Origin of the sequence: Aeromonas oralensis (genome assembly GCF_049665575.1) — a bacterium.
Classification (GTDB): domain Bacteria; phylum Pseudomonadota; class Gammaproteobacteria; order Enterobacterales; family Aeromonadaceae; genus Aeromonas; species Aeromonas hydrophila.
In genome coordinates, this window is record NZ_CP187186.1 from 2,234,516 (window position 1) to 2,349,858 (window position 115,343).

The 115,343-nt window shown below is 59.8% G+C and carries 88 protein-coding genes and 16 pseudogenes (2 of these 104 running past the window's edge); 56 read left to right on the top strand and 48 right to left on the bottom strand.

Going from position 1 to position 115,343, the window contains the following annotated elements:
- Positions 1-1,017, bottom strand: partial view of a methyl-accepting chemotaxis protein gene (locus ACPDZI_RS10495; protein WP_438834491.1) — the 5' portion only. It extends 414 nt beyond the left edge of the window; only the first 1,017 of its 1,431 coding nucleotides appear in the window; its start codon is at positions 1,015-1,017; the stop codon falls past the left edge of the window.
- Positions 1,018-1,102: 85 nt separating this feature from the next.
- Between ACPDZI_RS10495 and ACPDZI_RS10500 the strand changes: the two genes are divergently transcribed.
- The gene (locus ACPDZI_RS10500) at positions 1,103-1,375 is read left to right on the top strand and encodes an acylphosphatase (protein ID WP_438834492.1); all 273 of its coding nucleotides are present in this window, start codon (positions 1,103-1,105) and stop codon (positions 1,373-1,375) included.
- Positions 1,376-1,458: 83 nt separating this feature from the next.
- On the opposite strand, the gene ACPDZI_RS10505 is transcribed toward ACPDZI_RS10500, so the two are convergent.
- Together ACPDZI_RS10505 and metG are read right to left on the bottom strand one after the other, a co-directional pair.
- Positions 1,459-2,094 carry a glutathione S-transferase family protein gene (locus ACPDZI_RS10505; RefSeq protein ID WP_029303002.1) on the bottom strand — a complete coding sequence of 212 codons (636 nt, stop codon included), beginning with the start codon at positions 2,092-2,094 and terminating at the stop codon, positions 1,459-1,461.
- Positions 2,095-2,300: 206 nt separating this feature from the next.
- Positions 2,301-4,334 (bottom strand): methionine--tRNA ligase, encoded by a 2,034-nt coding sequence (metG, locus tag ACPDZI_RS10510; RefSeq protein ID WP_438834493.1) that lies wholly within the window; start codon positions 4,332-4,334, stop codon positions 2,301-2,303.
- A gap of 186 nt (positions 4,335-4,520) precedes the next feature.
- On the opposite strand from metG, the gene apbC reads away from it, so the two are divergent.
- From apbC to ACPDZI_RS10530, 4 genes are all read left to right on the top strand, one after another.
- Positions 4,521-5,603, top strand: coding sequence for an iron-sulfur cluster carrier protein ApbC (gene apbC, locus ACPDZI_RS10515; protein ID WP_029303004.1), 1,083 nt, complete (start codon positions 4,521-4,523; stop codon positions 5,601-5,603).
- Positions 5,604-5,712: 109 nt separating this feature from the next.
- Entirely contained in the window at positions 5,713-6,357 is a 645-nt protein-coding gene (udk, locus tag ACPDZI_RS10520; RefSeq protein WP_011706091.1) for a uridine kinase, read from the top strand.
- Between the two features lie 63 nt (positions 6,358-6,420).
- Positions 6,421-7,002: a dCTP deaminase gene (gene dcd, locus ACPDZI_RS10525; protein ID WP_011706092.1), complete on the top strand. Its 582-nt coding sequence runs from the start codon at positions 6,421-6,423 to the stop codon at positions 7,000-7,002.
- 352 nt (positions 7,003-7,354) lie between these two features.
- The gene (locus ACPDZI_RS10530) at positions 7,355-8,824 is read left to right on the top strand and encodes an inorganic phosphate transporter (protein ID WP_438834494.1); all 1,470 of its coding nucleotides are present in this window, start codon (positions 7,355-7,357) and stop codon (positions 8,822-8,824) included.
- 227 nt (positions 8,825-9,051) lie between these two features.
- Here ACPDZI_RS10530 and ACPDZI_RS10535 read toward each other — a convergent pair.
- Together ACPDZI_RS10535 and rne are read right to left on the bottom strand one after the other, a co-directional pair.
- Positions 9,052-10,214, bottom strand: a pseudogene (locus ACPDZI_RS10535) (IS3 family transposase).
- A 221-nt stretch (positions 10,215-10,435) separates the two neighbouring features.
- A complete protein-coding gene (gene rne, locus ACPDZI_RS10540; protein ID WP_438834495.1) occupies positions 10,436-13,477 on the bottom strand; it encodes a ribonuclease E in 3,042 nt (1,013 codons plus the stop codon).
- 411 nt (positions 13,478-13,888) lie between these two features.
- Between rne and rluC the strand changes: the two are divergent.
- Positions 13,889-14,832: pseudogene (rluC, locus tag ACPDZI_RS10545) on the top strand (23S rRNA pseudouridine(955/2504/2580) synthase RluC).
- Positions 14,832-15,479: an HAD family hydrolase gene (locus ACPDZI_RS10550; protein WP_438834496.1), complete on the top strand. Its 648-nt coding sequence runs from the start codon at positions 14,832-14,834 to the stop codon at positions 15,477-15,479. Before rluC ends, ACPDZI_RS10550 begins: the two are co-directional and overlap by 1 nt.
- 77 nt (positions 15,480-15,556) lie before the next feature.
- Here the strand turns inward: ACPDZI_RS10550 and ACPDZI_RS10555 are convergent, their stop codons facing one another.
- The gene (locus ACPDZI_RS10555) at positions 15,557-16,138 is read right to left on the bottom strand and encodes a Maf family protein (RefSeq protein WP_438834497.1); all 582 of its coding nucleotides are present in this window, start codon (positions 16,136-16,138) and stop codon (positions 15,557-15,559) included.
- A 216-nt stretch (positions 16,139-16,354) separates the two neighbouring features.
- Between ACPDZI_RS10555 and ACPDZI_RS10560 the strand changes: the two are divergent.
- From ACPDZI_RS10560 to ACPDZI_RS10645, 18 genes and pseudogenes are all read left to right on the top strand, one after another.
- Positions 16,355-17,410 (top strand): annotated as a pseudogene (locus ACPDZI_RS10560) (MdtL family multidrug efflux MFS transporter); the annotation flags it as partial.
- 111 nt (positions 17,411-17,521) lie between these two features.
- Positions 17,522-18,496: an HTH-type transcriptional regulator YidZ gene (yidZ, locus tag ACPDZI_RS10565; RefSeq protein ID WP_017764484.1), complete on the top strand. Its 975-nt coding sequence runs from the start codon at positions 17,522-17,524 to the stop codon at positions 18,494-18,496.
- A 69-nt stretch (positions 18,497-18,565) separates the two neighbouring features.
- Positions 18,566-19,231 (top strand): START domain-containing protein, encoded by a 666-nt coding sequence (locus tag ACPDZI_RS10570; RefSeq protein ID WP_438834498.1) that lies wholly within the window; start codon positions 18,566-18,568, stop codon positions 19,229-19,231.
- 253 nt (positions 19,232-19,484) lie between these two features.
- Positions 19,485-20,006, top strand: a complete 522-nt coding sequence (gene yceD, locus ACPDZI_RS10575; RefSeq protein WP_011706102.1) for a 23S rRNA accumulation protein YceD — start codon at positions 19,485-19,487, stop codon at positions 20,004-20,006.
- Positions 20,007-20,025: 19 nt separating this feature from the next.
- Positions 20,026-20,181 (top strand): annotated as a pseudogene (rpmF, locus tag ACPDZI_RS10580) (50S ribosomal protein L32); the annotation flags it as partial.
- A gap of 22 nt (positions 20,182-20,203) precedes the next feature.
- Positions 20,204-21,223, top strand: a complete 1,020-nt coding sequence (gene plsX / locus ACPDZI_RS10585; protein WP_438834499.1) for a phosphate acyltransferase PlsX — start codon at positions 20,204-20,206, stop codon at positions 21,221-21,223.
- A 7-nt stretch (positions 21,224-21,230) separates the two neighbouring features.
- Entirely contained in the window at positions 21,231-22,190 is a 960-nt protein-coding gene (locus tag ACPDZI_RS10590) for a beta-ketoacyl-ACP synthase III (RefSeq protein ID WP_438834500.1), read from the top strand.
- Positions 22,191-22,259: 69 nt separating this feature from the next.
- Complete coding sequence (gene fabD / locus ACPDZI_RS10595; protein ID WP_438834566.1) at positions 22,260-23,195, top strand: ACP S-malonyltransferase; 936 nt, start codon at positions 22,260-22,262, stop codon at positions 23,193-23,195.
- A 13-nt stretch (positions 23,196-23,208) separates the two neighbouring features.
- The gene (gene fabG, locus ACPDZI_RS10600) at positions 23,209-23,943 is read left to right on the top strand and encodes a 3-oxoacyl-ACP reductase FabG (protein ID WP_268030700.1); all 735 of its coding nucleotides are present in this window, start codon (positions 23,209-23,211) and stop codon (positions 23,941-23,943) included.
- Between the two features lie 157 nt (positions 23,944-24,100).
- Complete coding sequence (gene acpP / locus ACPDZI_RS10605; protein ID WP_005300909.1) at positions 24,101-24,337, top strand: acyl carrier protein; 237 nt, start codon at positions 24,101-24,103, stop codon at positions 24,335-24,337.
- Positions 24,338-24,419: 82 nt separating this feature from the next.
- Positions 24,420-25,660: pseudogene (fabF, locus tag ACPDZI_RS10610) on the top strand (beta-ketoacyl-ACP synthase II).
- Positions 25,661-25,679: 19 nt separating this feature from the next.
- Positions 25,680-26,534: an aminodeoxychorismate lyase gene (gene pabC, locus ACPDZI_RS10615; RefSeq protein ID WP_438834501.1), complete on the top strand. Its 855-nt coding sequence runs from the start codon at positions 25,680-25,682 to the stop codon at positions 26,532-26,534.
- Positions 26,524-27,525, top strand: coding sequence for an endolytic transglycosylase MltG (gene mltG / locus ACPDZI_RS10620; RefSeq protein ID WP_168967483.1), 1,002 nt, complete (start codon positions 26,524-26,526; stop codon positions 27,523-27,525). The genes pabC and mltG overlap by 11 nt, the downstream gene beginning before the upstream one ends.
- Complete coding sequence (gene tmk / locus ACPDZI_RS10625) at positions 27,525-28,166, top strand: dTMP kinase (RefSeq protein WP_438834502.1); 642 nt, start codon at positions 27,525-27,527, stop codon at positions 28,164-28,166. Before mltG ends, tmk begins: the two co-directional genes overlap by 1 nt.
- Entirely contained in the window at positions 28,151-29,098 is a 948-nt protein-coding gene (gene holB, locus ACPDZI_RS10630; protein ID WP_219314209.1) for a DNA polymerase III subunit delta', read from the top strand. The genes tmk and holB overlap by 16 nt, the downstream gene beginning before the upstream one ends.
- 21 nt (positions 29,099-29,119) lie before the next feature.
- A complete protein-coding gene (locus tag ACPDZI_RS10635) occupies positions 29,120-29,899 on the top strand; it encodes a TatD family hydrolase (protein ID WP_438834503.1) in 780 nt (259 codons plus the stop codon).
- 388 nt (positions 29,900-30,287) lie between these two features.
- Complete coding sequence (locus ACPDZI_RS10640; RefSeq protein ID WP_236662901.1) at positions 30,288-31,229, top strand: site-specific integrase; 942 nt, start codon at positions 30,288-30,290, stop codon at positions 31,227-31,229.
- Positions 31,230-31,408: 179 nt separating this feature from the next.
- Positions 31,409-31,678, top strand: coding sequence for a RepB family protein (locus ACPDZI_RS10645; RefSeq protein WP_202010168.1), 270 nt, complete (start codon positions 31,409-31,411; stop codon positions 31,676-31,678).
- Positions 31,679-31,898: 220 nt separating this feature from the next.
- On the opposite strand, the gene rsmF is transcribed toward ACPDZI_RS10645, so the two are convergent.
- The 4 genes from rsmF to ACPDZI_RS10665 all read right to left on the bottom strand — a co-directional run bounded on the left by rsmF (position 31,899) and on the right by ACPDZI_RS10665 (position 37,289).
- Positions 31,899-33,326, bottom strand: a complete 1,428-nt coding sequence (gene rsmF / locus ACPDZI_RS10650; RefSeq protein WP_438834567.1) for a 16S rRNA (cytosine(1407)-C(5))-methyltransferase RsmF — start codon at positions 33,324-33,326, stop codon at positions 31,899-31,901.
- A gap of 130 nt (positions 33,327-33,456) precedes the next feature.
- The gene (locus tag ACPDZI_RS10655) at positions 33,457-36,009 is read right to left on the bottom strand and encodes an MlaD family protein (RefSeq protein WP_438834504.1); all 2,553 of its coding nucleotides are present in this window, start codon (positions 36,007-36,009) and stop codon (positions 33,457-33,459) included.
- A 61-nt stretch (positions 36,010-36,070) separates the two neighbouring features.
- On the bottom strand, positions 36,071-36,679 hold the full coding sequence (locus tag ACPDZI_RS10660; RefSeq protein ID WP_438834505.1) for a paraquat-inducible protein A: 609 nt from the start codon (positions 36,677-36,679) through the stop codon (positions 36,071-36,073).
- Entirely contained in the window at positions 36,657-37,289 is a 633-nt protein-coding gene (locus ACPDZI_RS10665; RefSeq protein WP_168967491.1) for a paraquat-inducible protein A, read from the bottom strand. The genes ACPDZI_RS10660 and ACPDZI_RS10665 overlap by 23 nt, the downstream gene beginning before the upstream one ends.
- Before the next feature lie 148 nt (positions 37,290-37,437).
- On the opposite strand from ACPDZI_RS10665, the gene prpB reads away from it, so the two are divergent.
- From prpB to ACPDZI_RS10680, 3 genes are all read left to right on the top strand, one after another.
- On the top strand, positions 37,438-38,325 hold the full coding sequence (prpB, locus tag ACPDZI_RS10670) for a methylisocitrate lyase (RefSeq protein ID WP_202010171.1): 888 nt from the start codon (positions 37,438-37,440) through the stop codon (positions 38,323-38,325).
- 11 nt (positions 38,326-38,336) lie between these two features.
- The gene (prpC, locus tag ACPDZI_RS10675) at positions 38,337-39,464 is read left to right on the top strand and encodes a bifunctional 2-methylcitrate synthase/citrate synthase (RefSeq protein ID WP_438834506.1); all 1,128 of its coding nucleotides are present in this window, start codon (positions 38,337-38,339) and stop codon (positions 39,462-39,464) included.
- A gap of 129 nt (positions 39,465-39,593) precedes the next feature.
- Complete coding sequence (locus ACPDZI_RS10680) at positions 39,594-41,039, top strand: bifunctional 2-methylcitrate dehydratase/aconitate hydratase (RefSeq protein ID WP_438834507.1); 1,446 nt, start codon at positions 39,594-39,596, stop codon at positions 41,037-41,039.
- A gap of 96 nt (positions 41,040-41,135) precedes the next feature.
- Here the strand turns inward: ACPDZI_RS10680 and ACPDZI_RS10685 are convergent, their stop codons facing one another.
- On the bottom strand, positions 41,136-41,879 hold the full coding sequence (locus ACPDZI_RS10685; protein WP_438834508.1) for an FFLEELY motif protein: 744 nt from the start codon (positions 41,877-41,879) through the stop codon (positions 41,136-41,138).
- A 199-nt stretch (positions 41,880-42,078) separates the two neighbouring features.
- Between ACPDZI_RS10685 and ACPDZI_RS10690 the strand changes: the two genes are divergently transcribed.
- On the top strand, positions 42,079-42,456 hold the full coding sequence (locus ACPDZI_RS10690) for a polyhydroxyalkanoic acid system family protein (protein ID WP_011706122.1): 378 nt from the start codon (positions 42,079-42,081) through the stop codon (positions 42,454-42,456).
- 281 nt (positions 42,457-42,737) lie between these two features.
- Positions 42,738-44,161, top strand: a pseudogene (locus ACPDZI_RS10695) (wax ester/triacylglycerol synthase family O-acyltransferase).
- 116 nt (positions 44,162-44,277) lie between these two features.
- Here the strand turns inward: ACPDZI_RS10695 and ACPDZI_RS10700 are convergent.
- From ACPDZI_RS10700 to ACPDZI_RS10715, 4 genes and pseudogenes are all read right to left on the bottom strand, one after another.
- Entirely contained in the window at positions 44,278-45,078 is an 801-nt protein-coding gene (locus tag ACPDZI_RS10700; protein ID WP_438834509.1) for a hypothetical protein, read from the bottom strand.
- Between the two features lie 42 nt (positions 45,079-45,120).
- A complete protein-coding gene (locus ACPDZI_RS10705; RefSeq protein WP_011706125.1) occupies positions 45,121-45,771 on the bottom strand; it encodes a TetR/AcrR family transcriptional regulator in 651 nt (216 codons plus the stop codon).
- A gap of 1 nt (position 45,772) precedes the next feature.
- Positions 45,773-46,956: pseudogene (locus ACPDZI_RS10710) on the bottom strand (patatin-like phospholipase family protein).
- Between the two features lie 88 nt (positions 46,957-47,044).
- On the bottom strand, positions 47,045-47,626 hold the full coding sequence (locus ACPDZI_RS10715) for a phasin family protein (RefSeq protein ID WP_024945221.1): 582 nt from the start codon (positions 47,624-47,626) through the stop codon (positions 47,045-47,047).
- A gap of 248 nt (positions 47,627-47,874) precedes the next feature.
- Here ACPDZI_RS10715 and ACPDZI_RS10720 point away from each other — a divergent pair, with 248 nt between their 5' ends.
- Positions 47,875-49,845 (top strand): SDR family oxidoreductase, encoded by a 1,971-nt coding sequence (locus ACPDZI_RS10720; protein WP_438834510.1) that lies wholly within the window; start codon positions 47,875-47,877, stop codon positions 49,843-49,845.
- A gap of 49 nt (positions 49,846-49,894) precedes the next feature.
- Here ACPDZI_RS10720 and ACPDZI_RS10725 read toward each other — a convergent pair.
- Positions 49,895-50,790, bottom strand: a pseudogene (locus ACPDZI_RS10725) (esterase/lipase family protein).
- A 173-nt stretch (positions 50,791-50,963) separates the two neighbouring features.
- On the opposite strand from ACPDZI_RS10725, the gene ACPDZI_RS10730 reads away from it, so the two are divergent.
- From ACPDZI_RS10730 to ACPDZI_RS10745, 4 genes are all read left to right on the top strand, one after another.
- The gene (locus ACPDZI_RS10730) at positions 50,964-51,278 is read left to right on the top strand and encodes a YebG family protein (protein ID WP_270801023.1); all 315 of its coding nucleotides are present in this window, start codon (positions 50,964-50,966) and stop codon (positions 51,276-51,278) included.
- 277 nt (positions 51,279-51,555) lie between these two features.
- Positions 51,556-52,854, top strand: a complete 1,299-nt coding sequence (locus ACPDZI_RS10735) for a tyrosine-type recombinase/integrase (RefSeq protein ID WP_323933021.1) — start codon at positions 51,556-51,558, stop codon at positions 52,852-52,854.
- A gap of 338 nt (positions 52,855-53,192) precedes the next feature.
- On the top strand, positions 53,193-53,387 hold the full coding sequence (locus ACPDZI_RS10740; RefSeq protein ID WP_265342902.1) for a phage protein: 195 nt from the start codon (positions 53,193-53,195) through the stop codon (positions 53,385-53,387).
- Between the two features lie 212 nt (positions 53,388-53,599).
- Positions 53,600-53,899, top strand: coding sequence for a hypothetical protein (locus tag ACPDZI_RS10745; protein WP_373881959.1), 300 nt, complete (start codon positions 53,600-53,602; stop codon positions 53,897-53,899).
- A gap of 130 nt (positions 53,900-54,029) precedes the next feature.
- Here ACPDZI_RS10745 and ACPDZI_RS10750 read toward each other — a convergent pair whose 3' ends face one another.
- From ACPDZI_RS10750 to ACPDZI_RS10785, 8 genes are all read right to left on the bottom strand, one after another.
- Positions 54,030-54,872, bottom strand: coding sequence for a DUF2971 domain-containing protein (locus ACPDZI_RS10750; RefSeq protein ID WP_373881960.1), 843 nt, complete (start codon positions 54,870-54,872; stop codon positions 54,030-54,032).
- Positions 54,873-55,160: 288 nt separating this feature from the next.
- Positions 55,161-56,363, bottom strand: a complete 1,203-nt coding sequence (locus ACPDZI_RS10755) for a zonular occludens toxin family protein (protein ID WP_373881961.1) — start codon at positions 56,361-56,363, stop codon at positions 55,161-55,163.
- A 3-nt stretch (positions 56,364-56,366) separates the two neighbouring features.
- Positions 56,367-56,681 (bottom strand): DUF2523 family protein, encoded by a 315-nt coding sequence (locus ACPDZI_RS10760; protein WP_010634000.1) that lies wholly within the window; start codon positions 56,679-56,681, stop codon positions 56,367-56,369.
- Between the two features lie 3 nt (positions 56,682-56,684).
- Positions 56,685-57,779, bottom strand: coding sequence for a hypothetical protein (locus ACPDZI_RS10765; RefSeq protein ID WP_438834511.1), 1,095 nt, complete (start codon positions 57,777-57,779; stop codon positions 56,685-56,687).
- A gap of 339 nt (positions 57,780-58,118) precedes the next feature.
- Positions 58,119-58,334 carry a hypothetical protein gene (locus ACPDZI_RS10770; protein WP_017408442.1) on the bottom strand — a complete coding sequence of 72 codons (216 nt, stop codon included), beginning with the start codon at positions 58,332-58,334 and terminating at the stop codon, positions 58,119-58,121.
- A 300-nt stretch (positions 58,335-58,634) separates the two neighbouring features.
- Positions 58,635-58,958 (bottom strand): hypothetical protein, encoded by a 324-nt coding sequence (locus tag ACPDZI_RS10775; RefSeq protein WP_017408443.1) that lies wholly within the window; start codon positions 58,956-58,958, stop codon positions 58,635-58,637.
- 26 nt (positions 58,959-58,984) lie between these two features.
- The gene (locus ACPDZI_RS10780; protein ID WP_194759835.1) at positions 58,985-60,475 is read right to left on the bottom strand and encodes a replication initiation factor domain-containing protein; all 1,491 of its coding nucleotides are present in this window, start codon (positions 60,473-60,475) and stop codon (positions 58,985-58,987) included.
- 144 nt (positions 60,476-60,619) lie between these two features.
- Positions 60,620-60,871, bottom strand: coding sequence for a hypothetical protein (locus tag ACPDZI_RS10785; RefSeq protein ID WP_029300906.1), 252 nt, complete (start codon positions 60,869-60,871; stop codon positions 60,620-60,622).
- Between the two features lie 124 nt (positions 60,872-60,995).
- Here ACPDZI_RS10785 and ACPDZI_RS10790 point away from each other — a divergent pair, with 124 nt between their 5' ends.
- From ACPDZI_RS10790 to fabA, 3 genes are all read left to right on the top strand, one after another.
- Positions 60,996-61,388 (top strand): helix-turn-helix domain-containing protein, encoded by a 393-nt coding sequence (locus ACPDZI_RS10790; RefSeq protein ID WP_065477513.1) that lies wholly within the window; start codon positions 60,996-60,998, stop codon positions 61,386-61,388.
- A gap of 49 nt (positions 61,389-61,437) precedes the next feature.
- A complete protein-coding gene (locus ACPDZI_RS10795) occupies positions 61,438-63,417 on the top strand; it encodes a Lon protease family protein (protein WP_043122920.1) in 1,980 nt (659 codons plus the stop codon).
- Positions 63,418-63,498: 81 nt separating this feature from the next.
- Positions 63,499-64,059, top strand: a complete 561-nt coding sequence (fabA, locus tag ACPDZI_RS10800; RefSeq protein ID WP_016350690.1) for a 3-hydroxyacyl-[acyl-carrier-protein] dehydratase FabA — start codon at positions 63,499-63,501, stop codon at positions 64,057-64,059.
- Positions 64,060-64,141: 82 nt separating this feature from the next.
- Here fabA and rmf read toward each other — a convergent pair whose 3' ends face one another.
- From rmf to ACPDZI_RS10870, 14 genes and pseudogenes are all read right to left on the bottom strand, one after another.
- Positions 64,142-64,321 (bottom strand): ribosome modulation factor, encoded by a 180-nt coding sequence (rmf, locus tag ACPDZI_RS10805; RefSeq protein WP_438834512.1) that lies wholly within the window; start codon positions 64,319-64,321, stop codon positions 64,142-64,144.
- 160 nt (positions 64,322-64,481) lie between these two features.
- Positions 64,482-66,118, bottom strand: a pseudogene (locus tag ACPDZI_RS10810) (DUF3466 family protein).
- A gap of 8 nt (positions 66,119-66,126) precedes the next feature.
- Complete coding sequence (gene uup, locus ACPDZI_RS10815) at positions 66,127-68,049, bottom strand: ATP-binding cassette ATPase Uup (RefSeq protein ID WP_207136319.1); 1,923 nt, start codon at positions 68,047-68,049, stop codon at positions 66,127-66,129.
- Positions 68,050-68,123: 74 nt separating this feature from the next.
- Positions 68,124-68,354: a glutaredoxin family protein gene (locus tag ACPDZI_RS10820; protein ID WP_438834513.1), complete on the bottom strand. Its 231-nt coding sequence runs from the start codon at positions 68,352-68,354 to the stop codon at positions 68,124-68,126.
- Positions 68,354-70,530: pseudogene (gene rlmKL, locus ACPDZI_RS10825) on the bottom strand (bifunctional 23S rRNA (guanine(2069)-N(7))-methyltransferase RlmK/23S rRNA (guanine(2445)-N(2))-methyltransferase RlmL). The gene ACPDZI_RS10820 and the pseudogene rlmKL overlap by 1 nt, the downstream one beginning before the upstream one ends.
- A gap of 684 nt (positions 70,531-71,214) precedes the next feature.
- On the bottom strand, positions 71,215-71,751 hold the full coding sequence (locus tag ACPDZI_RS10830; protein ID WP_438834514.1) for a cell division protein ZapC: 537 nt from the start codon (positions 71,749-71,751) through the stop codon (positions 71,215-71,217).
- Between the two features lie 87 nt (positions 71,752-71,838).
- Positions 71,839-72,849, bottom strand: a complete 1,011-nt coding sequence (pyrD, locus tag ACPDZI_RS10835; RefSeq protein ID WP_282466102.1) for a quinone-dependent dihydroorotate dehydrogenase — start codon at positions 72,847-72,849, stop codon at positions 71,839-71,841.
- Between the two features lie 76 nt (positions 72,850-72,925).
- Positions 72,926-77,784, bottom strand: a pseudogene (locus ACPDZI_RS10840) (NAD-glutamate dehydrogenase).
- Between the two features lie 278 nt (positions 77,785-78,062).
- Positions 78,063-78,284 carry a DUF2835 domain-containing protein gene (locus ACPDZI_RS10845; protein WP_005300804.1) on the bottom strand — a complete coding sequence of 74 codons (222 nt, stop codon included), beginning with the start codon at positions 78,282-78,284 and terminating at the stop codon, positions 78,063-78,065.
- Positions 78,285-78,356: 72 nt separating this feature from the next.
- Positions 78,357-80,982, bottom strand: a pseudogene (gene pepN, locus ACPDZI_RS10850) (aminopeptidase N).
- Positions 80,983-81,116: 134 nt separating this feature from the next.
- Positions 81,117-83,132 (bottom strand): carboxy terminal-processing peptidase, encoded by a 2,016-nt coding sequence (gene prc / locus ACPDZI_RS10855; RefSeq protein WP_043122896.1) that lies wholly within the window; start codon positions 83,130-83,132, stop codon positions 81,117-81,119.
- An 8-nt stretch (positions 83,133-83,140) separates the two neighbouring features.
- Positions 83,141-83,779: an RNA chaperone ProQ gene (proQ, locus tag ACPDZI_RS10860; protein ID WP_011706143.1), complete on the bottom strand. Its 639-nt coding sequence runs from the start codon at positions 83,777-83,779 to the stop codon at positions 83,141-83,143.
- A gap of 101 nt (positions 83,780-83,880) precedes the next feature.
- Entirely contained in the window at positions 83,881-84,339 is a 459-nt protein-coding gene (locus tag ACPDZI_RS10865; protein WP_438834515.1) for a GAF domain-containing protein, read from the bottom strand.
- Between the two features lie 109 nt (positions 84,340-84,448).
- Positions 84,449-84,907: a hypothetical protein gene (locus tag ACPDZI_RS10870; RefSeq protein ID WP_438834516.1), complete on the bottom strand. Its 459-nt coding sequence runs from the start codon at positions 84,905-84,907 to the stop codon at positions 84,449-84,451.
- A 283-nt stretch (positions 84,908-85,190) separates the two neighbouring features.
- Between ACPDZI_RS10870 and ccoN the strand changes: the two genes are divergently transcribed.
- From ccoN to ttcA, 11 genes are all read left to right on the top strand, one after another.
- The gene (gene ccoN / locus ACPDZI_RS10875; RefSeq protein ID WP_016350679.1) at positions 85,191-86,615 is read left to right on the top strand and encodes a cytochrome-c oxidase, cbb3-type subunit I; all 1,425 of its coding nucleotides are present in this window, start codon (positions 85,191-85,193) and stop codon (positions 86,613-86,615) included.
- A 16-nt stretch (positions 86,616-86,631) separates the two neighbouring features.
- Positions 86,632-87,246 carry a cytochrome-c oxidase, cbb3-type subunit II gene (gene ccoO / locus ACPDZI_RS10880; protein WP_005300783.1) on the top strand — a complete coding sequence of 205 codons (615 nt, stop codon included), beginning with the start codon at positions 86,632-86,634 and terminating at the stop codon, positions 87,244-87,246.
- Positions 87,247-87,258: 12 nt separating this feature from the next.
- Positions 87,259-87,438, top strand: a complete 180-nt coding sequence (locus ACPDZI_RS10885; protein ID WP_005300779.1) for a CcoQ/FixQ family Cbb3-type cytochrome c oxidase assembly chaperone — start codon at positions 87,259-87,261, stop codon at positions 87,436-87,438.
- A complete protein-coding gene (gene ccoP, locus ACPDZI_RS10890) occupies positions 87,438-88,427 on the top strand; it encodes a cytochrome-c oxidase, cbb3-type subunit III (RefSeq protein WP_024945236.1) in 990 nt (329 codons plus the stop codon). Before ACPDZI_RS10885 ends, ccoP begins: the two co-directional genes overlap by 1 nt.
- Before the next feature lie 118 nt (positions 88,428-88,545).
- Positions 88,546-89,034 (top strand): FixH family protein, encoded by a 489-nt coding sequence (locus ACPDZI_RS10895; RefSeq protein ID WP_113995033.1) that lies wholly within the window; start codon positions 88,546-88,548, stop codon positions 89,032-89,034.
- 92 nt (positions 89,035-89,126) lie between these two features.
- On the top strand, positions 89,127-91,526 hold the full coding sequence (locus tag ACPDZI_RS10900; protein WP_438834517.1) for a heavy metal translocating P-type ATPase: 2,400 nt from the start codon (positions 89,127-89,129) through the stop codon (positions 91,524-91,526).
- Positions 91,527-91,653: 127 nt separating this feature from the next.
- Positions 91,654-91,845 carry a cbb3-type cytochrome oxidase assembly protein CcoS gene (gene ccoS / locus ACPDZI_RS10905; RefSeq protein WP_005300771.1) on the top strand — a complete coding sequence of 64 codons (192 nt, stop codon included), beginning with the start codon at positions 91,654-91,656 and terminating at the stop codon, positions 91,843-91,845.
- A complete protein-coding gene (locus ACPDZI_RS10910; RefSeq protein ID WP_024945239.1) occupies positions 91,829-92,515 on the top strand; it encodes a sulfite exporter TauE/SafE family protein in 687 nt (228 codons plus the stop codon). Before ccoS ends, ACPDZI_RS10910 begins: the two co-directional genes overlap by 17 nt.
- Positions 92,516-92,583: 68 nt before the next feature.
- Complete coding sequence (locus ACPDZI_RS10915; protein ID WP_151298266.1) at positions 92,584-93,381, top strand: FNR family transcription factor; 798 nt, start codon at positions 92,584-92,586, stop codon at positions 93,379-93,381.
- 90 nt (positions 93,382-93,471) lie between these two features.
- A complete protein-coding gene (gene uspE, locus ACPDZI_RS10920; protein WP_194759849.1) occupies positions 93,472-94,416 on the top strand; it encodes a universal stress protein UspE in 945 nt (314 codons plus the stop codon).
- A 67-nt stretch (positions 94,417-94,483) separates the two neighbouring features.
- A complete protein-coding gene (gene ttcA / locus ACPDZI_RS10925) occupies positions 94,484-95,392 on the top strand; it encodes a tRNA 2-thiocytidine(32) synthetase TtcA (protein ID WP_438834518.1) in 909 nt (302 codons plus the stop codon).
- 84 nt (positions 95,393-95,476) lie between these two features.
- Here ttcA and ACPDZI_RS10930 read toward each other — a convergent pair whose 3' ends face one another.
- Positions 95,477-96,154, bottom strand: coding sequence for a DUF2987 domain-containing protein (locus ACPDZI_RS10930; RefSeq protein WP_438834519.1), 678 nt, complete (start codon positions 96,152-96,154; stop codon positions 95,477-95,479).
- 71 nt (positions 96,155-96,225) lie between these two features.
- Positions 96,226-96,962, bottom strand: a pseudogene (locus ACPDZI_RS10935) (hypothetical protein).
- Positions 96,963-97,262: 300 nt separating this feature from the next.
- Between ACPDZI_RS10935 and ACPDZI_RS10940 the strand changes: the two are divergent.
- The 7 genes and pseudogenes from ACPDZI_RS10940 (at position 97,263) to ACPDZI_RS10970 (ending at position 103,985) form a co-directional block, all read left to right on the top strand.
- Positions 97,263-97,880 (top strand): glutathione S-transferase family protein, encoded by a 618-nt coding sequence (locus ACPDZI_RS10940; RefSeq protein ID WP_438834520.1) that lies wholly within the window; start codon positions 97,263-97,265, stop codon positions 97,878-97,880.
- Positions 97,881-98,078: 198 nt separating this feature from the next.
- Positions 98,079-98,498 (top strand): D-ribose pyranase, encoded by a 420-nt coding sequence (gene rbsD / locus ACPDZI_RS10945; RefSeq protein ID WP_438834521.1) that lies wholly within the window; start codon positions 98,079-98,081, stop codon positions 98,496-98,498.
- A gap of 61 nt (positions 98,499-98,559) precedes the next feature.
- A pseudogene (gene rbsA, locus ACPDZI_RS10950) lies at positions 98,560-100,063 on the top strand (ribose ABC transporter ATP-binding protein RbsA).
- Positions 100,060-101,028 carry a ribose ABC transporter permease gene (gene rbsC / locus ACPDZI_RS10955; RefSeq protein WP_041207818.1) on the top strand — a complete coding sequence of 323 codons (969 nt, stop codon included), beginning with the start codon at positions 100,060-100,062 and terminating at the stop codon, positions 101,026-101,028. Before rbsA ends, rbsC begins: the two are co-directional and overlap by 4 nt.
- A 35-nt stretch (positions 101,029-101,063) precedes the next feature.
- Positions 101,064-101,939, top strand: coding sequence for a ribose ABC transporter substrate-binding protein RbsB (rbsB, locus tag ACPDZI_RS10960; RefSeq protein WP_041207819.1), 876 nt, complete (start codon positions 101,064-101,066; stop codon positions 101,937-101,939).
- A gap of 109 nt (positions 101,940-102,048) precedes the next feature.
- Positions 102,049-102,981 carry a ribokinase gene (rbsK, locus tag ACPDZI_RS10965; protein WP_438834522.1) on the top strand — a complete coding sequence of 311 codons (933 nt, stop codon included), beginning with the start codon at positions 102,049-102,051 and terminating at the stop codon, positions 102,979-102,981.
- Complete coding sequence (locus ACPDZI_RS10970) at positions 102,981-103,985, top strand: substrate-binding domain-containing protein (protein WP_438834523.1); 1,005 nt, start codon at positions 102,981-102,983, stop codon at positions 103,983-103,985. Before rbsK ends, ACPDZI_RS10970 begins: the two co-directional genes overlap by 1 nt.
- 87 nt (positions 103,986-104,072) lie before the next feature.
- On the opposite strand, the gene ACPDZI_RS10975 is transcribed toward ACPDZI_RS10970, so the two are convergent.
- The 8 genes and pseudogenes from ACPDZI_RS10975 to pheT all read right to left on the bottom strand — a co-directional run.
- On the bottom strand, positions 104,073-105,722 hold the full coding sequence (locus ACPDZI_RS10975) for a diguanylate cyclase domain-containing protein (RefSeq protein ID WP_438834524.1): 1,650 nt from the start codon (positions 105,720-105,722) through the stop codon (positions 104,073-104,075).
- Positions 105,722-106,198: a hypothetical protein gene (locus ACPDZI_RS10980; protein ID WP_276844777.1), complete on the bottom strand. Its 477-nt coding sequence runs from the start codon at positions 106,196-106,198 to the stop codon at positions 105,722-105,724. Before ACPDZI_RS10980 ends, ACPDZI_RS10975 begins: the two co-directional genes overlap by 1 nt.
- 89 nt (positions 106,199-106,287) lie before the next feature.
- Positions 106,288-107,073: pseudogene (gene cobB / locus ACPDZI_RS10985) on the bottom strand (Sir2 family NAD+-dependent deacetylase); the annotation flags it as partial.
- Between the two features lie 72 nt (positions 107,074-107,145).
- Positions 107,146-107,745, bottom strand: coding sequence for a GNAT family N-acetyltransferase (locus ACPDZI_RS10990; protein ID WP_044799961.1), 600 nt, complete (start codon positions 107,743-107,745; stop codon positions 107,146-107,148).
- Between the two features lie 3 nt (positions 107,746-107,748).
- Positions 107,749-108,996, bottom strand: coding sequence for a response regulator (locus ACPDZI_RS10995; RefSeq protein WP_438834525.1), 1,248 nt, complete (start codon positions 108,994-108,996; stop codon positions 107,749-107,751).
- A 1-nt stretch (position 108,997) separates the two neighbouring features.
- Positions 108,998-112,958, bottom strand: a pseudogene (locus tag ACPDZI_RS11000) (ATP-binding protein).
- A gap of 54 nt (positions 112,959-113,012) precedes the next feature.
- The gene (gene ihfA, locus ACPDZI_RS11005; RefSeq protein WP_005300715.1) at positions 113,013-113,309 is read right to left on the bottom strand and encodes an integration host factor subunit alpha; all 297 of its coding nucleotides are present in this window, start codon (positions 113,307-113,309) and stop codon (positions 113,013-113,015) included.
- 3 nt (positions 113,310-113,312) lie between these two features.
- A protein-coding gene (gene pheT / locus ACPDZI_RS11010; RefSeq protein WP_438834526.1) for a phenylalanine--tRNA ligase subunit beta crosses the window boundary here: on the bottom strand, positions 113,313-115,343 show its 3' portion. Its footprint extends 357 nt past the window's final position; the window shows 2,031 of its 2,388 coding nt (coding positions 358-2,388); its start codon lies beyond the right edge, outside the window — the gene reads right to left on this strand; its stop codon occupies positions 113,313-113,315.

The following is a 115,343-nucleotide window of genomic DNA, read 5'->3' on the forward strand; positions in this document are numbered from 1 at the left end:
GCGGCCCTGCTCGCCGGCGCGGGCCGCCTCGATGGCAGCATTGAGGGCCAGCAGATTGGTCTGCTGGGAGATGGCATTGATGACGTTGACCACTTCGTTGATGCGATTGGCATTGTGGGTCAACCGTTCCACCGCGCCGGAGGCGTTGCCGATCTCGTCGGCTAGGGTGCGGATGGCGGCGATGGTGTGAGATACCCGGGCGGCGCCGTTGGCCGCCTCTTCGCTCGACTGACGGGTCTGCTGCAGAGTGTCGTTGGCGTTGCGGGCCACTTCGCGGATGGCGGCGGACATCTGCTCCATGGCGGCTGCCAGGGAGTCCATGTGCTGGCGCTGGGAGCGGGCCATGGTTTCACCCTCGCTGGCATGATCGCGAAACTCGTCGGCGGCCAGGGTGAGCGCCTCGGCGGACTCTTCCACCAGTTGCACTATCTTGTGCTGGCGGTCGGTAAACCTGTCGATGCTGCCCGCCAGAATGGAGAACTCATCGCGCACCGGGAAGAAGTTGAGGCGGAAGGTGAGATCGCCATCCGCCACGGTCTGCAGCGCCTTGTTGGTGGAGTAGAGCGCACCGGAGACAAAGGTCATCAGGTAGTGGGTGACCAGGGCCAGCAGGGCAGCCAGCACGGCGATGATGGTGAGCGTGATGCCCTGACCATCCCACATGGAGTAGCGGGAGGCATCCAGAGTGCCGGTGACGACCCCGGCCTGACCGGCGCTGACGCTGTATCGATAGATGTCGCCCTGCTGGGTTAACCCTGTATTGCCGGTCGGGCTCAGGGTGAGCTCGGCTGGCAGGGTGAGACCGGCGTGCTGGCTCGATAGCTGGGCGCTCAGTTCGACCCGCTGCTTGAGCTGATCCAGGCGCAGCTGCATCTGTTGCTGATGGCCGTCGGCCAGCAGATACCAGCTGAGAAAGGCGATGAACAGCAGTGGGCACCAGAAGGTGATGAGAAATTTTTCGCTGATCGTGAGGTGAATGAGATAACGGTCAACCCACCGAAACTTTACTTCTTTCATAATGGTATTGCGTCCTGCAAGGGGATGAGAGTGTCGCGCTCATTATCGCCTTGGGGGGAAATTTCTTAAGGGGAAGGTGTGAGAAATGGGAGAGCAATCGTTTGTCGTGCGAGTGTGGGGCCTGGTTCAGGGGGTGGGGTTTCGTTACTTCACCCGGGAGCGGGCGCTGCAACTGGGGCTGCGGGGCCACGCCTACAACCTGGAAGATGGCTCGGTGGAGCTCCTCATCTGCGGGCCGGAGCAGAGCGTGCAAATGATGCTGGGCTGGCTGGAGCGCGGGCCGCGTACCGCCGAGGTGACCCGGATGGAGTATGAAGCGGCGCCACCACCCAAGGGAAGCGGCTTTCATACCAATTGAGTGCTTGCCACACCAATGACGCCGAACAGCCATGAAAAACGGGAACCACACAGGCTCCCGTTTGCATCGATGGCACTCTTGAGTCAGCCGGCCTGGGCGGCATCGGCGATGGCCTGGGTCTTGGCCAGCACCGCCTGCAGGGCGGGGCGTTTGGCCAGACGATCCCGATAGGCCGCCAGCTTGGGGGGAATGGTCTGCTCGAAGCGGGTGGCCCACATCAGGGTATGGGCCAGCAGCAGATCGGCGATGGTGATCTGCTCCCCCAGCAGGTAACCCTGCTCGGGTACCCAGGATTCGGCGATGGCCGCCGCCTTGTCGAACTCCCACTTGGCGGTGGGGAAGATGGCCGGCAGACGCTGGGCCTCTGGCAGGGCGAAGCGGTGCTTGCCGATGGTCCACAGCGGCTGCTCCAGCTCGCAGGTGATGAAACTGACCCACTGGGCGTGCAGCGCCGAGGCCTGGGTTCCTCTGGCTGGCAGCCAGTTTGGGCCATACACCTCGGCCAGGTACTGCATGATGGCGGCAGATTCGGTCAGCACGAATTCCCCGTCCTTGAGCACCGGCATTTTGCCGCTCGGGTTGAGGGTCAAAAACCAGTCGCTGCGGTTCTCGCCCTTGGCGAAGTCGAGAAACTGGAACTGCCACGCCACGTCCAGCTCTTCCAGTAACCAGGATACGCGCAGGGCCCGGCTGACGGGGGTGCCATATAAGGTGATCATGCTTGCTCCTTGCCTGATGAAGGGGGCCATGGGCCCGAAGTGAATCGCCAGTCTAGGCAAATTACCCGGGTGCAACAAGCACCGAAGGGGTGAAGCGCGCAACACCCAGGGCGTTCAGTGGAGAGAGGAAAGAGGGAAGGGGGGCGAAGAGGGCAAATAAAAGGGAGGCCGCAGGCCTCCCTCGTTGCTTGATGACCGGGCTGCGCTTACTTGACGCGCATGCCGGGCTGGGCGCCTTCTTGCGGCTCCAGGATCCAGAGATCCTTGCCGCCCGGGCCTGCCGCCAGCACCATGCCTTCGGACATGCCAAAACGCATCTTGCGCGGCGCCAGGTTTGCCACCATTACGGTCAGTTTGCCTTCCAGATCCTCCGGGTTGTAGGCGGACTTGATGCCGGCAAACACCTGACGGGTCTCGCCGCCGATATCCAGTTGCAGCTTGAGCAGCTTCTCGGCTTCCGGTACCGCTTCGGCCTTCTTGATCAGCGCCACCCGCAGGTCAATCTTGGCGAAGTCGTCATAGGTGATGGTTTCGCTGATGGGATCATCAGCCAGCGGGCCGCTCACTTTCGGTGCCTGCTCTTTGGCCAGATCTTCCTTGGATGCCTCGATCATGGCTTCAATCTTGGCCGGCTCGATGCGGGAGAAGAGGGCCTTGAACGGTGCAACGGTGTGATCGACCAGCGGCATTTCGACACCATCCCAGCTGAGGGTTTCGGCCAGGAAGGCTTCGGCACGCTCGGCCAGCAGTGGCATGACGGGCTTCAAGTAGGCCATCAGCACGCGGAACAGGTTGATGCCGACGGAGCAGACCGCCTGCAGCTCGGCGTCAGCCCCTTCCTGTTTGGCGATAACCCAGGGCGCCTTGTCGTCCACGTAGCGGTTGGCCTTGTCGGCCAGCGCCATGATTTCGCGGATGGCACGGCTGAACTCACGGCTCTCATAAGCCTCGGCGATGGCGGTACGGGCATTGGCGAATTCGGCATAGAGTTCGGGCTCGGCGCAGGTTGCCGCCAGCTTGCCGCCAAAACGCTTGGCAATAAAGCCGGCGTTGCGGGAGGCGAGGTTGACCAGCTTGTTGACCACGTCGGCGTTGACACGGGCGACGAAGTCATCGAGGTTCAAGTCCAGATCGTCGATGCGGCTGTTGAGCTTGGCGGCGTAGTAGTAACGCAGGCACTCCGGATCCAGGTGGTTGAGATAGGTGGAAGCCTTGATAAAGGTGCCTTTGGACTTGGACATCTTGGCACCGTTGACGGTCACGTAGCCGTGCACGTTGACCTTGGTCGGCTTGCGGAAACCGGCGCCTTCCAGCATGGACGGCCAGAACAGGCAGTGGAAGTAGGCGATATCCTTGCCGATGAAGTGATAGAGCTCGGCCTCGGAGTCCGCCTTCCAGTAGCTGTCGAAATCGATGTCGCCGCGCTTGTTGCACAGGTTCTTGAACGACGCCATGTAACCGATGGGGGCGTCCAGCCAGACGTAGAAGTACTTGCCCGGTGCGCCGGGAATTTCGAACCCGAAGTAGGGGGCATCACGGGTGATGTCCCACTGCTGCAGGCCGCTTTCGAACCACTCCTGCATCTTGTTGGCCATCTCTTCCTGGATGGCGCCGGAGCCGCGCACCCACTCTGCCAGCCATTTTTCAAACTGCGGCAGATCGAAGAAGAAGTGTTCGGAGTCCTTCATCACCGGGGTGGCGCCGGAGACGGCGGATTTCGGATCGATCAGCTCAGTCGGGCTGTAGGTCGCGCCGCAGCTGTCACAGTTGTCGCCATACTGTTCCGGGGACTTGCACTTGGGGCAAGTGCCCTTGACGAAACGATCCGGCAGGAACATGGACTTTTCCGGATCGAACAACTGGGAGATGGTGCGGCTCTTGATCTTGCCGCCGGCCTGCAGACGACCGTAGATAAGCTCCGCCAGCTTGCGGTTCTCGTCGCTGTGGGTGGAGTGATAGTTGTCAAAACTGATGTTGAACCCGGCGAAGTCGGCCTGGTGCTCCTTGGAGACGGCCGCGATCATCTCTTCCGGGGTGATCCCCAGCTGCTGGGCCTTGAGCATGATCGGGGTGCCGTGGGCATCGTCGGCACAGACAAAGTGCACCTGGTGACCGCGCATTCGCTGATAACGAACCCAGATATCGGCCTGGATGTGTTCCAGCATGTGGCCAAGATGGATGGAGCCATTGGCATAGGGAAGGGCGCAGGTTACCAGCATTGTACGAGGATCAGTTGCCATATAGTCGTTCTTGATGTGCTTGTTGGGATGATAGAGTGCCGTGCATGTTACCCGAATTGGGGGTAGCCTGCCTAGGGTTGTGGCTCGTCCGCCCTGCCGGCGCACGCTGGTCGACCAGCAGGCAAGCCACTGATTTGTGTGCGGTAACCGTTCACCTCAAGATAAAGACAAGATAATGAGGAGTTAATGGTGATTGATTCAGTAAAACAGATCCTCGCCGAATTTAAGCCAACTGGCTGGGGCAAGGATCTGGTGGCTGCCGGCTTCGTGCGCAGCATCGACAAACAGGGCTCGACGCTGACCATCAAGCTGGTGCTGCCCTTTGCAGGCCACTCCCTGTTTGAGCAGATCAAGCAGGAGTTCGATGCCCGCCTGCGCAGCGCCACCGGTGCCACCCGTATCGACTGGGTGGGCGAAATCGAGGTCGCCAGCCTGCCGCGAGCGCAAGGACTGGCGGCGGTACAGGGCATTCGCAACATCATCGTGGTCGCCTCTGGCAAGGGCGGGGTAGGCAAATCCACCACTGCGGTCAATCTGGCGCTGGCGCTGCAAAAAGAGGGGGCGCGGGTCGCTATTCTGGATGCGGACATCTATGGCCCTTCCATTCCGACCATGACCGGGACTTTGAAGGAGCGCCCCGTCAGTCATGACGGCAAGCTGATGGAGCCGGTGATGGCTTGCGGCCTCAAGAGCAACAGCATCGGCTATCTGGTGGCCGAGCAGGATGCCACCATCTGGCGTGGACCCATGGCGAGCAAGGCGCTGGCCCAGATCCTCCACGAGACCCGCTGGGGTGAAGTGGACTATCTGGTGGTGGACATGCCGCCGGGTACCGGCGACATCCAGCTGACCCTGGCCCAGCAGGTGCCGACCACGGCGGCGGTGATCGTCACCACGCCGCAGGACGTGGCGCTGGCGGATGCCCGCAAGGGACTGGCCATGTTCAACAAGGTCAGCGTGCCGGTGCTCGGCATCATCGAAAACATGAGTTACCACGTCTGCAGCGCCTGTGGTCATCATGAGCCGCTGTTCGGTACCGGCGGTGGCCAGAAGATGGCGGAACAGTACCAGGTGGCACTGCTTGGCCAGCTGCCGCTGCACATCGACATCCGCCAGCACATGGACGATGGCTGTCCGACCGTGTTCGGCGCCCCGACCGGGGAGCTGGCAGAGGCCTATCTGAAACTGGCTCGTCGGGTGGGGGCTGAGCTCTATTTCAGCGGTAAACCGATTGCGACCCCTCTCTATGCCATGGCGCTGGATGAATAATCGGCGGTCGACCGCCTGGGGTGGATTTGAGGGTGGGCATGGCTCACCCTTTTTTATATAATGGATCGGTTTAAACCATCCCCACTGCTCTTCTCTTTAGGTATTTTCAATGTCTGATACTCAACATTCGTGTGTGATCATCGGTATTGCTGGTGCATCCGCTTCCGGCAAGAGTCTTATAGCCCAAACCATCTATGAAGAGCTGGTGGCCGAGCTGGGAGCCGGTCAGATTGGCGTGATCACCGAAGATTGCTACTACCGCGATCAGACCCACCTGACCATGGAAGAGCGGGTCAAAACCAACTATGACCACCCCAACGCGCTGGATCACGATCTGCTGGTCCAGCATCTGAGCCAGCTGGTGCAAGGTGATGCGGTCAATATTCCTCAATACTCCTATACCGAACATACCCGCATGAGCGAAGTGACCCCGTTCGCACCGCGCCGGGTGATCATTCTGGAAGGGATCCTGCTGCTGACCGACAGCCGCTTGCGGGATCTGATGGATGCCTCCATCTTCATGGACACGCCGCTCGACATCTGCCTGCTGCGCCGTCTGGTGCGTGACGTGCAGGAGCGTGGCCGGACCATGGACTCGGTGCTCAAGCAGTACCAGAAGACGGTACGCCCCATGTTCCTGCAGTTTATCGAGCCTTCCAAGCAGTACGCGGATGTGATCGTCCCCCGTGGCGGCAAGAACCGCATCGCCATTGACATGCTCAAGGCGCGTATTCGCCACATGTTGATTGGTTGAGAGATATCAAGCCGGGTGATGCCCGGCTTTTTTAAATGAACAATTTGTCAGGAGAGTCGCCCAATGCGTCTTTGTGATACCGATATCGAACGTCATCTGGATGAAGGCAAGATCGTCATTGAGCCCAGACCCGGTATTGAACGGATCAGCGGCGTCAGCGTCGACGTGCTGCTGGGCAACGAGTTTCGGGTGTTTCGCGATCATACCGCCCCCTATATCGATCTGAGCGGCCCCAGCAGCGAAATGGCCGACGCCATCGATCGGGTGATGAGCGATGAGATCCATGTGCCGGATGGCGAAGCCTTCTATCTGCACCCGGGTCAGCTGGCCCTGGCGGTCACCTATGAATCGGTCACCCTGCCTGCCGACATCGTGGGCTGGCTGGATGGCCGCTCTTCCCTGGCCCGCCTCGGGCTGATGGTGCACGTGACCGCGCACCGTATCGATCCGGGCTGGTCCGGCCGCATCGTGCTGGAGTTCTACAACGGCGGCAAGCTGCCGCTGGCGCTGCGCCCCAAGATGAAGATCGGTGCGCTGAACTTCGAGATGCTCTCCGGTGTGGCGGCGCGTCCCTACAACAAACGGGAAAACGCCAAGTACAAGAGCCAGCAGGGTGCGGTTGCCAGCCGTATCAATCAGGACTGAGAGCGGGTCGACAGTCGAGCCGTTGGCAATATGTTAAAAGAGGGCAGGGCGAGGGAGTGTTCTTGCCTGCCATTTGTACAAGTACGGCGATACGGTCGGTCGAAAATTGACGGAGCCGAGGTCGGTGAGAGTGGCTTTTGCGGCATGCTGATGATGAATTGTCCCCATTTGGGAACTGTTTTTGTCAGGCAAGGTCTGTTTAATTAATCAAGGACAAGCCGCATGGTGACTGGCTCTAAGCTATTTGCAGGCGGAATGCTCTTTTTTTTCTTACTGAAATATTTCAACAACGGGTATGGCGTTACCAGCCTTCTGGCATAATCCGCCGCAACTCATAAACAGGTTCGTTTTTATGTTTGAAATGTTTAGTGGTTTGGGTTTGTGGTGGTCAATCGGTTTGGTATTGGCCGTTTTTTTTGTGTTGGCCTATGAATTCATCAACGGCTTTCACGATACCGCCAACGCGGTAGCAACGGTTATCTATACCAAGGCGATGCCGGCACACATGGCAGTAGTAGCCTCCGGTCTGTTCAACTTTGCCGGGGTAATGATGGGTGGTCTGGGGGTGGCTTATGCCATTGTCCACCTGCTGCCCATCGATCTGCTGCTGGGGATGGACTCCACTCAGGGTCTGATCATGGTGTTCTCCCTGCTGTTTTCCGCCATCGTGTGGAATCTGGGTACCTGGTTCTTCGGGATCCCTGCATCCAGCTCACACACGCTGATCGGTTCCATTCTGGGGGTAGGCGGCGCCTATGCCTGGATCAGCCATCAACCGCTGCAGGAAGGCATCAACGTCGCTAAAGCCATCGACATCATGCTTTCCCTCATCATCTCTCCTACCGTCGGTTTCATCATCGCCGCGCTGCTGTTGTTCGCCATGAAACGCGTCTGGCAGGGCAGCAAGATCCACAAGACCCCGGAAGAGCGTCTGCTGGTGGATGGCAAGAAGCATCCGCCGTTCTGGGCGCGTCTCACTCTGGTGGCATCTGCCATGGGCGTGAGCTTTGTGCACGGTTCCAATGATGGCCAGAAGGGTATTGGTCTGGTGATGCTGGTGCTGATCTGCATGGCTCCTGCCTATTTCGCACTGGACATGAACAGCCGCTCTTATGACCTGGATCGCACCCAGGATGCCAATCAGCGCATCATGGAGATCTATCAGCGCAACCATGAGCAGGTTTCCAAGGTCGTGGACTTCAGTGTGCCTGCCCAGGCCCAGGAAGAGTTGATGACCCACTGTTCTGCCGATGGTGCCCTGCAGGCTATGGCCACGCTGGACAATCGTCTTGCCCAGGTGCGGACCTATGAAGAGATGGACCTGACCGACCGCCGTGAAGTGCGTCGCCTGCTGCTGTGCATCGATGATACCGCTCGCAAGGTATCCAAGCTGCCGCTGCCGGCCAAAGAGCTGACTGACCTTGCCAAATGGCGTAAGGATCTGACGGCCACTGCCGAATATGCACCGACCTGGGTCATTGTCTCCATCGCGCTGGCGCTGGGCTGTGGCACCATGGTGGGCTGGCGTCGTATCGTCTACACCGTCGGCGAAAAGATTGGCTCCTCCGGCATGACCTATAGCCAGGGGATCGCCGCCCAGATCACCGCTGCCGCCTCCATCGGCGTGGCCAGTTTGACCGGGATGCCGGTATCGACCACCCATATCCTCTCCTCTGCGGTAGCGGGGACCATGGTGGCCAACAAGTCAGGCCTGCAGAGCCAGACCATCAAGACCATCCTGATGGCCTGGGTGCTGACCCTGCCGCTGACCATGCTGCTCTCTGGTGGCCTGTTCCTGATCAGCCATCATCTGTTCAGCTGATAGCAGATACCAAAGCATGTTGAGAAAGGGCCCTTGCGGCCCTTTTTTCATGACCTCAAAAACACATGTGTGATGCCAGGCTCCTGCCAGCCGGGTTTCCAATTTGACCATCCTTAATATGCCATCAAACTAATTCTTTCATCCAACCAATTACTTCTCTCACCCACTAACCTCATCCCCACCCATAAACAGGCATTCAAGATAGGAGGGTTGGCAGAGTGTAGTGGTCAACTAAATCCGGACACACAGTTAAGCCGATTTTCGGCCTCTGCTGGCGGTATCCCATCATTGTGTTGATGCGGGCGCCGCCAGTTGTAGTAATCCATCAGGTAATAGCTGATATCCTGCTTGGCTTCCCGCAGGCTCATGTACCCCGTGGTCGGAAGCCATTCCGTCTTGAGGCTCCTGAACAGCCGCTCCATCGGCGCGTTATCCCAGCAGTTGCCACGCCGACTCATGCTCTGGGTCATGCGATAGCGCCACAGCCGTTGCCGAAATACCCGGCTGCCGTATTGGCTGCCCTGGTCGGAGTGAAACAGCACGCCAGACGGGCAGCCCCGTTGCTGATACGCCATGTCGAGCGCTTTCACGGCCAAGTCAGCATCAGGCCTGCCGGACATCGCCCAGCCCACGACCCGTCGGGTGTGGAGGTCGAGCACCGCCGCCAGGTAATGCCAGCGGCCACCTGCCCATACGTAAGTGATGTCGCCGCACCACACCTAATTGGGTTGCGGGGCAGCAAATTCACGCGCCAGATGATTGGGAATATCCGGTCGTTCAGACCGCGCGACCTGATAACGATGAGCTCCCGGTTGTTTAGAGACCAGCCCGGCCTCCTTCATCAGACGACGCACCTTGAACCGGCCAATCTGATGCCCCAGTGCCCGCATCATTGACATCAAGGCCCGGCTGCCAGCTGAGCCTCTGCTCTCTTTGAACAGACACAGTAACTCACTTCTCTGCTGCACCCGTTCACGGTTAATTGTGCGCCTGCGAGCCAGATAGTCGTAAAAACAGGCGGTTGATATACCGAAAGCGCAACAGACCAGGGTGGTGGGGGCTTGCTCCCTTAATCGGTCTATCAGCGCGTACGTTCGAGTTCGTCCGCCATCAAGAGAGCAGTAGCCTTTTTTAGAATGGCCTTTTCGCGTTCAAACCGGTTGATGCGGGCTTCCAACTCCTGAATTTTCTGCTGCTCAGGGGTCAGCGCCCGGTTAGCAGGTGTAGCGCCACTTCGTTCTGATTGAAGTTGCTGAACCCATCGACGCAGCACGGTTTCGCCGACATCCAGTGAACGGCTGGCTTCGGGGACTGAATAGCCTTGGTCGAGCACCAGGGATGCGGCTTCCAGTTTGAACTCGGCAGTGAATGAGCGGCGTAATCTTGTCATTGAACACTTCTGGTAATGGTGGTGACTGTACCACCTAAAACGGTGTCCGGGATGATTAGACCACTACAGTCCGGATTTAGTTGACCACTACAACCACTACATAGGTAGGTAGGTCTTGGCGCAGTAAAGGGACGGGTAATCGAGACGAGCTGATGGTGCCATGCCGCATCTAAAAAAAGAGCCACACAATGTGTGGCTCTTTTTGTCAGACTAGCGAGTCATCAAGGACGACCGGCCGGGCTGGTTGCAACGTTGACGGCAGCGGTACTGCCGCCATGGCGACCTGAGCTTGCCACTTCACTGCGCACCAGCGGCGCATGGGCAACCGGCTCACGTACCGGCAGAGCAGGGGCCGCAGCCGGAGTTGCCATTGGCGCAGAGGCCTTGCGGGCACCGGCCAGCAGGCCACCACCACGCTTGACTTGCTTGGCCACAGGGGCTGCTACGGCAGCGGCTACCGGAGCCTCGTCAGCAATGACAGGTTCAGCTTCAGCGACCGGAGCTGGCTGTTCAACCACCAGAGGGGCAACCTCGGCTACAACCACTGCCGGAGCAGCAGCTGCAGCTTCAACCACGGCAGTCTCGACGGCCGGTGCCTCGACAGCAACGACTTCCGCTGCGACCGGGGCCGCAACTTCTGCAACCACTGGCTCGTTGACAACCGCTACCTGGGCTTCTTCAGCAGCTACCGCTTCGGTTACCACTTGCTCTGCAGCCACGACCTCAGCCTGCTCGTGAGCTTCGGCCACAACGGCTTCTGGCACGACATGCTCGGTCAGCGCAGCAGAGGCCTGCAGGGCGGCGGCAACAGCTTCAGCACTGGGAATGGTGATGACAGGGACTGCCGGTTCTTCCACTTTCACCTGGGCTGCATCTGCCTGGGCAGCTGCTGTCAGGGTAGGGGCAGCGCCTTCGGCAGACTGCTCTTCATCTTCACGCTGGCTGCGGGCATCTTCATTGATGCGCTTGCGACGTTGGCCTTCAATACGCTGATTGCGCGGCGTACGACGGGAACGACGCTGGCCTTCGGCCTGCTCATCGTGCTGCTCTACTGCGTCGGAGGCCTCTTCGGCAACAACCGGAGCATCGGCGGGCAGGGCGGCAACGTCGCTGGCCGGGGCATCGACCCGGATCTGCTTGCGCAGTTGGCGGCGTTCGCGGCGCTCAGCCACTTTCTGCTCTTTTTCCAGACGCGGCTCGTTGTTGACCATGGTGGTATCGACGGTTTCTGCCGCGTCAACGACCACTTCGGCGCGAGGTTCACGCGGAGCACGGGGTTCACGAGCCGGGCGCGGAGCGCGGGGTTCGCGTTCCTGACGCGGCTCACGCTCTTTGCGGGGACGACGGTTGCGGCTTTCGCCACCTTCACGATTGGCACCCGCTTCCCGCTTCTCTGCGGCATCGGCAGGGCTGCGATTACCACGGTTGTCATCACGACGACCACGCTGACCACGGCTGCGGGTTTCATCGCGTTGATGACGATGACCCTCGTCCTTGCGTGCTTCGCGCTGGGCTGCCGGTTTGTCGGCAGGAGCCTTCACGTCGGCAGGGGCGGTGTCGGCACCGAACAAGCCGGAGATGGCCTTGAACAGTTTGCCAAACAGACCGGCTTCGGGCGCAGTCGGTGCAGCGGGAGCCACGACCGGGGCTGGCGCGGCGGGGGCCGGCTGGGGCGCCTGGACAAAACCTTGCAGCAGCGGTTGTTCGCGCTCGATCACCTGAGCCTGCTTCGGCTGGTAGACCGGCTTGGCAATCTCGGTTTTCAGCTCGTAGCTGGCCGCTTCCGGGATCTCGTTCTGACGGATGCGGGTTACTTCGTAGTGCGGGGTTTCCAGATGCTGGTTCGGAATGATGTAGACACGCACATCATTACGCTGTTCCAGGCTGGCGATGGAGGCACGCTTCTCGTTGAGCAGATAGGCGGCAACATCGACCGGCACCTGACCGTGAACCTGCTCGGTGTTGTCCTTCATGGCCTCTTCTTCGATGAGACGCAGGATGGACAGCGCCAGTGATTCGTTGTCACGGATCACACCCTGCCCCTGGCAACGAGGGCAGATATGGCTGCTGGACTCGTTGAGGGAGGGACGCAGACGCTGGCGAGACATCTCCAGCAGACCGAAACGGGAGATACGGCCCAGTTGGATGCGGGCACGGTCCTGATGCACCGCTTCACGCAGACGGTTTTCCACTTCGCGCTGATGACGAACCGGAGTCATGTCGATAAAGTCGATGACGATCAGGCCACCCAGGTCGCGCAGACGCAATTGACGGGCAATTTCGTCGGCCGCTTCCAGGTTGGTTTGCAGCGCAGTCTCTTCGATATCGCCGCCCTTGGTGGCGCGGGAGGAGTTGATATCGATGGAGGTCAACGCTTCGGTCGGATCGATGACGATGCTGCCGCCAGAGGGCAGACGCACTTCACGCTGGAAGGCCGACTCGATCTGGCTCTCGATCTGGAAGTGGTTGAACAGGGCAACTTCACCCTTGTACAGCTTCACGCGATTGAGGAAATCGGGACGAACCAGCTCGATATGCGCCTTGGCACGCTCGAAGATGACCGGGTTGTCGATCAGGATCTCGCCGACATCGCGCCGCAGGTAGTCACGGATGGCACGCACGATGACGTTGCTTTCCTGATGGATAAGCACCGGCGCGGAGCGGCTCTGTGACGCCTTGTGGATGGAATCCCAGTGGTTGAGCAGAACGTTCAGATCCCATTCCAGCTCTTCCGGGGATTTGCCCACACCAGCGGTACGCACGATGAGGCCCATGCCGTCCGGCACGGTCAGGCCGCTCAGGGCTTCTTTCAGTTCAGTCCGTTCATCACCTTCAATACGGCGGGAGATACCACCGGCGCGAGGATTGTTCGGCATCAGTACCAGGTAGCTGCCGGCCAGACTGATAAAGGTGGTGAGGGCTGCACCCTTGGTGCCACGCTCTTCCTTGTCGATCTGGACGATCACTTCCTGGCCTTCGCGGACCACTTCTTTGATGTTGGGACGACCCTGATAGGAGTAACCGGAGGGGAAGTAATTGCGGGCGATTTCCTTTAACGGCAGGAAACCGTGGCGCTCGGCGCCATAGTCGACAAAAGCAGCTTCAAGACTGGGTTCTACGCGGGTGATTTTGCCCTTGTAAATGTTCGCTTTTTTCTGCTCGTGTCCCGGACTTTCAATATCCAGATCGTAGAGCTGTTGTCCGTCAACCAGCGCTACGCGCAACTCTTCTTCCTGAGTCGCGTTGATTAGCATTCTTTTCATTGAGTTCTCGTTATTTTGTCATTTTGATTTCCTCCACAGGATCCTGCCGGCGCCGGCCTCGGGTCTTCAGCATACTGGGGCAACCTCCCGGTTGGGGTATGCATGAGGCGCAAACTAAGGGCACTCTGGTCCAGCCTTCTCGAGAAGGCATGAAAAGGATACCGGTGTGGAGACAAATTAGCGGTTCTGTTTGCGTTCTCCATGCGCTGTACCTCGCACCCGGGAACCGTCATGTTCTTGTATACACGGTGTTTCGGGATTGGGTGGCATAAATTTTGGCCACTTAGTACAAGGCTTGAACACAATGACAAAACCTTGTTTATTATCCCATTTAAACCACTTTTATAGCAAGGCGCCATTTTTCAACAAAGCATGCAGCCAAGGGCCGCCGGCAGTGTTAAAATCCGCGCCATGACACAGATACATCAACAAGTGCAGCTGCTCACCATCGAAGCTGAGCATGAAGGGCAGCGCATCGACAATTTTCTCAAGACTCAGCTAAAGGGCGTCCCCAAGAGCCTGATCTATCGCATCCTTCGCAAAGGGGAAGTGCGCGTCAACAAAAAGCGCATCAAACCGGAATACAAACTCTGCACTGGCGACGAGGTACGGGTCCCCCCGTGCGGGTTGCCGAAAAGAACGAACTGCCCTCGGCCAATCTTGGCAGCATCCAGCGTCTGGAGAGCCAGATCCTGTTTGAAGATGACGCCATGATCGTACTGAACAAACCGTCCGGCATGGCGGTGCACGGTGGCAGCGGCCTGAGCTTTGGCGTGATTGAAGGGCTGCGTGCCCTGCGTCCGGAAGCCCGTTTCCTCGAACTGGTGCATCGGCTCGATCGCGACACCTCCGGTGTACTGCTGGTCGCCAAGAAGCGCAGCGCCCTGCGCAGTCTGCATGAGCAGCTGCGGGTCAAGACCATGCGCAAGCAGTACCTGGCGCTGGTGCGTGGCCAGTGGCAGCCTCACGTCAAGGTGGTCAATGCGCCGCTGCGCAAAAATGACCTGCAATCCGGCGAGCGGGTCGTGCGGGTCAGCAGCGATGGCAAGCCCTCCGAAACGCGTTTTCGGATTGCCCGTCAGTTTGCCGAGGCCACCCTGGTGGAGTGCAGCCCGATCACCGGTCGTACCCACCAGATCCGGGTGCATACCCAGCATGCGGGTCACCCCATCGCCTGTGATGACAAGTATGGAGAAGCCGTATTTGACGATAAAATGCGCAGTCAGGGGCTAAAACGACTGTTTTTGCATGCCTGGAAGCTGAGCTTTATCCATCCGGCCGATGGTCGCGAGATGCAGGTGGAAGCACCGCTGGCCCCCGAACTCGACGACTTCCTGAACAAGTTGGCCCGCTGATGCAGACCATCCGGCTCGCCATCTTCGACTGGGACGGTACCCTGATGGACTCGGTGGGCCGGATTGTTGCCTGTGTTGCGCATGCGGCTCGCGACTGTGGTGAGCCCGTGCCCAGCGCCGTCGAGACGCACCAGATCATCGGTCTCAGTCTGGAGGTCGGTATCCCCCGGCTGTTTTCCCTGGAGCAGGGGAGTGAACGAGCCAACGCCCTGATCGCCCGTTATCGCCACCATTACGTCCATGACAGCACACCCAGCCCATTGTTCGCCGGGGCGAGGGAACTGCTGCTGCATTGGCATGCACAAGGGGTGGCCCTGGCGGTCGCCACCGGCAAGTCACGGCGTGGATTGGACAGGGTACTGGATGAAACCGGGTTGCGGCCGCTCTTTGCCGCCACGCGCGGGGCGGACGAGGCCAACTCCAAGCCCGATCCCCTGATGCTGACGCAAATTCTGGATGAGCTGGGCATTGCCCCGCATCAGGCGGTGATGATCGGCGATTCCATCCACGACATGGCGATGGCCGAAGCGCTGGCCATGCCGCGGATCGGGGTTAGTTGGGGCGTGCACGACCGTGCACGCTTGCTGGCCCACCATCCGCTGGCGGTGGTCGACACCATGGCGGAGCTCCAGCGGTTGTTGGATTAGCCTTGCGATATGACCGATGAATAAACGAAAAACGGGAGCCTTGGCTCCCGTTTTTCGTGGCTGGTGTACCGCTCCCATCAGGGCAGGGCGATACCGTGGCGGGCCAGCAGCTCGATCAGGCCGATCAGCGGCAGGCCGATCAGCGCATTGGGATCGCGCCCTTCCAAGGCCTTGAACAGCACGATCCCCATGCCTTCACACTTGAAACTGCCGGCACAGTCGAGGGGCTGTTCAGCTTCTACATAGCGGCGGATGGCCGCCTCATCCAGCTGGCGAAAGTGAACGGTGAAGGGTTCTATCAACTGCTCGGCGCGGCCAGACGTGGCGTCCAGCACGCACAGGCCGGTATAAAAGGTGACGCTGCGCCCCTGGGCCGCCATCAGCTGGGCCACCGCTCGCTCGACCGTTCCCGGCTTGCCCAGGATCCGGCCATCGCAGACGCACACCTGATCCGAGCCGATGATCAGCCCCTGATCATGCTGGTCGGCGATGGCACGGGCCTTGGCATGGGCCAGCCGTGCCACCAGCGTCTGTGCATCCTCACCAGGCTGCACGGATTCATCAACATTTGGCGCGGCGTACTCAAAGGGGAGGCCCAGCTTTTCCAGCAGGGCTTTGCGATAACGGGAGGTGGAAGCGAGGATCAGGGGACGCGACATGGCAATCAGGTATCCAGGTTCAGAAACGGGCAGGCGTGGATGGTATCGCCACCGTGCGGCGAGGGCAAATGTCGCCGCCATTCTCTTTTCCAGCATGTCGAGATTGGAAAACACCGCTATCGGCTTATTCATCCGGCCTGACGTTATAGTGCCCCGTCGATGCTACCCATTCGCTGAGGAGTCACCATGGGCCGTTACATGCTCTGCTGTTTTTTGATGATCACACTCTACCCGGTAGGGATCGATCTCTATCTGGTGGCGTTGCCCAACATCGGCGCCAGCCTTCAGGCCAGCGAGGCTCAGCTGCACACCGCGTTTTCCCTCTATCTGCTCGGCATGGCCGCGACCGTCCCGATGGCCGGCCTGCTGGCAGATCGCCACGGCCGCAAGCCGGTGATCCTGAGCGGGGCCGGCTTGTTTATGCTGGCGTCGCTGCTGGCCGGCAGCGCCGCCGACACTGCGCAGTTTCTGCTGGCGCGGGTGGGGCAGGGGGCAGGGGCCGGCGCCCTCTACATCATGACCTTTACCGTGCTGCGAGACGTGTTGCCACCGGCACGGCTGGCGGCCGTGCTGTCGGCCATCAATGGGGTCATCTGCGTGATCCCCGTGCTGGCGCCGCTGCTGGGCTATCTCATCCTGACCGGCTTCCCATGGCCTGCCATCTTTCAGGCCATGGCGCTGCTCGGCGGCGTGGTGCTGCTGATCAACCTGCTGGGGCTGAAAGAGAGCCTGCCGCTGCACTCTGAGCCATCCTCACGTGCGTCAGCAGCCCGCTTTGCCTTCTTGCGAGCGCCGCAGTTCCTCTGGATGTGCGCGTTGAGCAGTGCCGGCATGACCTGCATTCTGACCTACGTCAGCACTTCACCCATGATCCTGATGACCCAGAGGGGGCTGGCAAGCGCAGAGTATGCCCGCATCATGATGATCATGGCGATGATCAGCATGATCACCTCCTTCTTTGCCCCCTGGTTGCTGCGTCGGCTCCACAAGCACAGCCTGCTCGCGCTGACCCACGGTGGGTTGGGGCTGGCACTGCTGCTGATCCTGGCCTCTCATCTTGAGAGCTCCTGGGGCCTATGGCTGCTGCTGGCGGGCTTTGCCTTCACCTGCATCGGTTTTTCCGCGAGCTTCGGCATCGCCATGGGCGAGGCGCTGGCCAGTTGCCGTCATCAGATAGCGCTCGCCAGCGCCACCCTCTGTCTTGCCCAGATAACCGTGAGCGCCGGCTATATCTGGCTGATGGGGTGGCTTGGCTTTGCATCCAGCACGCTGCTTGCCTGTGCCCTGCTCGGCGCCGTGTTACTCTATCTGCTCTTTCGCGCCCTGGGACCGGCCTTCGACAGCCCCCGCCCATGGTGTCCCGGTCATGGAGAATCCCTGAGCATGCGTCCCTTGATTGACCTCGATCTCAATTTGTTGGTGGTATTTCGGCTGTTGCTGCAAGAGCGCAGTGTCACCAAGGCTGCCAAGAAACTAAATGTCACGGCACCCACCGTCAGCAAGGCGCTGGCGCGGCTGCGCGACTGGTTCGACGACCCGCTGTTCCTTCGCACTCAGCGGGGGCTGGAGCCCACCAATCTGTCGCTCACCCTGGAGGAAGAGCTCAAGGAGTGGTTCCAGCTATCGGGCAACATCGCCTCCCTCTGCGGCAATGCCATTCCGGCGGGGGCCGCCTTCAGGCTGGTGCTGGAGTCGCCCTTTTACATCAGCTTTCTCAATGATCTGCCCATGGTGATTTATGAAACCTATCGCAAATCGACCATCCGGATCATGAACTGGGACCATCACTCCCTCAACGACATCATCAATGGCGATGCCGATCTCGGCTTCTGTGCGAGGGAAACTCACCCCAGCTCGCTGGCCAGGGTCAACCGGCTTCCCTATTACATCGATCACGAGGTGTTGTTCGAAGACAGGCCCATGGTGTTTTTGCGCAAGGATCACCCGCTGCTGGCCCGCACCTGGAACCTCGACAACTTTCTCGCCTATCCCCATGTCAGCGTGGTGTGGGAGGCGAGCGATGCCTGGGCGCTTGACAGCCTGCTGGATGATGAGGGGCTCAGCCGGCAGGTGCCGATCCGGGTCTCCAGCTTCGAGCAGGCGCTGCATATCGCAGCCCAGTCAGATCACGAACTGATCGCGGTGGTGCCCTCCTATTGCGCCAGCTATGCCCGCCAGCACCACGACAATTTGATCTCCTTGCCGCTGCCGCTGGATGAAGCCCTTTATCGGCAACTCGACATCGCCTTCATCCTGCTCTGGCACAAGCGCAACAACCACAACACCAAGGTGCTGTGGCTGCGCGACGAGATCAAACGGCTCTACCACCAGCATATCGGGGCAACCGGCGCAGGTTAACCCTGGCCTCTACCTCGCAGGGTCATAAAAACGGCTATAAGCATAGGAATGGGCAAGGCGGGGTCATGGATGATGAGAGTCGGGATATGGCTGTTATGGTTGCTCTGCGTGCCGGCCTGGGCACAGGGCTGGCACCTGCAGGCGGGGGAGGCGGGCATACTGCTGTGGAGCCGGGCTCATCCCCCTGGCGCCTTTCTGGCTTTGCGCCTGGAGATGAACGTGGCCGCACCGCCGTCGGCGCTGCTGGCCGTACTGCGTGATACCGCTCGCCATCAGGAGTGGCTGCCCCAGAGCCTGGAGGTAAGGGTACTGGCCAAGCCGGCACCCGATGAAGATCTGGTCTATACCCGGCTCTCTGCGCCCTGGCCGGTACAGGAGCGGGAGCTTATCACCCACTCCCGCCTGCAACGCCTGCCAAATTGCGCTCTGGTGCTGACGGTATGGGCCGCCCCTGATGCTCTGCCACCTTACCCCGGTCGGGTGCGGATCCGGGCCAGTGAAGGACGCTGGGAGGCGGTGCCGCAACTCAACGGCACCACCCTGATACGCCTCGAAACCTATACCAACCCGGGTGACAACCTGCCTGGCTGGCTCATCAACCCCATCGCAGCCCAGGCCGCGCTGGACAGTTTTCGGGCCATCCGCCGTCTGATGGAGGCCATCCCGCCCGAGCCTTGCCCTTGCGCCCATATGCGGCAGGGGCGTCAAGTCGGGCTGTGCGGCAGCCATCCATGAACCCCGTGGGGGTTGGGGAGTGGAGTGGTTGAGTCACCTGCGCCGTGAAATTCTGCTGTCAAGGAGTGAGCCGGATCCCCAGCGTCAGCGCAAATGCGGCCAGGATCCGGTGTCGGATCCGTTGGTTTATGGCATAATCAGCCACCGGTGAGCGCAAGTTCCGCCATGTGCGGGGGTTGTGAGGTTAAAATCATCGGCGGTAAGGACTTTTTCCTTTGACTATCAGTTGTTGGACCTATAATATTCGCGCCCTATGCAAAAGGTGAAGTTGCCCGTAAAGGTTGATCCAGTCCGTAGTGCCTCGAAGCTGCTCGATTATGTCGGGATAGTGGAAAAGTCGCAGATGCCCAGGCTGGAGGAATCAACCGCAGGCTTGCAGAGTGATATCGATGTATCGCTGCACTTTGGCAAAGATGTCCAGAAGTTGACCGTTATGAAAGGCACTGCCCATGCCAAGGTTGACCTGGTTTGCCAGCGTTGTGGAGAAACATTCGAGCATCTCTGTGAAGCTGAATTTATCTACACTCCGCTGTTCGAAAGAACAAACGAGGAAGAACTGCCGGAAGCTTATGAGCCCATTGAGTTGGACGAAAACGGCGAGATGGATCTTCATCAAATCCTGGAGGATGAACTCATCCTCTCGTTGCCGCAGGTGGCCATGCATCCCATGGATGCTTGCCCGCGCGGTAACATGGAGATGACCTGGGGTGAGATCGAACCTGCTGATGAGCGGCCGAATCCCTTTGCAGTTCTTGAAGAGCTTAAACGTAAGTGAATTTAGGAGTTAGCCTACAATGGCCGTACAACAGAACCGTAAAACCCGTGCCAAGCGTGGCATGCGTCGTTCCCACGATGCGCTGACCACCGCTGCCCTGACAGTTGATCAGACCAGTGGCGAAATCCATCGTCGTCACCACGTGACTGCCGATGGTTTCTACCGCGGTAAAAAAGGTAATCGCTTAAGGATTGCCTTTGTCTACGCAAACTGTCGCGCTAGACATCATGGGGGGAGATATTGGCCCCTCGGAAACAGTGCCTGCCGCCGTGCAGGCACTGTCTCTTTTACCCCAGTTAAAACTGATCCTGGTCGGTGACCAACACCAGACCACCCCTCTTTTGCAGCAACATGGCTTGCTGAATCATCCCCGCGTTCGTTTCGTGCATGCATCCCAGGTGGTTGGCATGGGCGACAAACCGATCGTGGCGCTGCGCACCCTGAAAGACTCCTCCATGCGGGTCGTCCTCAATCTGGTGAAGGCCGGTGAGGCCGATGCCTGCGTCAGCGCCGGCAATACCGGTGCGCTGATGGCCATAGCCAAGTGCGTGCTCAAATCCCTGCCCGGGGTCGACCGACCCGCTCTCATCAAAGCGTTGCCCACCCTTTCCGGCAAACGGACCGTGATGCTGGATCTTGGCGCCAACGTCAGTTGTGATGCCGACACCCTGCTGCAATTTGCGGTGATGGGCGCCGTGGTGGCTGAAAAAGTTGAGGGCATTGCCACTCCCAGGGTGGCCCTGCTCAACGTGGGGGAGGAGGAGATCAAGGGCAACGATCTGGTACGCCACAGTGCCGAGTTGCTGCGCCAGTGCCAGGCGCTCAACTTCGTCGGTTTTGTCGAAGGGGACCGGATCTTCAGCGGCGAGTGCGACGTGATCGTCTGCGACGGTTTTGTCGGCAACGTGGCCCTCAAGACGGCGGAAGGGGTCGTGCGGATGATGGCCCAACTGGCCGGATATCCCCGCAAAAAACGCAGTTTTCTTGGCCGTATCGCCGGATTTATGTTCAAACGGCGTTTTTCTTACCTGAACCCCGACCAGTATAACGGTGCAAGTCTGTTAGGATTGCGCGGCATTGTGGTAAAAAGCCACGGGCGGGCCGAACGGCGTGCCCTGTGTAACGCGATCCTGCTGGCCGCGCAAGAGGCCAAGCATCAACTTCCATTGCAAATAGCAGATCGCCTTGAATCTGTCTTTTCCGACAGGGATCTATAAGAACTCTATGCATAGCAAAATTTTGGGTACTGGCAGTTATCTGCCGAACTCGGTACGTACCAATGCCGATCTCGAACAGATGGTGGAAACCAGCGACGAGTGGATTGTGGAGCGTACCGGGATCCGTGAACGTCGCATTGCCGGTGCCGATGAAACCGTCGCCACCCTGTCTCACCAGGCCGCTCTGCGCGCCCTGGACGCAGCGGGCCTGACCGCAGCCGATCTCGATATGATAGTGCTGGCCACCACCAGTGCCGAGAACGCCTTCCCGGCCGCCGCCTGTGAATTGCAGGGCCTGCTCGGGGTGCAAGGGATCCCGGCCTTTGACGTGGCCGCCGCCTGCGCTGGCTTTACCTACGCGCTCTCCATCGCCGATCAGTTCGTCAAATCCGGTGCCGCCCGTCACGTACTGGTGGTCGGGGCCGATGTGCTGTCGCGCATGTGCGATCCACAAGATCGCAGCACCATCATCCTCTTTGGTGACGGGGCAGGGGCCGTGGTGATCGGTGCCAGCGAAACGCCGGGCATTCTCTCCACCCATCTGCATGCCGATGGCCGTTACGGCGATCTGCTCAAGCTGCCGCAGCCGCGTCGCGGTATGCCGGGGGCCGAGCTTGAAGCCTACATGTACATGAAGGGCAACGATGTGTTCAAGGTGGCGGTCACCCGTTTGAGCGAGATCGTCACCGAAACCCTGGCTGCCGCCGGCATCGCGCCGAGCGAGCTGGACTGGCTGGTGCCTCATCAGGCCAACTTCCGCATCATCAGCGCCACCGCCAAGAAGCTTGGCATGGGGCTGGACAAGGTAGTGCTGACCCTCGACAAGCACGGCAATACTTCTGCCGCCTCCGTGCCCATCGCCTTCGATGAAGGGGTGCGTGACGGCCGGATCAAACCGGGCCAGCTGGTATTGCTGGAAGCCTTCGGCGGTGGTTTTGCCTGGGGCTCGGCGCTGGTTCGCCTCTGATCGTGGTCGGGATGAGCAATCTGGCTCATCCTGCCGCTCTCATTTTTGTCTTATCTAAAGGAATCAATGATGACCCAATTTGCCATTGCCTTCCCGGGACAGGGCTCCCAAACCGTCGGCATGCTGGCCGAACTGGCCGAACAACATGCCGTGATCAAGGAGACCTTCGCCGAGGCGAGCCAGGTGCTGGGTTATGACCTGTTTGCCCTGGTGATGGATGGTCCGGCCGACGATCTGAACAAGACCTGGCGCACCCAACCCGCCTTGCTGACAGCCTCTGTCGCGCTTTGGCGTCTGTGGCAACAGCAGGGTGGGGCAACTCCCACCGTGATGGCTGGTCACAGCCTAGGTGAATACTCCGCCCTGGTTTGCAGCGGTGCACTAGCCTTTACCGATGCGGTCAAACTGGTCGAGCTGCGTGGTTTGGCCATGCAGGAAGCCGTGCCGGAAGGCACCGGTGCCATGGCCGCCATCATCGGCCTGGACAATGACGCCATCGCCGCCAACTGCGAAAAAGCGGCACAAGGACAGGTGGTCTCCCCAGTCAACTTCAACTCTCCGGGCCAGGTGGTCATCGCCGGCCACAAAGAGGCCGTCGAGCGTGCCAACGTGCTGATGAAAGAGTCCGGCGCCAAGCGTGCGCTGCTGCTGCCGGTCTCCGTGCCTTCTCACTGCGCTCTGATGAAACCTGCCGCAGAAAAATTGGCAGCTGCGCTGGACGGGATCGAGATCAAGGTTCCTGCCATCGCTGTCATCAATAATGTCGACGTATCCTGTGAACAGGATCCGGCCGCCATCAAACAGGCTCTGGTGCGTCAGCTGTTCAGCCCGGTTCGTTGGACCGAGACTGTCGAGCGGATGGCCAATGAGGGGGTTACCCTCGAGATCGAGATGGGACCGGGCAAGGTATTGACCGGGCTCGCCAAGCGCATCGACAAGCGCGTGGAAGGTATTCATGCCAACGACGCCGCCTCTTTCGAGCAGGCGCTGGCCCAGATCAAGTAAACAGGAGCAAGTAATGAGCTTTACCGATAAGGTTGTGTTGGTGACCGGTGCCAGTCGTGGCATCGGCCGTGCAATTGCCGAAACTTTTGCGGCCCGTGGCGCCAAAGTAGTCGGCACGGCGACCAGCGAGAGCGGCGCCGAGGCGATCAGCTCCTATCTGGGTGAACAGGGTTGCGGCATGGCACTGAACGTGACCAGCCAGGAATCCATCGAAGCCGTCTTCGCCGCCATCAAGGCGCGTTTTGGCGACATCGACATCCTGATCAACAACGCCGGCATCACCCGTGACAACCTGCTGATGCGGATGAAGGATGATGAGTGGAACGAGATCATCGACACCAACCTCACTTCCCTGTATCGACTGAGCAAACCGGTGCTGCGCGCCATGATGAAGAAGCGTAATGGGCGCATCATCAGCATCGGCTCCGTGGTGGGAACCATGGGCAACGCCGGTCAGGTCAACTATGCTGCCGCCAAGGCGGGCTTGGTTGGTTTCACCAAGTCGCTGGCCCGTGAAGTGGCCTCCCGCGGCATTACCGTGAACGCGGTTGCCCCCGGTTTCATCGAGACCGATATGACCAAGGCGCTCAATGAAGAGCAGCGTGCCGGCATCATGAGCCAGGTGCCTGCCGCTCGTCTGGGCGACCCGAAAGAAATTGCCGCTGCTGTGGTATTCTTGGCATCGGATGATGCCGCCTACATCACTGGCGAAACCCTGCATGTTAATGGCGGGATGTACATGGTGTAATCAATTTGTCGTGAGATCTGTTCAAATTTGCGATAGTACGCCGAAGTTTGGCGAATTTCGTGGTTTGACCAGCGGCAAGCCACTTGCAAACTCACGTCAATTGAATAAACTACCCCAACCAGACGCAATAGCGTATTTTTAAAGGAAAATTCAGGTCATGAGCAACATCGAAGAACGCGTAAAGAAAATCATCATCGAACAACTGGGTGTTAAAGAAGAAGACGTTAAGAACGCTGCCTCCTTCGTCGACGACCTGGGCGCTGACTCTTTGGATACCGTTGAACTGGTAATGGCGCTGGAAGAAGAATTCGATACCGAAATTCCTGATGAAGAAGCCGAGAAGATCACCACTGTTCAAGCGGCTATCGACTACATCACCGCTAATCAGGAATAAGTTCCTGTTCTGAAAGAAGCGGCCCAAGGGCCGCTTCTTTTATGTTTACCCCTTTTCAAAACACCTCTCGGAGACTACCTCAGTGTCAAAACGCAGAGTCGTGGTGACCGGCTTGGGGATGCTTTCCCCGGTAGGCAACACTGCCGAATCCAGCTGGCAAGCCCTGCTCAACGGGCAGAGCGGCATTTCTCCCATCGAACACTTTGATGCCAGCGAGTTTGCGACCCGTTTCGCAGGCCAGGTCAAGGATTTCGATCCCGAGCAGTACGGTATCAACCGCAAAGAAGCTCGCAAGATGGACCTCTTCATCCAGTACGGTATCGCCGCAGGCATACAGGCGCTGGATGATGCCGGTCTCGTCATCAACGAGGCAAATGCTGAGCGCGTCGGTGTGGCGATCGGTTCCGGTATCGGCGGCCTGGGTCTGATTGAACAGAACCACAGCAGCCTGGTCAACGGCGGCCCCCGCAAGCTGAGCCCCTTCTTCGTACCGTCCACCATCATCAATATGGTGTCCGGTCATCTCTCCATCATGAAGGGTCTGCAAGGGCCGAACATCGCCGTGACCACCGCCTGCACCACAGGTACCCATGCCATCGGCATGGCCGGCCGAATGATCGCCTACGGTGATGCGGACGTGATGGTGGCCGGCGGCGCCGAGAAAGCCTCCACCCCGATGGGGATGGGCGGTTTTGCGGCGGCCAAGGCGCTCTCCAACCGCAACGACGAGCCCACCAAGGCCAGCCGTCCGTGGGATAAAGATCGCGATGGTTTCGTGCTGGGTGATGGCGCCGGGGTGCTGGTGTTGGAAGAGTACGAACACGCCAAGGCCCGCGGCGCCAAGATCTACGCCGAGCTGGTCGGTTTTGGCATGAGTGGCGATGCCTACCACATGACGGCGCCTCCCGCTGATGGCAACGGTGGCGCTCGCGCCATGCAAAATGCCATCAAGGATGCCGGCATCGCCCCCGAGCAGGTGGGTTATATCAACGCCCACGGCACTTCCACCCCCTGGGTGACGTGGCCGAACTGCGTGGCATGAAAGCGGTGTTTGGCGAGCATGCCAAATCCCTGATGATCAGCTCCACCAAGTCGATGACCGGTCACCTGCTGGGCGCCGCCGGCGCCATCGAGGCGATCATCACGGTACTGGCGCTGCGCGATCAGATGGCGCCGCCCACCATCAACCTGGACAACCCGGATGATGAGTGCGATCTGGACCTGGTGCCTCATGTTGCCAAGGCTGGTGACTTCGAATATGCCCTCTCCAATTCCTTCGGTTTTGGTGGCACCAATGGCTCACTGATCTTCAAACGCGTATAATTCGCCCTGGGCGGATAGTATGGGCCCGATACGACAGTATCGGGCCTTTTTTATCGGAGGGATCCTTTTGCTGATCAATGGAATACCGACATACAGCGTTTCCGCCATGGATCGTGGCTTGGCTTATGGCGATGGCCATTTCACTACCTTGCTGGTCAAGGATGGTCGCCCCGTCTGGTGGCCGGCTCACCTGGCACGGCTGCAGCAAGCGAGCACCAGACTCGGCCTTGCCGAGCTGGACTGGCAACAGCTTGGTGACGAGGTCGCTGGGATGGCTCGCGACCAGACGCTGGCGGTGATCAAGGTGATGCTGACCCGAGGCAGTGGTGGCCGGGGGTATGATGGCACCGCCTGTCATGCGCCGACCCGGATCCTGTCGCTGGCCGCTTACCCGGCTCACTATCCTGCGTGGCAGCAGACCGGTATTCCCCTGCTGGTATGCCAGCAACGACTGGGCGAAGCCCCCATGCTGGCGGGCCTCAAGACCCTCAACCGGCTGGAGCAGGTGCTGCTGAAAAGCGAACTTGCGGCGCGTTCGGGAGTCGAAGGTATAGTCTTGAACAGCCGGGGATTTCTGGTAGAAGGGGTCAGTGCCAATCTGTTTTGGCGCCGTGGCAGAACGGTATTCACGCCGGATCTTACCCACTGCGGCATAGACGGCATCATGCGGCGCCATGTGATGGCGATGCTAAAACAGATGAGCATTGAACTGCGTGTCGTGGAGGCTCCGCTGGAGTCACTGTGGCAGGCCGAAGAGGTATGGCTGACCAATACCCTGATGGGCATAGTGCCGGTGACCGGCATCGGGGAGACCCAATATGCCAGTCCGGTATTGATCCGCCGCTTACAGGAGCGTTTGGTCATTGAAGTTTAATCGGCTTTACACCCTGCTCGCGGGCGCGGCGCTGACAGTTGCCGTGGCCGGGGGCTATGTACATTACAAATGGCAGCAGGTGGAGACGCTCACCAACAAGGGGCCGACCCGCCTCTTTACCGTCGAGAAGGGGGCCCATGCGGCGCGCCTGATTGCCGAGCTGGGGGAGGGGGAAACCAGCCCCTGGGCGGTGCGGCTCTGGCTGCGCGGTCACCCCGAGCTGGTTGCCATCAAATCCGGCACCTATGAGATCAAGGAAGGGGCTCCCCTCAAGGAGACCCTCTCCCTGTTTGCCTCTGGAAAGGAGTTTCACTTCAGCCTGACCTTCGTCGAAGGATCCCGTTTCGAGGATTGGTTGAAGCAACTGGCCAGCGCCCCTTATCTGGAGCGGTTGACGGTGGAGCAGAGCGAAGCGGATCTGGCTCAGGAGCTTGGCATCGACAATGGCAAGCTGGAGGGATGGTTCCTGCCGGAAACCTACGCCTATACCACTCATGCCAGCGATATTTCCATCCTGCGTCGCGCTTATCAGGACATGCGAGCCTTCCTGCAGCAGAGTTGGGACAAGCGCCAGGCCAATCTGCCTTACAAGACCCCTTACGAGGCGCTGATCATGGCCTCGATCATCGAAAAAGAGACGGGGATGCCGGAAGAGCGCGCTCAGATTGCCTCGGTATTCGTCAATCGCCTGCGCCTTGGCATGAAGCTGCAGACCGATCCCACCGTCATCTACGGGGTGAAGGACAGGTATGATGGCAACATCCGCCGCAGCGACCTGACCGACGTGAACCCCTATAACACCTATGTGATCGACGGCTTGCCGCCCACTCCCATCGCCATGCCGGGCAAGGCTTCCATCGAGGCGGCGCTCAACCCCAAATCGACCGACTACCTCTATTTTGTCGCCAAAGGGGGCGGTGCCCACTACTTCTCCAAGACCCTCGATGAACACAATCGGGCGGTCCGCGAATACATATTGAAGAAGCCCTAATGTCTAAATTTATCGTGATTGAAGGACTGGAAGGAGCAGGGAAGAGCTCCGCGGTGCGTTATGTGACCGACTATCTGCATGGCCACGGCGTGGCTCGGCTCGAGTGTACCCGTGAGCCGGGCGGTACCCCGCTGGCCGAGCGGATGCGGGCCATCATCAAGGAGGTGCACGACGAGCGCCTCACCATCGAAGCCGAACTGCTGCTGATGTACGCCTCCCGGGTCCAGCTGGTCGAGACCCGTATCAAGCCGGCCCTGGCTGACGGCATCTGGGTGGTAGGCGATCGCCACGATCTCTCGTCCCAGGCCTATCAGGGTGGTGGCCGCGGCATCGATGCCAACCTTATCGGTGCCATTAAACGGGCCGTGCTCGGCGACTTCAAACCGGATCTGACGCTCTATCTCGACATCGATCCCGCCATCGGCCTGCAACGGGCTCGCCACCGCGGTGAGCTGGACCGGATCGAGCTCGAGCAACTCAGCTTCTTCGAGCGTACCCGCCAGCGCTATCTGGAATTGGCTGCCGCCGATGAGTCAATCAAGGTGATCGATGCCGGCCAAGCGCCGGAGCAGGTCAAGGCGGCCATCGAGGCAGCACTGGCCCACTACCTGAAAGATGAGCCCTCATGTATCCCTGGTTGATCCCGGACTGGCATGCCTTGAGCCAGACAGCCGCGGCCGGTCGACTCGGTCACGCCTGGTTGCTGCTCGGCGATCCCGGTCTTGGCAAGGAGCAGCTTGCGGAACAATTGGCGCGCTTGCACCTCTGCCATCGGCCCGACCGGGGTGAGCCCTGCGGTCAATGTCACTCCTGCCAGCTGTTTGAGAAGGGCCATCATCCGGATCTGGGCACCCTGACCACGGAGAGCAAGACCATCGGGGTCGAGGCCATTCGCGAGATCTGTTCACGCCTGCAGAATTCGGCCCAGCTTGGCCGCGGCAAGGTGGTGATCATCCCGGATGCGGAACGCATGACGGAGTCGGCCGCCAACGCCCTGCTCAAAACACTGGAAGAGCCCGCCGGCGACAGTTTGCTGCTGCTTATCGCCTCTCAGGTTTCCCGTCTGCTGCCGACCATTCTCAGTCGCTGCCACAAACATGTCTGCCAGTTGCCCGCCGAAGGTGAGACGGTGCGCTGGCTGGCAGAGCAGGGTCATCAGGCCACGCTGGCCCAGGTCCGGATCTGCCAGGGGGCGCCGCTGCGGGTGCTGCGCTATATCGAAGAGCAGCAAGACAGTGCCCGCCGGGAGCTGCTGGAGAGTTTTCTCGCGCTGGCACAGACGCCGACCCGGGCCAACCATGTGTGCGGTCTGCTGGGGAGCGATACCCAGGTCAGGCTGCACTGGTTGCAGCTGTTCTTGTGCGATGCCCTCAAGACGCAGGCAGGTTGCGGCCATCATCAGCTGGCGATGCCGGATCTGACGGCGCTCAGCCAGCAACTTGCCGAGCTTCATTCCAGCGAGAAGCTGCTGGAGGCAGAGCAACAGCTGGTCGAGCTGAAGATGGCCTGTCAGCCGGGGCAGCTCTCCAATCCCACCATCCATCTGATGAACTGGCTGACTCGCTGGTTATAGATCTAGCTACAAAGGTTTTATATGTTACTCGTTGATTCCCATTGTCATCTCGATCGCCTGAGCTATGGCAGCAAGCAGACCAATATGGCCGATGTGCTGGCCAAGGCCGCCGAGCAGGACGTGGGATATTTTCTGTGCGTGAGCGTCACCCAGGTGCAGTTCCCGACCATGCTGGAAGCGATCACCCCTTATCCTCAGGTATTTGCCTCCTGTGGTGTGCACCCTCTCAATCAAGAGCCTGGCGTCGATGCCGCCTTGTTGCTGACCCAGGCAGCAGATGAAAGGGTGGTGGCCATCGGCGAGACCGGGCTCGACTACTTCTATTCGCCGGAGAACAAGGAAGTACAACAGGCCTCCTTCCGCGAGCATATCCGGGTGGCCCGCGCCCTGAACAAGCCCCTCATCATTCACACTCGTGATGCCCAGCAGGATACCCTGCAGATCATGCGCGAAGAGGGGGCCGAGCAGGTCGGCGGGGTGTTGCACTGCTTCACCGAGTCGCTCGAGATGGCGGAGGCGGCCATGGCGATGGGTTTTTATATCTCCATCTCCGGCATTGCCACTTTCAAGAATGCGGCTGCTCTGCAGGCGGTGGTCAAGGCGCTGCCGCTGGAGCGACTGCTGGTTGAAACCGACTCACCTTATCTGGCACCGGTTCCGCACCGGGGCAGGGAGAACGAGCCGGCCTTCGTACGTGACGTGGCTCAGTTCATCGCGGATCTGCGGCAGATGCCGCTGGCTGAATTGGCCCAAGCGACCAGCCACAACTTCTTCGAGTTGTTCAAGTTGGCAAAGCGATAAAACAAACAACGCCCCGCATAGCGGGGCGTTTTACTATGACAATCGACACTATCATGACCCACCCAAAAGCGATCACGGTAGGTCGTTATCTCTCACTTGGTGTGGTGGATGCTGATGAGATCAAATCACCAACCTCTGATAAACGAAGCTGGGTTCAGAGGGTATTTGAGGAATAAATGAGGGGGCTGAAATGGGTAAAAAGGACTCTTCATAAGTATCGATAATATTCATTATCGATACTTGATAGATCTGCAAGATCCTGTAAGATCCAACGAAACTCCGCATTAAATCATAGAGTTAAGTGAACTACCCACACATCCAGGCCCAAACTCAACAGGCTTTGCAGAGTGTCTTCGATCCTCAACTGAACAGCCGGGCCAGACGCTTCCTGCGCAGCGCCAAAGCCGACTCCACCCTCAATGCCTACCAGGCCGACACCCGCATCTTCGTATTCTGGTGTCAGCTGCATGGGCTCGATCCGCTGCAAACTACCCATCATGACATCATGAACTTTCTGGCGGATCAGGCTGACGGCATATTGGCAGACTGGGTCTGGCTGGACAAGGAGGAAGGGAAGGGGGAGCTGCGCAACGGCGATCCCCGCAAACCGGCCACTCTGGTAAGACGGCTCGCCGGCATCCGTTATGCCTTCAAGCAGAAGGGGATTCATCCCATGCCGACCGAGCATGCGGAAATAAAGGAAATGATGCGGGGCATAGTGCGACTCGGTGACAACCGCAAGCGCAAAACGGGGGCACTGACCCTGAAACCACTGGCCTGTGTGCTCGATGAGATCGACACCGGCAATCTGGCGGGGCTGCGGGATTACACCCTGTTGTTACTGATGTTCAGCGGCGCCTTGCGACGCTCGGAAGCCGCAAGAATTGAGGTGGATGACCTCGACTTTGTGGGGCAGGGGATCCGCCTTCGGCTCAAGCCAAGCAAGCATCAGCTACATGAAACGGAGATCGCCTTGGTGCCCGGCAAACAATATTGTCCGGTGTCGGCACTGGCGCGTTGGCTCAAACAGAGCAGGATCAGCGAGGGCGCCCTGTTTCGCCGCATGAATCGCTGGGGTCAGCTTATGCAGGAGCCGCTAGGTCCGCAAGGTATCAACCTGATGATCAAGCGGCGCACCGGTCAGGCCATCGATGATCTCCAGGTCAGTGGCCACAGTCTGCGCCGCGGCTTCATCACCTCGGCGGTCACCGCCGGCAAACCGATGAACAAGATCATCGAGGTTACCCGTCACAAGGACATCCGCACCTTGCAGGAGTATTTCGACGATGCCCACAAGTTCTCGGATCACGCCCTGGATGGCTTGCTTTAAACCAACTGCGTCACTCATATTTTTATGTTAAATGATATCTTGTTGATCCAATGATATATTTGCAGCGCACTGAACTAACCCCACCAAGAGGGGGAGAGTCAGGCTCCTCACGTTGGCCAGCGAATGGTGAAGAACCGGTGAGAGATAACAGGTGATAAGAATCAAAATTGCAAGGTGATATGAGCCAGGAAATGAAAGTGAGCAGTGCGCAAGACAACGCCGAGCGCCAGCGCCAGCACGTGAAACGCAAACAGGAAACTCACAGCCGATTGCAATGCTGGATCAGCAATCGCCACGCCGAACGGTTGGCCATGCTGGGATTGCAGCTCGAAGACAGCCAGGCCTCTCTCATCGAGCAGGCCATCGATCTGTTCTATCAACATGAGCTTGAACAGAAACAAGCTGCGCCGCATGTCGAAGTACCAGAGCCGGCAGAGGTGCTCGAGTAAACGTACCGGCGGCATGATGTTTCATTGCTACATGCGAACGGCGAACATAAAAAAAGCCAGGTACGAATTCCTTGTACCTGGCATAGGGGAATTGGCTCCTTGCAGAGCCGTGCGCTAACTGGTGTTCGGATAGCCTTAAGCTTAGACAAAGCTCAAGGCTTTTCAAGATCCACGCAAAAGTTCAACCGGAGTGTGGGTTTTCCAGCTCCAACAACACTCGTTACACAAACAGGTTGTTGTCGCGCACCAACTCGCGGGGCAGGGCATTCTTGACCCGGCTGCCCACCCATTTCCCCATGCCCAGGGTATGACCCTGATAGCGGACGATTACCTCGCCATTGCCAGCCACTTGCTCCGGCCACACATCCCGCCCCATCATGAACTCCCGCGCATCAGCAATGCCGAGCTCGACGAATCCCTTGCTCGCACCGTCGCCATAGGCCAGTGCCCACTCATGGGTCAGTCGATAACCCTTCTTGAAGGTCTCCGCCAGTTTCAGCCCGATGCGATCGAAACGCAGTTTGCCCTGTACCTGTTCGAACAGCTGGGGGAAGAGCCAGATCTCCTCACTGCGGCCAAACAGATTTCCCTGCGGCACGACCCCGAAAGTGGCTTCTATCTCGCGCAGCATGGGCTCCGACTCTTTGGCCGGCAGCGGCGAGAAGGGAAATTTGCCGAGCTTGCCCGGTTTGAACATGGTGTTGGGCACGGAGTGATGCTTGCGCAATCTGGCAACGAAAAAGCCTTCACTGTCGAAGATTTGGGGCCAAACGTGCAGGTATCCTTCCGGCGTGCAGGCCTGCTCTGCAGCGGGGAAGAGATCGGCCAGCGAGTCAACGCTGAACGCAGCGCCGAACTTGTCCAGCAGTGACTGACAGACCGCCTGGTTCTCCTGCAGACTCAAGGTACAGGTGGAGTAGACCAGCACGCCGCCCGGTTTGAGGGCATGAAAGGCACTCTCCAGCAACCCCTGCTGCACCGCTGCGATCTCGTCGATGCTCTCGATGCTCCAGTTGCGCAAGGCATCTTCATCCTTGCGCACAGTGCCCTCGCCGGAGCAGGGGGCGTCGAGCAGGATGGCATCGAAGGTTTCTGGCAACCACTGGCCGAAGACCTTGGCATCAAAATGGGTCATGCCTACGTTGGTCACGCCGCAGCGCTGCAGATTGGCGCAGAGCACCTTGAGCCGGCTGCTGGAGTACTCGTTGGCAACCAGCATGCCCTGGTTGTTCATCAAGGCCGCGATCTGGGTGGTCTTGGAGCCGGGGGCCGCCGCCGCGTCCAGCAGCATGCCATCGCGCCGGGTCTGCTCGCAGGCAAACAGGGCGGTGACCGGCAGCATGGAGCTCGCCTCCTGAATGTAGAAGAGCCCGCTCAAATGCTCGGCAGTGTTGCCAAGAGGCACGCTCTCGTCTTCACGGCTCAGCCAGAAGCCGGTGTCGCACCAGGGCACGGGATCGAGCTGCCAACCGAGCGGCTGCATCCGCGCTACAAATGCCGCCACCGATATCTTCAGGGTGTTGACCCGGATGCTGCGCCGCAGCGGTCGTCGACAACTGGCCACGAACTCATCCATGGAGAGGTGCGCCGGCATGATGGCCGCGATATGGCGCAAGAAGTGATCGGGAAGATAGGTGTTGTCGTGCACGGTGCAGTCTCGTTGACCGAAAAAGAGGGGCGACATCTTATCACAAGGGTAGGAATATTCTGAAAGCGCGGCGGGTAAAAACAAGCCCGGCACAGTGCCGGGCTTGAGTGAGCGTGGGGGAGGGGAGCGATCAGGGCTGGATGCGGGGGCTCCACTCCTGCCACTCTTTCTCTGCCTTGGCATGCAGCGGGTAGCTGTGACCGGCCTTGACGGTCGGCCCCATCTCTTTCTCCGGAGTGTTGAAGGCGATGCCGCCCGCCAGCAGGCTCTGCACCGTCTCCACCTCGATGGTGCCACCGGTCAGGCCGATATCTGCCTTGACCCCGGAGACGTTCCAGAAGCGGGAGTTGGCCCGCACCAGATGGGCGTACTCCTGCTCCACGTTGACGTCGATCAGCACCTCGCTGCCATCGCGGGCCAGCGCCACCTTGGTCACGCTGCCCACCACCATCTTGCGAAACAGCAATGGGCTGCCGACGCTCAAGCCATTGACCGACGCACTCTTGAGGGTGAGTGCCAGGCCGGCCGGGCCGCTTTGGCTCAGGGGGAAGCGATCCTTGCCTGCGCCTTGACCGGGCTGCGCCTCCACAAAGGCGCCCTTGATCAGGGTATCGAGGTGGGCCACGCCGCCCAGCCCCAGCTTGGCCTGCACCAGGGTAAAGCGGGCGCCAGACTGCAGGAAGCGCGCGGCATACTGGCCATCCAGCTCGGCCTTGAAGATCACCTGGCCCAGGGTCGGCTCCAGCTCAATCTGTTCAATCTTGCCGATGTCGACCCCGCGGTAGCGGATCGGGCTGCCGACCCCGAGTCCCGGGTTGCTGTCGGCCACCAGGGAGAGGGTCCGTACCTTGGCCTTGGCCTGCTCCTTGCTGTCAAACAGCTGGTGACTGCTGCGACCCGTACCGAGCCGATCGAATTCGATGGCACCGCGCAGCAGGGTGGCGAGGTTCCCCACCTTGACCTGCACGCCATCCACCCGAACCCGGGTATCCAGCGCCGGCTTTTTCCAGAATTGCGGCTGCTGCTCGAGCAGGGGGGCATAGACACCGGCGATCTCGAGTTCGATCTCCACCCCCTCCTTGGCAGCGCGCAGCGCGTTGACCTTGCCGGCCTCTAGCCCCAAATAGAGCACGGGGGAGCCGATGCCGATACCGTCAGCCTGCTCCGCCTTCAACACCCAGCGCCGGGGCTTGGCATCGCGGGTACCGAGCAGGGCCAGCTCCTGGCTGGGATAGAGCCGGTTGACCCGCTCGCCGGCGGGGGCCTGCACCAGCTTGATGCCGCCGCCAATCCAGGCGCTGGCCGGGCTGGTTTCCACCTTGATACCGCTCAGGTCGGCATCGATCTGCAGTGGCGCCGCCCGATAAAAACGGGCCCGGCTCAGCAGATGCTGATACTGGCTCTGCACGACCAGGGCCACGCTGGCATTGCCGCCGCCATCCAGGGTGAGCTGGCTGATCTGGCCCACCTGCAGGCCCTTGTACCAGAGCGGTGCCCCTTCGTTGAGGCCGGCCAGATCGTCGGCCTGCAGCACCAGCTTGATGCCACCCGGTTGCTCTTTGCTGCTAAGGGTCATGGCCTTCACCCGCTCGCCCGCCACATAGTCGAGGCGAATGGCCGGGCCCGCCAGCAGGCGATCCGCATGCTTGATGCCACCGGCGCCGAGGGAGACGCTCTCCCACACCAGGCGGCTGTTGCCGGTGATCCGAAACGCCTGCTCCGGGTTGATCAGCGCGGTCACCACCCGGCCCTTGTCGGTGAGGCGAATGGGGTCGATGCGGCCGATCTCGATGCCTTCGAACAGGATCGGCATCCCCTCCTTGATGGGCAGATCCCCCGCAAAAATGTCGATCCGCTCGCCGCGCGCCGCCTCGGCCAACCCTTTGTAGAGGGTAAAGACCTGGCCTTTTTCCGGTTCCGGGGAGTCCTTGGGAGAGTCGAAGGCGATGCCGCCGCTCAGGATGGAGGTAAGACTGCCGGCCTCCACGTTCACCCCGGCCAGGCTGAAGGAGCCCTTGATGCCGCTGATGTTCCAGAAGCGGGTGTCGGCCTTGATGAGGTGCTCAAAACGCGGCTCGATCACCAGATCCAGGATCACGTTCTGGTTCTCTTCGCCAAGGCGGGTGTTGATGACGCTGCCCACCTCGATGCCGCGAAAATAGAGTTTGGCGCCGATGCCGACCGAGCCGAGCGAATCGGCGGTCAGGTGCAGCATTCGTCCCTGAGCCTGATAACCGGGGGGAGGGCCGTCCAGCGCGTCGAACTCCTCCTGCAGCGGGTTGTTGTCTCGCCCGGGCTGCAGGTTGATGTAGTTGCCGGAGACCAGGGTATCGAGGCCGGAGATCTCGGTGAGCGACGCCTTGGGGCTCACCAGCCAGAAGTCCGAGCCTTTGCGGATGAGCGGGCGGGCCCGGCTGTCAATCTTGGCCAGCACGGCTATCTTGCGGCCATCCTCGGCCAGCTCCAGCTCCTGCACCACCCCGATGGCGACCCCCTGATAGCGCACCTGGGTCTTGCCCGGCAGGATACCGTTGCCCTGGGCGAAGTTGATGCGGATCAGCTGACCACTGCTGGCAAGCTGCTGGTAGATGAAGCCTCCCGCCAGCAACAGGGCGATAAAGGGCAGCAACCAGACGGGTGACAACCAGCGACGCTTCTCAATGACGGGTTCAGCCCCGATCATACCGACTCCTTAATTGGCTCAGATAAAGACAAACAGTTTCAGGCATATGTGATGGCAGACCCTAGCGGGCTGCCTTGTCCCACAGCAGGCGCATATCCAGCATGCGGGCCGACATCATGGTCAGCACCACCACGCCGGCAAAGGCGGTGGCGCCGGGGCCAGCCCGCACGTTGAGCAGCACCCCGCGATCAACCAGGGCCACCATCAGCGAGATGACGAACAAGTCCAGCATGGACCAGCGACCGATAAAATCGATCACCCGGTACATCACCAGCTGGCGTTTGCGCCGCACCGGCTTGGTTCGTTGCAACTGCCAACAGATCCAGCCCAGCCCAAGGATCTTGCCCACCGGCACTATGATGCTGGCGGTGAGGACGATGGTGGCGATGCCCGACATCTTGCTGCGATAGAGCATCATGATACCGCTGAAGATGGTGTCGGACTGCAACAATCCCTTGTTGTAGAAATGGGTGATGGGCAGCAGGTTGGCGGGCAGCAACATGAAGCTGGCCAGCGCCAGCAACCCCCAGGACCAGGCCAGGGAGTGGGGAATGCGCACCTGCAGCCGGCTATGACAACGAGGGCAGACGCTGCCCGCCTGATAGCGCACCAGCAGGCCGCAGGTGTGGCAGCGGCAGAGCCCCAGTTCACGGGCGCTGGTCTGGGACATGGTCCGGCTCCTCCAGCGGTACTCGCTCCCAGTAGGGAGCCGGGTCAAACAGGATCAGCAGGGTCAGGTTGAGCAGCATCAGGATCCCCAGGCTCAACAGACCGCCGCCGAGACGCACGTCGGCGATGTCGATTAGCTTGAACAGGGCGACCAGCAGGCTGACGATGTAGACCTCCAGCATGGCCCAGTGACGAAACACCTCTACCGCCTTCAGGGTCGGCGCCAGTATGTGCCAGCGTTTGGCGAGGCCCGAAGCCAGCGCAAAGATCCCGACCAGCAAGCCCACCGGCGCCAGCACGGCGCACCAGAACACCAGTCCCGCCACCCAGATCTCGTGTTCGAGCAGCAGCACCATGATGCCCTTGAGCAAGTTGGCGTCCGAGTTGACGCCGGCCAGGCGAAGGTAGATCAGCGGTTCGAAGAAGGCGGACGGGAGCAACAGGAAGCCGGTGATGGTCAACGCCATCAATTGGGAGGGGCGAAATGCATAGCGCCCGTACAGATGCTGATGACAGCGGGGACAGTGGGCGTGGCGCCTCAGCGGCAATAACTTGCGTTCGATCAGCAAGTCGCAAGCCGGGCAGACGATCACGGGATTGAGATCCGACATTACGATTCAACCTGTTGAAGGAATTGGTGAAATTTACCCTAAAACCCGCGTCCTGTCTTGCCTGGCGGGGGCATGCCACGAAAGTATGATTGACGTTAACGTAAACGTGATATTAGATAGTCTCACGAGACAAGTGAAAGGAGTCATGATGTCCAGCCTTACCCCCTCGGCAGGCCTGCGTTTTCGCACCGCCCTCGCCAACGAACGTCCCCTGCAGATCGTCGGCACCATCAATGCCTACATGGCACTGATGGCAGAGCGCAGCGGCTTTCAGGCCATTTATCTGTCAGGCGCCGGCGTTGCCAACGCCTCCTATGGCCTGCCGGATCTCGGCATGACCTCCCTCAACGACGTACTGATCGACGCCGAACGCATCACTGCCGCTACCCGTATACCGTTGCTGGTCGACATCGACACCGGCTGGGGCGGGGCATTCAACATCGCCCGCACCGTGCGGGCCTTCGAGCGGGCCGGGGTGGCCGCCGTGCACATGGAAGATCAGGTGACCCAGAAGCGCTGTGGCCACCGGCCCAACAAGGCGGTGGTCTCGCAGGAGGAGATGTGCGATCGCATCAAGGCGGCGGTGGATGCCCGCGAGAATGGTGAGTTCGTCATCATGGCCCGCACTGACGCGCTGGCGGTGGAGGGGATTGGCCCGGCGCTGGAGCGCGCCGCCGCCTACGTGGCCGCCGGGGCCGACATGATCTTCGCCGAGGCGGTGACCGAGCTCGGTCAGTATGACCTGTTCAAGCAGGCGGCCGGGGTCCCCATTCTCGCCAACATGACCGAATTCGGCAAAACCGAGCTGTTCGACAAGGAGACACTCGCCGCCCACGGCGTCGACATGGTGCTCTATCCCTTGAGTGCCAGCCGGGCGGCTAATCAGGCGGCCCTCAACGTCTATCAGCACCTTCGCCAGGATGGCCATCAGCGGGCCGTCGTCGACACCATGCAGACCCGGGAGTCGCTCTACGACTTCCTCGGTTATCACCACTACGAGCAGACGCTGGACCGTCTGTTTACATCCAGGGACTAGGAGGAAAGGCAATGGGACAGCAAAAACCGTTGGGTGGCGCCGGCCTGCGTGGCCAGAGCGCAGGGGAGACCAGCATCTGCACCGTGGGCAAGAGCGGCACCGGGCTCACCTATCGCGGCTATGACATTCAGGAGCTGGCCGATGGCGCCCAGTTCGAAGAGGTCGCCTACCTGCTGCTCAAGGGCGAGCTGCCGGACGAGCAGCAGCTCGAGGATTACAAGCGGACGCTGCGCAGCCTCCGCACCCTGCCTGCCGCCCTGCTGGAGGTGCTCGAGCGCATTCCCGCCGACGCCCACCCCATGGATGTGCTACGCACCGGCTGCTCCATGCTCGGCGATCTGGAGCCGGAAGATGGCTTCGAGCACGAGCATGAAGTGGCGGATCGGCTGCTGGCCGCCTTCCCGGGCATTCTCCTCTACTGGTACAAATTCAGCCACCACGGAGTACGCATCCCCCTCGACACCGACGAAGAGTGCATCGGCGGCCACTTCCTGGCGCTGCTGCACCAGAAGGCGCCGAGCGAGCTGGAGCGCCGAGTGATGCACGTCTCCCTCATTCTCTACGCCGAGCATGAGTTCAACGCCTCCACCTTCGCGGCGCGGGTCTGCGCCTCGACGCTCTCTGACATGTTCTCCTGCGTCACCGCGGCCATCGGCACCCTGCGCGGCCCGCTGCACGGCGGCGCCAACGAGGCCGCCATGGCGATGATCGAGCCCTGGCAGGATGAGGCCCAGGCGCGGCGCGAGCTGCTGGCCAAGCTGGCGGCCAAGGAGAAGATCATGGGCTTTGGCCACGCCGTCTATCGCACCTCGGATCCACGCAACGTCATCATCAAGAACTGGTCGGCTAAGCTGGCCGAGGCGGTGGGGGATGACCGGCTCTATCGCGTCTCCTGCGAAGCGGAGAAGGTGATGTGGGAGGAGAAAGAACTCTTCCCCAACGCCGACTTCTTCCACGCCAGCGCCTATCACTACATGGGGATCCCGACCAAGCTGTTCACCCCCATCTTCGTCTGCTCCCGGGTCACCGGCTGGTGCGCCCACGTGATGGAGCAGCGCGAACACAACCGGATCATCCGCCCGAGCGCCGATTATGTCGGCCCGGCGCCCCGGCATTTCGTCTCGCTGCAGCAGCGATAAACATGGGCTGCCCTGTCACTTCCTTGCCTCACCCGACCCCGGCAACACCGGGGTCGATGCGTGCAGACGAGCGGGCAGGGCGCCGTTTCATCACCCTGTTTCATTCACAACAACGATAAGGAAGTCACGATGTCCGCCAACGTCGACGTCAACCACAGACCAGACCCCGATCAGGTGCTGGTCGATATTGCCGATTACGTCTGCAATCACCCCATCACCAGCCAGGCCGCCCTCGATACCGCCCGTTACTGCCTGATGGATACCCTGGGCTGTGGCCTCCTGGCCCTGCGTTTTCCCGAGTGCACCAAGCACCTTGGTCCCATCGTACCGGGCACTGTCGTGCCCTTCGGGGCCCGGGTACCCGGCACCCAGCTCTGCCTCGACCCGGTCAAGGCGGCCTGGGATATCGGCGCCATCATCCGCTGGCTCGATTACAACGACACCTGGCTGGCCGCCGAGTGGGGGCACCCCTCCGACAACCTGGGCGGCATCCTCGCCACCGCCGACTGGCTCTCCCGTACCCGTGTGGCCGAGGGCAAGGCGCCGCTCACCATGAGCGATGTGCTGACGGCCATGGTGAAGGCCCATGAGATTCAGGGGGTGCTGGCGCTCGAGAACTCCTTCAACCGGGTCGGTCTCGATCACGTGGTGCTGGTGAAGGTTGCCAGTACCGCCGTGGTGACCCACATGCTGGGCGGCAGCCGCGATCAGGTGATCGATGCGGTCTCCCAGGCCTGGGTCGATGGCCAGAGCCTGCGCACCTACCGTCATGCACCCAATGCGGGGTCTCGCAAGAGCTGGGCGGCGGGGGATGCTACCTCCCGGGCGGTGCGCCTCGCCCTTATTACCATGAGCGGCGAGATGGGCTATCCCGGCGCTCTGACTGCCCCCAAGTGGGGCTTCTACGACGTGCTGTTCAAGGGCAACCAATTCGCCCTGCATCAGGGGTACGCCAGCTATGTGATGGAGAACGTGCTGTTCAAGATCTCCTATCCCGCCGAGTTCCACGCCCAGACGGCGGTGGAGTGCGCCATGAAGCTGCATGAGCAGGTAAAGGGACGCCTCGACGAGATCGACCGCATCGAGCTCACCACCCATGAGTCGGCCATTCGCATCATCAGCAAGGTCGGCGCCCTCAACAACCCGGCCGACCGGGATCACTGCCTGCAGTACATGGTGGCGGTGCCGCTCATCTTCGGTCGCCTGATCGCCGAGGATTACGAGGATGCCGTGGCTACCGATCCCCGCATCGATGGGCTGCGCGGCAAGATGGTGGTGCAGGAGGACAAGCGCTACAGCCGCGAGTATCTGGAGGCGGACAAGCGCTCCATTGCCAACGCCATCCAGGTCTTCTTCAAGGACGGCACCCACACCGCCAAGGTGGAGGTGGAGTACCCGGTCGGTCATCGTCGCCGCCGCGAGGAGGGGATCCCGCTGCTGGTGGAGAAGTTCCGCCACAACCTGGCCACCCGCTTCCCGGCCAAACGGGCCGAGGCGATTCTGGCCCTCTGCCAGGATGGCAAGCAACTGGCTGCCACCCCGGTGCACGCCTTCATGGACCTGCTGGTGATCTGACCGCTCGCCTAACGGCGCACTGCCATAAACGAAAAGCGGGCCACTCGGCCCGCTTTGTCATGTTTGACTGCATATGAGCCTACATGACTCCCAAGATCAATCCAGCACAGTGTCGTCGCCCGCCAGCAGCGCCTGCATGATCGCCGTCTCGCGGCTCCCGATGGTCTCGAGAAACTCGTTGGCCCGCCCCATGTGGTGACACACCCGATAACCCCGTTCGACAAAGGTAAACAGCTCGCCCAGCCCCGCCAGATGAGCCGGCCCCGATATCAGCTTCAAGGTCGCCCCAAGCAGCGGCTTTCTGGCCAGCCGATCCAGGGTCATCCCCAGTTCGTTGACCAGTTGCAACTGATGACGGCGACGCGCTTCTTCTCCGACCTCCTGATAGGCGAGGGCATAGGCCTTGGCGTTCAGTCGCGCCATGCTGCCGCTGCGACGCAGCGCCACCACCATCAGGTAGTCGAGCTCCTCGGAGAGGGCATCGAGTTCAATCGCCTGCGCCAGCACCTTGAGACCGGATTCCGGCAACAGTCGCTCGGCCGTCGGCATCACCCGCATCACGTCCGCATCCCGGCGGGCACAGTCCCCCGGCCCGTAGAGGTCGGTCAGGAAGAACTGCGCGGCCGGCCCGTAGCGCTTGCTCTCCAAGAGGTCACGATGGGTGCGCCCCAGTCGATCGGCCTGCCATTGGCGCAACGCGTCCCTGTCTTGCTGATCCTGTGGATGGGTACGCATCTGCTCGCGCAGCGCGGCCACCTGATTGAGCTGGCGATAGAGTCGCGCCAGGGTACTCTCTTCATCCGGTTGCGGGTCATCGAATGGTTGTTGTTGTTGGGTCATCTGCGGCTCTCTTGACCTGTTTCCAATGGCCTTTCACGGATAGACATGACGACAGGCGGCACCTTGCCGAGGCTCGTCACGAGTTGTCGGCCCAGTGTAACGCGGCGGCAGCCCAGGCGGAATCGATGGAGCTTTTACTCAACAGGCTTTGTTAAGTGAGTCCCAAAAATGTTGCAAATGGCTTTCACTTGTTTGATTCATGTGTTTAATATCAATAAATGTTGTCATCGCTCAGAGAGTTAGCATGTTTCTATACGATCCCCTTGCCGGCAGCAGCCTGTCGACCATCCAGGTCAGCCGCCAACACCCGCTCGGCCTTGCCGGCGCCAGACTGGCCGCCGAAGCCATCGCCCAGGACATGAGCGAGGAGTACGAACTCGACTGCGAGTGGGAAGACGAGGAGGAGACCCGCTTGCTGTTTCGTGGCGCCGGGGTCAACGGCTCTTTGTTCCTCACCGACGAAACCCTGTCGCTGGAGGTACGACTCGGCCTGATGCTGTTGCCGGTGCGCAGCGTGCTGGAGCAGGAGATCCTCGAATACGTCGATCAGCGCCTGCCTTGCCCAACCCGGCGCTGATGGGGCTAATAAATACTGATCCAGCGCAATAAACAATCATGAAATAACCGATTCCACTATCGTTACCCGGCCTGATATTTATTATTAAAAGGGCCAAACACACTTTGTTTGTTTTATTTTGAGAGGCATGAAATTGCCTCCATTTTTGTCATGAAACATCATCTTGAATTAATCGCCGTGCAGTTTCACCAACATATAAGTGCTATTTGTTCATTCACTCCTGATCCAGCCAATTCATGAGACGGCAGGAGACAAATAACGCGAAACGATAGGGATAATACATGTCTGTGTGTGAACTCATCTCCTGTGTCGATACCGCCTGGCTGCGGATGGACCGGCCCAACAACTTGATGCAGATCGTCGGCGTGCTGATGTTCGACGGTCAGCTGGATGAAGCCATCTTGCGGGAGAGCCTGCTGCACACAGTTCGGGTACAGCCGCGCTTCGGGCAGAAGGCCTGCCTGGAAGGGGGCGAATACTACTGGCGCACCGATCCCGACTTCGACCTCGATCTGCACCTCAAGCGGGTGATCCTGCCAGGCAAGGCCGGCAAGGCGGAGTTGGAGCGGCTGGTGGCCGATTTTGCCTCCACCCCGCTCAACCACCAGCGCCCGCTGTGGGAGATGCACCTGGTGGATACCTCTCTGGGCGGCCAGGCGCTGGTGGTGCGTTTTCACCACGCCATGGGGGACGGCTTCTCCCTGGTGCGGGCCATGCTGACCATGATGGACGAGAGCCCGGTGGCCCCCCCAGGCCACAACCCGAGCCGGTGGCCAATGACGACGGCGACGAGGAGCACGATCAGCAGGGCAGTCGCCTGTTGCGGGCCGGCCTCAAGCTGACCGGCGCCCTCTGGTCCAAGTACGTCGAGGTACTGACCCATCCCACCAAGGCGATGGACTACCTCAAGACCAGTCGGGACGTGACCGCCGAGCTTTACACCATCGCCACCCTCTCCGATGACGCCAATACCCGGCTCAAAGGGGAGACCGGCAGCACCAAGCGGGTGGCCTGGTCAGAACAGATCCCGTTGCCGGACGTGAAGGCGGTGGGGCGAGTACTCGGCTGCTCGGTCAACGATCTGCTGATCGCTGCCACTGCCGGCGCCTTTCGCCACTACCTGCTGGAGCAGGGCGACCAGACCGACATCGACATCCGGGCGCTGGTACCGGTCAACATGCGCGCCCCGGACGACAAGGGTGCGCTGGGCAATCGCTTCGGACTGGTGGCGCTGGATCTGCCCCTCAACATCGAGCACCCGCTGCAGCGGCTCTATGCGGTGCGGGATCGGATGCAGGCGCTCAAAACCTCCCTGCAGCCGGCGGTGGTGCTCAACCTGCTGGAAGTGATGGGCATGGCGCCCAAGGCGGTGCAGCAACAAGCCATCGACATCCTCTCGGCCAAGGCCAGCGCGGTCATCACCAACGTGCCGGGCCCGCAGCAGACCCTCTATCTGGCCGGCGCCCGTCTGCGTCAGCCGCTGTTCTGGGTACCCCAGGCCGGCGACATCGCGGTCGGCGTCTCCATTCTCTCCTATGACAACAAGGTGCAGCTCGGCCTCATCACTGACAAGAAGCGGGTGCCGTACCCGGATCTCATCGTCGAGCGCTTCGCCGTGGAGTTTGAGCAGTTGCTGTTGCTGGTGTTGATGGAACCGGACCTGCTCTACGATCCCGACATGCTGGATCAACTGCTGCACGGCTGACCACGCCACTCCTGCAAGACGAGGAGCCGGCAAGAAAGGAAGCCTGCAAGAAAAAAAGTGAAAAAGAGAAGAGGCCAACCCAAGGGGTTGGCCTCTTTCATTGCGGCAATGGCACCTTACTCGTCCGCCAGCTCCTCGCGGGCGGCTTCCACGTCGAGCCGCTCCATGGCATCCAGCGGCTCGCACGCGGCGGCCTCGCCGTAGAGCGCCTCGGCAGCCGCCATCTTGCTCTTGCCGTACATCATCACCATGGCGTTGGCGTACTCCATGCGGGCGATGGCGGAGTGGGGGATAATGGCCAGCGCCGCCTTGAAGTGACGCTCAGACTCATCTTTCTTGGCACCGTAGGTGATGCCGCCGATCATGGCGCCCAGCTTGTCGATGATCTCCGCATGCCAGGCACCGAAGGCGATATGGGCTTCCGCGTGGTCAGGTTCAAGGGTCAGCGCCTGCTCCAGGCTGCTCTTGATCTTGTCACCGATGCCGATGGAGAGTGCCTTGGAGACCGAGATCACCTGGCTGTAGCGACCCAGCGCCAGGGCGTGGAAGTACCAGGCGTTGACGTTGTCTGGCTGGCGTTTTTGCAGCTTCTCGGCGTTGCTGGCGGCCAGCTCGAACGCTTCGCGCTTGGCATATTTGTCGTCCAGCAGGTAGCTGGCGTGGATCACCAGCGCCTTGTTCGCCACGTTGAGGCCATCCTCGCCGGCGCCCAGCCCCAGGCTGACGGCGCGAGCGAAATCACCGGCGTGATAGGCACGCCAGGCTTCCTGTACTTGCTCATCTTCGGGCCAGGGCTCGGCATCCCCCTGGTGCAGCCGCTCCCAATGCTGCTCAAGGCGCTCCCCGGCATAGTCATAGGCCGCGTCCGGCCAGGGGAAGGGGGTAAAATCGGACAATTTGGGCTGTGAAGTGGTCATATGATTCTCCCTGTTAAAAACACAATCAAATACACGATGCTGTCAGCTCGCCGTGGCGGCGGGCTGATAATGGGTGGCAATGGCATCCAGATCGGCGCGGGCATCGGCTCGCAGCCGGGGGGCCACCAGCTGCATCACCTGAAACACCCCGAGCGCGATGTCGGCATCGGCCCGCGGATGCAGCGCCCGCTGGTAGGAGATCCAGAAAGTTCCAACCAGCGCGATGTTGGCGGCCAGCGCCGTCACCTGCATCTCATCGCCTTGCAGCAGGCCGCTGCGCCAGAGGCTGTGACAGATGGCGGCGGCGGTCTGCTCCTTGCGACGCAGCAGGGCCGAGAAGCGCAGCTCCACCTTGTGGTTGCCGCTCATCAGGGTGCTGATGTCGTAGTAGAAAAAACGGTACTTCCAGATGAGTTCGAACATCAGGTGCAAGAAGAACCAGATGTCCTCCGCCTCGTTCAACGGCGGGGTAATGGTATCGAGCAGATGGGCCATCTCCTGTTCGAACTCGCCGAACAGGGCGTTGACGATCTCCTCCTTGTTGTGAAAGTGGTAATAGAGGTTGCCCTGACTCATCTCCAGCTCGGCCGCGATGGCGGAGGTGGTGACGGTCGGCTCGCCCAGCAGGTTGAACTGGGCGAGGGCGGTGGCCAGGATGCGATCCCGCGTACGCCGCTTGGGTTTGCAGTCCATGCTACTCCTTCGATTGCCGGCGACCCTTGCTGCCATAGCGGCGGGTCAGCCAGTGCTGCAGCTGGGTCAAAGAGGCATCCAGCGCCGCCACCGAGCCGGTGCCCGGGGTCAGCAGGGAACGCTGTTCATCGGCCAGCGCGCTCAGATCCAGCGCCAGCCCATGTCTGGCGAGAATGGGGCCAAGCTCGTCCCGTCGCTGCCACAGATCCTGGCGGGTATGCTGGAAGGCGTGCTCGCACAGATGGCGCCGATCCCGGTAACTGAACACATTGGTAAAGAACATCTCGCCGTCGGCCGAGGAGGGTTCGAACAACAGGGCATCCGCGTCGGGATACTGGTGTTTGTAACGATCCATCCCCACGTGCATGCGCGAATGAATGATGGCGCGAAACGTCTGGGCCAGCACCACCGGCAGGCCGCGGTCCACCAGCTTGGCGGGGTGTTCGCTGGCCAGTCCCGCATCAAAGGGCACCAGCGGGTTAATGCAAAACACCAGATCGGCCCCCTCCTGCAGCGCCACCGAGGCGTGCAGCGTCTTGATCAACGCCCCGTCCACGTAGTAGCGGCCATCGATGAGCGAGGGCGGGAACAAGCCGGGCAGGGCGGCCGAGGCCTGTACTGCGGCGGAGATGGGCACCTGGTCCAGCCCCGGGCTGCCGAAAGCCACTGCACGGCCGGTATCGAGTTCGGTGGCAATGACGAACAGCCGGCTGGCAAGCTCACGAAAATCGTTGCTGCGACCGGGGCGGGAGAAAAACTGGGTGAGGATCCGATCCACCCCGCGGCTGTCGAACATGCCGGTCGGGATCGCTCGGGACAACCCCTGCAACGAGCCGAGCAGGCTCTTGTTCCAGGGCGAGGAGAGATAGTCGGCCAGACACGTCAGCACCAGCGGTGGCAACGAGGTAAGCCGGTCAAAATACTCCCCGAAGGCGGGACGCAGCAGGGTGGAGGGGTCGAAGAACTCGCCGGAGTCATCGCTTAACAGGATCCGCACCAGCTTGTCCGGCGAGATGCCGTTGGCCAGCGCCGAGGCGATCACCGCTCCCGAGCTCACCCCCACATAGATATCGGCCTGCTCGAAACGCAGCCCCTTGATACTGTCGGCCAGGGCGGCGCAGGCTCCGATCTCGTAGATCCCCCCAGAGGTCCCCCGCCGGCGAGGGCAACCGCAATCGTGCTCATGATTTGCCTCCCTTCTCATGCAAAACCGGCCCAGCAGAGGGCATGGGCCGGTGGATCATTACGCAATCAGAACAAGCCGGTCAGCGGATCAGAAGAGCGTGGTTTCACTCTTCTCCTTGACCTCTTTGGCCACGCTCTCCACTTCCGTTGCCAGTGCTTTCACCTCTTCCTTCACCTTGGCGATGGGGGCGGCGGCTTTTTTGACCGGCGGCTTTTTGGCTGCAACCGGCTTCTTGGCAGCGGCGGCGGCAGGCTTGGCCTCGTCAGCCGGAGCAACGTCATCCAGGTCCTGGGCATCGATCAGCTGTTGTACCACCTCGGTCAGCTCGGCCATGCGCTTGGAGAGCTTGTCGATGTCCTTGCGGGTCGGGATGCCAAGGCTGGCGACGGCGCGGGCCACGCGATCCTCGAACACCTGCTCCAGACGTCCCCAGGTACCGGCAGTCTTGTCGGTCATAGCAGCGATCTTCTCGTCTGCGCTCTGGCGGGTACGGGTTTGCAGGGCTTCCCCTTCCTGCACCAGGGCTTCGAAGATTTTACCGCCTTCTTCCTGGGCTTTGGCATAGGCACCCAGACCCGCCAACCAGATCTGCTGGGTGGACTCCTTGATGGTGGAGGTGAGTTGGTTGTCGGTCACCGAACTTGCCAGTGCTTTCAATTTTTTGGCCATGACAATCTCCTTGCTCGTGATATAGATGATGGTAATGACAACAACCTTGATATATTCGTTGTGGCATTACTTGGCTTTCATCCTCAGTCTATGGAGAAAAAATAGAGGGTTCTACCTAATAACGGAACAAGCAACCCTGGTAATTTTGGTCTGGGTCACGAAGAATGATATTCGAATGAATATTTTGCGTTAAAGCGTGATATATCTAACAGCAACTAACAGCCCAATCAGTAAGGGATATAAATACCATGGACTATTTCATCACGGGGGGCAGCGGCTTTATCGGTCGCCGGCTGATTAAAAAAGTGCTGCAGCGCCCGAATAGCCGGGTGCATTTCTTGATGCGTGCCGCCCATCTTGATCGGGTACCCGATCTGCTGGCCTACTGGGGGGTCGAGGCGGATCGCGCCATCCCCGTGGTCGGCGACATGACCCACCCGCTGCTCGGCGTGGGCAGTGCCGAGCTGGAGCCCCTCATCGGCAAGGTCGACCACTTCCTGCATCTCGCCGCCATCTACGATCTCAACGCCAAGGCGGGCATTCAGCAGCAGGTCAATGCCGAAGGCACCCGTCAGGCCCTGCAACTGGCCGAGCGGCTCCAGGCCCGCTGCTTCCATCACTGCAGCTCCATCGCGGTGGCCGGTCTGTTCGACGGACTGTTTCGGGAAGACATGTTCGATGAGGCCGAACACCTCGACATGCCCTATTTTCAGACCAAGCACGAGGCCGAAGGGATAGTGCGCAAGGAGAGCACGCTGCCCTGGCGCATCTATCGACCCGGTATCGTGGTCGGTGATGCCAACACCGGCGAGATGGACAAGGTGGACGGCCCCTATTACTTCTTCAAGACCATCCAGAAGCTGCGCCGCATGCTGCCGCCCTGGATGCCCGCCATCGGGGTCGAAGGGGGACGCATCAACCTGGTGCCGGTCAACTTCGTGGTGGATGCCATCGATCACATCGCCCACCTGGAAGGGGAGGACAACAAGGCGTTCCACCTGACCGATTCCCATCCCATGCGGGTCGGCGACATGCTGAGCACCTTCTCCCGCGCCGCCCATGCTCCTGAGCCCGCCATTCGCATCAATGCCGCCCTGTTCAGCTTCATTCCCCGCCATCTGATGACCATGCTGATGGCGCTGACGCCGGTGCGGCGCATTCGCGATGCCGCCATTGCCGATCTGGGGCTGCCCAAGGACATCTTCCGGCTCATTAACTATCCCACTCGCTTCGACAACCGCGAAACCCAGCGGGTACTGAAGGGGACCGGCATCGAAGTGCCGCCGCTGCACAGCTATGCCTGGCGACTGTGGGACTATTGGGAGCGTCACCTCGACCCCGAGCTGTTCATCGATCGTACCCTGCGCGGTCGGGTCGAAAGCAAGGTGGTGCTGATCACCGGCGCCACCTCCGGCATCGGCAAGGCCACCGCAAGAAAGCTGGCCGAGGCGGGTGCCAAGGTACTGACCATCGCCCGGGACGAGCACAAGATTGCCGAGACCCAGGCAGAGTTTGCCGAGCAGGGATTGACCCTGCAGGTCTATCAGGGGGATCTGGCCGATCTCGCCCAAGGGGAGGCGATCACCCGTCAGATCGTGGCCGAGCACGGCGGGGTGGACATCCTCATCAACAATGCCGGTCGCTCCATCCGCCGCGCCATCGAGGACTCCTTCGATCGCTTCCACGATCTGGAGCGCACCATGCAGCTCAACTACTTCGGCACTCTCAAGGTGATCATGGGGTTGCTGCCCACCATGATCGAGAAGAAGAAGGGCCACATCATCAACATCTCCTCCATCGGGGTGCTGACCAATGCGCCGCGCTTCTCCGCCTACGTCGCCTCGAAATCGGCGCTCGATGCCTGGGTGCGCACCGCGGCCTCCGAGTTTGCCGACAAGGGGGTCAACTTCTCCATCATCAACATGCCACTGGTGAAGACCCCCATGGTGGCGCCCACCAAGGTGTATGAGCAGGTGCCCATGATGACGCCGGAAGAGGCCGCCGACCTGGTGTGCGACACCATCATCAACAAGCACGTACGACTGGCCACCCGGCTCGGGGTATTTGGCCAGGTGATCCATGCCCTGGCGCCGCGAGTGGCCCAGGTGATCATGAACACCAGCTTCCGCACCTTCTCCGATCCCAAGGAGGGCAACGAGTCCAAGGCCTCGGCGGATCAGATGGCGGTCTCCACCCTGATCAAGGGGATCCACTTCTAGGGGGAGCGACAACGAACTGAGGTAGCAAAAACGGAAAGGGCCTGCGCAATCAGGCCCTTTTCATTTGCGGCTGTGGGCGGGAGAGCAGGGTCAACAATAAGGCCGTGGTACGGCGGGAGTAGAGCAGGGAGAGGTGGCCGAGGGCGGCGAGCTCCACATCCTCCATGCCATCCAGTCGCTGGCGGGACTGAGGCAGCACGAAGTTGTCGTGGCTGGTGCGCACCGAGACCCCGGGCACGCAGAGTGGCACGGCGGCAAAGCGCTGCAGCCAGCCGGAGCCGGGCTCCATCTCGCGGGCATTGTCGCCCAGCCCCAGGGTCGCCAGCTGGCTGCCCTGATGGGGGGTGGCCAGGGTGATGAGCTGCGCCACCTTGTCACCGCCCGCCACCGCCAGATAGTCGCGGCACACCAAGCCACCCATGCTGTGGCCGATCAGCACCAGCTGCGAGGCACCGGTGGCGGCCAGCACCTCGTCGATGCGATTGGCCAAGAGCGGCACCATGTCGTCGAGATGGCCGAAGGGAGGGGTCAGGGTGACCGTCGCCACCGTGTGGCCAGCTGCCTCCAGCCTGGCTCGTTGCACCCGCCAGATGCCGCGACTGCAGCCATAACCGTGGATCAGCAGCAAGGGCAGGGGGAGGGCGTCAGCTTGTCTGGCGCCATCAGCCAGCGCTCGAACGGCAGCAACCAGGTGAAGGTCAGCAGGTAGGCGGCTATCTCCCGCCCCACCATGGGCAACCATTCTCGCCAACCGATGACAGGCACCGGGTAGAAGCGGGAAAAGCCCCAGGTCAGCAACACCACCAGGGTGCGCAGCCCCAACAGGGCCACCACCACGAACAAGATGGAGAGAGGTAGCGAGAGGCCAATGACCAGATGGGCGATGCCCCCAAGGAGCGTCACCTCAACCAGCAGCAGGATCAGGAGTTGCTTTGTGATCGTCATGGGCCAATCATCCGACCAGTTTGGCATGGAAGTCAAATGACCCTTTCATCAATGTGATGACAGGCGCGCAATCACCCGTCGGCGCGCCAATAAAACACTTCTGCATGGGGTTATTTGCAATACTGTATATCCATACATATACTTGTAATCACTATCAGAAGGAGGACGCCGCGATGGCCGTTGAGATCAAATATGTTGTGGTGCGTGGGGGAGTGGAGAAGATGACCTTTGCCAGCAAAAAAGAGGCCGATGCCTATGACAAGCTGCTGGACACTGCCGATGAGTTGATGCATTTGCTGGCAGGCGCGCCCGTTCGCCTTGAACCTGAACAGCAAGAGAGCCTGGCCTTCTACCTGGCCGAGCAGCGCGATCTGCTGCAAAACGTGCTGCGCGGGGCCAAGGGGCAGGGAAGTGGCAAGTCGGAGCAACAGGAAGAGCAGAATGACGCAGGCAAGCCAAAAGACAAATCCCTCAAGCGTGTAGCGTGAGGACGATATGGGGGAGGCTGCCCATCACTGGATGAAACAGCCTCAATTTATGCATTTATTAGAATTTTAAAGCATTTATATGGATGTTAACCCCGAAAATTTTCCAACCAAGGTGCATATACATTGAATAAATACACTATGCAGCATCAGCTGTTGATAGCGATGCTGTTCGCTGCACAGCATCGACGCTCCATTCCCACGTGATGCCGATAACCCCATTTATCGGCATCACCATCACGCAAGCCCCGAGCCGAGTCTCTCATCCACAAACATCATCATGACCACTATGTTACTTCCACCCGCCATGCCGCTGTTCGATGGTCTCGCCTACCTGGAGGCGGGCAACCCCCAGGTCAACCAATATCTTGCCAACCTCAGCCTCAACGATGTGCCCGATGCCGGGCTGGTCTACGAACTCGCCGTCGACTGGCTGCTGGAGCAGCGCAACAGCGAGAACAACTACAAAACCTATCGCAGTGAGCTGACCACGTTTTTGCACTGGTGCTTCGGCGAAATGCGCATCAGCCCCAAGGATCTGACTAGGCGCATCATGATGCGCTATCTCGATTACTGTCAGGCGCCGCCGGCGGCCCTGATTGCCTATCGCAACGTAGCCCAGTTCGTGCTCGACAAGGAGTGGGGAGAACGACTGCCCAACCCTCAATGGCGACCCTTCCTTGGCAAGCGTGAGCTGGGCCGCGAGCTGCCATACCGCCTTAGCGAACAGGCCATGAAGACCAAGCTCGCCATTCTATCTGCCTTCTTCCAGTTCTTGATCCAGGAAGAGTACATGGACCGCAACCCGGCTCTGTTACTGCAACGAGTGAAGCGCTCAATTCAGCAGGAGCCGGACGACCATGGCCAGGCCTTCAGCGAGTTGCAGTGGTCCTATGTGATGCAGGCTGCCGACCTGCTGGCTGCCGAATCACCCGAGCAGCACGAGCGCAGCCGCTTCCTGATAAGCCTGATGTACGCCTGTTACCTGCGGATCTCGGAAGTGGCGGCAAGGCCAGGGTTTACCCCCGTCATGGGTCAGTTTCGCCGTGATGGTAAAACCGGCGTCTGGGGCTATTTCATTCCCCGCAGCAAGGGCGGCAAGCGCCGCACCGTGGCGGTGTCCCATGCCTTGCTCGAGGCCCTCAAACGCTATCGGACGTTTCTCGGTCTCTCACCATTACCAGCACCCGATGAGCAGACTCCGCTGTTTGTGCGCCACAAGGCTGCGGCGCATGGTCGGGAACAAGGTGAGCTCAACGCCAATCTCGGGATCCGCCAGCTGCGTGACCTGGTGATGAGCGTCATCCAGACCGCTGCCGAGCTGGCAGAAAAAGATGGATTTGTACAGGACGGCGCCGAGATGCGCAACCTGACACCACACTCCATTCGTCATACCGGCATCACCCACGACATCAATCTCAACGGGCGGCCGTTATCACATGTGCAAGCCGATGCCGGCCACGACAGCATCGATACCACCTCCAAGTACCTGCACACCGGCAACAGTGAGCGCCACGAAAGTGCCAATCACAAACCGCTGGATCGGTTGCATGACCAGGCCTTTAAAGATGAGAGATAACGAAGTGATAAGTTCAGGAGCATGGCTGTGATGACGATGACTCGTGTTTTTTAACCGACCTCATTCCGGATTCTTCCACAATCCAACACCGCGCATAATGCCGTGTTTAGTTAAATGCCCATCTGAAACCTGCCGATAAGCCAGCCCACGCAATTTTGCTGGTTTATCAGGTATTTACTTGGATGGAACGAGAGTTGACCAAAAACTTCATTTTTCGTTGGTTTGAATGCGGTTTATCGAAAGAGGAGACGGCAAATCTATGTTTCGTTTCTGTGAGACAGGTCACATATTGGGATAAGGGTACAGAGATCCCTCCTGTCTATAAACGGCTTATGCGGATGGCATCGGGTAGGGAGTTACCCACTATCTGGAAGCACTGGGAAGGCTGGAGAATGATGAATGATTGCCTTGTGTCACCCACCGGAGTGAGGTTCGACAGACGCAGGATAGAGGCACTTGCCATCATCCAGGTGGAGAGATCCGAACAGCAGATAGCTGCTTTCTACTGGAGGAAAAAGCTCGGGATAGGTTAATCACATGGGGGAGCACTCCCCCTTTTTTATGGCAAAAACTACCCAATCAGACCTATTTGCAAACCACTCCGTGTAGAGCGAGAATCAAGATACATCTTCTTGCCATCGGAGGTCATATGCCACTGAGATTCGAACATGGTGAGTTCGCAATAGAACCAATAACCCATCACCTGATCTCGTGCGAAATGAGCGGGACTTTCAACAAAGAGGGCATGAAAGCATGGGTTAATGGAATGAAATCCATGATTGAGCCCATCAAAAATGAACCTTTTGGACTGTTGATAGATGCCAGAGGCTACACTGGTGGCACTGGCGAAGCCCTTGAGATAGCAGAAGGCTTTCACCAATGGCTAAGACATACCAAGTTGGTAGCTCAAGGGCATGTCATATCCTCTCCAACCCTGTATTCGATATCATTAAGCCGAATCCCTTCACTGAAGCATCACGTTGTCAAAGACTTCCTTAGAATAGATGAAGCGCATGCTTGGATTACTGACAAGCTAGCAAGCTGAAGGTTGGTTCAACCGTTCGCCCGAGTGGGCCTAAGCCGAAAGCCTCAACCATCAAGAGTGGTCAAAAGGCAGAAGGTGTAGACGGTAGAGGTAGAATTCCCCCCGTATTACTACACGGGGGGCCAGTGACTCAAAACAGCACCAAGCTCTCCTGATGAATTCGCATGATTTTCTCTATCATATGGTCATAGCTTTTACGGGAATTGTAACTGTATGGAATTAAAGAGTATTGACGTGAGCCCACACCCAAATAAATAACATCAACACCGGTTCTATTGTGAAACGCTAAAGCCAGATGCTTCAAATTATCACTGGCATTAGCCCCTATATAGACGCACTCAAGCAAATCAGATTCAACATGACGCACGTAAATGTCATTACCAAAACAATCTTTATTACCAGTGTTTAAACAATCATCTAAATGCCTCGGAAATCTAACCTCACGCTCATAAGCCCATGTGTCAGACTTAAAAAACCAATCACCAATAGAAATGTCAGCATTTTCAAAAAAAATCTTTGCATTTATTATTGGCCTTGATTTTACATAATTAACCTCATGGGATTCAGAAACAAACTGGCAAGTGTTTTTAAACTTTAACGCAATTCCAGAATGAGACTCACCATAATGAGCCCACATAAGGGAGTTTTTTGGCAATATATTATGATCTCTAGTTAAACACAAAACGCCCAGCTTAGTATTAAATTGTTCTATTTGATATTTAACATCAACCATTAAACTCCCTTTAGAAAAATTATCTTCAGGGACAAGGTATTTTTTTACAACAGACTCACGTCCAGTAAGATAATATTTGGTTGGAAAGTTCATCCCTAGCTTAGCATCGGATTCTTCACAGTATATTTCAGGACTCAATTCAAAAGGATCATTTAGTGCCTTTGGTTGAGAAAAACGTATTGTTGAATCCTTCAAAAAACATTCTGCTGAAGTTCGCCCCATATATTTATAATAATTCATTAGCTCACACACCTGTAACGATGAATACTTAACATCATGCTATACATTCAAGCGTTAACGCAACATCAAAGGGTGCTATCGCATTTACATCCCTCAGAGCCGGAAAGCCTCAAAAGCCGGTTTAGCAGGAAAGGGGGTGTCACCGCCCCACAGAAGCACCTCAAACAAGTTTCGGCGAGCCTACCACCTTCCCGACAATAGGCTTCAATGTGTCGCCTTATAGGGGCTCACGCCCCTGGGGTTCAGTGGCCGACCTGGAGAAAGGCGGCCACCGGCAGGAGAGGGGAGTTATGACCGGTCATCAGAAGGGGCTTGCTTGTTGTTGCCACCCGCAAAGAGGGTGGCATTGTATTTCCGGCGCAGGGCGTCCCCCTCGGGGTCACAGTACACGTCCACAGGCTGCCCCTGGTACTTCACCACCGCATGGCATGCACTCATTGGATCCACCCTGGCGAGTTCATCCGGCCAATCGTCCCTGTCGAGCGGCTGCACATCGTCGCCCTTGCGCAGCGAGAAGCAATACTCGACCCGATACTCGCCCAGGTGATCCTTTATCAGGATGTGACAGCTGATAATGAGCTGATAGCCGGCAAACGGCCCTATAGCAAGGATGCCAGCAGCAGACGCAGCAGGAGCGCCACCAGGACGTACATCAGCAGCGGGCGAAGCACCCACCGCCCCAGCAACCGGAACAGCGGCAGAAGCGGTTTCAGCGGCCTTAGCAGGAGCATCAATATATTCAGGCTTGATGAAGCCAAAGAATACGCAGAGTCCCCAAATCGCCAGAATAAACAGAATTTTAGGGTCTCGTAATATCGAGCTGCCCGCGATTGTATCCGAGACCTTACCGGTTGTAGTCGAGTCATAAAGCTTGAAAACATACTTGGGCACCTTATTAAATGGCTTGGCTTGCAGTACGTCATTCATGGACGTACCTGAGTTATCAGAGAGGTGAAGCACCGTCTTATATCGACCACCAATCCCCAATATCGCCATATTGGTATGACGAATCGCCGTTTCGGCAGCAGCACGGATTACCTGGTGCACCTTTTTGATGTTCGGGGTTGTAAATACAAAGTCCCAGTTGTGGTGGCGGTGCATATCAAAGGCCACATCTATCGTCTCTGGCCGGCCATCGGCTTTGGCCACATCCGGCCCACCTGGATAATTCAGCCGGTCTAAATCACTCTGCCGCCAGGAAGGTGGAAATATCCGCTGCACCTCATCGACCAGGAAGAAAACACCTTTAGGCGCCCAGTGATAAAAACGGGCGAGGTGATCGCGTCCTTCCTGGGATTCTGTCTCGATATAGGTTACCTGGAACTCGTCAGGCACTTCCTTGCCCAATACCTCTTTGCACCGTTCCGCAGTAAAGCCGCGAACGTTGGTGACGATATGACGGCCCGCCTTGATGGCCGGTATCACATCGGTATGAATGGCCCCTGACGACTTATAGGAACCTGGGGCACCGTGATGGATCTTGATAGACATGGTTTACCACCCCAGCATGTTCAGTAAAAAGCGGGTCACAAAGGCTTGTGTCAATATCGACAGCCCTTTATCAACGTGCAAGTAGAGCAAGATCCCCCTCATTTGCGAGGGCAGATTATTAAAGGAGGCGGAGATCAGGTCGCTGAATTGCAGGTTAATCAGTATCTGCTTGGCAACGTCCCAGGAAAAAGTGAGTAGAAATATCTTGAACTCGACCCACTGAATCGCCAATTTAACCGTTATCCAGGCTGCAAACTGCACCGCCAGTTGATATATATCGTTGAAAAATCCATTGAAGAAATCACTCATCCATTCCATATATCACCTCTTAGCCACAATCATCAGCGCCAGAAAATAGAAGATGAACATCATGATGGCCGCTATCATTTCCCAATATCCCTCGACCTCGGGGCAGACGGAATAAGAGCGGCCAAACATCGAGAACATATCAAAACACTTGGGCACCGCCGCCGACCCGCTCAGGCTATATTGGAACATATCGACCATATCATCCTTAATACCGTCATGGGTGTTCTTCAGTTGATCCTTGCGTTCCTGGAACTGCTTATTAATGGTTTCTAGGTCAAAGAAACAGTGTGCACCATCTTTACAGAGCTGTGATGTATATTCAGACCCTGCCACATGCAATGGGTTTTGCGCAGAGCCTGGCATTTGCGTGTAATCAATCCCAGGGCCTTCATTGCCATTTCCGGTGCCGCCCGTACCATCACCGCCACCCGTACTGCCCTTATTAAGGGCCTCAGCAATGGCCTTTATATTACGGTTCGTCTCTATGCTGTTATTTCGCAAATCCTGCGCGGTATTCCAATAAAAGTTATTAAGGGTGCTATTCAAATCGTGAGTGCTATCTTTAATGCTGGAAACATCCCATTGATACCCCCTAACCAAATCATAAAAGTTTGCACCTATATGTGTTTGAGAAAAATCAGGGCCGAAAAGATTATTTTGTAACTCCTTGAGCGCCCGATACCCCCCGGTGCTTTGCCCTGGCCCATCCTGCGGATTTATCATGGCATTCTTGAGCCCAACAAATTCATCGTAAAACTTATAGCCTAACGCCGTCTGCTCCCGAATACTGTTCTCCATGCCGACCTGACCATTATTAGTCGCCTTCATATAACGGAGAACGTCATCCATTTTGACATTAATATTTAGTGCATTCCGATTAGCACCCGCAGCACTATACATCAGGCTGGTAAAGCCACCTATCAGCGTCTCATTAACATGGCGCAAGGCCTCGGTGGTCATTTCCTGCTTGTCACCACCTACCCGAATACCGTTAGGCAAATTAGGAACCACATCACCATTATTGCCGTTATTGCCATTACTACCATTGTCGCCACCTCCATTAGGATCGCCGTCAGAGCCACCATCCCCATCAGAACCACCGCCCATAGAGCACTCTTGGCCGGTACTCTCAATCGGCCCCATGGTGCCGGCAGAAGGGGATTGAATACAGATACCAGGACACGCGACAAAGCAGCCGCCCAAAGAGGACGTTTCCCATTTCACGCAATACGGCAGCACAGTAGAGATCGGCAGGTTAGACAGGCGGATCCCGACAGGACAGCTCGCCGACACCCCCAACGGAAACAACAGTAAAAGCCAAGCGATGCGCACAGTACCCCCAATAAAAAAGGCGACCGGAGCCGCCTTTGTGTCATATCGAAAACGATGATCTGTAGCCTTCCACAAAGAACAGGAACCACAGCGTTCCGATGAGCAAAGACATGCTTAGGCTTTGCGCATCAGGCTGATCAGGATGCCCACGCCCACACAGGTAGCCACAACCAGCATCACCTTGGGAGAGGTTGCGGTCACGTCCGACTGGGTGGCGTCCAGGGCCTTGGCAGCGGCATCAGCAGCGGCTGTACCACCTTCGGCGAAGGCCGCACCGGTAGACAGGGAGCACACAGCAGCGATACAGCCATTACGGAAATAGTTTTTCATACTCGTTTATCCTCTTTTTGCACTTACGATGACACGGGCAATTGCGCCCAGTTTGAGGCCAGTGACCCAGATTAATAATCCAAAGCCAAAGGCCATCGACACAGTGGATACATCCAGTTCAAACCAGCTCGATATATCCGTTAATTTGGCGTGCTCTTGGACAGTCAAGAGCACGTATTTACAAGAATCCCCCTCAGCTAAGCGGGCATATCCTTCAGAGGTAATATCTAGACAAAGCATTATCGCGCCCTCGTCGTCGCTCGCTGCGCGCTCTCGCTCCTCCTCCTCGCGGCGCGGTGGTTATACCGGCTGTTTTTTGGTTGGCTGGAAGCCAACAACCACGTTGCGGGTCGGATTCTGGGGATCCGCTTCCAGGACAAGATCCACCGCCACCAATTTCGGGCAGTCGGCCAGCTCTTTAATAGTGGCCGCATCGTTGCGCAGGGCTAATTGGCGCACTTCATAGCCCCAGGAGGTGATATTGCATTCCGGCTTGTTCACGTTATTAGCCGGTGCCAGGTATTCTACCTGGGCAAAGTCATAGGGAACCGGCGAGCCAGATTTACGGGACACGCCATAGCCATGAGTAACGCGGGTAACCAAAATACCAGTCAGCAGAGACATATTATTTATCCTTTGAAGAACCATTGTTAGGTCGAAAATAATGGCAGTTCGTCCAGGTCAGGAGGAACTGGCATTCTTAACCGCGCTGGAATATCGGTTTCTTCCAGGTGCGCTGTTAATTGGTTAACAATCTTCTCAGGGGATAGCCCCTCGATGTTTGCTAACCAATTGACAAGGCGACCGGCCATCCTGGACATATTAAATACGGCGTTGTCCCTGGACGTTTTGAATTTATTCTTAAAGGTGGTCACACGCACCGGTGTTATTTCTTCCTGGCAAACTGCATCCAGCCATTTGGCAAATTGCGGATACATCCCCGCAAAATAAGGGTCAGGGTTTACCAGGACATCCAGCGGAATGACTCTGTCTTTATTGTGTAATTCGCCTTCGGCGCGTACCCAGTTCGGGAACTCGGCCGATTGCATCTGTTTGCCTTTCTCATATATCCGCGCACACTTGCCGTTAATACGGCTGCCCACGTAGAAGGAGCAACCCTTGCTCGGCACCATGCCGAAACGCTTGGCGATGCCCTTGGCAACCTCGGTGATCACGAACTCGCCCGATTCAATCTTCATCCAGGAAGGTGCACGGCCACGCTGCGGGTGAAACTCGCCGGCTTCGGCGCCGGCAATCGCGCCCTGGTAAGTGATGTGTTTGCCGCTGTAGTCATCCAGGGCGAGATCCACCCGAGTGATGCGCAGACCTGGCACGTGAGAGATAACAGAGTGCAAAGCCTGAAAATCGAGGGCCGCACAACCCACGCCGGAAAAACTCACCATGCAGCCATGGTTAGCCGCACCCCAACCAATCAGCCCGCAGGGCATCCCATCACACAGCAGGTCAGCCGAGTTGGCGTAACCGTGCAGACCGGAGCGGCGAGGGCGCATGGTGAAACGCGGCTCGGGAATGGGGACACCGATACGGGTATTGAGTTCTTCCAGCCACAGTTCAATCTCGTTGCAGCAGAGGGCATCCAGGAACTGGACGCCGTAGCTGTCGATAAGGTCGTTATAGGCTTCCCAATACTTGGCACCCTCGACCACCTCGAACTGGGAGAACTTGAGCAGGTCAGCGCAGACGGCTTTAAGCTCCTGGCGCATGTCGGCGCGGGACCGGTACCCAGAGTGCAGGGCACGTTCCATCATGTCGGTCATGGAAGGCGTCAGCACCGGGGCAGGGGACTTGGGCAGCCCCTTGAGGCTCAACCGCTCAGTGGCCTTGTCAAACGTCCGAGCAGGGGCAGGGGACGCAGCAGCCTGCTGCAGGCGCTCGGCCTTGTCATAGAGGCGCTCAGTCACCTTGTCAAAGCGGGTGAGGGGAGCGAACCCGACAGGGCGCTTCCACAGGTAACGCAAGCCCTCGACCGGCTGGGCGGCAAAGGCGGCTTGAATCGCCTTGTTCTGGGTCTCGAAGCGGGGGATAGCCTTCAAGAGGGCACCTTGCTTGGCGAGCTCAGTCATCTGGCGCAGCTCGGTCGGGGCCCAGGTAAAGGAGAGATAGTCGATCAGGGTCTTCATATCTGCTTGTCCCCGTAGGTAACCGACAAGTAAAGCAGTGCAACCAGCAGGCAGAGAACCAGGAGCACAGCGAACTCGATAACCAACGGCTCGACGCTCACATCCAGGTTGTCGCCGATAACGCTATTTATCGGCATCAAGGAGCTATGACCAGTCATCGAAAAACACTCCCTGGTCATAGAAGCCTTGCCATGTGTCCTCGGTCACCTCGACCAGCTCAAAGGCGGTGTCGGGGTACGTCATGGACAGATAGATCCGCATCTCATGCAGGTCGCGGAACATCTCGACCTGACCGGCCACACAGGCGGAAACATCGCCGGTAGGCTCTGCTTGCCAGTAGACCTTGCGCTCGTTGAGCGCCGGCAGATCCTGGTTTTGTGGGCTACAGTGGGTCATAGGTCGGTCAGATTTATTATGAACTGACTGGATTGAATCAGAACTAAATCTAACTAACAACGGGTGACTTTTAGCCCTAATAGGTGTGTTATATGCCCACTCGAAAAAGTCAGGAGACAGTCAAATGGACTCTAAAGCACTGATTCAGGCCTACATGAGAGCCAAAAACTTTAGCCAGTACCAGCAAGTCGCCGCAGAGCTAGGTTTTACCAAGTCGCACATCTCCAGCTTGACCACTGGCAAAGTGCAACTCACTGATGCCACTGCAAAAAGACTGGCCCAAGAAATCGGCCTGGACGTGCAGGAAGTCCTGTTAAGCCTGGCTGCCGTCAGAGAGACAGATCCAGAGCTGAAAAAGGCCTGGTACGACATCCTGGCGAAGTACACCAAAGGAGCAGGCACGGCTGTAGCCCTTGCGGCAGCGGTGTTTCTGGCCCCTAGTCACGGGCATGATCTAACCGCGCATAATGTTTATTATGTTAAATTGAATATCTTGTTTCCTGTCACCACCTATTGAACTGTGTATAATGGCAACAATTGATCCTATCTCCGACCGGATGTCTTAAGTGGCTGAATTAACATCAGAACAATTAAAACCTGTTTTTTCGATTGAACAGTTTCCTGCCCTCAGCGAACTAGAACCCATTCCTTTTGCCGCCTTGCAACCCCGAGCCATTTCCGGCATCAAGCGTCTCGCCAGTTTTGATGGCGACTGCCCGGTCATGCTGCTCAACGGTTTTCCCGGGGTGGATTATGAAGGCGTTTGCCAAACGCTGATCGCCGCCTCCAACGGCAAGGATGGCGACCTGTTCGATCTCTGCTACACCGAGAATCTGAACAACCCGTTCAAGCCCATCTGGCTGCGCCTGCAACCCGGTACCGGCTTCGAGTTCTGTGAAATGGTCGGCGAATTGCTCAAGCTGATGAGCCATCATCTGGATGCCGAGCGCTTGGTCACCCGCATCATGCGCAAGCAGAACAATGATCCCAAGATCGATGACTTCCTCTCCGATCTGGCGGCGCATGTGGCTCAAGGGCTCGAATTCCAGCATCCGGTGCTCATCAACCTGCTGATCCACCATGAAGAGCAGGAAGCGCCGGTCATCTATGGGCGGGATTTGAACTGGGATACCCTGTTTGGCTCCATCAACTATCAGACCGAGCAAGGTTCGGTTTATGCCAACCAGCACCTGCTGGAGCCGGGTCTGCTGCGTCAGGCCAACGGTGGCTATCTTATTTTGCAGCTGGATGAGCTGCTGGATCAGCCCCATCTCTGGTTCAAGCTCAAGAATGCGATGCAAAAAGGTGAGCTGGACTGGAACGCCTATCAGGAAGGCAAGACCCTGACCCCCTTCTTCACCCCGGAAGCCACCCCCATCAAGCTCAAGCTGATCCTGGTCGGCGATCGTCTTGATGTGGCCGAGTTCCAGATGCTGGACCGTGACATGTCCGAGCGTATCTTCCTGCGCGCAGACCTAGTCTCCGAAGTGAACATCGAAGAGGATCTGCCCGATTATCTTCAATATCTGGCCTGGCTGCGCGAGCGCTGGGAGCTGCTGGACTTCACTCCGGCCGCCCTCGCCGCCCTTTGCCGCCACGCCAGTCGGCTGTGCGACCACCAGGAGTGGCTGTCGCTCTCCGAGGTACAACTTTCTGCCATCATGCGGATGGCCGACAGCCTGGCACGGGAGCTGGAAGCGGACGTCGTCACCGACGAGCACATTCGCGGCGCGCTGGAAGAGCAGGATTACCGCCTCAACTATCTGGTCGAGCAGTCCGATCAGGGCGTCATCGACGGCCAGATCCTGCTGCAGACCGATGGTGAAGAAGTGGGCCAGATCAACGGCCTCTCCGTGATTCAAGTCTCAGGCCATCCCTATGATTTCGGCGAGCCGGTACGTCTCACCGCCACCGTGCATCTCGGGGATGGCGATGTGGCGGATATCGAGCGCAAAGCGGAGCTGGCCGGCCATATCCATGCCAAGGCGATGATGATCATCCACGGCTATCTCTCCAACAAGTTCGGTGCCGAGAACCCTTCCCCGCTGTCGGCCAACCTGGTGTTCGAACAGTCCTATCACGAAATCGATGGTGACAGCGCCTCGTTGACCGGTCTGTGTGCCCTGCTCTCTGCCCTCGCCCGTCAGCCCATCTACCAGCACTTTGCGGTGACCGGTGCGGTCGATCAGTTCGGCAATGTGCAGGCCGTCGGCGGCGTCAACGAGAAGATCGAAGGCTTCTTCCGGGTATGCAAGATCCACGGTCTCACCGGCAAACAAGGGATCCTGCTGCCTGGCACCAATGCCCAGCAGCTCAACCTGTCCGATGAGGTGATTGCAGCTGTCGAAGCCGGCCAGTTTCATATCCATCCGGTGGATCATGTGGAAGAGGCCATCGAGCTGCTGACCGGGTGTGTTGCCGGTGAGCCGGATATGCCGGATACCCTGTTCGGCCGGATCCAGCAGCGGCTGGATGAGCTCAATGGCACCGACGTCATCAAGGGTGGCGTGCTACGCCGCCTGCTTGGTCGAGTGTTCGGACGGTGAGAAAAGAAGTGATCGGAGTTGTTTAGCGAACAACTGTACGCTAAATTGGCCCGGCTTTGACCCATTTGAAGGATAAACAGCGTGACCGTAGACAATACCACCATTGATGCCCGCCTTTCCCTGTGTGAACAAGGCAAAGACTCGTTTACCCGTGAAGAGCTGCTCGCCTGCAGCCGTGGCGAACTGTTTGGTGAGGGTAACAGTCAGCTGCCCGCCCCCAACATGTTGATGATGGATCGCATCGTCAAGATCAATGACAACGGTGGTGAGCATGGCAAGGGCGAAATCTTGGCAGAGCTCGATATCACGCCGGATCTCTGGTTCTTCGATTGCCACTTCCCGGGTGATCCGGTCATGCCTGGCTGTCTCGGTCTGGATGCCATGTGGCAGCTGGTTGGTTTCTTCCTGGGCTGGAAAGGCGGCCCCGGCAAGGGTCGTGCACTGGGGGTTGGCGAGGTGAAATTCACCGGCCAGATCCTGCCTACCGCCAAGAAAGTGACCTACAAGATCACCTTCAAGCGCGTCATCAACCGCAAGCTGGTGATGGGGATCGCCGATGGCGTGGTGGAAGTGGATGGTCGCCCGATCTACAGCGCAACCGATCTGAAAGTGGGTCTGTTCAAGGACACCACCGCATTCTAAGTGCTGACCTTCAGGTCAAACTGAACAACGTAAAGGGGCCATCATGGCCCCTTTCCTTTTGCAATGAGTGATGAAGTACCGGCTACTTCATGAAGAGGCCTGAGCTCCGCCCTTCCATGGCATCACGCCAACCACCAAGCCAATGCCCACGGGCATCCAGGCATTGATACGGACACGCTTCTTTCTGTTTGCCGACCACGCCAGCCTGATAACCACGAGCACGAGCTCTTTCCAGACGGTCCCGTTTTTGTCTCTTCATCATCTACGACCCTCTTCCGTGGAACAAAAAAAGCGACCAATTTTTCATCGGTCGCTTTCATCTTTACCCCAGGGGGTCGGCAGGGTCAAACAAAAAATTTCATGCTATCTGGTCATTGTGACACAAGACACTGAACCGCATTAATTTTTAGTGACACAACTTTTTAGCGCTGGAAACGGCGCAGCCAGGCGAATGGCAGGGCCAGCAGAGTCAACCAGAACAGGCTGCCACCACCGCTGCCACCATCCTGACCGGTCTGGTTGTTGACCGGTGCGTTGGCGACCACATAACCGGCGGCTCGTTGTTCTTGTAGTCGGTTACCACCGGCGCCAACTTGACGCTGACCACGGTAGCATTGGTGCGGTTGTTCAGATCGCTCTCGCTGTTGTAGCGATAAGCGGTGGCCGCGACGGTACCGTTGCTGCTGATGCCGCTGGCATAAGCGATGTGGTAGTAGTAACCGTTCTGGGCACACTGCTTGGCACCCGCATCATCCAGACCGCAGATGAGATCGTTCAGATACCAGTTATTGCCGGTCGCCGCGTTGAGCAGGAAGCCTTCCTGCATGCGGTTGGTTCCGTTGACCACGGGTTGGGTCTGATGGCGGGAATCACGCCAGCCAACCACCATGTTGTGGTTGTTGATGGCGGCTGCTTCCGAGCCGGAGCCGCTGAGTGGCTTGTCCTGCAGGGAGACCACGGCGTTGGTGGTCGGCGTGTTCAGGTTGAACACGAACATCTCGACCGGGCGGTTCTGGCCCTTGTTGATGCGATAAAGCTGGTTGCCGATGACATAGCCATTGTCGTTGACCCCCACGGCCCAGCTGTGTTGCAGCTTGGCGTCATCCTTGCCGGGCTCACCTTCGGCCAGCGGGATGATCTGGGTAGTGCCTACCTTGCTGCCATCCAGATCCAGCGTCCAGTAAGCGGCCAGGTTGCGACCATCCAGGTAGTTGGTGCCGATCTCACCGGTGGAGGAGTACCCTACCCCGTACAGATTGCCGTTGAATTTACCCACCCCAAGCGCGGAGGCGGTCTGCACCACTTCGTTGCGGGCGCGGGCATACTCGTTGGCCTGCAGCAGCTTGTTGAAGGTGCCGGTACTGTTGACCAGCCAGAAGCTGGCCTGGGTGTTGAGGCCCGGGCAGTAGCGGTAGTCGCCGTACTGACCGTCGTTGCCGGCAAAGCACCAGTTGTAGGTTTCGGAGTTGACGGCAATGTTCTTGCCGGTGGCGGCGGTACCGGTCACCAGATACTGGCCGTTGTCCAGTTTCTTGATGCTGGTCGGCACGCTCAGGCTGTGAGTGCCGGCGCCGTCTTTCAGCTCGACAGGGTTGCCCTCCTCGACCACGGCGAAGGCAGTGCGCAGCTTGCCACTCATCTTGTAGCCCGCCCGGGTACCGGGTACGTCGCCCAGGGCAGTCACCAGACCGTCGGTCTCGCCCAGCTGCACGTAACCTACGTTGTTGCGCTGGTCGACCCCGTCGAGGAAGTCACGACGCCACTGATAGGCGAAGTTGCTGTTGTCGTTCCAGAAAGAGTTGCAGACCGAGTTGGAGAGCATGCAGCCCTGCTCGAAACGGAAACGATCGACCAGGAAGTCGGCAAAACGCACGGTCGAGAAGTGCTCGGCCATGTTGTTCTTGGTATTGATCCCGATGAGCCCGTTGCCGTCGCCGCTGATCCCGCTGGCGTAACCCTTGTCGGACGCATCGACAATGGTGAAAAAGGGACTTTGTGCCGCCTGGGCATGCAGGCTGGCGCTGACCAGAATGGCCAGCATGGATAATTGCTTTTTCATCTACTTCCTTAGTCCTGATGTTTCAACGCTTCCAACTCCTCCCAACGGGAGAAGGCTTGTTCCAATGCAGCCTCTGCTGCATTCAGGGCATCCAGTTTGGCTTGAGTCTGGTCGCTCGGCAGGGAGAAGAAACCGGGGTGGTTGATCTCGGTCTGCAGGACATCCAGCTCTGCCTCCAGCTGTTCCAGTCGAGCCGGTAGATTATCCAGCTCCAGCTGCAACTTGTAAGAGAGCTTTTTGGCTTTTGTGGCAGCAGGCGCCGGCGCCACGACAGGCTCTGGCGTTTTGCTCTGCGCCTGTTTGGCAACTTGCTGCGCAGACTGCTGTGCCTGTTGTTGAGCGCGGGTGGCCATCATGTCGGCGTAGCCGCCCACATAATCGCTGATCTGCCCGTCCCCTTCAAACAACCAGCAACCGGTCACGGTATTGTCGATGAAACGACGATCGTGGCTCACCAGCAACAGGGTGCCGGGGTAGTCCGCCAGCAGCTCTTCCAGCAATTCCAGCGTTTCGACATCCAGGTCGTTGGTTGGTTCATCGAGGATCAGTAAATTACTGGGCTTCAAGAACAATTTGGCCAACAGTAAACGGTTTTTTTCGCCCCCTGACAAGGCTTTCACCGGGGTGCGTGCCCGTTTTGGTTCAAACAGGAAATCCTGCAGGTAACCGAGAATGTGGCGGGAGCGGCCGCGCACCATCACTTCCTGCTTGCCCTCCCCGACGTTGTCCACCACCGTCTTCTCGGGATCGAGCTGCTCGCGGTACTGATCGAAGTAGGCCACTTCCAGATTGGTGCCCCCCTTGACCGTGCCACGACTTGGGCTCAACTGGCCGAGCAGCAGCTTGATGAGCGTCGACTTGCCACAGCCGTTGGGGCCGACCAGCGCAATCTTGTCGCCGCGCAGCACCTGCAGATCCAGCCCCTGGAACAGGGTGCGATCACCAAAGTCCAGCCCCAGGCCTTCACTTTCAAATACCAGCTTGCCAGAGCGGCTTGCCTCATCCAGCTGCAGCTTGGCCTTGCCCTGCAGTTCACGGCGCTGGGTCCGCTCCATCCGCATCGCCTTGAGGGCCCGCACTCGCCCCTCATTGCGGGTACGGCGCGCCTTGATCCCCTGGCGTACCCACACCTCTTCCTGGGCCAGCTTGCGATCGAATTCGGCGTTTTTGAGCTCCTCGACCCGCAACCACTCCTCTTTCCCCTGCAGGTACTCGTCGTAGTTGCCGGGCCAGGATGTGATCACGCCGCGGTCCAGGTCGATGATCCTGGTCGCCAGCTTGTGGATGAATTCCCGGTCGTGGGAGATGAAAACGATGGCGCCGCGAAAATCCTTGAGGAACTCTTCCAGCCAGTTGATGGCATCGATGTCCAGGTGGTTGGTCGGCTCGTCCAGCAGCAACAGATCCGGATCGCAGGCCAGCGCGCGGGCCAGTGCCACCTTGCGCAGCCAGCCACCGGAGAGGCTGTCGAGAGTCACGTCGGGATCCAGACCCAGCAGGGTCAGCACCTGGTTGATGCGAGTCTCGAACTGCCAGCCATTCTGGTAGTCGAGCTGCTCCTGCAGCTGGCTCATCTTGCGGATGTTGGCATCGGAGGCATCGTGTGCCAGCTCCATGGAGATATGGTGATACTGCTTGAGCAGCTCCCCTACCCCGGCCAGCCCTTCGGCGGCGTAGTCAAACACGGTGAGTTCGCTCGACGCGGGGGGATCCTGCTCGAGACGGGTCACTTTCAAATCTTGTTGCAGCACCAGACGGCCGTCATCGAGCGGCAGTTCGCCGGCGATGACCTTCATCAGGGTGGACTTGCCCGCCCCGTTGCGCCCCACCAGACAGAGGCGCTCGCCCCGCTCGATGGTGAGCTCGGCCTGATCGAGCAGCGGAAAATCACTGAACGACAACGACGCGCCGTGCAATGTCAAAAGAGCCATTCTTGTTCCTTATTGCTAATGAAAAAACGGGTGGCAGACTGGATCTCCCCCCGTTTCATCGTCAAATCACCCGCTCACCCCTGCCTGGCAAGCCACGCTTGCAGCTCAGTCAGGGTGAAGGGCCAACCCAGTTCGCGCCCCGCCTCATCCCGCAATACCGGAATGCGGACCCGATAGGTTGCCAGCCACTGCTCATCATCCATGATGTCGCACTGGCGGGTGGTAGCGGCAAGGCCTGCCTCCTCCACCAGCGCCCACGCCTGTTCGCACAGGTGGCAACCGTCCGTGTGAAACAGGGTCAGCATCACGCGTCAGCCTGCTCCGGTGCATGGGTGATGATCCAGCAGTTGTGGATGTGCTGGTTGCGCTCGAAATCCTTCGGGCGCGTCTTCTGGGTGATGTTCTGGGCCTTGAGACCGATGGCCTCGAGACCGGCCAGATCCATCTTGAAGTGACGCTTGTTGTTGGAGAAGACCAGAGTGCCACCGGCCGCCAGCAGACGCTTCAGATGCTGCATCAGTAGCAGGTGATCGCGCTGTACGTCGAAGCTCTCGTCCATCCGCTTGGAGTTGGAGAAGGTGGGCGGATCGATAAAGATGAGATCGTACTGCTCATCCGCTTCCGACAACCACTTCAGACAATCGGCCTGCACAAACTTGTGCTGACGGCCCACCAGCGAGTTGAGACGCATGTTGTCCTGTGCCCAGTTCAGGTAGGTGTGGGACATGTCGACTGTGGTGGTCTCGCTGGCACCGCCGAGACCTGCGTGCACGGTGGCACTGCCGGTATAGGCAAACAGATTCAGGAAGCGCTTGCCTTTGGCCATCTGACCCAGCATGTGGCGAGTCTGACGGTGGTCGAGGAACAGACCGGTATCCAGATAGTCGTAGAGGTTGACCCACAGACGGGCGCCATACTCCTGCACTTCCATCCGGTGCTGCTCTTCGGAGAGCTTCTGATACTGCTGTTTGCCTTCCTGACGCTCACGCACCTTCAGGATCACCTTCTCGCCGTCCATTCCGGTCACCTTGATGGCGGCCTGAACCATATCGAGCAGACGCTGACGGGTCTTCTGGGCGGGAATGTCCTTGGGCGCGGCATACTCCTGCACCACCAGATAGTCCTGATAGCGGTCGATGGCGGCGTTGTATTCCGGCAGATCGGCATCGTAGAGGCGATAGCAGTCGAGGTTCTCTTTCTGTGCCCACTTCTCCAGGGTCTTCAGATTCTTGCGCAGACGGTTGGCAAAGTCCTGCGCCACCTCTTTCTGGGAAGCGACGGAGTCCTGTGCAATCTGGTAGTTGCGCAGCTGACACTCGAGGGCGCCGTTGAACAGGCGGTATTGCTTGTCGGCGCGCAGACGCAGGCAGCTCAAGAGCTCGGGGGATGCGGAAAGAATGGAGACTTTCCAGCCCTGGAAGCTACGACGCAGGGCATCACCGAGGGCCTGATGCACTTCCAGCAGTGCCGGGAACTCGCCAAGACGCTCGCCATAGGGGGGTTTGAGATCAGCATGCCGACCTGACGGGCCTCCCCTTCCACTGCCGGCATCGGCAGCGGGTTTTCCAGCGCGGTGACATCGGCCTGTTTGAAGGTGATGAGATGGGCCACACCGGCGGCTTTGGCGTTGTCGCGGGCTTTGAGCAGCACACGGCTGTCGGCATCGCAACCAAACAGCTTCACTTCACAGCGCTGCATGCCGCGCTTGGCCCGTACCTGAGCCTCCATCAGCAAGCTCTGCCACAGCTCGCTATCGTGCTGCAGCCAGCGATCGAACCCGAAACGCTCACGGCGCAGGGCCGGTGCCATGTCGGCGGCGATAAAGGCGGCTTCCACCAGCAGCGTACCTGAGCCACACATGGGGTCCATCATGGGCTCACCGGCCCAGCCGCTACGAGCAATCATGGCGGCGGCCAGGTTCTCTTTGAGCGGCGCCTCGCCGGTGCCCTGACGGTAGAAACGCTGGTGCAGCGCCGGGCCTGACAAGTCCAGCGTGATATTGGCCTTGCCTTTGCCCAGGTGCGCCATGATGCGAATATCCGGCGACTTCTTGTCCACGTCAGGACGCACATGACCGCGCTTGGTGAAGCGATCGACGATGGCATCCTTGATCTTCAGGGCACCGTACTGGGTATTGCGAATGGCCGGATTGGTACCGGTAAAATCCACGGCAATGGTGGAGGTACCGGAGAAGTGTTCTTCCCAGGGAATGGTGTGAGCACCCAGATAGAGATCCAGGTCGTCATTCATCTGGAATTCGGACAACACCAGCACGATGCGGGAGGCGAAACGGCTCCACAGACAGGCCTTGTAGCCAATGGCCAGTTCGCCTTTGAAATGCACGCCAGCCACGGTCTCACGGACCTGCTCTGCGCCCAGGTTGGTCAGCTCGACGGCCAACAGGTTTTCCAGCCCTTTTGGGCAGGTTGCAAAAAATTCTTTCATCACGCTCACGGGGAACCCATAAAAATAGTGCCGCATTATACCTTAAGCTGCGATCCGGAGCAGCAAAAGCTTGCCAGTGACGACATAAACCGAGGGTATCTGACATGCGCCGCCTCCGACCTTTTGGCCGTTCTGGCGAGGCATGAGCGCAGGAAGGATATGACGAAGAAAAAACGTACGGGCTACTCAGCACAGTTCAAACAATCACCTGGTGCACTCCGGCGCCTCTCATTGGCACGGCATTACCTTGCTGAGGCTGCAACCATATATGACATGACCATGGTCAAGAATAGGCGAGCCATTCAGCTGCCATATCTGACAGGCGTCAAACAAGACTCAATTCGTTATTATTTCCCACGACAGAGCAAGTCCTTTCTGTAAACCCCGTGTTTGGCTCTCCCGTTATCGTCCGTAAACGGGAGGGCTATTTTTTTGCCTCACCTCCCTGTTCATATCGCTATTGTCCGACTGTCACATCTATCAGGTTTCAAGAGAAACTACAGGATTTAGAATAACCCCGTGTTGTTGATACAACCGCTTATTCCTCCTGTAGTGTGTGTTTGCCGCCCTCTTATCAAATTGATCGGAGGGCATTTTTTGCACAAAAGCAGTCGCCTGAAATAATCAAGACTAATGATAGGAACAGAATGGGGACGAGTGAGTGTTCATCAGGATGAACCGAATGAGAGGATAAAGGCTTGCTATAAAATAACCCGAGATTCAACTCACTTGGCGATATTGCGCCTGTGCCACCGGCCTTGGGCTCATTCGATTGTTCATCACCTTGATAACGCCAAAACGGGGTAGTGTCTTGCTGGTGGTCAATATGAGATCGTCAGTCAGGTTCAAACAGACGCTGGCCTGTTCCCCGGCTTCGATCACCAGAAACTCCCCTTTGCCATGCGGAGTGCCCATGCACACCAGCGCACCGGTTTCGGGAGCAATGGCGGGGTGGGTTTCCCCAAAAAACCAGCTTTGTGGCATCAGGGGTTTGTAAAAGCGGCTGACAGCGATGGCATTGAGTACCAGCTGAACCTGATGCGGTACGCTCCACTCCAGTTCAGCAACCCTCTCCATCAGCTGATAATAGAGCGCTGCATCATCCACGCAAAAAGGCTGGGTGGTGAAGGAACAGGGGACAAGTTGTCGCCCTTTATATTCGGTGGCAAAGATCATGCGATCGGATAAATCCAGCATCAGACGATCATCATGAGCATCATAATGCCACTGCCAATTGTCATTGGGTTGGATACACATGCAGGTGCCCTTACTGAAAGTCGTTACTCGACTTTATTCCATGCCGAGAATTTCAGCAACTTTAAATAAAGGGCACCGATTTATTTCTTATATATGGGTCACAATCTCTTTGACCAGATCCGGGCCCTTATAAATAAAGCCGCTGTAAATCTGGACCAGACTGGCACCTGCCGCCAGCTTCTCGCGGGCCGCCATGGCACTGTCGATGCCACCTACGCCAATAATGGGCAGCGCACCATCCAGTGCCTTGGCCAGCTGGCGAATCACCTCGGTGCTCTTGTGCTGCAGCGGACGACCGCTGAGCCCACCCGCTTCAGCGGCATGGGGCATGTCATAAATCATGTCGCGCTCAAGGGTGGTATTGGTGGCAATCACCCCATCAATGCCATTTTTTATCAAGGATACGGCCACCTGATTAATTTCATCCGGGGTCAAATCCGGCGCAATTTTAACGGCCAGTGGCACGTACTTCTTATATTGCGCGGCCAGCTCTTGCTGACGGACCTTGAGGGCAGCCAACAGTTCATCCAGCGCATCGCCATATTGCAGTGAACGCAACCCCGGCGTATTGGGAGAAGAGATATTGACGGCAATATAACCGGCGTGGTCATACACCTTGTCCATGCAGATCAGGTAATCATCCTTGCCCTGCTCGATGGGGGTGTCCTTGTTCTTGCCGATATTGATGCCGATCACCCCCTGATATTTGGCCTTCTTGACCTGGGCAACCAGATGGTCGACCCCTTTGTTGTTGAAGCCCATCCGGTTGATGATCCCCTCTGCCGGAATCACCCGGAACAGACGCGGCTTGTCATTGCCGCTCTGGGCTCTGGGGGTGACGGTACCGACCTCGATAAAGCCGAATCCCATGGCCCCGAAGGCATCGATACACTCGCCATCCTTGTCCAGACCGGCCGCCAGACCCACCGGATTGGCAAAAGAAAGCCCCATGACAGTGACGGGGCGTTTGGGCAAGGAGTGGCGGAAGAAACAATCAAGCGGCGTACCGAGAAGGCGGGGCAAATATTTGATGGAGAGATCGTGCGCCTGTTCCGGGTTGAGCTTGAACAGGAAATGCCTGGCGAGAGGGTACAGCATGTTTGCTCCTTAAAAAAAGCCCCGGCAACTGGCCGGGGCTTTGGGTGTGATACCGCTGTTATGCCTTAACTGGCAATTACAGTGCTCGGCAATTCAACTGGAGCAGGTTCAACTCCCGCAAGGCCACCGAGAACTTGGCGAACTCGTGGGTACTGGTGGTCTTGAAGTCGGCCAACATGTGGGTCCAACGGGACAAGAGTTGCTCATGCTCCGAAATCCAGTCGGCCAGTATGGTAGCGCATTCTCCCTGATCTTTGCACCCTTCCAGCACCACGGAAGTGAGGCTGCGCTGCTGCCAGTCCAGATCTTCGCGGAAGGAGGCCCGCGCCATCGCCTGCCAGTGGTTGCCCACCGGTTGATGGTTGATCTGGTCGAGGAACCAGTGCAGATCCAGCTTGGCGCCGAGACGGTAGTAGACGTTGGCGGCACGCAGGATGTCGGTCTTGTGCTCCGCGGCGATCTGCGCCAGATCCAGGCTGGAGAAGAGGCTGCTCATGTGGGCTACCTGACGGGCGATGGCTTGTGGCACTTGCTTGGCCACCAGAGCCGCGACCGCTTGCTGGTGCTCGGCCACTTCGCTCTCGTCCATCACCTCGTAGAGGTGCTGACCCAGCGTCTCGAAGGCCGGGCGGAAGAAGGCGATGTTCTCGCTGATGCTCCAGCTGCGATTGCGGGCGCGCAGGAACCAGCGGGTGGCGCGGCGCACGATGCGGCGGCTGTAGAACATCAGTTCGAGCTGGGTCTCTGCCCCTACCAGGTTGTCGCACCCTTCGATGTCGCGCCACAGCTGGTTGAGGCCAAATACCTCGCGGGCCATGGCGAAGCAGCAGGCAACTTCCGCCACCGAGGCACCGGTCTCGTCCTTCATCCGGCTGGCGAAGTTGAGCCCCATGTCATTGACCAGCATGTTGGCCACCCGGGTCGCGATGATTTCGCCGCGCAGCGGATGCTGGGCCAGTGCCGCCCCGAACTGCTGCTGCAGCTTGGCCGGGAAGCTGGTCACCAGCATGTTGGCGAGGAAGGGCTCGTCGGTCACTTCCGGGCAGTTGAGCTGCTCTTTCAGTACCATCTTGCCGTAGGCCACCAGCACCGCCAGTTCGGGTCGGGTCAGCCCCTGCCCTGCCGCCATCCGCTCGGAGAGCTCCTCGTCGGAGGGCAGGAACTCCAGGGCGCGGTCCAGCTTGCCTTCCCGCTCCAGCCCCTGGATGAAACGCTGCTGCTCCTTGAGCTGCTCGGCACCGCGGAAACTGGTCACCGAGATGGACTGGGACTGACGGTAGGCGTTGGTGATGACAATCTGCGCCACGTCGTCAGTCATCTCATAGAGCATCTGGTTGCGCTGCTTGAGGGTCAGGTCACCGGCTGCCACCAATTGGTTGAGCAGGATCTTGATATTCACCTCGTTGTCAGAGCAATCCACCCCGCCCACGTTGTCGGTGAAGTCGGTGTTGATGCGTCCACCCTGGCTGGCGTACTCCACCCGGCCCAGCTGGGTAAAGCCGAGGTTGCCGCCCTCACCCACGATGCGGGCCCGCAGATCGCGGCCATTGACCCGCAGCACGTCGTTGCTGCGATCGCCCACTTCAGCGTCGCTCTCGCGGGAACTCTTCACATAGGTGCCGATGCCGCCGTTCCACAGCAGATCAACGTTCAGGCAGAGCAGCGCCTTGATCAGCTCGTTCGGCGCCATGCTGGCCTTGTCGGTACCGAGCAGGGTCTGGATCTCGAGGCTCAGCTTGATGGACTTGGCCGAGCGCAGGAAGATGCCGCCCCCTTGTGATATTAGCTCACGGTTGTAGTCATCCCAGCTGGAGCCGGGCAGCTCGAACAGGCGCTTGCGCTCGACGAAGCTCTTGGCCGCATTGGGGGTCGGATCGATGAAGATGTGCATGTGGTTGAAGGCGCCCACCAGCTGGGTGTGTTCGGAGAGCAGCATGCCGTTGCCGAACACGTCCCCCGCCATGTCGCCGATGCCGACGCAGGTGAAGTCGGTGGTCTGGCAGTTTACGCCGATCTCGCGAAAATGCCGCTTGACCGATTCCCAGGCGCCACGGGCGGTGATGCCCATCTTCTTGTGGTCATAGCCGACCGAGCCGCCGGAGGCGAACGCATCGCCCAGCCAGTGGCCGTATTCCAGGCTTATCTCGTTGGCGATGTCGGAGAAGGTCGCGGTGCCCTTGTCGGCAGCCACTACCAGGTAGTAATCATCCTCGTCGTGACGCACCACGAATTTCGGCGGGATCACCTCGCCGCCGATGATGTTGTCGGTCACATCGAGCAGGCCGCGGATAAACAGGCGATAGCAGGCCTTGCCCTCTTCCTGGATCACGGCACGGGGGCCCCCGCCGGCATCTGTTTGCAGTAGAAGCCGCCCTTGGCACCGACCGGCACGATGACGGTGTTCTTCACCTGCTGGGCCTTTACCAGACCCAGCACTTCGGTACGGAAGTCCTCCTTGCGATCGGACCAGCGCAGACCGCCACGGGCCACCTTGCCCCAGCGCAGGTGCACCCCTTCCACCCGCGGCGAGTAGACGAAGATCTCGAACTTGGGCAGCGGCAGCGGCATGTCGGTAATGCTGGAGGGGGCCAGCTTGAAGGAGATGTAGGGCTTGATGTGGCCTGCCTTGTCCAGCTGGTAGTAGTTGGTACGCAGGGTGGCGTCGATCATCTCCACATAGCGGCGGATGATGCGATCGTCATCCAGGTTGGCTACCTGATCCAGCTTGGCGGCGAGCTGCTCGTGCAGCTTGGCGGATGCCTTGGCATCTTGCGATGGCACCTTGGCGTCCTGCTTGCCGGCCGGATCCAGGCGCTGTTCGAACAGGGTGAACAACAGTTGGGCGATATCCGGGTAGCGGGTCAGGGTCTCTTCGATATAGGACTGGCTGAAGGAGACGCCGGTCTGACGCATGTATTTGGCATAGGCGCGCAACACCGAGACCTGACGACCGGTGAGGCCGGCCCCCAGCACCAGGCGGTTGAAGCCATCATCTTCCAGCTGCTTGTTCCAGATGGCCGCGAAGGCCTGCTGGAAGCGCTGCTGGCTCTGTTCCAGATCGAACGGCTGCTCGCCATGCAGCAGCATGGAGAAGTCGAGGATCCAGAAGATGTCGCCCGCCGGGGTGCGCACCTGATACGGGGTTTCGCCGATGACGCGCAGCCCCATGTTTTCCAGCATAGGCAGCACATCGGAGAGGTGAATGGGTTCGGTGCGGTGGAACAGTTTGAGGCGGACCCGGCGATCGTTCTCCTCCTCCTGGGCGCGGTAGAACAGCATGCCGAGCGGATTGGCTTCGCTCAGGTTGTCCAGCTCCATGATGTCGGCCACGGCGGAACCCGGCAGCACATCTTCCTTGTAGGCACGGGGGAAGGCGGTGCTGAAACGGCGGCGCAGTTCGTTGCCGCGGGCTTCACCGTAGTGAGAGAGCAGCACGGAGTCGAGGCGATCGTCCCAGCTGCGGGCCGCTTCAATCAGGTTGTTCTGTACTTCGTTCACATCCACATCCACGTTGTTGTTGTTGACCCGCACTATGTAGTGGGTCCGTGCCAGCACGCCCTCGGTGAAGTAGACGTTGAACTCCACCTCTTCGCTGCTGCCAAAATACTTCTGCAGGATCTGCTGGGTCTTGACCCGCAGCGCCGTGTTGTAGCGCTCCTTGGTGACATAGACCATGCAGGAGAAGAAACGGCCATACACGTCGCGGCGCACGAACAGGCGCAGCATGTCGCGCTCCTGCATCTCCAGCACGCCAAGACCGGTGGCCAGCAGCTCCTCTTCACGGGCCTGGATCAGCTCGTCGCGCGGGTAGGTTTCCAGTACGTTCAGCAGCGCCTTGTAAGCGTGGGAGCCCTTCTCGTGACCGGAGGCGGCCATGATGTGCTCGAGACGGTGACTGATGAGCGGGATCTGGGTTGCGCTGGTGTTGTAGATGGAGGAGGCATACAGGCCGATGAAGCGATCCTCTCCCACCACCTTGCCGTGCTCGTCGAAGCGCTTGATGCCGATGTAATCCACATACGCCGGGCGATGCACCCGCGACTTGCTGTTGGACTTGGTGAGGATCAGCAGGTCAGAACTCAGCGCCGCGTGACGGGCACTGGCCGGCATGTTGCCAAGACGCTGCCCCACTTCCTTGATGGAGTTCTTCATCAGGCCCAGGCTGGAGTCGGCCTGGGGCAGGATCTCGTGATCCCCCTCCACCGCCTTGACGTCATAGCGGCGATAGCCCATCAGTGTGAAGTTATGGGCGGCTACCCACTTGAGGAAGGCAACGCAGGAGTCCACTTCGGCCTGACTGACCGGGTTCTTGCGCTTGGGCAGCTCGTCGATGATCTCGTTCAGGCGCGCCAGCATCGGCTGCCAGTCACCGACCGCCAGCGCCACTTCACCGGCCACCGAATTGAGCTCAGCGGTCAGCCCTTCCATCTGCTCCTCGCTGGTGAGGTGATCGATTTCGATGAGGAAGGCGGTCTCGACCGAGGTCTGTTCGGCACTGTTGTCGAGATCCAGAATGGCGCTGATCTTGCCCTCATTGCCGCGAATGAGGTGCAGCGGCTGGTGCAGCATCATGTGCGCCGTGATGCCCCGGCGCTTGAGCGCCATGCGGATGGAGTCCACCAGGAAGGGGGAGTCCTGCAGGATGATCTCGACGATGGTATGGGGAGACTGCCAGCCATGGCGGGTCAGCTCGGGATTGTAGACCCGGATATAGGGGGAGGTCGAGGTGCGCTGATTGAGCGCATTCCACAGGCTGAGCGCGGCGCCATAGAGATCGCTGTCATTGCGATCGTGCAGATCGGTGCTCGCCATGTTGCCGTAGAACTTGGCGACGAAGCACTCGACCAGGGAGGCACTCTTCTTGGGCAACTTCTGATGGATCAGGCTGAGAACGTTTTCGAGCAGAACTGAGGTAGGGGCGTCTTTCAATGCCATTTCTATATTCCTTATCGGACGACATTAACCACCGACACAGAGACATCCACCCTGGATGCCCACCGGTACAGAGTTGCTGCGAAGTGTAATGTCTTGGATCAAGGAAGGCGAGCAAAGGTGATAATGAGTTGTTAAAAACAAGGTTCAGATCACGCCTTAAGCTGTGAAAAATTTTGCCGTTCTGGCAAAAAACAGAAAATCCCACTGGATGGTTACGGATTTACCGGATAGATAGTGACAGAAAGCAGTGAATTACGCGGAAATATGTTCAAGTTTTGTTAATTTATGCGTTCAAGGCTGATAAAGCGATAATCGTCCTGGGTTTTGAGGCGAAAATAGCCATGTACCCCGCTGATGGCGACAAAAGGCCGGATTTTCTCAATGCCCAGCTCCAGGGTCAGCCCCTGCTCGCTGCGTACCACCAGCCGTTTGGCATGGCCCTGATACATCAGCATAACCTCGTCGTGGCTCAGGGACAGGCGAAAGGTAAACTGCTTCACGATGACTCCTCTGGTCTGATAAACGGCCCGGGTGTTGAAAGGGCGGGAGATGGCTCCCCCACCCCGTCGGGTTTACTGCTGCAGTGCCTTGCTCACCTTCTCGAACAGATCCCGTGCCAGCCCCTCAAGGTTGGCCAGACGGGTCAGCTCGGCGCGGATCAGCGCCTTGCGCCCCTCATCGAGCCGCTTGAACTGAATGAGCGGGGTGATGAGGCGGGAGGCTACCTGCGGATTGACCTCGTTGAGCTCGATCAAGAGATCGGTCAGGAAGCGGTAGCCGCGACCATCGCGCGCATGGAACTGCACCTGGTTGTTCATGGCAAAACTGGCCACCAGCGCCCGCAACCGGTTCGGGTTGCGGATGCTGAAAGTGGGATGCGCCATCGCCAGCTTCACCTCCTCCAGCACGTCTTCCGCCGGCTTGGAGCCCACCAGTCGCAACCAGTTGTCCAACACCAGACCATCCTTGGCCCACTTGCCTTCGAAGTCGGCCAGCAGCTCGGAGCGGCACGGCAGCAGATGGCTGTTGGCCACCTGCAGCGCCGCCAGGGTGTCGGTCATGTTGTCGGCGGTGGCATATTGCTGGCGTACCAGCAGATCGGCACTGCCGGCGTCGAGCGCCGCCAGATAGCCCAGCACGACCCCCTTGAGCGCTCGCTTGGCCATGTCGGCATGCACCACCTGATAAGCCGGCAGGCGCAGCGCCTCGTAACTGCTCGTCAGACGGGCACCGAAGGCGTGGGCCAGCGAGGTGTGGATCTCGTTGCGAACCTGATGGATGGCATCGATGTCGGCCACCTCGAACAGCTCGGCCAGGGTCGCCTCACCCGGCAGCGCCAGGATCTCCGCCTTGAGGGCCGGATCCAGCTCGCCGTCGTCCAGAATGGCGACAAAGGCCGCCAGCAGAGTCTGGGAGAGCTCAACCCCCTGCCCATGCTGCACCCGGGCCACGCCGTCGATGACCGCCTTGTTGATCAGCATCTGCGCCGCATCCCAGCGAGCAAACTCGTTGCGGGCATGGCGCATCAGGAAGGCCAGCGCCTCGTCGCTGTAGTCAAAATGCAGCTTGACCGGGGCCGAGAAGTCCCGCAGCAGGGAGGGCACCGGCTTGACCGCCACCCGATCGAACACGAAGGTCTGCTGTGCTTCCAGCACATCGAGTACATTGCCGATGGCTTTGCCCTGATACTGCAGCGGGATGACGGCCCCTTGCTCATCATAGAGTTCGATGTCGAGCGGAATATGCAGCGGCAGTTTTTGCGGCTGATCCAGGGTCGGCAGGGTGTGCTGGCTCACGTGTAGACGATAGACGCCGCTTGCGGGATCGTACTCGTCGGTCACGGTGAGCTCGGGAGTGCCGGACTGGCTGTACCAGCGGCGGAAGCGGCCGAGATCCACCCCGGAAGCATCTTCCATCGCCTGCACGAAGTCATCACAGGTGACCGCCTGGCCGTCAAAGCGCTCGAAATAGAGGCGCATGCCAGCCTGGAAGGCAGCCTCACCCAGCAGGGTGTGCAGCATGCGGATCACTTCCGAGCCCTTCTCGTAGACGGTCAGGGTGTAGAAGTTGTTCATCTCGATCACCACATCCGGGCGGATCGGGTGTGCCATGGGGCCGGCATCTTCGGCAAACTGCGGGCCGCGCACGGTGCGCACGTTGTTGATGCGATTGACCCCGCGTGAGCCCAGATCGGAGGAGAACTCCTGATCCCGAAACACCGTCAACCCCTCTTTCAGGCTGAGCTGGAACCAGTCGCGACAGGTGACGCGGTTGCCGGTCCAGTTGTGGAAGTATTCGTGGCCGATCACCCGCTCGATACCGTGGTAGTCGCTGTCGGTGGCGGTAGCCGGATTGGCCAGCACGAACTTGGAGTTGAAGATGTTGAGCCCCTTGTTCTCCATGGCGCCCATGTTGAAGAAGTCCACCGCCACGATCATATAGATGTCGAGGTCGTACTCGAGGCCAAAGCGCTGCTCGTCCCAGCGCATGGAGTTGATGAGGCTCTCCATGGCAAAACCGGCGCGATCCAGGTTGCCCTTGTCGACGAAGATCTCGAGGGCCACCTTGCGGCCGCTCTTGGTGACGTAATGGCTGCGTTCCACATCGAAGTCCCCGGCCACCAGGGCAAACAGGTAACTCGGTTTGGGGAAGGGATCCTGCCACTGCACGAAGTGGCGGCCGTCACCCAGATCGCCGCTGTCGACCTTGTTGCCGTTGGAGAGCAGGAAAGGGAACTGGGATTTGTCGGCGGTGATGCGGGTGCTGTAACGGGCCAGGATGTCGGGCCGGTCCAGGTAATAGGTGATGCGGCGAAAGCCCTCCGCCTCGCACTGGGTGCAGTAGGCGTCGCCGGACTTGTAGAGCCCTTCCAGCGCGGTGTTGGCGGCCGGATCCAGCAGGGTCACGATGGTCAGCACGCACTCGGCGCGGCAGGTTGAACAGGGTCAGGCTGCTCTCACCCTGCTCGTACTGGGTGAAGGGCACTCCGTCCACGCTGACGCTGTGCAGGGAGAGCCCCTCCCCATCCAGCACCAGCGGTTCATTGTGCTCGCCATTGCGCCGCAGACGGGAGATGGCGGTCACCTGGGTCAGCGGCTCCTGCAGTTGAAAGTCGAGATCGATGCTGTCGATCCAGTAGAGCGGAGCCCGGTAATCCTGGCGATATTTGGCCGTCATGGCCTGGGAGTGATCGGTCATTATTGTTTGCTTCCACGCTTGTAATTGACGTGTCAGAGGCTGTCACAACCGGTTGGCAGGGTCAAATAGTTTGCATTCAGGTAAAAGAAAGGGCGACCTCAGTCGCCCTTGTTGATTAATTGACTCACCAATGATCAGCTGCGTTTGCTGAGCTTGGCCAGGTCCGCCGTGATGTTGGCAGCCTCGACCAGATACTCGTCGGGGGCCTCGAAATCGGCAGGCAGTTCATCCAGACTCTTCACCGCCGGCTTGCCGAGACGGGCAAGACGCTCGTTGGTGCGTTTGAGAGCCTTCTCGTCCTGCTTGGCCTGATCCGCCAGACGCTCCGCCTCGTTGAGGGAGACCGACTTCTTGTCTTTCTCCTCCTTGTAGTCGGCAATGTCCTGCATCACGTAGGCAAACTCCGGATCCTTGCTGATCCGCGCCTCGTGGGCAGACTGCAGCTTGGGCAGCAGGCTGGCGAAGTTGCCGAGCTTGTCATACTTGGCCGATGCAATCTTGTCCCACGGCAAGGCATTGAACTCGCGGCTCTCGCCCGTCTCTTCCGGTGCAACCGCAGTCGGGAAGCTGATATCCGGGGCGACACCCTTGTTCTGGGTGCTGCCACCGTTGATCCGGTAGAACTTGGCGATGGTGTACTGCACGTGACCGAGCGGCTGCTCGTAGAAGTCGTACACCTTGGCGAGGCTGCGATGCTGCTGCACCGTGCCCTTGCCGAACGAGTTCTCGCCGAGGATCAGGGCGCGGCCGTAATCCTGCATGGCGGCGGCAAAGATCTCGGAGGCCGAGGCGCTGTATCGGTCGATCATCACCGACATGGGGCCGCCGTAGTAGACGTTGCCATCATCATCACCGTTGACGGTGATGCGGCCCATGTGATCCCGGATCTGCACCACGGGACCGCTGGCGAAGAACAGGCCGCTCAGGGCAGAGGCTTCGGTCAGCGCACCGCCGCCGTTGCCACGCAGATCGACGATGAGGCCATCGATCTTCTGCTTGTTGAGGCTGGAGAGCTCCTTGATCACGTCGTCGTGCAGGTTGACGTAGAAACTCGGGATCTCGAGCACCCCGATCTTCTTGCCTTCGGCGGTGATCACCTTGGACTTGGCGGCTCGGTCTTCCAGACGCACCTTGTCGCGCACCAGCTCGATCTGCTCGGTCTTGGCGGCGGCGCCCTTGCCACGCTGGATCTCCAGCTTCACCTTGCTGCCTTTTGGTCCCTTGATGAGTTCGACCACGTCATCGAGACGCCAGCCGATCACATCGACAATCTTGCCGTCGTCCTGCCCTACCCCGACGATCTTGTCATCAGGCTTGAGGTGGTTGGACTTGGCAGCCGGGCCACCGGGCACCAGGGAGCGAATAACGGTGAAGTCATCCTCGGCCTGCAGCACGGCACCAATCCCTTCCAGCGAGAGGTTCATCTCGGTGTTGAAACGATCGGCGCTGCGCGGAGACAGATAGCTGGTGTGCGGTTCGATGGCGCGAGCGAAAGAGTTCATGAAGAGCTGGAACACGTCCTCGCTCTCGGTCTGGGACATCCGCTTGATGGCGTTGTTGTAACGCTTGCCAAGCAGTTCCTTGATCTCAGGCCACTCCTTGCCGCTGAGCTTGAGGCTCAAAGCATCGAACTTGACCCGCTGGCGCCACAACTCATTGAGTTCGGCTTCGTCTTTCGGCCAGGCCGCCCCTTCCCGATCAAAGATGTAGTTGTCGGGCTGGGTAAAATCGAAAGGAGTATCGAGCAGTTTGAGGGCGTATTCGAACCGCTCATAACGCCGCTGCTGACTCAGATTGAACATCTCGTAAGCCGGTGCCAGCCGCCCTCTCTCGAGGTCGGTGTCAAAACCGGTACGGTACTTTTCAAAGCGGCTGATATCAGAGGCCAGAAACAGGTTGCGGCTGTAGTCCAGATTCTCCAGATACTTGTCAAAGATCACGGAGGAAAAGGCATCGTCCAGCTTGAACTGCTTGTAATGCGAGCGGGTAAACAGATTGGCAATTCGCTTGCTAGCCGTAGCATGTTGGCTCTCCTGAGCCAACACAGGCAAATCACTTTCCTTGAGCACCGGCTCGATGGCCTGTGCAAGCCCGGCAAGCGCCAGGCTACAGGCAACGAGGGAAAAACGAATTACGCCATGCTTCAACATTTGTCTCCTTAGAGAACCAGGTGCTCGAATTTGACCCGCAGCATCATGCCGGTCTGCAATTGAACCTGAACGTCATCCTTGGTCACTTCCTTGATGGTGGCAGGCACCGGAGACTTGCCCAGCACAACCCGGACGCCCTGATCCACTTTCAGGGTAGCGGCATCCACTTTGACCAGCGGTGCTTCGACAGCGACGGGAGCAGCCTTGGGAGCGGCTTTCGGCTTGTCGGATTTGGCGGCAGCATCGGCCTTGCGCGGGGCAGGACGACGTGGCTGCTTGGCCTTCTCTTCCTTGGTGTTGGTACGACGGCTGGCAAAGACGCGCTCTTTGCTCTCTTTGAGGGCTTGCTTGGCGTGCTCGATGTGCTCTTCAGTGAGCAGCTCACCCGGATTGCCGTCCAGATCGACACGGGCCTGGCCGGCCTTGAGGCCATGCAGGTAACGCCAGCTGGAGGTGTATTGACGCAGAGCAGAACGCAGCATGGTCTTGGAGACTCTGGCGTCGTCAGCAAGACGCTCGGCCAAATCCTGGAAGATGCCAATCTTGAGCGGCTTGGCCTCTCCTTCAGCAATGAAGCAGGCCGGGAATTTCTCGACCAGGTAGGCAACGATCTCTTTACTGTTCTTCAGCTTCTCAGTGTTTTCCATGTATAACCTTGGCTTTCATATAAACGCGCGGGCACACCCGAGCACAACAAAGGCCCCATTATAGAGAGCTTGGGGCCTTTTGCGAACCATCAAGCAATGACTTAGAGCATGCTTTCCAAAATTTGCACCGTTTCTTCCAGTCCAATCCGGTCTTGCGCATCAAAGCGGTTAAAGATTGGACTATCGATATCCAGTACGCCAATGATCTCGCCACCACGCCGCAGCGGGATCACGATTTCGGCATTGCTGGCACCGTCGCAGGCGATGTGGCCTTCAAACTGGTGCACGTCGTCGATGAGCTGGGTCTTGCCCTCGGCCACCGCCGTACCACACACCCCGCGCCCGACCGGAATGCGCACGCAGGCCGGCTTGCCCTGAAACGGGCCGAGCACCAGGGTCTCGCCCTGCAACAGGTAAAAGCCGACCCAGTTGATGTCGGCCAGCTCCTGGTTGAGCAGTGCAGACAGGTTGGCCAGGTTGGCGATGAGATCAGGCTCCCCTTCCAGCAATGCCTGGGCCTGCTGGTTGAAGGTGCGATAAAATGCTTGTTTTTCAATCATGATTAAATGAACTTCACTCCCTGACAATCAGTGCAAGGTAACGCCCTGCCTGAAAAATTCAAATCAATTTTCACCTCCCCCCCATCCTTTCTTCAATCAGGCGAGGTATTTAGCGGGCGACGGAGAGCGCCAGTTGCTGGCGCTGGCCATTGCTCCACTCGATATTGAGCAGCCAGACCATCAGCGGCGTGGTGCAGGATCCCACCAGGGTAGTCCCCTGCCAGCCCTGCTCGGTGGTCTCAAAGTTGACCGGAATGGTCCCCATGAACATGTCCCGCCCCTCCAGCCACGCTTTTACCGGCGTCACGGCCGGATCGCCGCCCTGAAGCTGTATCACAAAGTCACGTTCGGCCTGCACCGGCAGCGAGGCAACACGCACGGTCAACGGCTTGTCGCCCAGCCGGGTGTTGCAGCTGGTGTGGGACAGATCACAAATCTGATCTTTTCCTGATCCCGCCATCGCCGTCTGTACGTTGCCGAACCAGGTTCGATAGGCAACCAATCCGAGCAAAATGGCCAATACGATCGCCAAATGGACAATTTTGCGTGAAGTGAGTCTCTCTTTCATGAAAAAACAGCCTTGTAAGATGCCTGAAAAATGACATTTTCGTGATCTCGCGCAAGGTAAATAATTGAACAGGCGAGACCCAACGGAGCCAAATATATCACTGTTTATACTGTTATTTTACCTGTCAGTTCAGTATCATTCCCATTGAATTTTCATTTAGCTACTTTTTGCTTTTCCTTTTATTAACAGTTGTTAACAAGAGAAAAAGCAGTAGCCAATGAAGTCGGTCCACGTCACTGGACACAAAATCAAACAACAGCAGCATCGGAAGCGGAATACAACGATGAGCCATACAACTAACCATCCTGAGTACAACTACACCGTTGTTCGCCAGTTCACCATCATGACGATTGTCTGGGGAATTGTCGGCATGTCGGTTGGCGTACTGATCGCAGCCCAGTTGATCTGGCCTGCCCTCAACTTTGATACTCCCTGGCTGACTTACAGTCGCCTTCGCCCTCTGCACACCAACGCGGTCATCTTCGCGTTTGGCTGTAGCGCCCTGATGGCGACCTCCTTCTATGTGGTGCAACGCACCTGTCAAACCCGACTGTTCGGCGGCAAACTTGCCTCCTTCGTGTTCTGGGGCTGGCAGGCGATCATCCTCTCGGCCGCCATTTCGCTGCCGCTGGGATACACCACCTCCAAGGAGTACGCAGAGCTGGAATGGCCGATTGATATCGCCATCACCATCGTCTGGGTCGCCTATGCCGTGGTCTTCTTCGGCACCCTGGTCAAGCGCACCACCTCCCACATCTATGTGGCAAACTGGTTCTTCGGTGCCTTCATCATCACGGTGGCCGTGCTGCACATCGTCAACAACATGGAAGTGCCGCTCTCCGGCATGAAGTCCTACTCCATGTACTCCGGTGCCATGGATGCCATGGTGCAGTGGTGGTATGGCCACAACGCGGTAGGTTTCCTGCTGACCGCCGGCTTCCTCGGCATGATGTATTACTTCGTGCCCAAGCAGGCGGGTCGTCCGGTCTACTCCTACCGTCTCTCCATCGTTCACTTCTGGGCGCTGATCTCCCTCTACATCTGGGCCGGTCCGCACCACCTGCACTATACCGCGCTGCCTGACTGGGCCCAGTCGCTGGGCATGGTGATGTCCCTGATCCTGTTCGTGCCCTCCTGGGGCGGCATGATCAACGGCATCATGACCCTCTCCGGTGCCTGGCACAAACTGCGTTATGACCCCATCCTGCGCTTCCTTATCGTGTCCCTGTCGTTCTACGGCATGTCCACCTTCGAAGGCCCGATGATGGCGATCAAGACCGTCAACGCCCTCTCCCACTACACCGACTGGACCATCGGTCACGTCCACTCCGGCGCACTGGGTTGGGTTGCCATGGTCTCCATCGGTGCCGTGTACCACCTGATCCCGAACTTGTTCGGCCAGGGCCGCATGTACAGCATCAAGCTCATCAACGTCCACTTCTGGCTGGCTACCGTGGGCACCGTGCTCTACATCGTCGCCATGTGGATTTCCGGGGTGATGCAGGGTCTGATGTGGCGTGCGGTCAACGACGACGGCACCCTGACCTACAGCTTCGTAGAAGCGCTGCAGGCCTCTTATCCCTTCTACTTCGTGCGCTTCCTGGGTGGCTGCTTCTTTGTCACCGGCATGTTGCTGATGGCCTACAACGCCTATCGCACCATCACTGCGCCCAAAGGTTCCTTGGAACCTGTCGCACAGCCAGCATGATTGAAGAGGTCAAAGCATGAGCAACAATAACCGTCACGAGATCTTTGAAAAGAGCGTTCCCATGCTGGTGGTCGGCATCATATTTGCCATCAGCCTGGGGGGCCTGGTCGAAATCACCCCGCTGTTCTTCCAGAAGCAGACCACTGAACCGGTCGAGGGCCTCAAGCCCTATACCGCTCTGCAGATGGAAGGGCGCGACATCTTCATCCGCGAAGGCTGCACCGTCTGCCACAGCCAGATGATCCGTCCGTTCCGCGCCGAAACCGAGCGCTACGGCCACTACTCGGTCGCCGGTGAGAGCGTGTGGGAGCACCCCTTCCTGTGGGGCTCCAAACGTACCGGTCCGGATCTGGCCCGGGTTGGCGGTCGTTATTCCGACGACTGGCACCGTGCTCACCTGATCAACCCGCGCGACGTGGTACCCGAGTCCAACATGCCCGCCTTCCCCTGGCTCGACACCAACGTGCTGACCGGTGAACTGACTGGCAAGAAGCTGGCCCTGTTCCGCGATCACTTCGGCGTACCCTACACGGATGCCGACATTCAGGGTGCCGGCGAGGCCGTGAAGGGCAAGACCGAGCTGGATGCGCTGGTAGCCTATCTGCAATCACTGGGTCATGCCCTGAAATAAAGGAGTCAGGATATGGATTACGGCACATTTCGCGGCCTGTATACCCTGCTGTTGATGGCCATCATGATCGGCATCATCGTCTGGGCCTACAGCAAACGCCGCAAGACCTCCTTCGACGAGGCTGCCAATCTGGTTTTTGCCGACGACGAGCAACCCAGTGCTGATAACAAGAACGCAGGAGCGAAACAATAATGAGCACTTTGTTTAGCATTTTTGTCACCGTCATCAGTCTGGGGACCATCCTCGGCTGCTTCTTGCTGCTGGTCTGGTGCCTGCGCGACAAGATGGGGGTGGAAGAGGGCAAGTCCATGGGACACGCCTTCGACGGCATCGAAGAGATCAACAACCCGCTGCCGAAGTGGTGGACCTACATGTTCCTCTTCTTCATCGTCACCGGTCTGGTCTATCTGGTCGCCTTCCCGGGCCTTGGCAACTTCAAGGGCGTACTGGGCTGGCAGAGCTCCAACCAGGACGTCCGCTCGCTGGCCGAGTCCAAGGCTGCGGCGGCCTCCGCCAAGGCCGAAGGGCGCGCGGTGGAGTACGATCGCGAGCTCATCAAGGCCGACGAGATCTACGGCGCCAAGTTCCGCGAGCTGGCCTATCAGGCCGATGGCAAGACCTATCGTGCCATCGAAGAGATCGCCGCCGATCCCGAAGCCCGCAAGGTGGGTCAGCGTCTGTTCCTGCAGAACTGCTCCCAGTGCCATGGCTCCGATGCCCGCGGTGGTCGCGGTTTCCCGAACCTGACCGACAGCGAATGGCAATGGGGCGGCGCGCCCGACCAGATCAAGACCACCATCATGGGTGGTCGTCAGGGCGTGATGGCTGCCTGGGGCGAGATCCTCGGCAAGGACGGAGTCAAGGAAGTGGCCTCCTACGTGCTGAGCCTCTCCGGTCGCAAGGTGGACATGGTGGAAGCCAAGAAGGGTGAAGCGCGCTTCACCATCTGCGCCGCCTGTCACGGTCCGGACGCCAAGGGCGGCATCGCCTTCGGAGCCCCGGATCTCACCAACAACACTTGGCTCTACGGCGGTTCCCGTCAGGTGGTCGAGCAGACCATCACCCACGGTCGTCACGGCGTGATGCCGGCCTGGAAGGATATTCTGGGTGAAGACAAGGTGCACCTGCTCGCCTCCTACGTTTACAGCTTGTCCCACAACGACCAGCAAAATAAGCAGTAACATGTGATAAACACGTGATTACTCAGCAAAAAGCCTCGACTCTTCGAGGCTTTTTGTTATCTTGTGTTGACTGAAATTCCTCTGTTTCGTTAATCACTGGTTTCACGGTAGTAGCACTATGTCCCAACCCTGGTATCGCCAATTCTGGCCCTGGTTCATCATCGCCCTCCCGACCGCAGCCGTGATCGGCAGCATCAGCACGGCGATCATCGCCAGCAAGGATGGCGTCAACCTAGTAGCCGAAGACTATTACAAGCAAGGCAAAGAGATTAATCAGGATCTCAGCAAGTTTGATCGCTCCGAAGCCCTCAACATCCACATCGCGCTGGAGGTCAATGGCAACGAGCTGACCCTCAAGCCGCTGTCAGGGGATATCCCGGCCGGCCAGGCGCTCTACCTCTCCCTGTTTCACCCCACCCTCGCCGGCATGGACAGCGAGCACATGGTGACCGCCGACGGCAACGGCGTCTATCGCCTGCTGCTCGACAAGCCGCTCACCGGCAAGTGGCACGTACGGGTGGATGCCTTCAACCACGAATGGCGGCTGCAAGAGACTGTCCAGCTCCCCACCAAGGCCCCCATCGAACTCGATCCCAAAGGACGCTGAGTCATGTGCCGTCCTGTTCACCATGACGCGCCGGCAGCAACCGGCGCTTCACTGTTTCTGCCGACAGGCCGGGCGGCCTGCGGCCAGCTGTCATGAGCAGCTGCTTTCACTGTGGTGAGCCGGTGCCCGCCGGCAGCCGCTATGCCCTCGAGATAAAAGGCATAGTCCAGCCCATGTGCTGCCCCGGTTGTCAGGCGGTGGCGGAAACCATTCTGGAGTGCGGCCTGGCCAGCTACTACGAGCACCGCACCGCTCCCGGCACCAAGGGCGAGCTGGTCCCCGCAGAGCTCGCCGCCCTCACCCACTATGATCTGGCCGAAGTGCAGCAGGATTTTGTCACCGACAGCGCCACCGGCAGCCACAAGGTGCGCGAGATCCAGCTGACGGTGGAAGGCCTGACCTGCGCCGCCTGTGCCTGGCTCATCGAACGCCATCTGGGCAATCTGGCCGGGCTGCACTACATCAACGTCAACACCACCACCCACCGGGCCCGCATCAAGTGGGATCCGGACCGGCTCTCGTTGAGCGACATCCTCAAGGGCTTTGCCAAGATTGGCTATCGCGCCTACCCCTTCCAGACTCACCAGCAGGAAGCGCTCTACGCCAAAGAGGTGCGCAGCTACATGTTCCGGCTGGCACTGGCGGGGCTCGGCTCCATGCAGGTGATGATGTGCGCGGTGGCGCTCTACATGGACCTCTTCATCAGTGTCGAAGAGGAGTTCATGGTCTACTTCAAGTGGATAAGTCTGCTGCTCTCCACCCCCATCATGATCTACTCGGCCCAGCCCTTCTACGTGGGCGCCTGGCGCAGCCTCAGGCAGGGACACCTCTCCATGGACGTGTCGGTGTCGCTGGCACTGATCGGTGCCTTCGTCGCCTCTATGTGGGCCACCGTGTTCAACACCGGCGAGGTCTATTACGACTCCATCACCATGTTCGTCTTCTTCCTGCTGCTGGGGCGTTTCCTCGAGCTGCGGGCCAGACGCAAGGCCTCCGAGTCGAGCTCCAACCTGGCGCGGCTGGTGCCCATCATGGCCACCCGGCTCGATGAGGATGGCGAACACGAGGTGGCCGCCAAGACGCTGCAAGTGGGCGACCGGGTGCGAGTGCTGGCGGGTGCCACCCTGCCGGCGGATGGCATCATCCTGCTTGGGCAGGCCAGCCTCAACGAATCCATGCTGACCGGCGAGCAGCTGCCACTGTTCAAACAGGCGGGAGATCCCGTCTATGCCGGCACCATCAACACCGACGCCCCCCTTGAGATCCGGGTCAGCCATCGCATCGAAGAGTCGCGCCTGGCCCAGATCATGCGGCTGCAGGATCACGCGCTGGACGACAAACCGGCCATCGCCCAGATGGCTGACGTGCTCTCCCGCCACTTCATTCTGGTGCTGCTGTTCATCGCCGCCGGGGTATGGACCTTCTGGCACTTCCATCAGCCAGAGCAGGCCTTCTGGGTCACCCTGGCGGTACTGGTGGCTACCTGCCCCTGCGCCCTGTCCCTGGCCACCCCCACCGCGCTCACCTCGGCCACCGCCCGCCTGACCCGCGCCGGCATCCTGCTGCGCCGCGGCCACGTGCTGGACGTGCTGACCCGGGCCAACCGCATCGTGATGGACAAGACCGGCACCTTGACCACGGGCAATATAAGCCTGACCAGCACGGAGGCCCTGGGTAACCTAGACGCGGCGCGCTGCCTTGCCATCGCCCGCGCTCTGGAGGCCTATTCCGAGCACCCCATCGCCCGTGCCTTTCGCAACAACGCCGCAGAGGACGCCGTGCTGCTGGCGGCCAGCAAGGTGACCCCCGTCATCGGACACGGCATCGAGGGGGTGATCGACGGTCGCCACTATCGCCTCGGCAGTCCCCGCTGGCTCGGCATCTGCGATGCCCACGAAACGCAAGCGGACGGGCTGGTCATCTATCTGGCCGACGAGGATCGGGCGCTCGCCCGTTTCCTGCTGACCGACACCCTGCGCCCCGATGCGAAGGCACTGATCCAGGCCTTCAAGGCGGCCGGCCTCAAGACCACCATCCTCACCGGCGACAGCTCGGCCCAGGCCGACGAGGTGGCCCGCGAGCTGGGGGTCGACGAACTGGTCAAGGGCGTCACGCCGGATGGCAAGCTGGCCTACCTCAAGGAGCACGAGGCCCACGGCGATATCAGCATCATGGTGGGAGATGGCATCAACGACGCCCCGGTGCTGGCCGGTGCTCACGCCTCCTTCGCCATGGCCGGCGGCACCGATCTGGCCAAGAACAGCGCCGACGCCATTTTGCTGGCCGACGATCTCTCCCGCCTGCTGGATGCCCGCGCCCTGGCGCTGCGCACCCGCAAGATCATCAAGGAGAACTTCGCCTGGTCCATCGGTTACAACCTGCTGGTGCTGCCGCTGGCGGCGAGCGGCTGGCTGCCCCCCTACGTGGCGGCGGCGGGCATGTCATTGAGCTCCCTCATCGTGGTCACCAACTCCATGCGGCTCAACCGCTGAGCCGTGGCCATAGGGACAGACAGGGTGAAGGGAGCGGGCTCCGGTCAGGCTCCCTTCACCATCGAATCGACGGGCCTGCGGCCACCAACGGGTGTACCATGACCCTTTTCATTGCAAGGCTTGCTGCATGAACATCATCTTCGTCCTCATCCCCATCGCCATCCTCTTCGTCATCATCGCCGGCGCCGTCTTCTTCTGGGCCATTCGCTCCGAGCAGTTTGAAGATCTCGACCGCCAGGGTTCCAATATCCTGTTCGACGAAGAGCAACCCGCCCCCAAACATGCCGAACACGAGCACAAAGATGACGGCCACCCTTGATCTGCTGGGCGCCCTGCTGGTGGGACTGGCTGGCGCCGGCCACTGCATCGGCATGTGCGGCGGTGTCTCCGCCGCCCTCTCCATGGCCATTCCTGCCGAGAAGCAGCACTTCTGGGGGCGGCTCGGTTATCTGCTCAACTACAACCTCGGCCGGATCCTCAGCTATGTGATTGCCGGCGCCTTGGTCGGGGGACTGCTGGCCACTACCAGTGAGCTCGGCGCGGGCAAGCACGCCATCGCCGGCTTGCGGCTGGTGGCGGCCTTCCTGATGATTGCCCTCGGGCTCTATCTCGCCGGCTGGTGGCAGGGGGTGTTGCTGCTCGAGCGCATTGGCGCCAGGTTGTGGCCCCGTCTCAAGCCGCTGGCGGGCAAGTTTATCCCCTTCACCTCGGCCTGGCAGGCACTGCCGTTTGGCATGGTATGGGGCTGGCTCCCCTGCGGGCTGGTCTACTCCATGTTGACCTGGAGTGCAGCCGCGGGATCGGCTGGCGGCGGAGCGCTGATCATGCTCTTTTTCGGCCTCGGCACCCTGCCGACCCTGTTTGCGCTGGGGGGGCTGGCAGATCGGCTGCGCTACTGGCTGACCCTGCGCAGTTTGCGCCTTGGTGGGGCCCTGCTGCTCATCGCATACGGGCTGCATACCCTCTGGATCGGGATTGCGTCCTTTTGAAACCCTATCCAAAACGGATGAGTTGATGGTAAACTTGTTTGATATAAATCAATTATTCGTATGAGCCTATGATCCCGGAAAAGAAACCTGGCAGACGTATTCAGAGCGGTGGCTGTGCAATTCATTGCCAGGATTGCAGCATCAGCCAGCTCTGCATTCCCTTCACTCTGAACGACAATGAGCTCGATCAGCTGGACAGCATCATCGAGCGCAAGAAGCCGATCCAGAAGGGTGAAGAGTTGTTCAAGGCCGGCGATGAACTTAAATCGCTCTACGCCATCCGTTCCGGGACCATCAAGTCATACACAATCACCGAGCAGGGTGACGAGCAGATCACTGCCTTCCACCTGGCTGGCGATCTGGTTGGCTTTGACGCCATCCACAAACAGGCTCACCCCTCCTTCGCCCAGGCGCTGGAAACCGCCATGGTGTGCGAGATCCCGTTCGACGTGCTCGACGATCTCTCCGGCAAGATGCCGAAGCTGCGCCAGCAGATCATGCGGCTGATGAGCAACGAGATCATGGGCGACCAGGAAATGATCCTGCTGCTCTCCAAGAAGAATGCCGAAGAGCGCCTCGCCGCCTTCCTGCACAACCTGTCGGTGCGCTTCTCCGAGCGTGGTTTCTCCGCCAAGGAGTTCCGCCTCTCCATGACCCGCGGTGACATCGGCAACTACCTCGGCCTCACCGTCGAGACCATCAGCCGTCTGCTGGGCCGCTTCCAGAAGTCCGGTCTCATCAGCGTCAAGGGCAAATACATTACCGTACTGGATCACGTCGCTCTTGGCGTCATGGCCGGTGCAACCCGCCCCCCTGCGGTTAAGCTTCCTCTCTCTGGTGCCGGATCGGTTTACCCCGAAATTTGATCCGGCACACGTCCCCCTTCTCCTCCTGAGCTAAGCTGTAATGGCTAAAGGTCTGCCATCATTGGTATTTTTGCCAAGGAGGAGGAGAACATGGTCAAGTACCGGAAAATTCTGGTGGTCATCAACCCGGAAGAAGAGCGGCAAATCGCCCTCGAACGTGCGGTCAAGGTAGCCGAGCTGGATGAAGGCGCCCAGCTGACCCTGTTGCTCACCATTTACGATTTCTCGTATGAAATGACCGCCATGCTGTCGGTGGATGAGCGGGAAGAGATGCGCCACGGGGTGATTGCCCAGCGCCGCGAATGGCTCGACGACATTCTCAAACCCTACCGCGCCCGTGGACTGGATTGCGAGATCAAGGTGGTCTGGCACAACCGTCCCTTCGAATGCATCATTCAGGAAGTGCTGGAGCAGCGCCACGATCTGGTGGTCAAGGCCACTCACCACCACTCCTTCCTGCAAACCTTCATCTTCACCCCCACCGACTGGCATCTGCTGCGCAAGTGCCCCTGCCCGGTGCTGCTGGTGAAAGAGGGTCATTGGCAGCGAGGTGGCAACATCATCGCCGCCATCAATTGCTCCAGCGACGATCAGGATCAGAAGCTGCTCAACGAGCGGATCACCGAAGAGGGGAGCGCCATCGCCGAGCTGCTCGGCTCCAACCTCTATCTGGTCAACACCTACCCGGGCACCCCGGTCAACGTGGCCATCGAGCTGCCGGAGTTTGACCCCAACGCCTACAACGACGCCATTCGCAAACACCACGAGAGCCTGCTGCTGAGCCACGCCGACAAATACGGCATCGGCCATCTCTGGACCCGGGTGGCGGAAGGCCTGCCCGAAGAGGTGCTGCCCGATCTCGCCGGCGAGCTGCAGGCCACCCTGATGATCATGGGGTGCGTCGGTCGCACCGGGCTCTCCGCCGCCCTGCTCGGCAACACCGCCGAACACGTGGTGGATCGCCTCGCCTGCGACATGCTGATCCTCAAGCCCGCCGATTACAGCTGCCCGGTCGATAGCCGCCGTCCAGCATAAGCCTTTCTTGCCCTCCCCCGGGACATGGCTATAATAAGCCGCTTATTTTTGTCCCGGGTTTCAGGTCATGCTAGAAGAGCTTAACGCCAAAGAAAAATACAGTTTCAACAAACTGCAGAAGCGCCTGCGGCGCAACGTAGGTCAGGCCATCGCCGATTTCAACATGATTGAAGAGGGTGACAAGGTCATGGTGTGCCTGTCCGGCGGCAAGGACAGCTTCGCCATGCTCGACATTCTGATGAGCCTGAAGGCCAGCGCCCCCATCCACTTCGATCTGGTGGCGGTCAACCTGGATCAGAAGCAGCCCGGCTTCCCCGAGCACGTGCTGCCCGAATACCTGACCACCCTCGACATCGACTTCAAGATCGTCGAAGAAGATACCTACGCCATCGTCAAGGAGAAGGTACCGGAGGGCAAGACCACCTGCGCACTCTGCTCCCGTCTGCGCCGCGGCATTCTCTACCGCACCGCCCAGGAGCTGGGCTGCACCAAGATTGCCCTTGGCCACCACCGCGATGACATCCTCGAGACCCTGTTCCTCAACATGTTCTACGGCGGCAAGCTCAAGTCCATGCCGCCCAAGCTGGTGAGCGATGATGGCAAGAACGTGGTGATCCGCCCGCTCGCCTACTGCAAGGAGAAGGACCTGGTGCGCTATGCCGAGGTCAAGGCCTTCCCCATCATCCCGTGCAACCTGTGCGGCTCTCAGGAGAACCTGCAGCGCCAGGCCATCAAGCAGATGATGCAGGAGTGGGATCGCCGCTTCCCGGGTCGTCTCGAGACCATGTTCACCGCCATTCAGGACGTGATCCCGAGCCACCTGCTCGATCACAAGCTGTTTGACTTCAAGAGCATCAACCGCGACTCCGGCATCATCGACGGCGGCGACAAGGCGTTTGATCCGCCCGAGCTGCCCAAGGCGCCGCTGCTGGACATCGACGAGATGGACATGCTGGACGTCATTGAGGTGCGCTAAGCCCACCTCAGCCATAAAAAAGGAGCGCCTGGCGCTCCTTTTTCATTTTTATGTCGGCCACCCTGGGTAACGGCTCAAGATGGGCTAACCCTTGTGCAGCCAGGGAGTCAACCGCAGGATCTCCCCCTGCAGCTGCAGCTTGCCCTCGGCAAACTCCGCCAGCTGGGCGTTGCTCAGCAGCAGTTGCCCCTCCTGCCAGGGCAGCGGCAGCTGGCGAGCACCGTCGATGAGGTAGGCGGTGCCGCTTGGCTGCACCAGGCTGACCCTCACCCCCGTCATCTCGGGCAGGAAATATTTGCCGACCATGCCGGCCAGCTTTTCCAGCAGGCTCTGCATGTCGTGCTGGCGCCCCGTCAGCTCGCTCACCTTGAGCTCCCACCGACGGTCTGCCGGCGGCGGCACGTCCGCCATCACCTGCACCGACAGATCGCAGGCCTCATGGGGCTCGGTGAGCCCCACCACCACGGTCGCCTTGTCGAGATTCAGATCGTCGTCATAGGGCAGCCGCAATTCGCTGTCGACAGTCACCTCGGCTGCCACGTCCCGATCCAGGGTCGAGACCCGGGCCGAGGTGAGCAGGCAGCGCCGGCCATTTTGCTGATCGGTCAGATAAAAACCCAGCCTGGCGTGACCAAACTCCCCTTTGGCGAAGGTCTTCATCTGGCTGTAGAAGGTGCCGTACTGCAGCTCAAGGGAGGGCTGCGCCACTGCCAGCATGGGCGCCATCAGCAGCGCGGCCGCCATCCCGTATCGATTGTTCATATGCCATCCTTTTGCATCACGCATCTACACGCGCCGCTATCTGTTGCTGTTGTCTGACGCTCTGCATGCCGTCAGGCGTTGAAATGATCGGGGCCCTGGCTCACCTCGGTCACTTCGACCGCCACCCCGCACAGATCCCGGTAGAGGATCCCCTTGCAGTTGAAATAGAGCGGTGCCACCCAGATAAGTCCCAGCCCCATGGGGATCAGCGCCAGGAAGAACAGCGCCATCATGACCCCATGCAGCAGCACTATGCTGGGCCAGCCGCGGGCAAACAGGCGCAGGGAGACCAGGATGGCCTGCACCGGCGACAGGCCGCGCTCCAGCACCAGCGGCACGGTAAACACCAGCCCCATGCCGATCAGGGCCGACGGAATGAAGGCCAGCATCACCGGCAGACCCAGCAGTTCGAACAGCGGACCGAACAGGCTGGTGATGAGGCTGCCGAGCAGGCTCAGGCTGCCAAGGCGCAGGAAGTGGCGAAAGAAGTCAAATACCTGGCTCGGGCGGGCACGCACCCCCACCGACTGCTGCAAGCCCAGCATGTCAAGGGAGGAGGTCATCGGCGACATAATGATGGTGATGAGCAGGCTCAGCACCAGGGCCACGTCCATCCCCCTTCTTGATTGACGTAGGGGGCAAGCAGGGTGTTGCTCAACAGCATCCAGATGGCCGTCACCCCGACGATGGCCAGCAGCAGGCCGAATCCGGTGCGCCGCGTCTGTTGCCAGCTCTCCTGCAATACCCCCTTGAGGTCGAGACGATATCCCTGGCTCAGGGACTGTTCGAGGGAGCCACCTATCCGCATTTTGTTACTCAATTGACTATCCAACATCCGAAAAACTGCTATTCAGGGAGCACATTATAGCGATTTGACCCGGCATGCGTAGCCGTTTTTCCTGTTATCTGCCGTTCAGAAACTCATTGATTTCACAGGGAGCTGTGGCGTTTTTCCAGACAAAGCCGGGTTCCCCGGCCCACTCGCCCACCTGACTCGCAATACCCGCTTGGTTCCCCTGACGTATGGGGGTAGGATGCCCAAAGCGCCGCCAGCTAGCTCATTGGGCGGCGGATTTCATGCACCCTCGTTCGATAAAGGATATCGACCATGTCAGAACTGACCCTCTACCTCACCCCCGGCACCTGTGCCATGGCGGTTCGTATCGCCCTGGTGGAGGCTGGCGCACCTCACCAAATAAAGCGCGTGGACTTCGCCAGCGGCGAGCAGCGCTCCCCCGCCTACCTCGCCATCAATCCCAAAGGCCGAGTGCCGGCGCTGGTGACCGAGCGCGGCGTGCTCACCGAAACCCCGGCCTTGCTGCTCTATGTGGCGCAGCGCTTCCCGGATGCCAAACTCGCCCCCCTCAATGATCCTTTCCTGCTGGCCCGCATGCAGGAGGTCAACAGCTTCCTCGCCTCTACTGTGCACGTCGCCCATGCCCATAGCCGGCGTGCGGCCCGCTGGGCCGATGATGAGCAGGCCATCGCCGCCATGCAGGCCAAGGTGCCGCGCAACATGCGCGATGGCTTCTCCCAAATAGAAGACCACTATCTCGCCGGTCCCTGGGTGCTGGGAGAGTGTTTCAGCCTGGCCGACATCTACCTGTTCGTGGTGGCGAGCTGGCTCAAGAGTGACGGGATCGCCATCGACGAGTTCCCCAGGGTGGCCGCCCACACGGCGCGGGTGCTGGCCCGTCCCGCAGTACAACAGGCGCTGATCGTTTAATCCCTTGCGGGCCAGCGCTCTGCTGGCCCCATTTGTACTTTATGTTTGCCCCGCATTGAGATCGTTTTCACATTTCTGCCATCTCTTGGTGGATCAAAACCGCCTGAGCGCCTATCTTCCACCTCATGACGCAACCGGTTGCGTAACCGGTTGCCTAGCTAACATCAGATATGCGGGCATAGCCTGCCGAGGTGCTGTATGAAACGAGGCGTACTGCTCAATGCTCCCCTGAGTGCTCTGGTGGCACGGATGGGTCACACCGACGAGATCACCGTCTGCGATGCAGGCTTGCCCATTCCGGCAGGGCCGGAGCGGATCGATCTGGCGTTGATGGCGGGCACACCCAGCCTCGAAACCGTACTGACCGCCCTGCTCACCGATCTGGTGGTGGAGAAGGTGATCATGGCAACCGAGATCAAGCAGATCAGCCCCGCCGCCCATCAGGCACTGGTCGATCAGCTTGAGGCCCACGCAGCCGCCCAGGGCAAATCCATCGCCATCGAATACTGCCTGCACGAGGAGTTCAAAACCCGCTCCCGCCAGAGCAAGGCGATCGTGCGCAGCGGCGAGGTGACCCCCTACGCCAACCTGATCCTCTGCGCCGGTGTGGCGTTCTGAATCCTTCAAAGAAGGCCTCTTCAAGGAAGCTGCAAATGAGCACAACCTCCCCCTCTCACCCATTCTGGAGCTGACCGGGATCGTCAAGACCTTCCCCGGGGTGCGCGCCCTCGACGAAGCGGGTCTGCGGGTCTATCCGGGCCAGGTGATGGCCCTGCTCGGTGAAAATGGCGCCGGCAAATCCACTCTGATGAAGGTGCTGACCGGCATCTATCAGGCCGATGCGGGCAACGTCAGCTATCGCGGTCAGCCGGTCCACTTCAAGGGCCCCCGCGACTCTCAGGATCAGGGGATCAGCATCATCCATCAGGAGCTGAACCTGCTGCCGGAGTTGTCGATCGCCGCCAACATCTTCCTCGGTCGCGAGCCCCGTACCCGTTTTGGCAGCATCGACCACAAACAGCTGCGTGAACGGGCGAGCGGCCTGCTGGCGCGACTTGGCGTCAAACATGGGCCGGATACCCGGCTCGGGGATCTCTCCATCGGCGAACAGCAGATGGTGGAGATTGCCAAGGCGCTGTCGTTCGATGCCAGCGTCATCATCATGGACGAGCCGACCGATGCGCTGACCGATACCGAGACCGAGCAGCTGTTCAAGGTTATCCGCGAGCTGCGTGAGCAGGGTTGCGGCATCGTCTATATCTCCCACCGCCTCAAGGAGATCTTCGAGATCTGCGATCGGGTCACCGTGCTGCGCGATGGCAAGTGGATTGGCGAAAAGGCGGTGAGCGATCTGGATGAAGACAGAATCATCGAGATGATGGTGGGTCGCCGGCTGGAAGAGCAGTATCCGCGCCTTGAACGCGAGCTCGGCCCCGTCAGCCTGCAGGTCAAGGATCTGGCAGGCCCCGGCGTGCGCGGGGTGAGCTTCTCCCTGCGTCAGGGGGAAATTCTGGGCTTTAGCGGCCTGATGGGTTCCGGCCGTACCGAGCTGATGAAGCTTATCTACGGTGCCAGCCCTGTCAGCAGCGGTGAAATCACGGTCGATGGCCACGCGCTGGTGCCAACCAGTCCGGGCCGACGGCCTGGCCGCCGGCATCGCCTATATCTCGGAAGATCGCAAAGGTGATGGGCTGGTGCTGGAGCTGTCGGTGCGCGAAAACATGAGTCTGTGCGCCCTCGACGAGTTCATCAGCAACGGCAAGATCGACGGCAAGGCCGAACGGCAGGCGGTGAGCGACTATGTGCGTCTGTTCAACATCAAGACCCCGAGTCAGGATCAGCTGATCAAACTCCTCTCCGGCGGCAACCAGCAGAAGGTGGCCATCGCCAAGGGGCTGTTGACCCGGCCCAAGGTGCTGATCCTCGACGAGCCGACCCGCGGCGTCGACGTGGGGGCGAAAAAGGAAATTTATCAGCTTATCAACCAGTTCAAGAAAGAGGGGATGAGCATCATTCTGGTCTCCTCCGAGATGCCGGAAGTGCTCGGCATGAGCGATCGCATCATGGTGATGCACGAAGGGCGCATCAGCGCAGAGTTCAACACCCGCGACGCCAATCAGGAGAAACTGATGGCGGCGGCAGTCGGTAAACAGTGGCAAGCAGAGCAAGAGGCAGCACAATGACAACCCAAACCCTTCCCCGCCGCGGCATCATGAACAAGGCCTGGTGGATCGAGAACAAATCCCTGGTCGCCCTGCTGGTGCTGATTGGTGTCGTCTCCGCGCTCAACCCCAACTTCTTCAGCGTCGACAACCTGCTCAACATCCTGCGCCAGACCTCGGTCAACGCCATCATGGCGGTCGGCATGACGCTGGTTATCCTCACCGCCGGTATCGATCTGTCGGTTGGCTCTGTGCTGGCCCTGTGCGGTGCGCTAGCGGCGACTATGGTAGCGATGGAGCTGCCGATCTGGCTGGTGGTGCCCCTCACCCTGGGTGCCGGCGCCCTGCTTGGCGGCGTCAGCGGCCTCATCATTGCCAAGGGCAAGGTACAGGCGTTTATCGCCACCCTGGTCACCATGACCGCCCTGCGCGGCATCACCATGGTCTATACCGAGGGTCGCCCCATCTCCACCGGTTTCAGTGATGGCGCCGACCACTTCGCCTGGCTGGGTACCGGCTATCTGCTCGGTCTGCCGGTGCCCATCTGGCTGATGGCCATCGTCTTCCTGCTCGCCTGGTTCATGCTCAACCACACCCGCCTCGGTCGCTACATCTATGCCCTCGGCGGCAACGAATCGGCCACCCGTCTCTCCGGCATCAATGTGGATCGGGTGAAGCTGGCGGTGTATGGTCTATGCGGCGCGCTCTCGGCGCTGGCAGGTCTTATCGTCACCTCCCGCCTCTCCTCTGCCCAGCCGACCGCCGGCATGGGTTACGAGCTGGACGCCATCGCCGCCGTGGTACTGGGTGGTACCAGCCTGATGGGCGGCAAGGGCCGCATCATGGGCACCCTGATTGGTGCGCTGATCATCGGCTTCCTGAACAACGCCCTCAACCTGCTCGATGTCAGCTCCTATTACCAGATGATCGCCAAGGCCAGCGTGATCTTGCTTGCCGTGATGGTCGACAACAAAAGTACCCGATAACAACGTAAAACACGCCACACACAAGGAATGAAATGATGAAAAAGCTCAATACCCTGCTCGCTGCCGCCATCATGTCCGTGCTGGGCACCGCCCAGGCTGCTGACCATACCCTGGCGATGGTGGTCTCCACCCTCAACAACCCCTTCTTCGTCACCATGAAGGAGGGTGCCGAAGCCAAGGCCAAGGAGCTTGGCTACGAGCTGGTGGTGCTGGACTCCCAGAATGACCCGGCCAAAGAGCTCTCCAACATGGAAGATCTTACCGTGCGCAAGGTCAACGCCATCCTGATCAACCCGACAGACTCCGAAGCGGTGGGCAACGCCATCCGTCTGGCCAACCGCGCCAACATCCCGGTACTGACTCTGGACCGCGGCGCCGCGCAGGGTGAGGTCAAGGCTCACATTGCCTCCGACAACGTGGCGGGCGGCAAGCTGGCTGGTGACTTCATCACCGAAAAACTGGGCACAGGTGCCAAGGTCATTCAGCTGGAAGGGATTGCCGGTACCTCCGCCGCCCGCGACCGTGGCGAAGGTTTTGCCCTAGCCGTGGCGGCCAACAAGCTGCAGGTACTGGCTTCCCAGCCCGCCGACTTTGACCGCACCAAGGGTCTGAACGTCATGGAAAACCTGCTGGCGGCCCATCCGACCGTACAGGCCGTGTTCGCCCAGAACGACGAGATGGCACTGGGTGCCATCCGCGCCGTGCAGGCCGCCGGTAAAGAGGTGATGATCGTCGGCTTCGACGGCACTGACGATGGCAAAGCCGCCGTTGCCAAGGGTAAACTGGCCGCCACCGTGGCCCAGCAGCCCGCGCTGATCGGTGCCATCGGCGTCGAGACTGCCGACAAGGTGCTCAAGGGTCAGCCGGTCGAGAAATCCATTCCGGTACCGCTGCAAGTGGTCAGCAAATAAATCACAAGGGGGAGGCTCGCCTCCCCTTTTTCCCCTCAATTACGGTGCCTCCCGGCTTGAACTCACTCAGTCATCGTGTTCAAGCCAAGATGCATCAGGAGTAGTCAACATGAATCGTCTCGTCGTTCTGGGCAGTGTCAATGCAGACCACGTGCTGCGCGTTCCCCACTTTCCTCGCCCGGGTGAAACCCTGACCGGCCACAGCTATCAGGTGGTGCCCGGTGGTAAGGGGGCTAATCAGGCGGTTGCAGCCGCCCGCCTCGGCGCCCCCGTCTCCTTTATCGCCCGCATCGGTGATGACGCCATCGGCCACCAGATGAAGAGCGGTTTTGCCAAAGACGGTATTGACGTTAGCGCCGTCGAGCTCGATCCCAAGCTCCCGACCGGCATCGCCATCATCTATGTGAGCGATGAGGGGGAGAACAGCATAGGTATCTCCGCCGAGGCGAACGGCGCCATCACCCCTGCCGTGGTGAAAAACCACGAAGCGATGATCGCCGACGCCCACACCCTGCTGTTGCAGCTGGAAGTGCCGCTCGAGAGTGTCCATGAGGCTGCACGGCTGGCCCGCGCCCATGGCACCCGGGTGGTGCTCAACCCCGCCCCTGCCCGTCCGCTCTCAAGCGAACTGCTGGCGCTGGTCGACCTTATCACCCCCAACCAGACCGAGGCCGAGCTGTTGACCGGCGTCAAAGTCACCGACGAAGCGAGCGCCCGCGAGGCGGCTGCCCGCTTCCACCAGATGGGGATTGCGGACGTGATGATCACCCTGGGCGCACAAGGGGTCTATTGCAGCAACGCACAGCAGCAACAACTCATCCCGGGCTTTCGAGTCAAGGCGGTGGATACCACTGCCGCGGGCGATACCTTCAACGGCGCCCTGTTGGCGGCGGAACTGGCGGGTGCCGATTTCCACAGCGCGGTGCGCTTTGCCCACGGGGCGGCGGCGCTCTCCGTCACCCGGTTCGGTGCCCAGAGCTCTATCCCGAACAAGCAGGAGGTCGACACCTTCCTGCTTGAGCAGACTGCGCAGGGGCACTGATGGCCAATATTAAGGAGGTGGCGGCGCTGGCGGGGGTCTCGACCACCACCGTCTCCCACGTCATCAACGAGACCCGCTTTGTGGCCGAGGAAACCCGCGAGCGGGTCTTCGCCGCCATGCGTGAGCTCAACTATGCCCCGAGTCTGGTTGCCCGCAGCCTCAAGGTGAAGGAGACCAACAGTATCGGCATGCTGGTCACCACCTCTAGCAACCCCTTCTTTGCCGAAGTGGTGCGCGGGGTGGAACGTTACTGCTTCGAGCAGGGCTACAACCTGATGCTGGGCAACACCGAGGGGCAGGCAGAAACCGCTCTCTCCTACCTCAAGATGATGCTGCGCAAGCGGGTCGATGGCCTGCTGATCATGTGTAGCGAAGGCCAACAAGAGGTGTTCAATCAGCTCGACTGGCTCAAGAGCCTGCCGGTGGTGGTGATGGATTGGGGGCTGGTCAGCGAAGATGTGGATCTTATCGCCGACAACTCCTTCCACGGCGGTTATCTGGCGACCCGCCATCTGATTGAGCTGGGCCACACCGCCATCGGTTGCATCACAGGCCCCAGCAGCCGCGCCCCCGCCAACCAGCGCCAGGCAGGTTTCGAGCTGGCGCTGCAGGAGGCAGGACTCACTGTCAATCCCGACTGGATCCAAGAGGGGGACTTTGACTGCGCCAGCGGCCATCTGGCGATGACCCGTCTGTTGGCATTGCCCGAGCGGCCCACTGCCCTCTTTGTCTGCAACGACATGATGGCGATGGGGGCCATCAGTGCCGCCCATCAGGCGGGGCTGGTGATCCCGCGCGACCTATCCATCGTCGGCTACGACAATGTGGCGCTGGCCGAATTTATGTCGCCGCCACTCACCACCATCAACCAGCCCAAAGAGGAGCTGGGCCGCCTCGCCGTCACCCGCCTGCTGGCCCGCATCAACGGCGAAGCGGTGGCTGACCACCTGATCACCGTCGACCCCGATCTGGTGATCAGGGATTCCTGCGCCCCCCGCCCCTGACATTTATCTGCAATATAAAGCGCAAGGCGACCCTGGGGTCGCCTTGCTGCGTTTTGTCTCTGGCCGGTTCAATACCGCTCTTTGTGCTCAGGCCAGCTGCCTTGCCTCACCGCCCGCCAGCACCTGCAACTGCACCAGCCCCAGTCGCCGGGCCAGCGGCTGCAACAGCTCGCCGTGCTCCGCGTCATCTGGCAACCAGTAGCGAACAGGCCAGCCGGCCGCCAGCTGGGCCGGGGTGGCGCTGCCAATGTCTCTGAGCGCCAGAATGCAACCCTGCTGCCACAATCCCGCCAGCAAGGCAGCATCCGGCAGCAGCGTCGGCACCAGCAGCACCCGCGGTGTGCGGGAGGCGTCCGGCAGATAGGCCACGACATGGGCCAGCTGTGCCTGGTTGTCGAGCGGGAGCAACAAGGCCCGACCATCGGTATGCTGCGCCTCGTGCGCTTGCAGCAACCTGGCCAGCACGGGCCCCAGCACGCCGCACTCCTGCAGCCAGCGCATGGGACAGGGCGCCCCCTGCTCACGCCAGTAGAGCGTCATTTGCCACAGGTCGTTGCCCTGCCCGTCCGTCAGCCCCTGCAACGCCACTCGCAGTGGCGCAGGCTCGCGCCCGGCCAGCCAGTCGCGCAGCTGATGAAGCTGCTGCTGACTCAACTGCAACTGCTGCAGCATGGCCGGTTCGAACCAGCAGATGTCCCCATCCCGGCTGCGCTTGGCCTGATTGAGGGCCAGGATGGCCTGATCCAGCAGCCGGCCGGCATCCTGTTGCTGCGCCTTGGCCACCCCGAGCCGACAGGCAAGATCGAAGCTGCACTCCCGGGTCACGAACTCGAAATGGAGCAGGCTTACCAGCTCATGGATGCGGGGTTCCAGCGCGCCATCCGCTCGGGTCAACATCACCGCGAACTCGTCGCCACCGAGCCGGTAGGCGTGGCCACTATGGGCCTGCTGCAGCTTGTCGGCCACCGTCTGCAACAGCCGATCACCGACCTGATAACCCAGCAGATCATTGACCTGCTTGAAGCGCTTGAGATCGAGCACCACCAAGGCGCTCGCCTCACCGGCATGCAGGGCGCGGGAGAGCTGCTCCTGCAGGGCGCGGCGGTTGCCAAGCCGGGTCAGGGGATCGAGCAGGGCGAGCCGACGATTCGCCAGATTGGCGCGAATGAGGGCGGCCACCAGGGCGCCGCCAGTCAGCAACAGGATCAGTTGCCAGATCTGCAACCAGAACAGGCTGCTGCGGATCTGGCTGACCGAACGCTCCCGCTCCTGACCGGAGAGGATCTGATCCCCTATCTGCTCGATGAGGCGGGTCTGGCTGGCGATCGCCTCCTGCAGGCGAGCAAGCTCAGCGCCCTCTTGCAGCGCGCCGGCCTCCATCTGGGGCTCGAGCTGCTTGATCTGCTCGAACAGTCCGGCCAGCGCCTTGCCAAGCCCGTGCCGCTGGCGCGCCTCGGCGGTTTCGCTGCTGATGAGAAAGATATCGAGCCGGTTCCACAGCAGATCGTAATCCAGGCTCAGGGTCTCCATCCCCAGCCTGCCGGCCCGGTAGAGCTGCAGGTCGTAGAGGAAACGCTGGGATTCCAGCATCACCTGGCTGATGTTCCAGTGGATATTGCGGTAGAAGGTATCGACCAGTTGCTCCTGGCGATGCTGCAGATAGAGGCTGCTGCCCGAGGAGAGCAGAAACAGCAGCGACACCGCAACCAACAACAGCTTGTGGCGGGATAGCCCCATCAATCAAGGATCTCGATGCGGGTCACCTGCCACACCATGCAGTTGTGGATGGCGGGCACGTCCAGCTTGGAATAGGTTGTGAACGGAATGAGCAGCCAGAGCGGGCCCTTGTTGCGCCGGGTCAGTGGCTTGCCGTCCTCCTGTCGCACCAGAGTCAGCGGCACGCCGTCGAACAGGGCCAGATCCACCACCTGCTGATAGCCGTTGAGGGCCGAGACGGCGATCTTGCGGGCATCCAGGATCCCTTGCGCCGCCAGCACGGCTGCCAGGGTCGGCCCACGATAGTGGTGGGAGCCCTGGGTCCAGGGGGTGGTAGTGGTGAATTCGGTCTGCGGCAGGGCGGACAGGGCCGCCTCATCGAGGGTCACTTGCTGGCCACTTGGCAGCACCAGGGTCATCAGGGGGATCGAGGCCGATGCGCCGGCACTGGCCATCATAAGAAGGAAAAAAGCGATCCATTGCTTTACTGCGGTCATGGTAATTTGCGCCAACTGCGTCCCATTTTTTGTGGCTGCTAGTGTGGCGATTTCACCGGTTCATTGCAACTGTCCAGTCGCACAATAGCTCATGGACCGCGCATCTCCATCCAGTTGTGGCCCTCGATCTGCGCTGGCTGGTGGACGCCGCAACTTTGCAGCAGCTCATCCACGTAGGCCGGCACCAGCAACGATGCCGGGCCATAGCGCTTCTCGTCAAACTGGCTGCCCACTTCGCTCGGTTCGAGGTTGAGCTCGATGGTGTGGGCCCCGTTCAATCCCGCCTCGTGCACGAAACCGGCCGCCGGATAGACGGCGCCCGAGGTGCCGATGGAGATGAACAGATCGCACTGGGCCAGCGCGCTGTAGATGCGATCAAGCCCGAGCGGCATCTCGCCGAACCAGACCACGTGCGGGCGCAGCGGCTGGGGAAACTGGCAGCAGGTGCACAGCTCCTCCTGCTGCAGATCGCCGCGCCATTCGATCACCTGGCCCGAGCCCGGGCAACGCGCCTTGAGCAGCTCCCCGTGCATGTGAATGAGGTTCTTGCTGCCGGCGCTCTCGTGCAGGTTGTCGATGTTCTGGGTCACCAGGGTGACGCAGCCCGGCAGCAGGCGCTCGAGCCGGGCCAGCGCATAGTGGGCCGGATTGGGGTGGATGTGGGGTTGCTGCAGCTGGTGGCGGCGGGAGTTGTAAAAACCCTGCACCAGGGCAGGATCCCGTGCGTAGCCCTCCGGCGTCGCAACGTCTTCGACCCTGTGCTCTTCCCACAGACCGTCACAGGCGCGAAAGGTCTTGATGCCCGACTCTGCCGAGATCCCGGCACCGGTAAGAATGACGATGTGTTTCGCTGACTGCACCATGACTGACTCCCTCTGACAACCTCTCTGGCTGACCTTAGCACAGGGTGAAAAACCGGCCTATTCGCCCTTGGTCTTATGACGCGGTTACAGGGTGTCGAGCACGCTCAGATCGAGTCGCACGAACACCAGCTCCCGCCCCGTCACCAGAGTAAGCGGCAAGCCCAGCCCGCGCAGCAGCGCCAGCATGGGGCGATTCTGGGGCAGCACCTCCGCCGTCCACTCGCGAATGCCTTCAGCGCGCGCCAGCAAGGCCAGCGCCAGCAGGATGCGTCGCCCCGCGCCCCGGTGCTGGAAGTGATCGGCGACGATGCAGGAGAATTCGGCCCGATCCGGGTGCAGCCGCCGCCGGATGGACTGGGCCTGGGCCAGCGGTCGCCCCTGACCATCGGTCAGCAGCAGCCCGATCTGGTGCTCCTTGGGGTAATCGAGGAAGAAGGCGAGCTGCTCGTCACTCGGGATCTGCTTGGCGCGCATGAAACGCAGGTAGACACTCTGTTCACTGAGCTCGCCATAGGCGGCCCTGATCCGCTCGGGATCGGCTCCCGCCAGCTCCTGCAAGCGGCAGGGAATGCCCCCCACCTCCATCATCAGCGGCAGGGCTGCCCGCGAATGAGGATGCAGCCAGCCGGCCAGGGCGCGTCGCAGCCGGGCCTCGTCCGGTGGCCAGCAGAGGTAGCGGGCCACCGTCTACCAGCGCCCCGCCACGCCCTGATCGCGCCACAGATTGCTGTCCAGCAGGTTGAAGGGATCGTCCAGATAGAGGGCGATCCCGAGCTCCCTGGCCCGGTTGATAAAGCGCCCCAGCAGGGAGTCCGGGGTCATGGCTTCCAGCCCGGGCAGCAGACTCTGTCCCAGCAGCAGGTGCTGCAGCGGCATCCGCTCCAGCAAGTCGAACGGAATGTGTTGATCGTTGTCCAGCAGCAGTGCCAGCTTGGCCCCCGCCAGACTGGCCTGCAGCACCAGAGCAAAACGCTCCGCCTGGCTCAGCAGGTGGTCGCGCCGGTGGATGAGCAGGGTGAGCTCGCCGGGCTCCCTGCCCTGCTGGACCAGCCATTCGCGCACCCGCTCCCAGCGCGGCGGCAAGCCGGTCACTGCCAGCCAAATCGGCAAAGGCGACGGAGGATCGGACAAGAGCCCGAGCAACCCTTTCTCTTCCCCCTGCCAGGTGCGGATGGTGCGGCGCAGGCCACTCAACCTGCGTTGGCGCTGTGGCCCCAGATAGAGCGTCTTGAGCAGCCGCAGCAGATCGTCGGCCTGCAGCGGTTTGGCCAGGGCGGCCAGCACGTTGAAACCGGCGTCGTGCAGCAGGCGGCGGGCTCCGTCGATCAGAGTCTGATCGTGGGCGGAGAGCAGCACGATGGGCAAGCAACTGTGCTGGTATTGGGGCTGGCTCATCAGCAGGCTGATGGCATCCTGCTCCACCAGACTGAGATCACTCACCAGCAGCTTGACCTCGCCGCCGGCCAGCGCCTTGATGCAGGCGTTGCCATCCTGCACCCACTGGCAAGGCACTCCCAGTCCCTTGACCTCCTGCTGGATGTGGGCCCCCTGAAACGGGTGATCCTCCAGCAGCAGCACCTGGGTCTGGGCCAGCCACTCCTGCCACGCCAGGTAGCGGCCATTGACCCCCGCCAGCCAGTCGTCGGTGAGGCGATAGACACCCTCGGCCTGCGCCGTCAGCTGTGGCAGATAGTCAGCTCCCACATGGGAGTCGGGATCGAACAGGGCGATGGCGCCGGCGGCAAACAGCCCTTCCCACTGCCAGCAGGCATCGGGGCGGGTGCGGCGCAAGGTGGCGAACTCGGGCAGCGCGACGGCTTTTGCCGTCCGATAGGCGACCCCATCCAGGGCATAGATGGTCACGGGGTGGAACAGGCGCTCGTCCGTCTCTTCCGAGTTCAGCAACGCCAGTAACTCTTCATCTGTGATGATCATGTCAGAGCCTCTCACGTAGTCGCCGGCACACCTCATCCAGAGCTTGCCGCAGCGGGGGTAGCAGGGGTTGCCGTGGATCCTGTTTCCACTGCTCGATCACCTGAACAAGCGGGGTGGCCCCCACCATTTTGGCTGCCCCCTTCATCTTGTGTAAAGCGGCTTCAAGCGCCATCTCGTCCCCTTGTGTGACGCAGCGCTCAATGTCTGCCAGATCCTGCCCGGTCGCGTCCAGATAGAGCGGGATAAGCTCCGGCGCCAGCAGCGACACCTCCCGCGCAGCCCAGACCTCCCCTTCGGGCCGGCAGATCGCTTTGAGCCGGTGGCTCAGGTGCTGGTGCCTGGTCGGGCTCGCCCAGGCTGCGCAGCAGATTGGCCAAATCTTTGAGCAGCAGCGGCTTGTCCAGATGACCGCGACAACCACAGCTGGCCAGCTGCGCCGCCGCCTGCTCGCTGAGATCGGCGGTGATGACGTAGGTGGGCAGATGCTGCCAGCGCGGCGAGTCACGCAGCTGACGGCAAAGCTCGGCCCCGTCCATCACCGGCATCTGCAGGTCGGTCAACACCAGATCGACCGTCTCATGCTGCAGGATGTCGAGCGCCAGCTGGCCGTTGGCGGCGCTGATCACACGGGCCCCCAGCTGGGTCAGCTGCATGCTGATCAACACCCGGTTCACCTCGTGATCTTCGACCAGCAGCACCCGCATCCCCTGCCCCGGCAGCGTGATCATGCCCTGGCTAGAGGGCACCAGCCTTGGCTGCATCAGACTCACCACCGAGCCTGGCACCCAGGGTTCCCCCTGCCAGTCCCAGTAGCGTAGCCCCTGCTCATCCAGCCGGACGCTCAATACCGGGCCGGCCGGATCGTCTTGCAAATCGAGCTCGCCCAGCCAGGGCAGCAGATAGTCCCGCTCCGCCCCGCCGAGTTGCACATGCACGCTGGCCACCCTTGGCCGCCAGCGCGGCATCTCCTGCAGCAACACCAGTGGCAGCGCACAGAGGAAGCGGCTGCCGCCGGTCGGCCGCGGTTCGACCCGGATCTCGCCCCCCATCTGCTCCATCAGCTGGCGACAGATGGCAAGTCCGAGCCCGGTGCCCTGGGCCCGCGGCTGACCCGCCTCCCCGCCCTGCTCAAAGGGCAGGAACAGACGCGGCAGCAGCTCGGCACTGATACCGGGCCCCTCGTCGTCCACTCCGCACAACAACTGGGAGCCAGCACGGCGGGCCCACAGCACCACCTCGCCACGGGAGCTGAACTTGATGGCATTGGCCAGCAGGTTGTGCAGCACCTGCTGCACCCGGTGGGGATCCAGCTCCACCTGGGCGGGCAGTCGATGATCGAGATCCAGCCGCAGTTGCAGTCGCTTGGAGCGGGCCTTGGACCAGTGCACGGCCGCCACGTGCTCGCACAAATCCACCAGATCGGTGGGCTGGGGCGAGAGCGCCAGCTGCCGGTTCTCGTTGCGACTGAAATCGAGCACGTCATTGAGCAGGCCCAGCAGCTCGTCCCCAGCTTGGCGGACGTGGGCCAGTGCCGAGCGCTGCTCGGCATTGAGGGAGGTGTGGCTGAGCCACTCCAGCAGCCCCAGAATGGCGTTCATGGGGGTACGAATTTCGTGGCTCACCGCCGCGAGGAAACGCCCCTTGGCCAGCACCGCCTGCTCGGCCCGCTCATGGGAGGCCTGCAGCGCCTGCTCCTGCTCGACCCGGGTCGTCACATCCTGCACCACCCCGTACACCCGCCACCCAAGCTCGGACTGGCTGCGTCCCCGGCCGTAGAACTGCAGCCAGCGGGTGCCCTTGCCCGGGTGTTCATAGCGCAGCGCGTAGGAAAAAGGCTGACCGGCCTGCAGCATCTCCAGCATGGGGATCTGCATCTTGCGCCTGTCATATTGATCCAGCCGGCCCAGCGCCTGACCGGGATTGCGGCGGATCTGCTGGCTGGCCAGCCCCAGCAGCTCGTAGCTGCCACGGCTGATGAACTCTACCTGGGCGATGCCTTCCCGCTGCAGCAGGAACTGGATCACCACCCCGGGCACCGTATTGGTCAATGCGCGCAGGCGGCGCTCGGCCTGGCGCAGCAAGCGAGTGCGCTCGCGCAGGGCGCTGATGTTGGAGAGCGCGATGAGATCCCCCGCCGGCGACTGCTTGCCGAGCTGAAGCGGGATCTGGGCATAGGAGTAGACCTGATCGCCCAGGGCCATCTCCCCCTCGCCCCCCTGCAACTGGGCCTCTGGCAGGTGCAGCTCGGCCAGATAGCGAGCCTCCAGCCGTTTAGCCTGCTTGTTGCGCTTGATGATCTCGCCCTGATTGTCCCGCAGAAACACCGGCACCGGCAGCGCCTGGAACAGGGACTCCCTGAACTGGCTCTCCAGCGCCAGGGTCTGCTCAATCTCCTGACGCTGGCTCACCTCTCTGGCCAGCTGCTGGCGGGAGCGCCAGATCAGCCAGATAACGCCAGCACTGATCAACAGCGCCAGCGACACCGACCCCAGCCAGATCCCGTAGCTGACCCCGGCTTGCTGGGTCAGCACCAGCCGGCGCCAACGCTGATTGAGATCGTCATTCTGCCTGCTGGTGAAGGCCATCAGGCTCTGCTCCATCACCCCGCTGAGTCGCGGGCTGTGATGGCTGATGGCAAACCCCAGCCCGAAGCGTTGAGGTAGCTCCCTGATATCCAGTCCATCCAGCTGGTTGTTGCGAAGCGGGTATTGCAGCTGGTAGAGCTCGGCCAGCATGGCGTCAGCCTCGCCGCTTTGCACCGCCGCAAGCCCCTGCGCCAGGGTGTCACTTTTGCGCCAATGATGTTCGCCATCCAGCCGGGCCAACATCCCTTCGTCATAGAGGGTGGCGGGCACCACTATGTCGCCCTTCACCGCCGCCAGCGTGTCGAACGACTTCGCCTTGCGACTGACCAGGGCATAGCGATTGAGCGCCATGATGCGGGTGAAGTCGAAGGCATCAGTCAGCGCCGGCGTTTCCAGCAGGCCGGCCATCATGTCTGCCTCACCGCTGCGCAGCTTCGCCAGCGCCTCTTCCTTGCTGGCGGTTGGGATCACGTGGAAGTTGAGGCCGGTCTGCTGGCTCACCTGCCGCAGTACGTCGGCGCTCCACCCCTTGAGCTCCCCCTGCTCGTCGAGACCGCTGTAGGGCATGAAATCCGGGTTGACGACCAGCTTGATGGCACGGGAGGTGCCAACCAGCCAGGCTTGCTCCTTGTCGGTGAAGTGAAGCGGGTTGATGTCCTGCTCCCCCTGCGCCAGATAGCGATCCAGGTCCTTGTAAAGGGCGCCGGGCGGCAGATAACGGATGGCGGTATCGATGAGCTCGCGCAGTTCCGGCTGGTCGCGCATCATCAGCCGGTAGCTCACCACCAGTTCATCGCTGCGCAGCCGACGCAGCCGCAGCCCCTGATCCGGGTATTCGCGCATCAGGTAGCGCAGTTGCAGGTAGTCACCGAGATAGGCGGTCCCCTTGCCCGCCGCCAGCGCCGCGTACCAGTTGTCCGCCTCGGTCAGGGGCAACTGGGTTGAATGGGGATAGAGGGCATGCAGTACCTCGTTTGCCTGCCAGATGGGGGACACCAGGAAGGTCGCCCGTTCCAGAGCCCCCCGATAGAGGATGGCGGATTCGGCCTCCAGCATGGCGCGGCTCAGTGCCATGCCCGGCAGGGCCTGCAACGAAGGGCCGACATTGGGAATGAGATCGCACCGCCCCTCCTGCAAGCCACGCTGCACCGCTGACCAGTTGGGCAGCTTCTCGTGCAGGAGCGGAAAAGGAAGCTGCTCTGCCAACCTCTCCATCTGATCAATCAGTAAGCCTCCCGATTCCTCGAGATAAGGCGGCCGGATCAGCGCCGGATAGCAGATGGTCAGCGACTTGATGGCATCGGCATACGCCTTGGCCGCCGTGGAGAGGGGGAGATCCATCGCCTGCAGTGGCGCGGCCAGCAGCAGACCTAGCAATAGGCTGGTTTTTCTCATGAAAAAATAAAAGCCAGGCGGCTGCCTGGCTTTTTGTCACTCGTTGGGCTCAACATTTTCGACCCTGGCCTTGAGCTTCTGACCAGGGCGGAAGGTGACCACCCGCCGGGCGCTGATAGGAATATCTTCGCCGGTTTTCGGGTTACGTCCAGGACGCTGGTTCTTCTCACGAAGATCAAAGTTACCGAAGCCTGAAATCTTGACTTGTTCACCACGCTCAAGCGCTTGTCTGATCTCTTCAAAGAAGGCTTCCACCATATCTTTGGCTTCACGCTTGCTCATCCCGAGCTGGGTGAACAGGTGCTCTGCAATGTCGGCTTTGGTAAGCGCCATAGATCAATCCCTCAAGGATGCATTCAACTCTTCACCAAGGGCCCGCACGACATTGTCTACGGTCTCGGCAATCTCTTTCTCCTCCAGGGTGCGCTGGGTGTCTTGCAGAACAAGACTGATGGCCAGGCTCTTCTTGTCCTCTGCCATGCCAGCACCCTGGTATACGTCAAACAAGTTTATTCCAACTACCTGATTTCCGCCAACTTTTTTAATTACTGCGAGGACATCACCGGCCAGGACTTGACGATCAACCACCACGGCGATGTCACGACGGTTGGCAGGGAACTTGGAAACCTCGGCAGCAACCGGCACCTTGGCCGGGGTCAGCTTGTCCAGCTCCAGTTCGAACATGACGGCGCGGCTCTTCAGACCCAGCTTCTTCTCGAGGCTCGGATGGATCACGCCGATGTGGCCGATGACCACGCCATTGCGCAGGATGGCCGCGCTCTGGCCCGGATGCAGGGCGCTGTGCTCGGCACGTTCGAAGGTGAAGGTAGCCCCTTCGGCGGTCAAATCCAGCACCGCTTCCAGATCCCCTTTCAAATCAAAGAAGTCGGCAGCGCGGCTCTTGATGTCCCAGTGCTCGTCGCTCTGGTTGCCGGTGATGATGCCGGCCAGCATGGGCTCCTGACGAATGCCGTTCTCGGCATTCTCGTCCTTGATGAAGCGCAGGCCCTGTTCGAACAGGCGCACCCGCGGCTGTTGACGGTTCTGGTTGTAAACCACAGCCTGCACCAGACCCGGGAACAGAGAGACGCGCATGGCGGACATCTCGACCGAGATCGGGTTCGGCAGCACGATGGCATCGCTCTGCGGGAACAGAGTCTGCTGAGCCTTGGGATCGACGAAGCTGTAGGTGATCGCTTCCTGGAAGCCACGATCAACCAGCAGGTCGCGCACGCGTTTCAAGGTCACCTGACCTTCTGCCTGCTCCACCATCGCCAGAGAGGCGGCGGGTTTGAGGTTCGGGATGTTGTTGTAGCCGTAGATACGGGCCACTTCTTCGATGAGGTCTTCCTCGATGGCGATGTCGAAACGCCAGGAGGGTGCCAGCGCGGTCCAGCCGTCGGCGTCCACAGTGACCTGCATGCCAAGGCGAGTCAGGATCTCGACCACCTGAGCATCGGCCACGCTGATGCCGATCACCTTGTCGAGCTTGGTGCGACGCAGCTTGATGGGGGCAGCCTTGGGCAGATGGGCATCGGATTTGACCTCGATAACCGGGCCCGCTTCGCCGCCGCAGATGTCCAGCAGCAGACGGGTGGCACGATCCATCACCTTGGCCTGCAGCTCCGGATCCACCCCGCGCTCGAAGCGGTGGGAGGAGTCGGTGTGCAGACCGTAGGCACGGGCACGGCCGGTGATGGAGAGCGGCGCGAAGAAGGCGCACTCCAGCAGGATGTCGGTGGTGGTCTCGGAGACACCGGTGCGATCACCGCCGAAGATGCCGGCCATGCAGGCAGGGCCTTTGGCATCGGCAATCACGAGCGTGGTCTCTTTGAGCTTCACCTCGTTGCCGTCAAGCAGGGTCATGGGCTCGTCGGCCTTGGCGCGACGCACCACCAGTTCCCCTTCAAGCGTCGCCAGATCGAAGGCGTGCATCGGCTGACCGTATTCCAGCAGCAGGTAGTTGGTGATGTCGACGATGGCGTCGATGGAACGAATGCCGCCACGGCGCAGCTTCTCCTGCATCCAGAGCGGGCTCTGGGCGTGCAGGTTCAGCCCCTTGATGACACGGCCCAGATAACGGGGGCAATCTGCCGGCGCTTCAACCCGGATCGGGAAGGTAGCGTCGATGGTGGCAACAGCTGGCGCCCAGGTCGGCTCGACCACGTCCACGCTGTTGAGCACGCCGATTTCACGGGCCAGACCCGCGATGCCGAGGCAGTCGGCACGGTTCGGGGTCAGATCCACGTCGATGCTGACGTCGTTGAGCGCGAGGTATTCACGGATATCGGTCCCGATGGGGGCATCAAGCGGCAGCTCGATGATGCCATCGGCTTCGACGTCGATGCCCAGCTCGCTGAAGGAGCA

What these genes read in the sequence shown, in the direction of transcription:
- fabG (WP_268030700.1), top strand. Translation starts at nt 23,209, where the DNA reads ATGAGCTTTACCGATAAGGTTGTGTTGGTGACCGGTGCCAGTCGTGGC.
- metG (WP_438834493.1), bottom strand. Translation starts at nt 4,334, where the DNA reads ATGGCAACTGATCCTCGTACAATGCTGGTAACCTGCGCCCTTCCCTAT.
- ACPDZI_RS10970 (WP_438834523.1), top strand. Translation starts at nt 102,981, where the DNA reads ATGGCCAATATTAAGGAGGTGGCGGCGCTGGCGGGGGTCTCGACCACC.
- ACPDZI_RS10730 (WP_270801023.1), top strand. Translation starts at nt 50,964, where the DNA reads ATGGCCGTTGAGATCAAATATGTTGTGGTGCGTGGGGGAGTGGAGAAG.
- ACPDZI_RS10720 (WP_438834510.1), top strand. Translation starts at nt 47,875, where the DNA reads ATGGACTATTTCATCACGGGGGGCAGCGGCTTTATCGGTCGCCGGCTG.
- ACPDZI_RS10765 (WP_438834511.1), bottom strand. Translation starts at nt 57,779, where the DNA reads ATGGGCGGTGGTTCTGATGGGGATGGTGGCTCTGACGGCGATCCTAAT.
- pabC (WP_438834501.1), top strand. Translation starts at nt 25,680, where the DNA reads ATGGGCCCGATACGACAGTATCGGGCCTTTTTTATCGGAGGGATCCTT.
- ACPDZI_RS10645 (WP_202010168.1), top strand. Translation starts at nt 31,409, where the DNA reads ATGAGCCAGGAAATGAAAGTGAGCAGTGCGCAAGACAACGCCGAGCGC.
- ACPDZI_RS10830 (WP_438834514.1), bottom strand. Translation starts at nt 71,751, where the DNA reads ATGTGTATCCAACCCAATGACAATTGGCAGTGGCATTATGATGCTCAT.
- ACPDZI_RS10680 (WP_438834507.1), top strand. Translation starts at nt 39,594, where the DNA reads ATGTCCGCCAACGTCGACGTCAACCACAGACCAGACCCCGATCAGGTG.
- ACPDZI_RS10785 (WP_029300906.1), bottom strand. Translation starts at nt 60,871, where the DNA reads ATGACCCACTGTAGCCCACAAAACCAGGATCTGCCGGCGCTCAACGAG.
- ccoP (WP_024945236.1), top strand. Translation starts at nt 87,438, where the DNA reads ATGAGCACTTTGTTTAGCATTTTTGTCACCGTCATCAGTCTGGGGACC.
- ACPDZI_RS10655 (WP_438834504.1), bottom strand. Translation starts at nt 36,009, where the DNA reads ATGATCGGGGCTGAACCCGTCATTGAGAAGCGTCGCTGGTTGTCACCC.
- proQ (WP_011706143.1), bottom strand. Translation starts at nt 83,779, where the DNA reads ATGGAAAACACTGAGAAGCTGAAGAACAGTAAAGAGATCGTTGCCTAC.
- ACPDZI_RS10705 (WP_011706125.1), bottom strand. Translation starts at nt 45,771, where the DNA reads ATGGACTGCAAACCCAAGCGGCGTACGCGGGATCGCATCCTGGCCACC.
- yceD (WP_011706102.1), top strand. Translation starts at nt 19,485, where the DNA reads ATGCAAAAGGTGAAGTTGCCCGTAAAGGTTGATCCAGTCCGTAGTGCC.
- ACPDZI_RS10775 (WP_017408443.1), bottom strand. Translation starts at nt 58,958, where the DNA reads ATGTCTCTGCTGACTGGTATTTTGGTTACCCGCGTTACTCATGGCTAT.
- ACPDZI_RS10910 (WP_024945239.1), top strand. Translation starts at nt 91,829, where the DNA reads ATGACGGCCACCCTTGATCTGCTGGGCGCCCTGCTGGTGGGACTGGCT.
- ACPDZI_RS10555 (WP_438834497.1), bottom strand. Translation starts at nt 16,138, where the DNA reads ATGTCGCGTCCCCTGATCCTCGCTTCCACCTCCCGTTATCGCAAAGCC.
- ACPDZI_RS10700 (WP_438834509.1), bottom strand. Translation starts at nt 45,078, where the DNA reads ATGACCACTTCACAGCCCAAATTGTCCGATTTTACCCCCTTCCCCTGG.
- rbsD (WP_438834521.1), top strand. Translation starts at nt 98,079, where the DNA reads ATGAAACGAGGCGTACTGCTCAATGCTCCCCTGAGTGCTCTGGTGGCA.
- acpP (WP_005300909.1), top strand. Translation starts at nt 24,101, where the DNA reads ATGAGCAACATCGAAGAACGCGTAAAGAAAATCATCATCGAACAACTG.
- ACPDZI_RS10915 (WP_151298266.1), top strand. Translation starts at nt 92,584, where the DNA reads ATGATCCCGGAAAAGAAACCTGGCAGACGTATTCAGAGCGGTGGCTGT.
- prpC (WP_438834506.1), top strand. Translation starts at nt 38,337, where the DNA reads ATGGGACAGCAAAAACCGTTGGGTGGCGCCGGCCTGCGTGGCCAGAGC.
- rmf (WP_438834512.1), bottom strand. Translation starts at nt 64,321, where the DNA reads ATGATGAAGAGACAAAAACGGGACCGTCTGGAAAGAGCTCGTGCTCGT.
- ACPDZI_RS10885 (WP_005300779.1), top strand. Translation starts at nt 87,259, where the DNA reads ATGGATTACGGCACATTTCGCGGCCTGTATACCCTGCTGTTGATGGCC.
- ACPDZI_RS10975 (WP_438834524.1), bottom strand. Translation starts at nt 105,722, where the DNA reads ATGGGGCTATCCCGCCACAAGCTGTTGTTGGTTGCGGTGTCGCTGCTG.
- ACPDZI_RS10500 (WP_438834492.1), top strand. Translation starts at nt 1,103, where the DNA reads ATGGGAGAGCAATCGTTTGTCGTGCGAGTGTGGGGCCTGGTTCAGGGG.
- ACPDZI_RS10750 (WP_373881960.1), bottom strand. Translation starts at nt 54,872, where the DNA reads ATGAATTATTATAAATATATGGGGCGAACTTCAGCAGAATGTTTTTTG.
- uspE (WP_194759849.1), top strand. Translation starts at nt 93,472, where the DNA reads ATGGTCAAGTACCGGAAAATTCTGGTGGTCATCAACCCGGAAGAAGAG.
- yidZ (WP_017764484.1), top strand. Translation starts at nt 17,522, where the DNA reads ATGCGTCCCTTGATTGACCTCGATCTCAATTTGTTGGTGGTATTTCGG.
- ACPDZI_RS10995 (WP_438834525.1), bottom strand. Translation starts at nt 108,996, where the DNA reads ATGATCATCACAGATGAAGAGTTACTGGCGTTGCTGAACTCGGAAGAG.
- ACPDZI_RS10740 (WP_265342902.1), top strand. Translation starts at nt 53,193, where the DNA reads ATGGCATCGGGTAGGGAGTTACCCACTATCTGGAAGCACTGGGAAGGC.
- ACPDZI_RS10590 (WP_438834500.1), top strand. Translation starts at nt 21,231, where the DNA reads ATGCATAGCAAAATTTTGGGTACTGGCAGTTATCTGCCGAACTCGGTA.
- pyrD (WP_282466102.1), bottom strand. Translation starts at nt 72,849, where the DNA reads ATGCTGTACCCTCTCGCCAGGCATTTCCTGTTCAAGCTCAACCCGGAA.
- apbC (WP_029303004.1), top strand. Translation starts at nt 4,521, where the DNA reads ATGGTGATTGATTCAGTAAAACAGATCCTCGCCGAATTTAAGCCAACT.
- ACPDZI_RS10820 (WP_438834513.1), bottom strand. Translation starts at nt 68,354, where the DNA reads ATGCTGACCCTGTTTCACACGGACGGTTGCCACCTGTGCGAACAGGCG.
- prc (WP_043122896.1), bottom strand. Translation starts at nt 83,132, where the DNA reads ATGTTGAAGCATGGCGTAATTCGTTTTTCCCTCGTTGCCTGTAGCCTG.
- ACPDZI_RS10735 (WP_323933021.1), top strand. Translation starts at nt 51,556, where the DNA reads ATGACCACTATGTTACTTCCACCCGCCATGCCGCTGTTCGATGGTCTC.
- ccoS (WP_005300771.1), top strand. Translation starts at nt 91,654, where the DNA reads ATGAACATCATCTTCGTCCTCATCCCCATCGCCATCCTCTTCGTCATC.
- ACPDZI_RS10665 (WP_168967491.1), bottom strand. Translation starts at nt 37,289, where the DNA reads ATGTCGGATCTCAATCCCGTGATCGTCTGCCCGGCTTGCGACTTGCTG.
- ACPDZI_RS10980 (WP_276844777.1), bottom strand. Translation starts at nt 106,198, where the DNA reads ATGACCGCAGTAAAGCAATGGATCGCTTTTTTCCTTCTTATGATGGCC.
- ACPDZI_RS10865 (WP_438834515.1), bottom strand. Translation starts at nt 84,339, where the DNA reads ATGATTGAAAAACAAGCATTTTATCGCACCTTCAACCAGCAGGCCCAG.
- holB (WP_219314209.1), top strand. Translation starts at nt 28,151, where the DNA reads ATGTATCCCTGGTTGATCCCGGACTGGCATGCCTTGAGCCAGACAGCC.
- ACPDZI_RS10930 (WP_438834519.1), bottom strand. Translation starts at nt 96,154, where the DNA reads ATGAACAATCGATACGGGATGGCGGCCGCGCTGCTGATGGCGCCCATG.
- ACPDZI_RS10690 (WP_011706122.1), top strand. Translation starts at nt 42,079, where the DNA reads ATGTGTTTAATATCAATAAATGTTGTCATCGCTCAGAGAGTTAGCATG.
- ACPDZI_RS10895 (WP_113995033.1), top strand. Translation starts at nt 88,546, where the DNA reads ATGTCCCAACCCTGGTATCGCCAATTCTGGCCCTGGTTCATCATCGCC.
- udk (WP_011706091.1), top strand. Translation starts at nt 5,713, where the DNA reads ATGTCTGATACTCAACATTCGTGTGTGATCATCGGTATTGCTGGTGCA.
- ACPDZI_RS10745 (WP_373881959.1), top strand. Translation starts at nt 53,600, where the DNA reads ATGAAAGCATGGGTTAATGGAATGAAATCCATGATTGAGCCCATCAAA.
- ACPDZI_RS10770 (WP_017408442.1), bottom strand. Translation starts at nt 58,334, where the DNA reads ATGAAAAACTATTTCCGTAATGGCTGTATCGCTGCTGTGTGCTCCCTG.
- rbsC (WP_041207818.1), top strand. Translation starts at nt 100,060, where the DNA reads ATGACAACCCAAACCCTTCCCCGCCGCGGCATCATGAACAAGGCCTGG.
- ACPDZI_RS10755 (WP_373881961.1), bottom strand. Translation starts at nt 56,363, where the DNA reads ATGTCTATCAAGATCCATCACGGTGCCCCAGGTTCCTATAAGTCGTCA.
- ACPDZI_RS10635 (WP_438834503.1), top strand. Translation starts at nt 29,120, where the DNA reads ATGTTACTCGTTGATTCCCATTGTCATCTCGATCGCCTGAGCTATGGC.
- uup (WP_207136319.1), bottom strand. Translation starts at nt 68,049, where the DNA reads ATGGCTCTTTTGACATTGCACGGCGCGTCGTTGTCGTTCAGTGATTTT.
- ACPDZI_RS10550 (WP_438834496.1), top strand. Translation starts at nt 14,832, where the DNA reads ATGCAGACCATCCGGCTCGCCATCTTCGACTGGGACGGTACCCTGATG.
- ACPDZI_RS10900 (WP_438834517.1), top strand. Translation starts at nt 89,127, where the DNA reads ATGAGCAGCTGCTTTCACTGTGGTGAGCCGGTGCCCGCCGGCAGCCGC.
- ACPDZI_RS10660 (WP_438834505.1), bottom strand. Translation starts at nt 36,679, where the DNA reads ATGTCCCAGACCAGCGCCCGTGAACTGGGGCTCTGCCGCTGCCACACC.
- ihfA (WP_005300715.1), bottom strand. Translation starts at nt 113,309, where the DNA reads ATGGCGCTTACCAAAGCCGACATTGCAGAGCACCTGTTCACCCAGCTC.
- fabD (WP_438834566.1), top strand. Translation starts at nt 22,260, where the DNA reads ATGACCCAATTTGCCATTGCCTTCCCGGGACAGGGCTCCCAAACCGTC.
- ccoN (WP_016350679.1), top strand. Translation starts at nt 85,191, where the DNA reads ATGAGCCATACAACTAACCATCCTGAGTACAACTACACCGTTGTTCGC.
- ACPDZI_RS10940 (WP_438834520.1), top strand. Translation starts at nt 97,263, where the DNA reads ATGTCAGAACTGACCCTCTACCTCACCCCCGGCACCTGTGCCATGGCG.
- rbsK (WP_438834522.1), top strand. Translation starts at nt 102,049, where the DNA reads ATGAATCGTCTCGTCGTTCTGGGCAGTGTCAATGCAGACCACGTGCTG.
- ACPDZI_RS10790 (WP_065477513.1), top strand. Translation starts at nt 60,996, where the DNA reads ATGGACTCTAAAGCACTGATTCAGGCCTACATGAGAGCCAAAAACTTT.
- ACPDZI_RS10780 (WP_194759835.1), bottom strand. Translation starts at nt 60,475, where the DNA reads ATGAAGACCCTGATCGACTATCTCTCCTTTACCTGGGCCCCGACCGAG.
- tmk (WP_438834502.1), top strand. Translation starts at nt 27,525, where the DNA reads ATGTCTAAATTTATCGTGATTGAAGGACTGGAAGGAGCAGGGAAGAGC.
- ccoO (WP_005300783.1), top strand. Translation starts at nt 86,632, where the DNA reads ATGAGCAACAATAACCGTCACGAGATCTTTGAAAAGAGCGTTCCCATG.
- dcd (WP_011706092.1), top strand. Translation starts at nt 6,421, where the DNA reads ATGCGTCTTTGTGATACCGATATCGAACGTCATCTGGATGAAGGCAAG.
- rne (WP_438834495.1), bottom strand. Translation starts at nt 13,477, where the DNA reads ATGAAAAGAATGCTAATCAACGCGACTCAGGAAGAAGAGTTGCGCGTA.
- prpB (WP_202010171.1), top strand. Translation starts at nt 37,438, where the DNA reads ATGTCCAGCCTTACCCCCTCGGCAGGCCTGCGTTTTCGCACCGCCCTC.
- ACPDZI_RS10760 (WP_010634000.1), bottom strand. Translation starts at nt 56,681, where the DNA reads ATGGAATGGATGAGTGATTTCTTCAATGGATTTTTCAACGATATATAT.
- ACPDZI_RS10505 (WP_029303002.1), bottom strand. Translation starts at nt 2,094, where the DNA reads ATGATCACCTTATATGGCACCCCCGTCAGCCGGGCCCTGCGCGTATCC.
- ACPDZI_RS10870 (WP_438834516.1), bottom strand. Translation starts at nt 84,907, where the DNA reads ATGAAAGAGAGACTCACTTCACGCAAAATTGTCCATTTGGCGATCGTA.
- ACPDZI_RS10715 (WP_024945221.1), bottom strand. Translation starts at nt 47,626, where the DNA reads ATGGCCAAAAAATTGAAAGCACTGGCAAGTTCGGTGACCGACAACCAA.
- rbsB (WP_041207819.1), top strand. Translation starts at nt 101,064, where the DNA reads ATGAAAAAGCTCAATACCCTGCTCGCTGCCGCCATCATGTCCGTGCTG.
- ACPDZI_RS10570 (WP_438834498.1), top strand. Translation starts at nt 18,566, where the DNA reads ATGATGAGAGTCGGGATATGGCTGTTATGGTTGCTCTGCGTGCCGGCC.
- ACPDZI_RS10530 (WP_438834494.1), top strand. Translation starts at nt 7,355, where the DNA reads ATGTTTGAAATGTTTAGTGGTTTGGGTTTGTGGTGGTCAATCGGTTTG.
- ttcA (WP_438834518.1), top strand. Translation starts at nt 94,484, where the DNA reads ATGCTAGAAGAGCTTAACGCCAAAGAAAAATACAGTTTCAACAAACTG.
- ACPDZI_RS10685 (WP_438834508.1), bottom strand. Translation starts at nt 41,879, where the DNA reads ATGACCCAACAACAACAACCATTCGATGACCCGCAACCGGATGAAGAG.